Annotated in this window: 107 protein-coding genes and 1 pseudogene (2 of these 108 cut by a window edge); 68 read left to right on the plus strand and 40 right to left on the minus strand. The window is 68.9% G+C overall.

Going from position 1 to position 114548, the window contains the following annotated elements:
• Positions 1-4777 carry the 3' portion of a non-ribosomal peptide synthetase gene (locus RHCRD62_RS15450; RefSeq protein WP_157050946.1) on the plus strand. The gene continues 16529 nt to the left of window position 1, outside the view, so only the last 4777 of its 21306 coding nucleotides appear in the window; its start codon lies beyond the left edge, outside the window; the stop codon is at positions 4775-4777.
• 111 nt (positions 4778-4888) lie between these two features.
• Here the strand turns inward: RHCRD62_RS15450 and RHCRD62_RS15455 are convergent, their stop codons facing one another.
• Positions 4889-5704 (minus strand): DUF3109 family protein, encoded by an 816-nt coding sequence (locus RHCRD62_RS15455; protein WP_050065850.1) that lies wholly within the window; start codon positions 5702-5704, stop codon positions 4889-4891.
• 66 nt (positions 5705-5770) lie between these two features.
• Between RHCRD62_RS15455 and RHCRD62_RS15460 the strand changes: the two genes are divergently transcribed.
• From RHCRD62_RS15460 to RHCRD62_RS15470, 3 genes are read left to right on the plus strand one after another with little or no spacing between them, the layout of a single operon-like run.
• Entirely contained in the window at positions 5771-6721 is a 951-nt protein-coding gene (locus RHCRD62_RS15460; RefSeq protein ID WP_050065591.1) for a Ppx/GppA family phosphatase, read from the plus strand.
• The gene (locus RHCRD62_RS15465; protein ID WP_050065592.1) at positions 6718-8091 is read left to right on the plus strand and encodes a hypothetical protein; all 1374 of its coding nucleotides are present in this window, start codon (positions 6718-6720) and stop codon (positions 8089-8091) included. The genes RHCRD62_RS15460 and RHCRD62_RS15465 overlap by 4 nt, the downstream gene beginning before the upstream one ends.
• A 1-nt stretch (position 8092) precedes the next feature.
• The gene (locus RHCRD62_RS15470) at positions 8093-8980 is read left to right on the plus strand and encodes a sugar phosphate isomerase/epimerase family protein (RefSeq protein WP_172671072.1); all 888 of its coding nucleotides are present in this window, start codon (positions 8093-8095) and stop codon (positions 8978-8980) included.
• A 5-nt stretch (positions 8981-8985) separates the two neighbouring features.
• On the opposite strand, the gene RHCRD62_RS15475 is transcribed toward RHCRD62_RS15470, so the two are convergent.
• Entirely contained in the window at positions 8986-9402 is a 417-nt protein-coding gene (locus RHCRD62_RS15475; protein ID WP_050065593.1) for a hypothetical protein, read from the minus strand.
• Between the two features lie 121 nt (positions 9403-9523).
• Between RHCRD62_RS15475 and RHCRD62_RS15480 the strand changes: the two genes are divergently transcribed.
• From RHCRD62_RS15480 to RHCRD62_RS15505, 7 genes are all read left to right on the plus strand, one after another.
• On the plus strand, positions 9524-10153 hold the full coding sequence (locus RHCRD62_RS15480; RefSeq protein WP_050065594.1) for a MerR family transcriptional regulator: 630 nt from the start codon (positions 9524-9526) through the stop codon (positions 10151-10153).
• Positions 10150-11007, plus strand: a complete 858-nt coding sequence (locus RHCRD62_RS15485) for a thioesterase family protein (RefSeq protein WP_050065595.1) — start codon at positions 10150-10152, stop codon at positions 11005-11007. The genes RHCRD62_RS15480 and RHCRD62_RS15485 overlap by 4 nt, the downstream gene beginning before the upstream one ends.
• A gap of 38 nt (positions 11008-11045) precedes the next feature.
• Positions 11046-11861 (plus strand): pyrroline-5-carboxylate reductase, encoded by an 816-nt coding sequence (gene proC / locus RHCRD62_RS15490; RefSeq protein WP_050065596.1) that lies wholly within the window; start codon positions 11046-11048, stop codon positions 11859-11861.
• A gap of 125 nt (positions 11862-11986) precedes the next feature.
• On the plus strand, positions 11987-12220 hold the full coding sequence (locus tag RHCRD62_RS15495) for a helix-turn-helix domain-containing protein (RefSeq protein ID WP_050065852.1): 234 nt from the start codon (positions 11987-11989) through the stop codon (positions 12218-12220).
• Positions 12221-12448: 228 nt separating this feature from the next.
• A complete protein-coding gene (locus RHCRD62_RS25520; protein ID WP_003402602.1) occupies positions 12449-12550 on the plus strand; it encodes a 30S ribosomal protein bS22 in 102 nt (33 codons plus the stop codon).
• A 432-nt stretch (positions 12551-12982) separates the two neighbouring features.
• Positions 12983-14014 (plus strand): NAD-dependent epimerase/dehydratase family protein, encoded by a 1032-nt coding sequence (locus tag RHCRD62_RS15500; RefSeq protein WP_050065853.1) that lies wholly within the window; start codon positions 12983-12985, stop codon positions 14012-14014.
• Complete coding sequence (locus tag RHCRD62_RS15505) at positions 14011-15036, plus strand: lysophospholipid acyltransferase family protein (protein ID WP_050065597.1); 1026 nt, start codon at positions 14011-14013, stop codon at positions 15034-15036. Before RHCRD62_RS15500 ends, RHCRD62_RS15505 begins: the two co-directional genes overlap by 4 nt.
• A 91-nt stretch (positions 15037-15127) precedes the next feature.
• Here the strand turns inward: RHCRD62_RS15505 and RHCRD62_RS15510 are convergent, their stop codons facing one another.
• Positions 15128-16117 carry an HAD family hydrolase gene (locus tag RHCRD62_RS15510; RefSeq protein WP_050065598.1) on the minus strand — a complete coding sequence of 330 codons (990 nt, stop codon included), beginning with the start codon at positions 16115-16117 and terminating at the stop codon, positions 15128-15130.
• Positions 16118-16264: 147 nt separating this feature from the next.
• Here RHCRD62_RS15510 and RHCRD62_RS15515 point away from each other — a divergent pair, with 147 nt between their 5' ends.
• The 11 genes from RHCRD62_RS15515 (at position 16265) to RHCRD62_RS15565 (ending at position 26018) form a co-directional block, all read left to right on the plus strand.
• Positions 16265-16525: a glutaredoxin family protein gene (locus tag RHCRD62_RS15515; RefSeq protein WP_050065599.1), complete on the plus strand. Its 261-nt coding sequence runs from the start codon at positions 16265-16267 to the stop codon at positions 16523-16525.
• Between the two features lie 131 nt (positions 16526-16656).
• Positions 16657-17502 carry a redox-sensing transcriptional repressor Rex gene (locus tag RHCRD62_RS15520; protein ID WP_084734292.1) on the plus strand — a complete coding sequence of 282 codons (846 nt, stop codon included), beginning with the start codon at positions 16657-16659 and terminating at the stop codon, positions 17500-17502.
• Positions 17499-18896: a glutamyl-tRNA reductase gene (locus tag RHCRD62_RS15525; RefSeq protein WP_050065601.1), complete on the plus strand. Its 1398-nt coding sequence runs from the start codon at positions 17499-17501 to the stop codon at positions 18894-18896. Before RHCRD62_RS15520 ends, RHCRD62_RS15525 begins: the two co-directional genes overlap by 4 nt.
• Entirely contained in the window at positions 18893-19894 is a 1002-nt protein-coding gene (gene hemC, locus RHCRD62_RS15530; RefSeq protein WP_050065602.1) for a hydroxymethylbilane synthase, read from the plus strand. The genes RHCRD62_RS15525 and hemC overlap by 4 nt, the downstream gene beginning before the upstream one ends.
• A 126-nt stretch (positions 19895-20020) precedes the next feature.
• A complete protein-coding gene (locus tag RHCRD62_RS15535; protein WP_050065603.1) occupies positions 20021-21592 on the plus strand; it encodes a bifunctional uroporphyrinogen-III C-methyltransferase/uroporphyrinogen-III synthase in 1572 nt (523 codons plus the stop codon).
• A gap of 75 nt (positions 21593-21667) precedes the next feature.
• Positions 21668-22642 (plus strand): porphobilinogen synthase, encoded by a 975-nt coding sequence (hemB, locus tag RHCRD62_RS15540; protein ID WP_050065604.1) that lies wholly within the window; start codon positions 21668-21670, stop codon positions 22640-22642.
• A gap of 65 nt (positions 22643-22707) precedes the next feature.
• Complete coding sequence (locus RHCRD62_RS15545) at positions 22708-23238, plus strand: hypothetical protein (RefSeq protein ID WP_084734318.1); 531 nt, start codon at positions 22708-22710, stop codon at positions 23236-23238.
• Positions 23231-23665 (plus strand): hypothetical protein, encoded by a 435-nt coding sequence (locus tag RHCRD62_RS15550; RefSeq protein ID WP_050065605.1) that lies wholly within the window; start codon positions 23231-23233, stop codon positions 23663-23665. Before RHCRD62_RS15545 ends, RHCRD62_RS15550 begins: the two co-directional genes overlap by 8 nt.
• A 14-nt stretch (positions 23666-23679) precedes the next feature.
• Positions 23680-24171 (plus strand): hypothetical protein, encoded by a 492-nt coding sequence (locus RHCRD62_RS15555; RefSeq protein WP_050065855.1) that lies wholly within the window; start codon positions 23680-23682, stop codon positions 24169-24171.
• The gene (locus RHCRD62_RS15560) at positions 24168-24398 is read left to right on the plus strand and encodes a hypothetical protein (protein WP_253277333.1); all 231 of its coding nucleotides are present in this window, start codon (positions 24168-24170) and stop codon (positions 24396-24398) included. Before RHCRD62_RS15555 ends, RHCRD62_RS15560 begins: the two co-directional genes overlap by 4 nt.
• A 261-nt stretch (positions 24399-24659) precedes the next feature.
• The gene (locus tag RHCRD62_RS15565; RefSeq protein WP_050065606.1) at positions 24660-26018 is read left to right on the plus strand and encodes a DUF6301 family protein; all 1359 of its coding nucleotides are present in this window, start codon (positions 24660-24662) and stop codon (positions 26016-26018) included.
• A gap of 332 nt (positions 26019-26350) precedes the next feature.
• Here the strand turns inward: RHCRD62_RS15565 and RHCRD62_RS15570 are convergent, their stop codons facing one another.
• The 6 genes from RHCRD62_RS15570 to RHCRD62_RS15595 all read right to left on the minus strand — a co-directional run bounded on the left by RHCRD62_RS15570 (position 26351) and on the right by RHCRD62_RS15595 (position 34751).
• A complete protein-coding gene (locus RHCRD62_RS15570; protein WP_050065607.1) occupies positions 26351-27715 on the minus strand; it encodes a flavin monoamine oxidase family protein in 1365 nt (454 codons plus the stop codon).
• Positions 27716-27863: 148 nt separating this feature from the next.
• Positions 27864-29426, minus strand: coding sequence for an APC family permease (locus RHCRD62_RS15575; RefSeq protein ID WP_050065608.1), 1563 nt, complete (start codon positions 29424-29426; stop codon positions 27864-27866).
• A gap of 50 nt (positions 29427-29476) precedes the next feature.
• Positions 29477-30358 (minus strand): universal stress protein, encoded by an 882-nt coding sequence (locus tag RHCRD62_RS15580; protein WP_050065609.1) that lies wholly within the window; start codon positions 30356-30358, stop codon positions 29477-29479.
• A 62-nt stretch (positions 30359-30420) separates the two neighbouring features.
• On the minus strand, positions 30421-31878 hold the full coding sequence (locus tag RHCRD62_RS15585) for an NAD-dependent succinate-semialdehyde dehydrogenase (RefSeq protein ID WP_050065610.1): 1458 nt from the start codon (positions 31876-31878) through the stop codon (positions 30421-30423).
• Positions 31879-31910: 32 nt separating this feature from the next.
• Complete coding sequence (gene gabT / locus RHCRD62_RS15590; RefSeq protein WP_050065611.1) at positions 31911-33251, minus strand: 4-aminobutyrate--2-oxoglutarate transaminase; 1341 nt, start codon at positions 33249-33251, stop codon at positions 31911-31913.
• Positions 33252-33320: 69 nt separating this feature from the next.
• A complete protein-coding gene (locus RHCRD62_RS15595) occupies positions 33321-34751 on the minus strand; it encodes a gamma-aminobutyraldehyde dehydrogenase (protein ID WP_050065612.1) in 1431 nt (476 codons plus the stop codon).
• Positions 34752-34978: 227 nt separating this feature from the next.
• On the opposite strand from RHCRD62_RS15595, the gene RHCRD62_RS15600 reads away from it, so the two are divergent.
• Entirely contained in the window at positions 34979-36505 is a 1527-nt protein-coding gene (locus RHCRD62_RS15600; protein WP_050065613.1) for a PucR family transcriptional regulator, read from the plus strand.
• Here the strand turns inward: RHCRD62_RS15600 and RHCRD62_RS15605 are convergent.
• The gene (locus RHCRD62_RS15605; RefSeq protein WP_084734293.1) at positions 36486-39680 is read right to left on the minus strand and encodes an NAD-glutamate dehydrogenase domain-containing protein; all 3195 of its coding nucleotides are present in this window, start codon (positions 39678-39680) and stop codon (positions 36486-36488) included. The two genes, RHCRD62_RS15600 and RHCRD62_RS15605, sit on opposite strands and share 20 nt — an antisense overlap.
• A 166-nt stretch (positions 39681-39846) precedes the next feature.
• Here RHCRD62_RS15605 and RHCRD62_RS15610 point away from each other — a divergent pair, with 166 nt between their 5' ends.
• From RHCRD62_RS15610 to RHCRD62_RS15630, 5 genes are all read left to right on the plus strand, one after another.
• Entirely contained in the window at positions 39847-40128 is a 282-nt protein-coding gene (locus tag RHCRD62_RS15610) for a metal-sensitive transcriptional regulator (protein WP_050065857.1), read from the plus strand.
• 25 nt (positions 40129-40153) lie between these two features.
• Positions 40154-40357: a heavy-metal-associated domain-containing protein gene (locus RHCRD62_RS15615; RefSeq protein ID WP_050065615.1), complete on the plus strand. Its 204-nt coding sequence runs from the start codon at positions 40154-40156 to the stop codon at positions 40355-40357.
• A 74-nt stretch (positions 40358-40431) separates the two neighbouring features.
• Positions 40432-42570: a heavy metal translocating P-type ATPase gene (locus tag RHCRD62_RS15620; RefSeq protein ID WP_301280726.1), complete on the plus strand. Its 2139-nt coding sequence runs from the start codon at positions 40432-40434 to the stop codon at positions 42568-42570.
• 44 nt (positions 42571-42614) lie between these two features.
• Positions 42615-44138 (plus strand): flavin-containing monooxygenase, encoded by a 1524-nt coding sequence (locus RHCRD62_RS15625; RefSeq protein WP_050065616.1) that lies wholly within the window; start codon positions 42615-42617, stop codon positions 44136-44138.
• 69 nt (positions 44139-44207) lie between these two features.
• Positions 44208-45344 (plus strand): PQQ-dependent sugar dehydrogenase, encoded by a 1137-nt coding sequence (locus RHCRD62_RS15630; protein ID WP_253277352.1) that lies wholly within the window; start codon positions 44208-44210, stop codon positions 45342-45344.
• 18 nt (positions 45345-45362) lie between these two features.
• On the opposite strand, the gene RHCRD62_RS15635 is transcribed toward RHCRD62_RS15630, so the two are convergent.
• From RHCRD62_RS15635 to RHCRD62_RS15650, 4 genes are read right to left on the minus strand one after another with little or no spacing between them, the layout of a single operon-like run.
• Positions 45363-47282, minus strand: coding sequence for an acyl-CoA dehydrogenase family protein (locus tag RHCRD62_RS15635; RefSeq protein ID WP_050065618.1), 1920 nt, complete (start codon positions 47280-47282; stop codon positions 45363-45365).
• Between the two features lie 9 nt (positions 47283-47291).
• Positions 47292-48389, minus strand: a complete 1098-nt coding sequence (locus RHCRD62_RS15640) for a sulfate/molybdate ABC transporter ATP-binding protein (protein WP_084734294.1) — start codon at positions 48387-48389, stop codon at positions 47292-47294.
• Positions 48386-49198, minus strand: a complete 813-nt coding sequence (locus tag RHCRD62_RS15645; RefSeq protein WP_050065619.1) for an ABC transporter permease — start codon at positions 49196-49198, stop codon at positions 48386-48388. The genes RHCRD62_RS15640 and RHCRD62_RS15645 overlap by 4 nt, the downstream gene beginning before the upstream one ends.
• 28 nt (positions 49199-49226) lie before the next feature.
• Positions 49227-49631 (minus strand): TOBE domain-containing protein, encoded by a 405-nt coding sequence (locus RHCRD62_RS15650; protein ID WP_050065860.1) that lies wholly within the window; start codon positions 49629-49631, stop codon positions 49227-49229.
• A gap of 337 nt (positions 49632-49968) precedes the next feature.
• Here RHCRD62_RS15650 and modA point away from each other — a divergent pair, with 337 nt between their 5' ends.
• Positions 49969-50772 carry a molybdate ABC transporter substrate-binding protein gene (gene modA / locus RHCRD62_RS15655; protein ID WP_050065620.1) on the plus strand — a complete coding sequence of 268 codons (804 nt, stop codon included), beginning with the start codon at positions 49969-49971 and terminating at the stop codon, positions 50770-50772.
• A gap of 100 nt (positions 50773-50872) precedes the next feature.
• Here the strand turns inward: modA and RHCRD62_RS15660 are convergent, their stop codons facing one another.
• Positions 50873-55081: a bifunctional nitrate reductase/sulfite reductase flavoprotein subunit alpha gene (locus tag RHCRD62_RS15660; RefSeq protein WP_253277334.1), complete on the minus strand. Its 4209-nt coding sequence runs from the start codon at positions 55079-55081 to the stop codon at positions 50873-50875.
• Positions 55082-55312: 231 nt separating this feature from the next.
• On the opposite strand from RHCRD62_RS15660, the gene RHCRD62_RS26420 reads away from it, so the two are divergent.
• Together RHCRD62_RS26420 and RHCRD62_RS26425 are read left to right on the plus strand one after the other, a co-directional pair.
• The gene (locus RHCRD62_RS26420; protein ID WP_050065621.1) at positions 55313-55735 is read left to right on the plus strand and encodes a winged helix-turn-helix transcriptional regulator; all 423 of its coding nucleotides are present in this window, start codon (positions 55313-55315) and stop codon (positions 55733-55735) included.
• Positions 55736-55766: 31 nt separating this feature from the next.
• Entirely contained in the window at positions 55767-56102 is a 336-nt protein-coding gene (locus RHCRD62_RS26425) for a thioredoxin family protein (protein ID WP_050065622.1), read from the plus strand.
• Positions 56103-56110: 8 nt separating this feature from the next.
• On the opposite strand, the pseudogene RHCRD62_RS15675 reads toward RHCRD62_RS26425, so the two are convergent.
• Positions 56111-56581: pseudogene (locus RHCRD62_RS15675) on the minus strand (Lrp/AsnC family transcriptional regulator); the annotation flags it as partial.
• A 119-nt stretch (positions 56582-56700) separates the two neighbouring features.
• On the opposite strand from RHCRD62_RS15675, the gene hppD reads away from it, so the two are divergent.
• The 9 genes from hppD to RHCRD62_RS15720 all read left to right on the plus strand — a co-directional run bounded on the left by hppD (position 56701) and on the right by RHCRD62_RS15720 (position 66505).
• Positions 56701-57903: a 4-hydroxyphenylpyruvate dioxygenase gene (hppD, locus tag RHCRD62_RS15680; RefSeq protein WP_050065624.1), complete on the plus strand. Its 1203-nt coding sequence runs from the start codon at positions 56701-56703 to the stop codon at positions 57901-57903.
• A gap of 86 nt (positions 57904-57989) precedes the next feature.
• On the plus strand, positions 57990-58364 hold the full coding sequence (locus RHCRD62_RS15685; protein ID WP_050065625.1) for a hypothetical protein: 375 nt from the start codon (positions 57990-57992) through the stop codon (positions 58362-58364).
• A gap of 161 nt (positions 58365-58525) precedes the next feature.
• Entirely contained in the window at positions 58526-59839 is a 1314-nt protein-coding gene (gene hemL / locus RHCRD62_RS15690) for a glutamate-1-semialdehyde 2,1-aminomutase (protein ID WP_050065626.1), read from the plus strand.
• 43 nt (positions 59840-59882) lie between these two features.
• Positions 59883-60551 (plus strand): histidine phosphatase family protein, encoded by a 669-nt coding sequence (locus RHCRD62_RS15695; RefSeq protein WP_050065627.1) that lies wholly within the window; start codon positions 59883-59885, stop codon positions 60549-60551.
• Complete coding sequence (locus RHCRD62_RS15700) at positions 60548-61195, plus strand: TlpA disulfide reductase family protein (RefSeq protein WP_050065628.1); 648 nt, start codon at positions 60548-60550, stop codon at positions 61193-61195. Before RHCRD62_RS15695 ends, RHCRD62_RS15700 begins: the two co-directional genes overlap by 4 nt.
• Before the next feature lie 5 nt (positions 61196-61200).
• Positions 61201-62013 carry a cytochrome c biogenesis CcdA family protein gene (locus RHCRD62_RS15705; protein WP_050065862.1) on the plus strand — a complete coding sequence of 271 codons (813 nt, stop codon included), beginning with the start codon at positions 61201-61203 and terminating at the stop codon, positions 62011-62013.
• Positions 62013-63722, plus strand: coding sequence for a cytochrome c biogenesis protein ResB (locus tag RHCRD62_RS15710; protein WP_050065629.1), 1710 nt, complete (start codon positions 62013-62015; stop codon positions 63720-63722). Before RHCRD62_RS15705 ends, RHCRD62_RS15710 begins: the two co-directional genes overlap by 1 nt.
• 19 nt (positions 63723-63741) lie before the next feature.
• The gene (gene ccsB / locus RHCRD62_RS15715) at positions 63742-64716 is read left to right on the plus strand and encodes a c-type cytochrome biogenesis protein CcsB (RefSeq protein WP_050065630.1); all 975 of its coding nucleotides are present in this window, start codon (positions 63742-63744) and stop codon (positions 64714-64716) included.
• A 142-nt stretch (positions 64717-64858) separates the two neighbouring features.
• Positions 64859-66505, plus strand: a complete 1647-nt coding sequence (locus RHCRD62_RS15720) for an NTF2-like N-terminal transpeptidase domain-containing protein (protein ID WP_050065631.1) — start codon at positions 64859-64861, stop codon at positions 66503-66505.
• Between the two features lie 16 nt (positions 66506-66521).
• Here the strand turns inward: RHCRD62_RS15720 and RHCRD62_RS15725 are convergent, their stop codons facing one another.
• The 3 genes from RHCRD62_RS15725 to RHCRD62_RS15735 form a co-directional block, all read right to left on the minus strand.
• Entirely contained in the window at positions 66522-66722 is a 201-nt protein-coding gene (locus RHCRD62_RS15725) for a hypothetical protein (RefSeq protein WP_050065632.1), read from the minus strand.
• 107 nt (positions 66723-66829) lie between these two features.
• Complete coding sequence (locus RHCRD62_RS15730) at positions 66830-68020, minus strand: lipid-transfer protein (RefSeq protein WP_050065633.1); 1191 nt, start codon at positions 68018-68020, stop codon at positions 66830-66832.
• Positions 68017-68478: a Zn-ribbon domain-containing OB-fold protein gene (locus tag RHCRD62_RS15735; protein WP_253277353.1), complete on the minus strand. Its 462-nt coding sequence runs from the start codon at positions 68476-68478 to the stop codon at positions 68017-68019. The genes RHCRD62_RS15730 and RHCRD62_RS15735 overlap by 4 nt, the downstream gene beginning before the upstream one ends.
• A gap of 139 nt (positions 68479-68617) precedes the next feature.
• Here RHCRD62_RS15735 and ligD point away from each other — a divergent pair, with 139 nt between their 5' ends.
• Positions 68618-69583 carry a non-homologous end-joining DNA ligase gene (ligD, locus tag RHCRD62_RS15740; RefSeq protein WP_050065635.1) on the plus strand — a complete coding sequence of 322 codons (966 nt, stop codon included), beginning with the start codon at positions 68618-68620 and terminating at the stop codon, positions 69581-69583.
• A gap of 15 nt (positions 69584-69598) precedes the next feature.
• On the opposite strand, the gene RHCRD62_RS15745 is transcribed toward ligD, so the two are convergent.
• Positions 69599-69814: a BldC family transcriptional regulator gene (locus RHCRD62_RS15745; RefSeq protein WP_050065636.1), complete on the minus strand. Its 216-nt coding sequence runs from the start codon at positions 69812-69814 to the stop codon at positions 69599-69601.
• A 163-nt stretch (positions 69815-69977) separates the two neighbouring features.
• Here RHCRD62_RS15745 and RHCRD62_RS15750 point away from each other — a divergent pair, with 163 nt between their 5' ends.
• Both RHCRD62_RS15750 and RHCRD62_RS15755 read left to right on the plus strand, forming a co-directional pair.
• Complete coding sequence (locus tag RHCRD62_RS15750; RefSeq protein WP_050065637.1) at positions 69978-70283, plus strand: DUF4229 domain-containing protein; 306 nt, start codon at positions 69978-69980, stop codon at positions 70281-70283.
• A complete protein-coding gene (locus RHCRD62_RS15755) occupies positions 70280-71374 on the plus strand; it encodes an L-cysteine desulfhydrase Cds1 (protein WP_050065638.1) in 1095 nt (364 codons plus the stop codon). Before RHCRD62_RS15750 ends, RHCRD62_RS15755 begins: the two co-directional genes overlap by 4 nt.
• 56 nt (positions 71375-71430) lie before the next feature.
• Here the strand turns inward: RHCRD62_RS15755 and RHCRD62_RS15760 are convergent, their stop codons facing one another.
• Entirely contained in the window at positions 71431-73317 is a 1887-nt protein-coding gene (locus RHCRD62_RS15760; RefSeq protein ID WP_050065639.1) for an ABC transporter ATP-binding protein, read from the minus strand.
• Positions 73318-73434: 117 nt separating this feature from the next.
• On the minus strand, positions 73435-73902 hold the full coding sequence (locus RHCRD62_RS15765) for a cupin domain-containing protein (RefSeq protein WP_050065640.1): 468 nt from the start codon (positions 73900-73902) through the stop codon (positions 73435-73437).
• 179 nt (positions 73903-74081) lie between these two features.
• Here RHCRD62_RS15765 and RHCRD62_RS15770 point away from each other — a divergent pair, with 179 nt between their 5' ends.
• On the plus strand, positions 74082-74558 hold the full coding sequence (locus RHCRD62_RS15770; protein WP_050065641.1) for a DUF8021 domain-containing protein: 477 nt from the start codon (positions 74082-74084) through the stop codon (positions 74556-74558).
• Positions 74559-74621: 63 nt separating this feature from the next.
• Here RHCRD62_RS15770 and RHCRD62_RS15775 read toward each other — a convergent pair whose 3' ends face one another.
• Positions 74622-74924 (minus strand): hypothetical protein, encoded by a 303-nt coding sequence (locus tag RHCRD62_RS15775; protein ID WP_050065642.1) that lies wholly within the window; start codon positions 74922-74924, stop codon positions 74622-74624.
• Between the two features lie 93 nt (positions 74925-75017).
• Between RHCRD62_RS15775 and RHCRD62_RS15780 the strand changes: the two genes are divergently transcribed.
• Positions 75018-75236 carry a hypothetical protein gene (locus RHCRD62_RS15780; protein WP_050065643.1) on the plus strand — a complete coding sequence of 73 codons (219 nt, stop codon included), beginning with the start codon at positions 75018-75020 and terminating at the stop codon, positions 75234-75236.
• 2 nt (positions 75237-75238) lie between these two features.
• Complete coding sequence (locus RHCRD62_RS15785; protein ID WP_050065644.1) at positions 75239-75814, plus strand: Clp protease N-terminal domain-containing protein; 576 nt, start codon at positions 75239-75241, stop codon at positions 75812-75814.
• Here RHCRD62_RS15785 and RHCRD62_RS15790 read toward each other — a convergent pair.
• Positions 75781-76332, minus strand: coding sequence for a GNAT family N-acetyltransferase (locus RHCRD62_RS15790; RefSeq protein ID WP_050065645.1), 552 nt, complete (start codon positions 76330-76332; stop codon positions 75781-75783). The genes RHCRD62_RS15785 and RHCRD62_RS15790 overlap by 34 nt on opposite strands.
• Before the next feature lie 35 nt (positions 76333-76367).
• Here RHCRD62_RS15790 and RHCRD62_RS15795 point away from each other — a divergent pair, with 35 nt between their 5' ends.
• Positions 76368-76745 (plus strand): phage holin family protein, encoded by a 378-nt coding sequence (locus RHCRD62_RS15795; protein WP_050065646.1) that lies wholly within the window; start codon positions 76368-76370, stop codon positions 76743-76745.
• Between the two features lie 115 nt (positions 76746-76860).
• The gene (locus tag RHCRD62_RS15800) at positions 76861-77304 is read left to right on the plus strand and encodes a hypothetical protein (protein ID WP_157050948.1); all 444 of its coding nucleotides are present in this window, start codon (positions 76861-76863) and stop codon (positions 77302-77304) included.
• 7 nt (positions 77305-77311) lie between these two features.
• On the opposite strand, the gene RHCRD62_RS15805 is transcribed toward RHCRD62_RS15800, so the two are convergent.
• On the minus strand, positions 77312-78181 hold the full coding sequence (locus RHCRD62_RS15805) for a 1,4-dihydroxy-2-naphthoate polyprenyltransferase (RefSeq protein WP_050065648.1): 870 nt from the start codon (positions 78179-78181) through the stop codon (positions 77312-77314).
• A 69-nt stretch (positions 78182-78250) separates the two neighbouring features.
• On the opposite strand from RHCRD62_RS15805, the gene RHCRD62_RS15810 reads away from it, so the two are divergent.
• The gene (locus RHCRD62_RS15810) at positions 78251-81529 is read left to right on the plus strand and encodes an ATP-binding protein (RefSeq protein WP_050065649.1); all 3279 of its coding nucleotides are present in this window, start codon (positions 78251-78253) and stop codon (positions 81527-81529) included.
• A gap of 37 nt (positions 81530-81566) precedes the next feature.
• On the opposite strand, the gene RHCRD62_RS15815 is transcribed toward RHCRD62_RS15810, so the two are convergent.
• From RHCRD62_RS15815 to RHCRD62_RS15850, 8 genes are all read right to left on the minus strand, one after another.
• The gene (locus tag RHCRD62_RS15815; RefSeq protein WP_050065650.1) at positions 81567-82397 is read right to left on the minus strand and encodes an ABC transporter permease; all 831 of its coding nucleotides are present in this window, start codon (positions 82395-82397) and stop codon (positions 81567-81569) included.
• The gene (locus tag RHCRD62_RS15820; RefSeq protein ID WP_050065651.1) at positions 82394-83374 is read right to left on the minus strand and encodes an ATP-binding cassette domain-containing protein; all 981 of its coding nucleotides are present in this window, start codon (positions 83372-83374) and stop codon (positions 82394-82396) included. Before RHCRD62_RS15820 ends, RHCRD62_RS15815 begins: the two co-directional genes overlap by 4 nt.
• Before the next feature lie 73 nt (positions 83375-83447).
• Positions 83448-84605, minus strand: coding sequence for an o-succinylbenzoate--CoA ligase (gene menE, locus RHCRD62_RS15825; RefSeq protein WP_050065652.1), 1158 nt, complete (start codon positions 84603-84605; stop codon positions 83448-83450).
• Positions 84602-86017, minus strand: a complete 1416-nt coding sequence (locus RHCRD62_RS15830) for an FAD-dependent monooxygenase family protein (RefSeq protein WP_253277335.1) — start codon at positions 86015-86017, stop codon at positions 84602-84604. Before RHCRD62_RS15830 ends, menE begins: the two co-directional genes overlap by 4 nt.
• Positions 86018-86142: 125 nt before the next feature.
• Positions 86143-86472: a DUF3349 domain-containing protein gene (locus RHCRD62_RS15835; protein WP_050065653.1), complete on the minus strand. Its 330-nt coding sequence runs from the start codon at positions 86470-86472 to the stop codon at positions 86143-86145.
• A 16-nt stretch (positions 86473-86488) separates the two neighbouring features.
• Positions 86489-86917, minus strand: a complete 429-nt coding sequence (locus RHCRD62_RS15840; RefSeq protein WP_084734295.1) for a DUF3349 domain-containing protein — start codon at positions 86915-86917, stop codon at positions 86489-86491.
• Between the two features lie 5 nt (positions 86918-86922).
• Complete coding sequence (locus RHCRD62_RS15845) at positions 86923-87207, minus strand: hypothetical protein (RefSeq protein WP_050065655.1); 285 nt, start codon at positions 87205-87207, stop codon at positions 86923-86925.
• 15 nt (positions 87208-87222) lie between these two features.
• Positions 87223-88461, minus strand: a complete 1239-nt coding sequence (locus tag RHCRD62_RS15850; RefSeq protein ID WP_050065656.1) for an inorganic phosphate transporter — start codon at positions 88459-88461, stop codon at positions 87223-87225.
• Positions 88462-88778: 317 nt separating this feature from the next.
• Between RHCRD62_RS15850 and RHCRD62_RS15855 the strand changes: the two genes are divergently transcribed.
• The 5 genes from RHCRD62_RS15855 to RHCRD62_RS15875 all read left to right on the plus strand — a co-directional run bounded on the left by RHCRD62_RS15855 (position 88779) and on the right by RHCRD62_RS15875 (position 94434).
• The gene (locus RHCRD62_RS15855; protein ID WP_050065657.1) at positions 88779-90197 is read left to right on the plus strand and encodes an ABC transporter substrate-binding protein; all 1419 of its coding nucleotides are present in this window, start codon (positions 88779-88781) and stop codon (positions 90195-90197) included.
• 83 nt (positions 90198-90280) lie between these two features.
• Complete coding sequence (locus RHCRD62_RS15860) at positions 90281-92569, plus strand: branched-chain amino acid ABC transporter permease (RefSeq protein ID WP_050065658.1); 2289 nt, start codon at positions 90281-90283, stop codon at positions 92567-92569.
• Positions 92556-93332, plus strand: coding sequence for an ABC transporter ATP-binding protein (locus RHCRD62_RS15865; protein WP_050065659.1), 777 nt, complete (start codon positions 92556-92558; stop codon positions 93330-93332). The genes RHCRD62_RS15860 and RHCRD62_RS15865 overlap by 14 nt, the downstream gene beginning before the upstream one ends.
• On the plus strand, positions 93329-94078 hold the full coding sequence (locus tag RHCRD62_RS15870; protein ID WP_050065660.1) for an ABC transporter ATP-binding protein: 750 nt from the start codon (positions 93329-93331) through the stop codon (positions 94076-94078). The genes RHCRD62_RS15865 and RHCRD62_RS15870 overlap by 4 nt, the downstream gene beginning before the upstream one ends.
• Positions 94075-94434, plus strand: coding sequence for a hypothetical protein (locus RHCRD62_RS15875; protein WP_050065661.1), 360 nt, complete (start codon positions 94075-94077; stop codon positions 94432-94434). Before RHCRD62_RS15870 ends, RHCRD62_RS15875 begins: the two co-directional genes overlap by 4 nt.
• 70 nt (positions 94435-94504) lie before the next feature.
• Here RHCRD62_RS15875 and RHCRD62_RS15880 read toward each other — a convergent pair whose 3' ends face one another.
• The gene (locus RHCRD62_RS15880; protein WP_084734296.1) at positions 94505-96169 is read right to left on the minus strand and encodes an MFS transporter; all 1665 of its coding nucleotides are present in this window, start codon (positions 96167-96169) and stop codon (positions 94505-94507) included.
• Between the two features lie 168 nt (positions 96170-96337).
• On the opposite strand from RHCRD62_RS15880, the gene RHCRD62_RS15885 reads away from it, so the two are divergent.
• Together RHCRD62_RS15885 and RHCRD62_RS15890 are read left to right on the plus strand one after the other, a co-directional pair.
• Positions 96338-97024 (plus strand): hypothetical protein, encoded by a 687-nt coding sequence (locus tag RHCRD62_RS15885; RefSeq protein ID WP_050065662.1) that lies wholly within the window; start codon positions 96338-96340, stop codon positions 97022-97024.
• Positions 97025-97104: 80 nt separating this feature from the next.
• Positions 97105-98562, plus strand: coding sequence for a hypothetical protein (locus RHCRD62_RS15890; protein WP_253277336.1), 1458 nt, complete (start codon positions 97105-97107; stop codon positions 98560-98562).
• Positions 98563-98651: 89 nt separating this feature from the next.
• Here RHCRD62_RS15890 and RHCRD62_RS15895 read toward each other — a convergent pair whose 3' ends face one another.
• The 3 genes from RHCRD62_RS15895 to RHCRD62_RS15905 form a co-directional block, all read right to left on the minus strand.
• The gene (locus tag RHCRD62_RS15895) at positions 98652-99032 is read right to left on the minus strand and encodes a VOC family protein (protein WP_050065663.1); all 381 of its coding nucleotides are present in this window, start codon (positions 99030-99032) and stop codon (positions 98652-98654) included.
• A 1-nt stretch (position 99033) separates the two neighbouring features.
• Complete coding sequence (locus RHCRD62_RS15900) at positions 99034-99498, minus strand: hypothetical protein (RefSeq protein WP_050065664.1); 465 nt, start codon at positions 99496-99498, stop codon at positions 99034-99036.
• Between the two features lie 75 nt (positions 99499-99573).
• Positions 99574-100200, minus strand: coding sequence for a TetR/AcrR family transcriptional regulator (locus tag RHCRD62_RS15905; RefSeq protein ID WP_050065864.1), 627 nt, complete (start codon positions 100198-100200; stop codon positions 99574-99576).
• A 111-nt stretch (positions 100201-100311) separates the two neighbouring features.
• Here RHCRD62_RS15905 and RHCRD62_RS15910 point away from each other — a divergent pair, with 111 nt between their 5' ends.
• From RHCRD62_RS15910 to RHCRD62_RS15945, 8 genes are all read left to right on the plus strand, one after another.
• A complete protein-coding gene (locus RHCRD62_RS15910) occupies positions 100312-101103 on the plus strand; it encodes a 3'(2'),5'-bisphosphate nucleotidase CysQ (RefSeq protein ID WP_367379647.1) in 792 nt (263 codons plus the stop codon).
• A gap of 11 nt (positions 101104-101114) precedes the next feature.
• The gene (gene cysD, locus RHCRD62_RS15915; protein WP_367379650.1) at positions 101115-102020 is read left to right on the plus strand and encodes a sulfate adenylyltransferase subunit CysD; all 906 of its coding nucleotides are present in this window, start codon (positions 101115-101117) and stop codon (positions 102018-102020) included.
• Positions 102020-103921, plus strand: a complete 1902-nt coding sequence (cysN, locus tag RHCRD62_RS15920) for a sulfate adenylyltransferase subunit CysN (RefSeq protein ID WP_050065667.1) — start codon at positions 102020-102022, stop codon at positions 103919-103921. Before cysD ends, cysN begins: the two co-directional genes overlap by 1 nt.
• Before the next feature lie 40 nt (positions 103922-103961).
• On the plus strand, positions 103962-104321 hold the full coding sequence (locus tag RHCRD62_RS15925; protein WP_050065668.1) for a nuclear transport factor 2 family protein: 360 nt from the start codon (positions 103962-103964) through the stop codon (positions 104319-104321).
• Positions 104322-104347: 26 nt separating this feature from the next.
• Positions 104348-105130: an SDR family oxidoreductase gene (locus tag RHCRD62_RS15930; protein ID WP_050065865.1), complete on the plus strand. Its 783-nt coding sequence runs from the start codon at positions 104348-104350 to the stop codon at positions 105128-105130.
• 23 nt (positions 105131-105153) lie between these two features.
• A complete protein-coding gene (locus tag RHCRD62_RS15935) occupies positions 105154-106326 on the plus strand; it encodes a sulfotransferase family protein (RefSeq protein ID WP_050065669.1) in 1173 nt (390 codons plus the stop codon).
• Complete coding sequence (locus RHCRD62_RS15940; protein WP_050065670.1) at positions 106323-107384, plus strand: DUF1214 domain-containing protein; 1062 nt, start codon at positions 106323-106325, stop codon at positions 107382-107384. Before RHCRD62_RS15935 ends, RHCRD62_RS15940 begins: the two co-directional genes overlap by 4 nt.
• A gap of 163 nt (positions 107385-107547) precedes the next feature.
• On the plus strand, positions 107548-108675 hold the full coding sequence (locus tag RHCRD62_RS15945) for an alpha/beta hydrolase (protein WP_050065671.1): 1128 nt from the start codon (positions 107548-107550) through the stop codon (positions 108673-108675).
• Between the two features lie 413 nt (positions 108676-109088).
• Here the strand turns inward: RHCRD62_RS15945 and RHCRD62_RS26740 are convergent, their stop codons facing one another.
• The gene (locus RHCRD62_RS26740) at positions 109089-109283 is read right to left on the minus strand and encodes an RloB family protein (RefSeq protein WP_084734299.1); all 195 of its coding nucleotides are present in this window, start codon (positions 109281-109283) and stop codon (positions 109089-109091) included.
• Between the two features lie 373 nt (positions 109284-109656).
• On the opposite strand from RHCRD62_RS26740, the gene RHCRD62_RS15950 reads away from it, so the two are divergent.
• Positions 109657-110889: an RNA-guided endonuclease InsQ/TnpB family protein gene (locus RHCRD62_RS15950; RefSeq protein ID WP_084734320.1), complete on the plus strand. Its 1233-nt coding sequence runs from the start codon at positions 109657-109659 to the stop codon at positions 110887-110889.
• Between the two features lie 31 nt (positions 110890-110920).
• Here the strand turns inward: RHCRD62_RS15950 and RHCRD62_RS15955 are convergent, their stop codons facing one another.
• Entirely contained in the window at positions 110921-111814 is an 894-nt protein-coding gene (locus tag RHCRD62_RS15955; RefSeq protein ID WP_050065866.1) for a 1,4-dihydroxy-2-naphthoyl-CoA synthase, read from the minus strand.
• 71 nt (positions 111815-111885) lie between these two features.
• Here RHCRD62_RS15955 and RHCRD62_RS15960 point away from each other — a divergent pair, with 71 nt between their 5' ends.
• From RHCRD62_RS15960 to RHCRD62_RS15970, 3 genes are all read left to right on the plus strand, one after another.
• Positions 111886-112524 (plus strand): PaaI family thioesterase, encoded by a 639-nt coding sequence (locus RHCRD62_RS15960; RefSeq protein ID WP_050065673.1) that lies wholly within the window; start codon positions 111886-111888, stop codon positions 112522-112524.
• Complete coding sequence (locus RHCRD62_RS15965) at positions 112521-113504, plus strand: o-succinylbenzoate synthase (RefSeq protein ID WP_084734321.1); 984 nt, start codon at positions 112521-112523, stop codon at positions 113502-113504. The genes RHCRD62_RS15960 and RHCRD62_RS15965 overlap by 4 nt, the downstream gene beginning before the upstream one ends.
• A 145-nt stretch (positions 113505-113649) precedes the next feature.
• On the plus strand, positions 113650-114096 hold the full coding sequence (locus RHCRD62_RS15970; RefSeq protein WP_050065674.1) for a DUF6918 family protein: 447 nt from the start codon (positions 113650-113652) through the stop codon (positions 114094-114096).
• Positions 114097-114168: 72 nt separating this feature from the next.
• On the opposite strand, the gene RHCRD62_RS15975 is transcribed toward RHCRD62_RS15970, so the two are convergent.
• Positions 114169-114548, minus strand: the end of a protein-coding gene (locus RHCRD62_RS15975; RefSeq protein ID WP_050065675.1) for a siderophore-interacting protein. It continues 460 nt past the right edge of the window; the window shows 380 of its 840 coding nt (coding positions 461-840); its start codon lies off the right edge, out of view; the stop codon is at positions 114169-114171.

The raw sequence follows: 114548 nt of genomic DNA on the forward strand, positions 1-114548 counted from the left end.
GCTCGGAGTCGCGGGTGAGCTCTATCTCGCGGGTGTGCAGTTGGCTCGCGGGTACGCCGGCCGACCCGACCTGACCGCGGACCGCTTCGTGGCCAATCCGTTCGGTGTGGCCGGAAGCAGGATGTACCGGACCGGTGACGTCGTGCGGTGGTTGCCATCGGCGGGCGACACCGCCGGTGCACTGGACTACCTCGACCGTGCGGACTTCCAGGTCAAGATTCGCGGTTTCCGGATCGAACTCGGGGAGATCGAGACGGCGCTGCGTGTGCAGCCGTCTGTCAAGGACGTAGCGGTGGTGGTGCACACGAACCCGGTCGGCGACCAGCTGATCGGGTACGTCACTCCGGCGGCCGACGCCGTCGTGGACACCGACGGGCTTGTGGTGGCGTTGCGGTCGAGCCTGCCGAGCTACATGGTGCCCGCGGCATTCGTCGTCCTCGACGCCTTGCCGCTCAACATCAACGGCAAACTCGACCGCAAGGCGCTGCCGGTGCCCGACACCTTCGGGGTCGCAGTCGAGTACGTCCCGCCGCGGAACGAGACCGAGGCCGCGATCGCGACGGTGTACGGCGAGCTTCTCGGGGCGGACCTGGTCGGCGTTCACGACGACTTCTTCGCGCTCGGCGGCAACTCGCTCGTCGCGACGCGTCTGGTGTCGCGGGTGAACCAGGAACTCGGAGTCACCCTGGGTGTGCGGGAACTGTTCGAGGCGCCGACAGTTGCCGGCCTGGCCGGACGGGCTGCGCTGGCACCCCGCGCGGCGGACATGCCCGATCTCGTCGCGGGGGAGCGCCCGGAGCGGATCCCGCTGTCGCCCGCACAGTCCCGGATGTGGTTCCTGAACCGCTTCGATTCGAAGTCGGCCGCATACAACATTCCGCTTGCGTTGCGGTTGTCTGGAGCGCTGGATGTTGCGGCCCTCGAACGAGCGCTGTACGACGTACTCGAGCGGCACGAGGTGCTGCGCACGGTCTACCCGGACAGCGACGGCGGCCCGGTGCAGGTGGTGCTGCCGGTGGACCAGGTCGAGTTCGACCTGACTCCGATGGACGCCACCGAGGCAGAGGTGCCTGCGCTGCTGTACCGGGTGCTCGGCACCGGATTCGACGTTGCATCAGCAATCCCCATGCGAGGCAAAATCATTCGTATCGCTCCTTCGGAGTATGTGCTCGCGGTGGCGGTACATCACATCAGTGGTGACGGCTTCTCGATGGGGCCGCTGGCGCGGGACCTGATGACCGCCTACGCGGCCAGGTGCTCCGGGCAGGCGCCGGGGTGGGCGCCGCTGCCGGTGCAGTACGCGGACTACGCGATCTGGCACCGGGCGGCCCTGGGATCGGAGGACGATCCGGAGTCGCTGGTGTCGAAGCAGATCTCGTTCTGGCGTGGTGCACTCGCCGGTCAGCCGGACCTGCTGGAGTTGCCGACGGATCGGCCACGTCCTGTGGTCACCTCCTACGAGGGCGGCACCGTCGAGTTCGAGATCGACGCCGATACACATCGTGCGCTGGCCGCGGTGGCGGCGTCTGCACAATCGTCGCTGTTCATGGTGGTGCACGCGGCGTTCGCGGCATTCCTGGCGCGGATGTCGGGTACCGCGGACGTCTCGGTGGGTACGCCGATCGCGGGTCGCGGGCGGGTGGAGCTGGACGACCTGGTGGGTCAGTTCGCCAACACGTTGGTGCTGCGGAGTCGTGTGCGACCGGAGGGGTCCTTCGTGGACCTGTTGACCCACGTGCGGGACCGGGACCTCGCGGCGTTCGCGCACGCGGACGTCCCGTTCGAGAAGATCGTCGAGACACTGAACCCGGTGCGGTCGACGGCGCGTCATCCGCTGTTCCAGATCGGTTTCTCGTTCCAGAACCACGGTGCAGGCAATCTCGAGCTGCCGGGACTGTCGATCAGCACAGTCGATCCCGACTTGAATCTGTCCCAGTTCGATCTGCATCTGGTCGCGCAGGATCGTTACGACGAGGCGGGCGTTCCGCTGGGTGTCACGGCGGGGTTCACCTACGCGTCGGCGCTGTTCGACGAGTCGACGGTGCGCGGCTTCGCGGATCGGTTCACGCAGTTGCTGCGGTACGTCGCGGCCGACCCCGGGGTCATCGTCGGTGACGTCGATCTGCTGGGCTTCGGTGAGCGGGAGCGTGTCCTGTCGGCATGGAACGACACAGCCCATCCCGTGGCCGGGGCGACGCTGGCGGACTTGTTCGCCGCACAGGTGGCACGGACGCCGAACGGCGTTGCGTTGACGTACGGCGACGAGTCGCTGACGTATGCGGAGTTCTCGAGTCGGGTGAACCGGCTCGCGCGGCACCTGATTTCGATGGGAGTGGGTCCGGAGTCGTTGGTGGCGTTGGCGGTTCGTCGATCCATCGACCTGGTTGTCGGTATGTACGCGATCTCGGCGTCCGGCGGAGCGTATGTGCCGGTCGATCCGGATCATCCGGCGGAGCGGATCGGTCACGTGCTCGACTCCGCCGAACCCGTGTGTGTGCTCACCACCGGACACGACCGTTTCGACGCGCAGCCATCGGCGCCGGTCGTCTTGATCGACGAACTGGACCTGTCGGGCTACGAGGACACGCCGCTGTCGGATGCGGATCGCCGTGCGCCGCTACATACGTCGAATACCGCGTACGTGATCTTCACATCGGGTTCGACGGGCAAGCCCAAGGGCGTGTCTGTCAGTCACGCGGCCGTGGTGAACCAGTTGGTGTGGAAGCAGGCGGAGTTCGGTCTGGGCGAGTCGGACTCGGCGCTCTTGAAGACCGCTGCGACGTTCGACCTGTCGGTGTGGGAGTTCTGGTCGGCGTTGACATCGGGTGGTCGTCTGGTGATCGCGGAGCCGGAGGCACATCGTGATCCGGATCGGTTGTTGGCGCTGCTCACGTCGGAGCGGGTAACCACGTTGCACGCGGTGCCGTCGATGTTGTCGATGCTGCTCACCGCCGGTGGGGGGCTGATGCCGGCAACGCTGCGGTGGGTGCTCGCGATCGGTGAGGCACTCCCCGCGGAGACCGCCCGAGAGTTCCGCGCGGGCAGCGATGCCGAATTGGTCAACCTCTACGGCCCCACGGAAGCGGCGGTCAGCGTCACCACGCATCGGACGAGTGATGCGGACGGGGCGACCGTCCCGATCGGTGTCCCGGAGTGGAACACCAGGGTCTACGTGCTCGACGATCGGCTGCGGCCGGTGCCCCAGGGCGTCCGCGGGGAGTTGTACCTGGCGGGAGCACAGTTGGCGCGCGGGTATCACGGTCGGGCGGACCTCACGGCGGACCGATTCCTCGCGAACCCCTTCGGTGTTGCCGGCGAACGGATGTACCGGACGGGCGACGTCGTCGCCTGGCGCGCCGACGGCAGCCTCGAGTACGTGGGCCGGTCGGACTTCCAGGTGAAGGTGCGTGGCTACCGGATCGAACTCGGTGAGATCGAATCGGCGATGCGTCGAGCCGAGGGGATCGACACAGCGGCAGTCGTCGCTGTCGACGACCCGAACCTGGGTGGCCGACTCGTCGGATACGTCGTGCCCGAGCGGGACTGCGTGGTCGACCCGATTGCGCTGAAGAGTTCACTGGGCCGGGATCTGCCGAGTTACATGGTGCCGTCCGCGATCGTCGTCCTCGACACGCTGCCGTTGGGCGTCACCGGAAAACTCGACCGGAAGGCGTTGCCCGCCCCGGCGTTCGAACCGACCGCGTATCGGGAACCCGAATCCGCCTTCGAGCGCGTGGTGGCGGCGGTCTTCGTGGATCTCCTCGGGGTCGAGCGAGTCGGCGCGGACGACAACTTCTTCGACCTGGGAGGAAACTCGCTGATCGCGGCGCGGGCTGCAACACGGATCAGGGAGACCGGCGGAGTCGTGGTTCCGTTGCAGTGGCTGATGATCGACCCGACCCCGGCATCGATCGCGGCACGAATGGAAGCCGGGGCCGAGGAAGCCGACGCGGCGTTGCAGGTTCTGTACCCGATCCGCACCGCGGGAACGGACAACCCCCTGTTCTGCATCCACCCGATCGTCGGACTGTCCTGGTGTTACACGGGTCTGACTCAACATGTCGGCTCATCACGGCCCGTCTACGGTCTCCAGTCCCCGTCGATCGCCGGAGAGGGAGAACTACCCGGTTCCATCGACGAACTCGCCGAGCGGTATCTGACCGAGATCCGAGCGGTGCAGCCCCATGGGCCGTACAACCTCCTGGGATGGTCGCTCGGCGGCGTCGTCGCGCACGCGATGGCGGTCCGGTTGCAGGCCGCAGGTGAGCGGGTCGAGTCCCTGGTGCTGCTCGACAGTGTCGTCGGATCCCTCGAGGGTGAAAACCCCTCGGAGACAACCCTTGCCGATCTTCTCGCCGGGTTGGGCGTCGACGCAGACGCCGCGTCCGGTCTGGGTGGGATCGAGGATCTCCTCGAACTCGACGCGGCCGCGCTGTCGCTGCTGCTGTCCGGCATCGGAGGTCCGCTGTCGATCCTGACCGCGGAGCACATCGAGAGGATGATTGCAGGTGCGATGAACAACTACGAGCTGCTCGAACGGTACCGGCCCGGGTTGTACACGGGTGACCTGTTGTTCTTCACCGCCGCGAGGGACGACTCCACGTCGTCACGCAACGCTGCGACGTGGGAGCCGTTCGTCAGCGGTGCCGTAGAGAACCACGCAGTGGACAGCACGCACTGGCACATGACCGCGCCCGCATCGCTCGAGACCGTCGGCTCGCTGACACGGACGCATCTGGACGCGCGCAGGGAAGTCCCGGAGGACGCCACGGCCTGACGGAGGAGACTCGGCTGGTGGCCGGACGAACGCGTCGATGCGCTCGTCCGGCCCGGGTCGTCGTCCCCGGCCCCGGCCGGTGGTCGACTCCGTCGTGCGCGGCGCCTCGGATCAGGCGTCCGGGCCGAGCCTCGTCGACCGGGTCGCAGCCTTGGCTTCCCGTGCGACCGTGGTCGCGGGATGGACGGCGATCAGGCCGAGCCCGGCTCGGCGCCTGCAGTGCCTGACGAGTTCGTCGTATGCGGGTTTGCCGAGCAGCTCGGTCAGTTCCGGGCCGTAGCTCTGCCAGACCGGCCGGGTGCCGACGTGCGCGTCCGGCGAACCCGAGCAGTACCAGTGCAGGTCCGCGCCGCCCTCGCCCCAACCCCGGCGGTCGTACTCGGTGATCGTCGTCTTCAGGATCTGCTCGCCGTCGGGCCGGTCCACCCATTCCTGGGTGCGCCGGATCGGGAGCTGCCAGCACACGTCGGGCTTGACCTCGAGAGGCTCGATGCCGCTGCGCACCGCCATGATGTGGAACGCACAGCCGAGCCCGCCCTCGAACCCGGGACGGTTCAGGAAGATGCAGGCACCCTTGTACCGCCGCGTCCGCAGCGCGGGCTCGTCCTCCAGGTCGTCCTCCTCGACGTACCCCTTCTTGCCGAGACCCTTGTCCATGAACTGCCAATCCGTTGGCGTGAGCATCTTCACGCACCGGTCCAGCTTCTCCCGGTCCTCGTCGTCGGACAGGAACGCGCCGTGCGAGCAGCACCCGTCGTCCGGTCGCCCCTCGACGGTCCCCTGGCAGGCCGGAGTGCCGAACACGCAGGTCCAGCGGGAAAGTAGCCACGTCAGGTCGGCCACGATGACGTGTTCGGAATTCGTGGGATCGACGAACTCGATCCATTCACGCGGGAAGTCGAGACCCACCTCCGGGGTGGGCGTCATGTTCACGGAGGGCGCGGTGTTGCCTGCTGTCACAGTGCCCGACGGTAGACCCAGTACCGTGGTCACGTGCGGTTAGGGGTACTCGACGTCGGAAGCAACACCGTCCACCTTCTCGTGGTGGATGCGCACAGGGGTGCGCATCCCACGCCGATGAGTTCGACGAAGTCGACTCTGCGGCTCGCGGAGAACACCGACGACCGGGGTGACATCACGGTGGTCGGCGCGGATCGCCTGGTCGCCGCCGTCGGCGACTTCGCATCGATCGCGGCCACCTCCGGATGCGGCGAACTGATGGCATTCGCGACGTCCGCGGTCCGCGACGCCACGAACTCCGACGCAGTACTCGCCCGGGTGCGCGAGGAGACGGGCGTCAACCTCGAGGTCCTGTCCGGGGTCGACGAGGCCCGCCTGACTTTCCTCGCGGTGCGCCGCTGGTACGGCTGGAGCGCGGGCCGGATCATGAACTTCGACATCGGCGGCGGCTCCCTGGAACTCACCTCGGGTGGCGACGAGGACCCGGACGTCGCGTTCTCGCTCCAACTGGGCGCCGGCCGTCTGACCCGGGACTGGCTGCAGTCGGATCCGCCGGGGAAGCGCCGTGTCGCAGTGCTCCGCGACTGGCTCGACGCCGAACTGGTCGAACCCGCCAAGGCGCTGCGGGCCGCGGGTGCACCGGACCGGGTCGTCGGAACGTCGAAGACGTTCCGTTCGCTCGCCCGACTCACCGGGGCTGCGCCTTCCGCGTCGGGAGCCCGGGTGCGGAGGACACTGACTGCCAGCGGTCTGCGGCAGCTCATCGCCTTCATCTCCCGGATGACCACTGCCGACCGCGCGGAGCTGGAGGGTGTGAGCGCGGACCGGTCCCAGCAGATCGTGGCGGGTGCGCTCATTGCGGAGGCGACCATGCGGGCACTGGCGGTCGAGGAACTCGAGATCTGCCCCTGGGCACTGCGGGAAGGCCTGATCCTCCGCAAACTGGACACGGAAATGGGTGGGGAACTGGTGGTGACGCGATGACCGAGAACACCGGGAGGACCGTGAACGCCGAGGACACCGGACAGGTCTCCGTCGCCGAGCTCCTCGCCCGCAACGGCCAGCAGGTGCAGTCGCGGGGCGGGCGGCGTCGGCGGGGGAGCGAAGGCGGCATCAGTGTCGCCGAACTCACGGGCGAGTTGCCGGTCATCAGTGACGCACCGACCCGAAACCGCCGCGCAGCGCCGGACCCCGACGACGACGTCGTTGGTGCCGTGTCGGAATCCGTGCTGGCCTCCGCCGCGGCGTGGCCCGCGACCGCTGCCCCCGAGTCGCCCGCGCCGGCCCCCGAGCCGCCTGCTCCGACGCCCGAGCCGCCGGCCCCGGCCCCCGAGCCGCCTGCGCCGACGTCCACTGCCTCGGTCGATGTGGCTCCGCAGGTCGCGCAATCGCAGCCGCCCATCCTCGATCCGTTGGCCGCGCCGGTTGTCGACAGCACCCAGTCGATTCCGGCGCTGCGTCGCGCCGTTCTCGCGAAGGCAGATGCGGATCGGAAGGCGGAAGCCGACAGGAAGGCCGAAGCCGACGTCAGGGCAGAAGTCGACCGCCAGGCCGAAGCCGATCGCAAGGCCGCGGCCGATCGCAAGGCTCAGGTCTCGGCGCCCCCCACGCCTGCGCCGCGCCCGGCGGTGACGCCGAAGTCGCCGGTCACGCCGAAGTCGGTGGATCCGTTTCCGCCCGCGGTCGACCGGACCGAGATCGTCGCACCCGTGGCGGCGGCTGCCGAGCAGACCGCCATCGTGTCCGCGCTGCCGAAGCGGCCCGAGCCCCCCGCCACCGCACCCGCGGAGAAGGTCCCGACCGCGCGGTCGTCGAAGGACAAGGCGGCAGCGTCCCCATCGGATTCCGGTCGCCTCGACCCGGTCCGCGAACCGGCACTCTTCACCGGACCCAGCCTCGAAGCAGACCTGCTGCGTCAGGCCCGCAACTCACGCACCGAGTCGCTCGACGAGGCACGCGCGCAGGTCCACACCACCGGAGAATTCCCGAAGATCGTCGAGGCTCCGGCGAAGGACGACGACGAGACGGGGACCGACGCGGGAGCGCCCGCGACCGCGCCGACCAGGTCCCGCCGTGCGGTCTCGGAGGGCAGCGCGGTCAAGCAGTGGGCAGTCCTCATCGGACAGGCGGTGGTCGCGATCGTCGCGGGCGCCTTGCTGTTCAAGGGTTTCGAGAAGCTCTGGGAGTCGCTTCCGTGGGTCGCACTTGTCCTCGCGGTGCTGGTCATCGCCGGGCTGGTCGCGGTCGTGCGCATCCTGCGGCAAACCGAAGATCTGCTGAGTCTGCTGATCGCGGTGATCGTCGGTGTCTTCGTGACCATCGGCCCGCTCGTATTCGTCCTCAGCTCGAGCTGACGTGACGGCGGGAGAGTCGGGAACCCGGACCTCGGGTGGCAGGCGAACGGGTCGGATTCTCGTCGGCCTGTCGACCGCCTCGGTGTACCCGGAGAACACCGAGGCGGCATTCGAGTACGCCGCGGACCTCGGGTACGACGGCGTCGAGCTGATGGTGTGGGCCGAGTCGGTCAGCCAGGACGTCGCCGCGGTCACCCGGCTGGTCCGCAAGTACGCGGTTCCCGTACTCGCGGTCCACGCGCCGTGCCTGCTCATCTCGCAACGAGTCTGGGGTGCGGACCCCGTCGCAAAGCTCGAGCGGTCCGTTCGCACCGCGGAAAAGCTCGGTGCACAGACCGTGGTCGTGCACCCGCCGTTCCGGTGGCAGCGCCGCTACGCCGACGGCTTCGCAGACCAGGTCGCCGAACTCGAGGAACGCAGCGACGACGTCACCGTCGCGGTGGAGAACATGTTCCCGATGCGAGCAGACCGGTTCTGGGGCGCCAAGTCGAAGTCCGCGGAGCGCCTCGAGAAGCGAGGCGGGCCCGGACCCGGTGTCTCGGCGTTCGCGCCGTCGTACGACCCGACCGACGTCGGGCACGCGCACTACACACTTGACGTCTCGCACACCGCGACCGCGGGAATGGACGCCCTCGCGCTCGCCGACCGGATGGGATCCGGTCTGAACCACCTGCACCTCGCCGACGGGCGGGGCGCCTCCGCCGACGAGCACCTCATCCCGGGCCACGGTTCGCAGCCGTGTGCACAACTGTGCCGGTCACTGGCCGAATCCGAGTTCTCCGGACATGCGGTGCTCGAGATCAACACACAGAACGCGCGCACCCGCGCCGAGCGCCGTTCCATGCTCGCTCAGTCGCTGGCGTTCGCCCGAGAGCACCTCGCGCGATAGCGCTTTCAGAGAGCCGACACGGCCGCGGCGATCGTCGCGATGCCGGAGACCACCAGTCCCGCCACGAGGACCCCGAACCCGACCCACACGGATCGGATCCAGCGGTTCGGTCCGGCGGGGTCGGTGCCGAGCACGGACAGGAAGAATCCGGCGGGGACCAAGATTGCCGAGGAGAGCACGAGTACGGACCCGACGGTGGACCACATGGTCCCGACGCCCGCGGCCTGGGTGAGCAGCGCAACGACGAGGCCGAGCGTGACCAGGACACCTGCATGCGCGTGTCCGGCACGGAACATCGTCTTCTGGAGGGCGTTGGCCTGCTGGCGGCCGGAGACGACGCGGAGCATGAAGGTTCCGCCGAACGCGATTCCGACAACGGTGAGCAGGGTGATTCCGGTGACGAGAGCGAGAACGGGGTCCATGACGGCTCCTCCGGGTGGGCGAAGGTACTCTCGGACAGCTGGATAGACTCGCTATCCAATATTTGGATAGTATGGGTATCCAAAGGCTCGGGTCAAGGGTCGATGGTGAAGGAGGTGTGCGATGCGGGTGTCCGAACTGGTGAAACGCTCGGGTGTCCCACTGGCGACCGTCAAGTACTACCTCCGCGAAGGTGTCCTCATGCCGGGGGCGACCACAAGTGCCACCCAGGCCGACTACGGCGACGAGCACCTGCACCGACTCGCACTCATCAAGGCACTTGCCGGGGCAGGCCTCTCGATCCACAAGATCCGGGTCATCACCACACTCGTCGAAGACCCCGGCGACAACCTGCACGAGACCATCGGACGTGCGATCGCCGCCCTCCCGCCTTACCGGGACGGGCGCCGGCGCGCCGACCACCCGCGGGCCCGGCGCGCGCTCGAACGCCTCGGCCAGGTCTACGACCCCGCCTATCCCGCGGTCGAGCAGCTCGAACGGGCGCTCGAGGCCGTCGAGAGCGTCGGTATCCCGATGACCGACGAACGCCTCGACGCCTACGGAAAACACATTCGGGGCATCGCCGAGATCGACTTCGCGCTCACGCCGACCGAGTCCGCGCAGGCCGCCGTCGAGTACTCGGTGCTCGGAACGGCCGTCTACGAGCCGGTCATCGCAGCCATGCGCCGCCTCGCCCATCAAGACATCTCGGCGACCCGCCGTGACGACAGTGCACCTAAGGACACCCCATGACCGACGTCAAGACCCTCCGCTCGACCAGACCGTTCACCGAGCTGACCACCCTGACGCCGGTCTCGGACGGCACCTACACGGCGCACATCGACCCGATCTGGACGATCGGTCCCAAGGTGCACGGCGGCTGCATGATGGCCGTGTGTGCGGCGGCGGCCCGCGACGTCGTCCGGGCGGCAGGCGGGGCCCGTGAGCTTCAGCCCGTCGCGGTCAGCGCCAACTACCTGTCCGCCCCGGACCCGGGCGACGTCCGCCTCGCGACGACGATCCGCAAGCAGGGCAGGCAGGTCTGTCTCGTCGACGTCGAACTCTGGCAGGGCGAGCGTCTCGCCGTCTCAGCCGCCGTGACACTGGGGGCTCCCGACGTCGCCGAGCCCCGCCACCGGGAACCGCTCGCGCTCGATGCCCTGCCTGCCGAGCCCACGGCGGACTCGTCGGCAATCACCGACGAGCATCCGATGGCCGCGATCGTGCACGTCGCCAAGGGATGCGACCTGAGGGTCGACCCGGCCGCCGCCCGGTTCCTGACCGGTGAGCAGGGTGATCCGGTGAACCGGATGTGGGCGCGACCGATGCCGGAGGACGAGGCGGACACGGACACGGCAGCGCTCTTCGCGATCATGCTCGGCGACATCAGCGCCCCCGTGACGATGAACCGGGGCATGTTCGGCTGGGCGCCCACCGTCCAGCTGACCACGTACCTGCGCCGACTGCCCGAGCCGGGCTGGCTGCGGGTGATGGCGAGTGCCGAGGTCCTCGGCGACACCTGGTTCGAGGAGGATCACGTCGTGCTCGATTCCTCGGGCCAGGTGATCGTGCAGAGCAGGCAGCTCGCGATGATCCCGAAGGGCTGACGCCGTTCGCGTCGACCCTGCATGGCAGGCTCTCGGTCATGACGAGAATCGCAGTGATGGGTGGCGGCAGGATCGGCGAGGCGCTGATCGCAGGCCTGGTGAAGTCGGGCCACGCACCCAAGGACCTGGTCGTCGCGGAGCAGTACCCGGAGCGTGCGAAGGAGCTGGCCGGCCGGTACGGGATCCTCGCCACCACCGTTGCGGACGCCGCCGAGGGCGCGCACGTCGTGGTGATCGCGGTCAAGCCCGCCGACGTCGACGCCATCATGGTCGAGCTGAACAAGGTGGACCTCGACGGTGACCTCGAGCAGCTGGTCGTGAGCCTTGCCGCGGGAATTCCGACGGCGCGGTTCGAGAGCAAGCTCCCCGCCGGGTTCCCGGTCGTGCGGGTCATGCCGAACACGCCCATGCTGGTCGGCGAGGGCGTCAGTGCGATCGCCGCGGGCCGCTACGCCACCGCAGAGCATCTCGCGACGGTGCGGGAGGTACTCGGTGCCGTCGGCCGCGTGGTCACCGTGCCGGAGGCGCAGCTCGACGCCGTCACCGCGGTGTCCGGGTCGGGTCCGGCGTACGTGTTCCTGGTCGCCGAGGCGATGATCGAGTCCGGGGTCGGCCTCGGACTGACGCGGGCGACCGCGACCGAACTCGTGGTGCAGACGCTGGTCGGTTCGGCGGCCATGCTGGCCGAATCGGGGAGCTCCGCCAACGAGTTGCGGGCCGACGTGACGTCGCCGGGAGGCACGACCGCAGCCGCGATCAGGGAACTCGAACGCGGCGGGCTTCGTACGGCGTTCAACGAGGCACTCTTCGCCGCGCGGGACCGTTCCGCCGCCCTCGGCGCAGGTCCGGAATGACATTCGATATCTCACACCCGTCGCAGTAATCCCACCTGTCCCGTTAAGCTCGACTGCAGCACGTGCGTGTCTGTTCCGCCGGAGGGGAAGCCGGCGGCGCGACACGTGCCGGAGGTATGCAATCGATGGTGTCTACAAACAAGCCGAAGGGTTCGGGTCCGGAAAGCCAACCTGTCCTCGGCGGCACGCAGTTTCTCACCGTCGCCGAGGTGGCGGCGCTGATGCGTGTGTCGAAAATGACGGTGTACCGACTGGTCCACGGCGGCGAGCTGCCTGCGGTCCGGGTCGGGCGGTCGTTCCGGGTGCACGCCAAAGCCGTGCACGACTATCTGGAAACGTCGTACTTCGACGCCGGCTGACGGTCGGTTTTTCGGCGCCCACAGGTGACCGGTACGATGTTGTTTCGTCGTGCCAGCCAGCCGGGTGTCGTCAGGCGCTGGGTTAGCGGATACGAGGCCACAGCGCCAGGTTGGCGTGTGCCGGCAGGTGGTTGACGCCGATTGGTGTCGGTACCGACCGGACAGGCCAGAACGGACGTACGTCACCGGCGTGCGCAGGAACGCTATAGAAGAACGTGAGGAACTCCCGTGGGTTCAGTGATCAAGAAGCGCCGCAAGCGCATGTCGAAGAAGAAGCACCGCAAGCTGCTTCGTAGGACTCGCGTCCAGCGTCGGAAACTCGGCAAGTAGTTCGTCCGAGTTCTCGGGAAGGTTCATGCGCCCGAGGCCCACGATGCCCGCCACCGTTTCGGTGGCGGGCATCGCGCGTTCACGAGCGTTTTTCGGCCGAGGATCCGCCACGACCCGGGCCATTTCGGGCATTTCGTCAGTTGGTCGTCCAGCCAGGTCGCCGCGACCCGATATTTCGGCAAAACACCTGGTGTATGGGCTGTTGCCAGCTCGTTAAGTTTTTGAACGCAGCCCCGAAAAGCGACTACGCTCGTCGGTGATCGTTCGGTGATCGACGGAAACCAATCGGTGACCTACCGGACATGTCGGATCGGGCGAGATCGCGCAGGTTCCGGGGGACGGATGTCCCACCCAAGAGCACGAGGTGTCTCTCGCAGGCACAGGCAGGGGGTGGTCGTGGCAGGTGATCGCGGGGTGCAGCCGCCATCGGTGGTGCTGGTGACGGGCGCCAGCCGATTCCTGGGTGGGTACCTGGTGGCGAAACTCGCCCAGAACCCCTCGGTCGAGAGGGTGATCGCCGTCGACTCGCGGGCGCCGTCGAAGGACATGCTGCGGCGGATGGGGCGTGCCGAGTTCGTTCGCGCGGACATCCGCAACCCGCTCATCGGCAAGGTGCTGCGCGGCGCGAAGGTGGACACCGTCGTGCACGCCGCGACCATGGTGAAGCCCCCCAAGTCGGGCAGTCGGACCGCGATGAAGGACATGAACGTCCTCGGTGCCATGCAGTTGTTCGCGGTCTGCCAGAAGTCTCCGGACGTCCGCAAGGTCGTGGTTCGTTCGACGGCGGCGGTCTACGGCTGCAGCCCGAAGGACCCGGCGAAGTTCAGCGAGGAGATGAGCGCCCGCCGCCCCCCGCACGGTGGATTCGCCCGCGACAGCATCGAGATCGAGGGCTACGCCCGCGGCCTCGGTCGGCGGCGCCCCGAGATCGCGGTGTCGCTGCTGCGGATGGCGCCACTGATCGGACCGAACCGGCACGGCTCGGTGTCGCGCTACCTGCAGTCGCCCGTCGTTCCGACGATCCTGGGCCGCGACGCGCGGATGCAGCTGATCCACGAGGAGGATGCGCTGGCCGCGCTCGAGCGCGCGACGATGGCCGGGCCCGCGGGCACCTTCAACATTGCGGGGGACGGTGTCGTGATGCTCACGCAGGCGATCCGGCGGTCGGGCGGGATTCCCGTCCCGGTGCCGGTGCAGCTGATCGGCTCTCTCGGACGGGTCCTCCCGGGGTCGGGGCTGCAGGGCTTCACCCGTGAGCAACTCGAGTACTACCACTTCGGGTGCGGACTGGACACCACCCGGATGAGGGCCGTCCTCGGCTTCGAGCCCAGGTGGACGACGCTGCAGGCGCTCGACGACATGGTCCGCGGTGCGGCGGTCCGTCCCGTGGTGAGCAGGGAGTGGCTGCGGTCGGTGGAGTCACGAATTCAGGACATGGCCGGTGTGGGGGAGGTCGTTCGATGAACGAGGTTGCGAAAGTCATTCCGTTGCGGGGTGAGTCGGCTCGGACGCCGCGCGGAGGCGGTCGCGGGATCCGCCTCGAGCGGTCCGATCCGACGCTGCTGTTCCCACGGGCGCCCGATGCCGCGGCGCCGTCCTCGTCTGCGGGTTCGGTCACCGATCAGGTGCGCGACGCGGCGCGCAACCTGGTGGCCGACCAGGTTGTCGCGGCGGCGGAGTTCCTCCGCCGTCGCATCACCGGCGACTACGAGGTCGACGATTTCGGCTACGACCCGCACTTCGCCGAGAACGTGTGGTTGCCGCTGCTGCGTCCGGTGTTCGAGTCCTGGTTCCGGGTGGAGGTGCGGGGCATCGAGAACGTGCCCGCAGAGGGCGGTGCCCTCGTCGTCGCCAATCACGCCGGCGTCATCCCGATCGACGGCCTGATGACGTCGGTGGCGATGGTCGATCACCATCCCGCGAAGCGTCCGCTCCGGATGCTCGCCGCCGACATGGCGTTCGAGATGCCCGTCGTCGGAACCGTGGCGCGAAAGGCCGGTCACACCCTCGCGTGCAACCCCGATGCGGAGCGCCTGCTGCGCGGTGGGGAGGTGGCCGCGGTGTTCCCCGAGGGGTTCAAGGGCATCGGCAAGCCGTTCAGTGAGCGGTACAAACTGCAGCGGTTCGGGCGGGGCGGCTTCGTGTCCGCGGCGCTGCGCACCGGGGTCCCGATCGTGCCGTGCTCCATCGTCGGGTCGGAGGAGATCTACCCGAAGATCGGTGAGTTGAAGTCGTTGGCGCGGTTGCTCGGTCTTCCGTACTTCCCGGTGACGCCGCTGTTCCCGCACTTCGGGCTGCTCGGGATGATTCCGCTGCCGTCGAAGTGGTACATCGAGTTCGGAGAGCCGATCCGCACCGACACCTATGACGTCGCGGATGCAGAGGACCCGATGGTGATGTTCGAGCTCACCGACCATGTCCGCGAGACCATCCAGCAGACCCTGTACCGCCTGCTCGCGCAGCGGCGCAACGTCTTCATGGGCTGACCCGGCCCGACGGCGGTGCCGTCAGGTGTGACGACGGCGGTGCCGTCAGGTGTGACGACGGCGGTGCCGTCAGGTGTGACGGCTCGGCGCGTCAGGGCTTGCGGCGGCTGACGACGGCGGCGATCGCGCCGCCCGCGGCTCCCAGGGCAAGTGCGGTGGGGACGCCGATCTTGGCGGCCTTGCGTCCCGTCCGGAAGTCGCGGATCTCCCACCCTCGGTTGCGCGCAACCTCTTTCAGGTCGGCATCGGGGTTGATCGCGACGGCGGTCCCGACCAGCGACAGCATCGGCACGTCGTTGTGGCTGTCGGAGTACGCGGAGCAGCGCTTGAGGTTGAGGCCCTCGCGGATCGCGAGGGTGCGGACGGCGTGCGCCTTGCCCGCGCCGTGGAGGATGTCGCCCACGAGCCTGCCGGTGAAGCGGCCTTCCTCGGACTCGACGACGGTGCCGAGCGCGCCGGTCAGGCCGAGTCGTTTGGCGATGACCTGGGCGAGTTCCACCGGTGTCGCCGTCACGAGCCACACCTGCTGTCCTGCGTCGAGGTGCATCTGGGCGAGGGCGCGCGTGCCCTCCCACACCTTGTCCGCGATCAGTTCGTCGTAGATCTCCTCGCCGAGCCGGGTGAACTCGGCGGTCTCGCGGCCCGCGATGAACGCGAGCGCCTTCTCCTTGCCGGAGGCGACGTCGTCGCTGTTCTCCTTGCCGGTGGCTCGGAACTTGAGCTGCTGCCATCCGAACTGGGCCATGTCGGAGACCGAGATGTACTTGCGGGCGGCGAGACCTCGCGCGAAGTGGATGATCGACGCGCCCTGGACCATGGTGTTGTCGACGTCGAAGAACGCCGCGGCGGTCAGGTCGCGCGGCACCGTGCGGGTGTCTTCGCCGGTGTCCCCGGGTGGGACCGCGGACTCGGCCTCGTGCAGGGCGAGTGCGGCGTCGGCGCTCGCCTCGCCTGCGATGCTCGCGCGCACCTGCGCGTCGGTCGGCCCCAGCTTGCGGCCGCGGCGTCGCACGCGGGACCAGTTGGTACCCGACCAGCTGGTACCCCTACCGGCACCCATCGGCCCTGTCAGCCCAGGCACTCGCACCTCCAGTGGTTGGCTGTCCGAGTAACCCTATCGTTCGGATCGTGGGTGTACCGGGCGGACGGTGGGGTGTCTTCCGTCGTGTGACCTCCGTCTCGGGAGGTGGGGCCGCGGCGGCGGCCGGTCGGTGGCAAGGTTGGGGTCATGACGACCGCGGCGCACACCCTCACACTCCTCACTCGCGCCGGGTGCGGTTCGTGTGTCACGGCGCGCGAGCAACTGCTGCCGCTGTGTGAGGAATTCGGCATCCCGCTCGAAACCGTCGACGTCGACGAGGCGGCGGCCGTCGATCCGGAACTGCGGGCGGAGTACGGCGATCGGTTGCCGGTCGTCCTGCTCGACGGCCGCGAACACAGCTACTGGGAGGTCGACGAGGTTCGGCTGCGATCGGATTTGACAATCTGACGGCGATTCGTTCGCCCCGCTGCCCGGTCGCTGTGCAGGTCGCGACCGGTTGAGCAACTTTGTGCATGGCTTCACAAGCGGTTACCGTGGGGGCAAGACCCCCCGGATCAACGTGATGTCCGGCCATGTGCATGGCAGGACGAGGAGCCACCGACGTGACAGATCAGCACCAGCCGCACGGGCTGTCCGCCCGTGACGCCGCAGGGGCTGAAATGTCTTCCGGTACGGACACACGAGAGTCGGTCCGTGACCTTCCCCAGGCAACGGTGACGCGGCTCGCGACCTACCTTCGGGTGCTCGGTGTCATGGCCGACGACGGAATCCACATCGTCTCCAGCGAGGAACTCGCCACGGCGTCCGGCGTCGGGTCGGCGAAGCTGCGCAAGGACCTGTCGTTCCTCGGGCCCAACGGTGTCCGGGGTGTCGGCTACGACGTCGCGCGGCTGCGCTCCCGCATCGAGGCCGGACTCGGGCTCGACCAGGGTCACCGCGTGGTCCTCGTCGGCGTCGGCAAGCTCGGCGAGGCACTGGCCCGTTACGGCGGTTTCGGTCGACGCGGATTCACGATGGTCGGGCTGTTCGACTCCGGCGCCGAGCGGATCGGCATCGATATCGACGGACTCGCCGTCCGTGACACCGCGGACCTCGTCGGCGCCTGCCGTGAACTCGACGCGACGATCGGTGTGGTCGCTACGCCCGACGACGTCGCTCAGCAGGTGTGCGACGACCTCGTCGCTGCCGGTGTCCGGTGCATCCTCAGTTTCGCCGCGACTCCGTTGGAGGTGCCCGCCCACGTCGAGGTTCGACGAGTAGACCTCGCCGCGGAGATGCAGGTGCTGTCCTTCCGCAGTGCACGCAAGACCGAAGCGGACGCCGCACCCGCGGCCGTCGGCATCGGGGGTGGGTCGCCGCGCGCGTCCCGCTCGACCTCGACAGCTCTGGGTTCGACAACGAATGGATCGGTGATCGCGCCGTGAGTGTTCTCCTCGTCGGGATTTCGCATCAAAGCGCTCCCGTCCCCGTCCTCGAGCGGGTTGCGGTTGCCGACACGGATCGGCCGAAGCTGATCGACACGCTGCTGGAATCCCCGCACATCTCGGAGACGATGATCGTCTCGACGTGCAACCGAGTGGAGATCTACGCCGTCGTCGATGCCTTCCACGGTGCGCTCGCCGCTGTCGGCGAGGCGATGTCCCGTCATTCCGGTCTGGAGTTCTCGGACCTCACGAAGCACACGTACGTCCGGTACAGCGAGGCCGCCGCGGAGCACCTGTTCGCGGTGGCGAGCGGTCTCGATTCGATGGTGGTGGGGGAGCAGCAGATCCTCGGCCAGATCCGGACGGCGTACGCGGTGTCCGACACGCACCGTGCCGCGGGCCGGGTGCTGCACGAACTGGCCCAGCAGGCGTTGCGGGTCGGCAAGCGCGTCCACACGGAAACGGGTATCGACCGCGCCGGGTCGTCGGTGGTGTCCGTGGCGTTGGACCGCGCCGCCGGCATCCTGGCCGCGCCGGGCGAGGAGGGCGGTCTCACGGGCCGCACTGCGGTCGTCGTCGGTGCAGGCTCGATGGGCGGGTTGTCCGTCGCCTACCTGACGCGGGCCGGAATCGGTCGGGTGATCGTCGCCAACCGGACCCGTGAGCGTGCGGAGCACCTCGCGGACACCGTGCGGGCCACAGGCGTCGCCGCCGCCACCGTCGAACTGTCCGACCTGGCCTCGGCGCTCTCGGAGGCCGATGTGCTGGTGGCGTGTACCGGCGCGGTCGGTGCTGTGGTCACCCTCGCCGACGCGCACCTGGCACTCGCTGCACGCAATGCGGCCCAGCGCCCGCTGGTGGTCTGCGACCTGGGACTGCCCCGAGACGTGGAACCCGCTGTCGCAGGGCTGCCCGGGGTGACCCTGCTCGACATCGAGACGATGAAGTCGGACCCGGCGGCGGGCGCGGCCGCGGCGGACGCGAACGCGGCCCGCGAGATCGTCGCCGGCGAGCTCGCGACCTATCTGGCCGGGCAGCGACTGGCCGAGGTGACGCCGACGGTGACCGCGCTGCGACAGCGGGCGGCGGATGTCGTCGAGAGTGAGCTGTTGCGCCTCGAGTCGCGGCTGCCGGGTCTCGATGATCCCCAGCGTGACGAGGTGGCCCGCACGGTGCGCCGTGTTGTCGACAAGCTGCTGCATGCACCGACGGTCCGGGTCAAGCAGTTGGCGACGAAGCCGGGAGGCGACACCTACGCCGCGGCCCTGCGGGAGCTCTTCGAGCTGGCGCCGGGCAGCGCGGAGGCGGTCGCAACTCCGATGGAGATGCGGGCCGTGGAACGGACCGACGACTTCTCCGGTACGGACGTCTGGACGATGGGGGCACAGGAATGAACGCGTCGGCGCCGTCGGTCACCGGCACCGGGACGACCCGCAGGACCTTGCGCATCGGTACGCGCGGCAGCCTGCTCGCGACCACGCAGTCGGGGATGGTCCGGGACGCGTTGATCGCGGCCGGTCAGCCCGCCGAACTGGTGATCATCACGACGAAGGGCGATGTCACCGCTGGTCCGGTGCAGCGCATCGGCGTCGGAGTGTTCGTCGCGGAGCTGCGCGAGGCGCTGCTCGCCGGGGACGTCGACGTCGCCGTCCACTCGTACAAGGACCTGCCGACGGCACAACCCGACGACCTGGTCATCGCGGCCGTGCCGCCGCGTGAGGATCCGCGTGACGCGCTGGTCGCCCGCGACGGGATGGTGCTCGGCGAACTGCCTCCGGGTTCGCGGGTCGGCACGTCGGCGCCGCGCCGCCGCGCCCAGTTGCGTGCCCTCGGCCTCGGGCTGGACATCCAGCCGCTGCGAGGGAACATCGACACCCGACTCGGCAAGGTCGCGTCCGGCGAGCTGGACGCCATTGTCATCGCCCGCGCCGGACTGTCCCGGATCGGTCGCCTCGACGCGATCACCGAGACGCTCGAGCCGGTGCAGATGCTGCCCGCGCCGTCGCAGGGTGCCCTCGCGGTGGAGTGCCGCGCGGACGACCCGGAGCTGATCGCGGTGCTCGCCGCACTGGACGATGCCGCGACCCGCGCCGCGGTGGTCGCCGAACGCGCACTGCTCGCCGAACTCGAGGCCGGCTGCACCGCGCCGGTCGGCGCGATCGCGGAGGTCGTCGAGTCGCTGGACGACGATGGCCGGATCTTCGACGAGTTGTCGGTACGCGGTTGCGCGGCCGCCGTCGACGGGTCGGACTCCATCCGGGCGTCCGCGGTCGGGTCGCCGGACCGTGCCGAGGAGTTGGGTCGGGCGGTTGCGCGCGAACTGCTCGAACTCGGCGCGCGTGACCTGATGACTGCAGCCGAAGCCGAGGACAAGGGGGGCGGAGATGACTGACCTGTGGTGGCCGCCCGGCGGATGGTCGAAACACTGCGCGTGTCCGTCGCACCCGCTCCGGCACGCGGTATCCCTCGATGCAGTACCCCTGAACACCTGCTTTTTGAACGCACTGGAGAACAACCGATGAGCCGAGTCCGAAAGAACACCCCCGGACGGATCCTGTTCGTGGGATCGGGCCCTGGAGATCCGGCCCTGCTCACCGTCCGCGCCCGCGACGTACTGGCCAACGCCACACTGGCGTTCACCGACCCCGACGTCGACCGCGGCGTCACCGCACTGGTCGGTACCGCACTGCGGGTCGCCGGTGTGGAGGAGGACCCCGAGAACCCGATCACCGAGGTCCGGCCCGCGCTCGGCGAGCCCGCCGAGGTCGCGAAGACACTCGTCCACGAGGCGAAGGCCGGGCAGGACGTGGTCCGACTGGTCGCCGGCGACCCGCTGACCACCGATTCGGTGATCGCCGAGGTCAACGCCGTGGCCCGCACGCAGGTCGTCTTCGAGATCCTGCCGGGTCTGCCGTCGGGTGCGGCGGTGCCGAGCTACGCCGGTATGGCGCTCGGTGCGACGCACACCGAGGTCGACGTGCGGGGCGAGGTCGACTGGGCGTCGGTGGCTGCCGCACCGGGACCGCTGGTCCTGCATGCGGGCGCCGCGCACCTGGCCGAGGCCGCGAGCGCGCTCGTCGAGCACGGACTGGCCCCGCAGACCCCGGTCGCGATCACGGTCCGCGGCACGACGCGTCAGCAGCGCACCGTCGAGGCGACGCTGGCGACGCTCAACGAGGCCGGGTCGGAACTGGTCGGCCCGCTGATCGTCACGGTCGGCAAGGTCGTCACGCACCGCAACAAGATGTCGTGGTGGGAGTCGCGTGCCCTGTACGGCTGGACCGTGCTGGTGCCGCGCACCAAGGACCAGGCGGGCGAGATGAGCGATCGGCTCGTCACACACGGCGCGATTCCCATCGAGGTGCCGACGATCGCCGTCGAGCCGCCGCGCAGTCCCGCGCAGATGGAACGCGCCGTCAAGGGTCTCGTCGACGGCCGCTACCAGTGGGTGGTGTTCACCTCCACGAACGCGGTGCGTGCGGTGTGGGAGAAGTTCGAGGAGTTCGGTCTCGACGCCCGCGCGTTCTCCGGTGTGAAGATCGCGTGCGTCGGGCAGGCGACTGCCGACAAGGTTCGCAGCTTCGGCATCAACCCCGAGCTGGTGCCGTCGGGTGAGCAGTCGTCGGAGGGCCTGCTGGCCGAGTTCGCGCCGTACGACGACGTCTTCGACCCGGTCAACCGAGTCCTGTTGCCGCGTGCGGACATCGCGACGGAGACCCTCGCGGAGGGGCTGCGTCAGCGTGGCTGGGAGATCGACGACGTCACGGCGTACCGGACGGTGCGGGCGGCGCCGCCGCCGGCCGAGACCCGCGAGATGATCAAGACCGGTGGATTCGACGCGGTGTGCTTCACATCGTCGTCGACGGTCCGGAACCTGGTCGGCATCGCAGGAAAGCCGCACGCGCGCACTATCGTTGCGTGCATCGGGCCGAAGACGGCGGAGACGGCGATCGAGTTCGGCCTGCGGGTGGACGTGCAGCCGGAGTCGGCGCAGGTCGGTCCGCTGGTCGAGGCGCTCGCCGAGCACGCCGCCCGGCTGCGCGCCGAGGGCGCACTGCCGCCCCCGCGCAAGAAGTCCCGCAGGCGATAGGCGCTACGCGCCCGTGAGTCCTTTCGGTCCCTGACGGAGCGCAAGGACCCACGGGCCGACCGAAGGGAGTCCTCCTTGTTCCCGGCCGCACGACCCCGACGCCTGCGCGGCACCCCCGCGCTACGGCGGCTTGTCGCCGAGACCTCGCTGGAACCGCGGCATCTGGTGCTGCCGATGTTCGTGGCCGACGGCATCGACGCTCCGCGGGAGATCTCGTCGATGCCCGGTGTGTACCAACACACCCTCGACTCGTTGCGGCACGCGGCGACCGAGGCCGTCGACGCCGGTGTCGGTGGTCTGATGTTGTTCGGCGTTCCGCGGCCGGAGGACAAGGACGCGAACGGGTCGGGTGCCACCGATCCCGATGGCATTCTCAACCGCGGACTGCGCGCGCTGCGTGACGAACTCGGCGACGCGACCGTTCTCATGGCGGACACCTGTCTCGACGAGTTCACCTCGCACGGGCATTGTGGCGTGCTCACCGAGGGCGGTGTCGTCGACAACGACGCCACCCTGAGCCGCTACGTGGACATGGCTGTGGCGCAGGCGGAATCGGGTGCGCACCTCCTCGGTCCCAGCGGCATGATGGACGGGCAGGTCGCGGCGATCCGCGAGGGTCTCGACGACGCCGGGTTCACGAACACCGGCCTCCTGGCGTACTCCGCGAAGTACGCGTCGGCGTTCTACGGCCCGTTCCGGGAGGCGGTCGGGTCGTCGCTCGAGGGCGACCGCCGGACCTACCAGCAGGACCCGGCGAACCGCCGCGAGTCGGTGCGCGAGGTGGAGTTGGACCTCGACGAGGGCGCGGACATCGTGATGGTCAAGCCCGCGATGAGTTACCTGGACGTGCTGCGGGAGGTCGCCGACCTGTCCACGGTTCCGGTTGCCGCTTACCAGATCTCGGGTGAATATTCGATGATCACGGCGGCAGCGCAGAACGGCTGGATCGACCGCGACGCGGCGATCCTCGAGTCGCTGCTCAGCATCCGCCGGGCCGGTGCCGACATCGTGCTCACCTATTGGGCCGCGGAAGTGGCGGGCCGATTGTGACGGAGCCGCAGCCGGGGCAGAATCCGTGGCCGCCGCAGAATCAGTGGCCGCCCACTCAGTCGCCATTGCCGCAGCCGCCCGCAGCGCCCGAACCCCAGCCGACGCCCGTCGATGTCGTCACGGCCTTCCAGTTGCTGTGCGCCGTGGCCGTTCTCGGGGTCGTCAACATGATCGCGACTCTGGTTGCGGTGTTCGCCGACCGCGAGTCGTTCGTGGACCAGCTGCTGAAGGAGGTCGCCGCGCAGGACCCGGCGGTGCAGGTCGGTCGCGACACTGCAGAAACCGTCGTGGTGCTCGGCCTCGGCGTGACGGCGTTGATCGGCCTGTGCGTGACGGCGCTGTACCTGCTGTTCGTGTTCAAGATGCGGGCGGGCCGGAACTGGGCGCGGATGCTCGTGACCATGATCGGCTCGCTCATGGTGGTGTTCGCGCTCCCCAGCCTGTTCGGTCTCGCGGGCGGGGGTGGCGGCGCGGCGATGGTGTCGGGTGCCGCGGGCATCCTGCAGGCCGTGCTCTCGGTCGGTGCCATCGTGCTGCTGCATCGCGCCGAGTCGAACCGATACTTCCTTCCCGCCTTCCGTGTTCCCGATGAGTGAGCGGGAGGGCGCGCGGCCGCGTCCCGTCGATGTGGCGTACTGGCTGTGGCTCGTCGCCGCGGCACTGCTGGTGCTGTTCGGGTTGTTGGCGCTGACGGCATCGGGTGACGCGGTGCGCACCCACCTGATCGAGGCGGGCGCGGAACCGGATGTGGCGAGTTCGCTCGTGACACTGCTGCGCGGGTCCGGGGCGCTCGGGATCGCCGTCGGACTCGGTACCGGGTTTCTCGCGGGCCCGGTTCGGGCGGGCGACGCCCGGTTCCGGCGAGCCGAGGTCGCGCTGACCGGGGTGTACGTGATGGTCCAGTTGCTGGCGGTGGCCGTCGGAGTCGGGCAGACCCAGATGCTCCTGTGCGCCCTGCTGATGGCCGCGGCGGCGGTCCTGGTGTACCTGCCGTCGACGCGGGACTGGTTCGTTCGTGCGTGACAGCGGGGCCGTCGGTGACTGACGAGGGGGCGCCCGAAGTCGCGGTGTTCACCGAGCCGGGGGGACGGTGGCGCACGGTCGCACTCGGTCCGATCCTCTGCCTCGTCGTGCTGATCGCGGATGTGTTCGTGGGCGCGGGTGTGCACGTCTTCGGGTTGGCGCTGTTCGCGGCCGTCCTGGCCGGATTCGTTGCGCTGCAGGTGCTCGCGGCCCGCAGGCACGCGAGCGTCGAGGTGACCGCGTCCGATCTGCGGTGCGGGACCGAGACGGTCGCCCTTGCCGACATCGCGGAGGTGCTGCCGCCCGCGGACCCGCAGGACGAGGATCTTCAGCCGTGGGAGACTGCCCGGGTGCTCGGCGAACTGTCCGGGGTGCCGCGACGCCGGACCCCGATCGGGCTGCGTCTGGCCGGCGGGGACACGGTACGGGCGTGGGCCAGGGACGGCGACGGCTTGCGGGCGGTGCTGGAGTCCGTGGTGACGCGTGGCGAGGGGAGCGGGCAGTGACCGGTCGGGTGCGTGACGTCGTGATGGTGACGCTGGCCGTGGTGGCCGTCGTCGTCGCAGTGTGGTGTTGGAACGTCGGGGTGTCGACGTCGGAGTTCGAACCGATGGTCGAGGGTGCGCCTGCCTTCACCGGAACCCACTGGTCGGGGTCGTGGATCGCGGGTGCGTCCGCCGCGGTGCTCGTCGCGGGCCTCGCGGTGCTGGACGTGTGGCGTCGCCGCCGCTGACATTCGTCCACTGCTTGTAGACCGGGTTCAGGTCTGTCCAGTGTTCGAACGATTCCCGGCGTCACCGCCGTCGTTGCGGCACTTGCGATGTGTGCATCGTGGTGGCGGCGTCGGCGGAATTGCAGTTACTGGTCGAGCAATTCGCCGAGCGCGGGGTCCTTCCATGCACGGTCAGGGTGTCGGTGGCTGATAGTAGCGTCGCGCCGCATGAGCGAATCGGCTGTGTTTGATGTTGCTGAAGCGATGCGAGTGGCGCGGGGGGTGGAGCGATTCGAATGGTCGTGGTCGGCCAGCGATATCGAGCAGTTGCAGAGCCTGCTCGCCCCGATCACGTTGCGTGGTTCGAAGTTGCATGGTTCGGCGTTGTACTCGGAGACGAGCACCGAAATCGACGTCGTGATGGTTGATATCGCGGACATCGATTTCGACTCAGTGGACGATCCTGGGCGCGACGCGCTGTGGACGGCGTCCGCTGCACTTCGTACGGAGCTGATCGAGGCTTGGGGCGAGCCTGACCCCAGCATCGTCGAGGGAGTTCTTGTCTGGGTGTCGCCGCAGGTGGTTGTCGAACTGCACCGCCCGACGGACCGTGTGTACTTCCGTCTGATCAGCCCTGATGCGCACAGGTCGAGTGAAGCAGCACTTCGGGCAGGGCAGGAACAGGATGCGCAGCGCACGGATTTTGCGCCGTTCCTCGCCGCGCTACCGCGAATCGCCAACGCGCACTTGGGGTCGTGGTCCCGATCCGATCTGGAACCGGTGTTCGACGCGGTCGGGTGGCCGATCGACATCAGCGAAGGGCGTCTGTTCCGAGAGGATCTGGTAGCCGAACTGAACGGGGAAGCACTGCGAGCCTCGTTGCATGCCAGTCGGACCAAGGAATACATGGATCCCGACCGGTGGGGTTTCGGAACGTACTGGCGACTGACTCTGCGCCAGTCGCTGTCGTGGCGAGTCATGCCGGAGGCCTACGCTGCCGCGCTCCGGTTGTGCGTCGAGTTGCTCGGGCCGCCGCCTGTCGTCGGAGGTCCTGACACACAGGCGATCTGGCGCGGAGCGGACGTCACCTACACGCTGGAAACCGGTAGCGGTCTGCACTTCTCCGTTACACCAACCGAGGCCGTCGAGGGGTTGGAGTACTGGGAGTGGAAGTGGGGTGAAGACTGGAACCCGCCGGAGAGCTGGCGGATGACCACTGGCGCCGACGGAGCCCGCTTCGGGACCCGGGATTGGTGGGTCCCGGAACGACGCGCGGAGACGTGGTCGATGCTCGACGACTACATCACGAAATTGTTCCCCTCGCTCGCGTATGACCTGCCGCTGCTCGCTCCGTATGCGACCGCGGTTGTGTGGGGATTTCGGGTGGCCGAGGACCCCGGAACCTTCATTCACGGTTGGTTCGCAGACGATGGTGCAGGACTGCAGATTCACCTTCCAGGGGCCGAGCCGTTCAAGCAGACGTACCCACCCGAACTCAAGTCAGGCCGCCTGATCGCCGCGGAAACCACTGCGGCATTGCGGAAGTTCGGCGTCGCGTCCCCCACGGACCTGGAAATGGTGGCGTGGACCCCGCAGGGCACCCAGACGCTGGACACGATCCGGCTGGGATTTACCGGATGAACCGAGCGCTGGTCCATACCTCTGTCCGATCCGCATTGGCACGGCGCGGTGCCTCGGTTTCCGGGGCGACCGCGGTGATCTGTGCTGGCAGGTCCGCTGCGTACCTCGCCGCCCTCCACGAGGCACAGCGTCGGGACGAGACCAGCCGCCGATCAGTGGGGCCACGATGCGCACAAACCGGCGTGGTGGGGCGAAGGGAGGCGGCCACCCAGGTCGTCCAGCGGTTCGGAGGCAGGGAAGCCCATCAGCAGAGTCCACCGCAGCAAAAGGGTGCCGTCCGGTCGTGATGACCGGACGACACCCTTTCGTGTGGGTCCCTGAGGGGGAATCAATCAGGCGGGCTGTGCCGCCTCGACGATCGCGGCCGCGGTGCGGCGGCCCATTCGGATCGCGCCGTCGACGTGCTGGTAGCCGGCTCCGGCGATGTCGGAGCAGGAGAAGTGGATCGGCCCGACGGGCGTGCGGTTGTCGCGCCCGTAGCGGTGCAGTCCGCCGAGGTCGTAGCTGCACGCGTAGGCGCCGCGGGTCCATTCCTCGGAGCCCCAGTCGGACTCGTAGTAGACGACGGCATCCTTCGCCTTCGGGCCGAGGAACCGCGCGATCGACTCGAGGATGCGGCTCTTGCGCTCCTCCGCGGACAGCTCGAACATCGCGTCGGCCTTCTCGTCGGCCACGAACGCGACCAGGGTGCCGCGGGTGTCGCCGTGGTTGGTGTTGTCGTACACCTCCTGGACGATTTCCGCCGAGCTGAAGCTCGTCCCGGACAGGCCGTCCTCCCGCCAGAACGGGGTCTCGTACACGGCGTGGACCTTGATGACCAGTCCGATCGACTGGTGCTGGTGCATCTGGTGCTGGCGGCGCGGCAGCGGCGGGTCGAACGAGATGCGGCTGTACAGGTTCGGCGGGACCGCGAGAACGACGCGCTTCGCGTGGACCTCGATGCCGCCGTCGGCCTCGACTCGCACGCCGTCCTCGTTCCAGTGGACCGTGCGCACCGGTGCGCCGAGATGAACGTCGTCACCGAGCTGCTCCGCGAGCAGGATCGAGACCTGCTGCATGCCGCCGACAACGCGGCGGTCGAGGATGAAGTCCTCGTTCACGAGGTTGCTGAACGATCCGGCGGAAGCCGCCATCAGCACGGCCTGCAGCGCCGAGAACGCGTGCGCGGGCTTGGTCAGCATCCCGCCCGCGACGAACAGGCCGATGTTGTTGCGGGCCTCGGCGTCGTCGCACTGGTCGGCCAGCCACCGGGAGAACGACACGGTGTCGAGTTCCCGAGCGCGCGGATGCGCCCACGGCTCGTCGGCGCCGATCTCGGCGGTCAGCTCGTCGAGGATTCCGATGAGCCGGTCCATCTCGGCCTGTGTCGACTCGGACACGGGGAAGCTGTCGCCGGAATACACCGTCCGCTCGCCGTTCGGCGCGATGTAGACGGAGTCGCCTTCCCGGTAACGCTCGTAGGTGGTGAGGCCGAGCGACTCCAGGGTCTCGTACAGGGCCGTCTGGTCGGGGGAGACCCACTGGCCGCCGATCTCGAGCATGGCCCCGTCGATCGTGCCGGTCCAGGTGCGGCCGCCGACGCGGTCACGGGCTTCCAGAACGGCGACGGTCAGTCCGGCCTTCTTCAGCTCGGCTGCGGCGGTGAGACCGGACGGCCCGGCGCCGACGACGACGACGTCACGAGTGATTGTGGGCAAGGGGAACTCCTCGATCGGAAACGAGATGCGGGATCTCGACGGGGTCGTTGGTCAATTCTCGGCCGAAGCGACACCGGGGTGGCGCGCCGATTCGTCGAATCTGGGCACCGCGGACGGGCCGGAACGGTGTGTCAGGGGAAGGCGGGCGTCACTGCCGCACGGACCCGGTGCCGACGGGCACGAGGTCCTCACCCAGGGCGGGCGTCGAGCGGTTGAGCACCTCGCCGCGGAAGAACTCGGGGCTGCGGGCTCGCATCACGAACATCAGCACCACGCCGAGGGCGAGCAGGCCGAATCCCATGTAGAAGACGAGGCCGATGCCACCGATCGCGGTTCCGCTCCCGTTCTCGGGGTTCATGCTCTCGACGACCGAGATGGCGAACACCACCAGCAGCATGATCCCGCCCAGGAGGGGGAACAGGAGCTTGAACACGAAGTTGCGGACGCTGCTGAACAGTTCGTGCCGGAAGTACCACACGCACGCGAAGGCGGTGATGCCGTAGTACCAGCAGATCATGATGCCCAGTGCGGCGATCGTGTCGAGAAGGGTGTGCTCGGACAGTAGCGTGACGATCGTGTAGAACGCGCCGGTGAGGACGCCCGCGACGACGGTCGCGTAGGTGGGCACCAGGAAGCGCGGGTTGATCCGGGACAGTCGCTTGGGGAACGCGCCGTACGCACCCATGGCGAGCATGGTGCGTGCCGCGGGCAGGAACGTGGTCTGCAGACTCGCCGCGGAGGACGCGAGGACCGCGAGGAACAGCAGCATGCCACCCCAGTGGCTGAGGATCGGCTCGGCGAGGGCGCCGAAGACGTTCTCCGAGTTGTCCGGGTTGCCGAGCCCGAGTCCCGTGTCGCCGACGCCCGCGTACATCATCGCCGCGACCGCCACGAGCAGGTAGGTGACCAGGATCGACAGCACGCTCAGCAGGCCGGCGCGGCCGGGGGTGCGCTCGGGATCCTTGCACTCCTCGCCCAGGGTCAGGCAGGTGTCCCAGCCCCAGAACGCGAAGATCGAGCCGGTCAGGCCGACCGCGAACGCGGTGATCGCCAGGCCGGTGAACGGGTTGAACCAGTCCAGGTCGAACGCCAGGTTCCCGGGAGCGTCACCGGAGGCGACCTTGGTGAACGCCACCACCACGAAGGCCAGGAGCACCAGCATCTGGAAGCCGACGAGAACGTACTGGACCCGCTCGCTCGTGGTGATGCCGCGACCCGAGATCCAGGTGGCGATCGCCAGGAACAGCAGGGTGGTCCCGATGTTGACGGCCTTGTTCGAGGCCAGGTCTGCGATGTTCGGGGTGTCGAACAGTCGGGCCAGGAACAGATAGAAGAACTGGACCGCGATGGCCGCGAGGTTGGACAGCACGATGATCGTTGCCACGACCATGCCCCAGCCGGCCATCCACCCGACGTACGGACCGAACGCCTTGGTGGACCACGTGAACGAGGCGCCGCAGTCCGGTGTGTCGCGGTTGAGTTCCCGATAGGCGTAGGCCGTCAGGAACATCGGGACGAACCCCGCGATGAGGATGGCGGGCATTTTCAGGCCCACCGCCGCGACGATCAGACCGATGCTCGCGGTGAGCGTGTAGCCGGGGGCGACGCACGAGATGCCGAGAACCGCTCCGCTGAGCGTTCCGATCTTGTTGGCGGCCAAGCCCTTGTCGAGTTGTCCACCGGTGGCGATCGGTGTCGGTGATTCAGCCATTGGGTTGCTCCAGAGTGGGCTTTCGCGTGGTGCGATCGAGCGAGACGGGTCTAGTGGTCGAGGTGGTCGGCCGACTTCGGGACGACGACCATGGGTACGGGGAGGACGCGCAGCATCTTCGATGCCGTCGATCCGAGGAACAGGCGGTGGGTCTGGGCGAGCCGGCTCGATCCGACGAGGACGATGTCGCCCTCGTGCCAGGTGAGTGTTCCGACTGCGGTTTCGACCGAATCGCCTTCCGCAAGTTCGGTTGTCACGCGGACGTCATCATTGTCGATGAGCTCCCTGGACCGGTCCAGCACCTGCCGGGTGTGGGCGACGGCGGCGGCGTGAGCGGCCGCGTCGGTGTCCGCCTTCGGGTGCCGGTCGAGGGCGACCAGGGACACCAGCCGGAGCGGGGTGTCGGTGCGTTCACAGGCCCGAGCGGCCGTGCGCAGCACCACGTCTGCGCCCTCACGTTCGCCGATCGCGCAGGTGACCTCCCGGACCTTCGGTACGTCGTGGGTGCGGGTTCCGCGTGGTGCCAGCGCGATCGGCACGTGCGACGAGTGCAGCAGGCTGCTCGCGATGGTGCCGATGCCGTGCCGCCCGATCAGTCCGTCGCCGGCAGCGCCGATGACGATGGCCTGGGCGCCGAGTCGCGCGGCCTCGTTCAGCAGGCCCTGTGCGAACGAGTCGTCGAAGCACAGGTGCACCTCGGTGTCGACGTCCTCGGGGACCGTGGCACGGGCCTCGGCGAGCCACCGGTTCGCCTGCCGGACCAGCACACTGTCGTAGCCGGGATCGGTCGGCACCCGGGTGGGTACCGTCCGGTCCGGCGGGACGATCATGCAGATGTCGAGGGTGGCGCTGAGGCTGCGTGCGAGACGCACACCGAGTGCCAGACCGTCCGCACCACTCGGAGTGGCGAGATAGCCGACCACCAGGCGCATGGGGAACTCCGTTCGGGTAGTGGGGAATTCGGGCCGGCGGTGAACGCAGGCCCGCGGTGCACTCAGGCAGACAGGGCGATGTACTTCGTCACGAGGTACTCGTCGATTCCTTCGACGCCGCCCTCGCTTCCGAGTCCCGACTGCTTGACCCCGCCGAACGGGGCGGCCGGGTCCGAGATCACGCCGCGGTTGATGCCGACCATCCCGGATTCGAGGGCCCCGGCCACCCGCATCGCCCGGTCCAGGTCGCGGGTGTAGAAGTACGCTGCCAGACCGTATTCGGTGGCGTTGGCCGCCGTGATCGCCTCGTCTTCGGTGTCGAAACCGCGGATCACGGCGACCGGTCCGAAGATCTCCTCGCGGACGATCCGCGCGTCGGCGGGAACCTCGTCGAGCACCGTGGGCTCGTAGAACCAGCCGGGTCCGTCGATGACGTGGCCGCCGGTCCGCACGCGCGCACCCGCGGCGACGGCCTCGTCGACCAGGGACGCGACCGCGTTGCGCTGCTTCTCGTTGATCAGCGGACCGAGCTGAGATCCGTCCAGGTGACCGGCGCCGACCTTGGTCGCCGCGATCCGCGCGGTGAGTGCCGCAGTGAACTCCTCACGCACGTCGTTGTGCACGAGGAATCGGTTCGCAGCCGTGCACGCCTCGCCGCCGTTGCGCATCTTCGCGGCCATCGCGCCCTCGACGGCACTGTCGAGGTCGGCGTCGTCGAAGACGATGAACGGGGCGTTGCCACCGAGCTCCATCGAGGTGCGCAGCACTTGGTCGGCGGACTGCTCGATGAGGATCTTGCCGACGCGGGTCGAGCCGGTGAAGGTGACCTTCCGCAGCCGCGGATCGGCCAGCAGGGGTGCCGTCACGCCGGCGGCGTCGAAGGTCGGAAGCACGGACAGGACACCGGCCGGGAGCCCCGCCTCGGCGAAGGCCTCCGCGAGCAGCAGCATCGTCAGCGGAGTGTCCTCCGCCGGCTTGACGATGACCGTGCATCCCGCGGCGAGGGCGGGCCCGATCTTCCGGGTGCCCATCGCCAGCGGGAAGTTCCACGGGGTGACGGCCAGGCACGGGCCGACCGGCTCCCTCGTCACCAGGATCCGGCCGTTGCCGGACGGCGCCTGGGTGAACCGACCCTGGATCCGCACCGCCTCCTCGCTGAACCAGCGCAGGAACTCGCTTCCGTACGCGACTTCGCCGCGAGCCTCGGCGAGGGTCTTGCCCATCTCGAGCGTCATCAGCAGCGCGAAATCCTCGGTGCGCGCGGTGACCAGCTCCCACGCCCGGCGCAGGATCGCCGACCGCTCGCGCGGGGACGTGGCCGCCCACTGTGCCTGGACGCGGCACGCCGCGTCCAGTGCCGCGAGCGCGTCCTTGCCGGTCGCGTCGGCGACCTCGGCGATGCGCTCACCCGTCGCCGGGTTCAGCACGGCGAACGAGCCGCCGTCGACGGGGTCGGTCGCGGCGCCGTCGATCCACAGGCGGGTGGGGACGGAGGCGAGGAGGCTGTCGATGCTGTTCATGATCGGTCCTGTTCGAGAGGGCGGACGGAAGGTCAGACGGCGGCGCGGATCGCGCCCTCGATGACGGTGAGCGCGTCGTCGAGCAGCTCGTCCCCGATCACCAGCGGCGGCAGGAGCCGGATGACGTTGCCGTAGGTGCCGCAGGTCAGCAGGATCACGCCCTGCTCCAGGGCACGGGCCGCGATGTCCTTGGTGACGGCGGCGTCCGGCTCGTCGGTGCCGGGCTTGACGAACTCGACGGCGAGCATCGCCCCGCGGCCGCGGACCTCGCCGATCGCCGGAACCTCGTCGGCGAGCGCGCGCAGACGCGTCGTCGCGACCTCGCCGATGTGGCGGGCACGGGCGGGCAGGTCGTTCTCGCGCATCGCCTCGATCGCGGCGAGCGCGGCGGCGCAGGCGACCGGGTTGCCGCCGTAGGTGCCGCCCAGTCCGCCCGGGTGAACCTTGTCGAGCAGGTCGGCGCGGCCGGTGATCGCGGACAGCGGCATGCCGCCCGCGATGCCCTTCGCCATCGTGACGATGTCCGGGACGATGCCCTCGGCGTCGGATGCGAACCAGTCGCCGGTGCGGGCGAAGCCGGACTGGACCTCGTCGGCGATGAACACCACACCGTTCTCGCGAGCCCACTCGACAAGCGTCGGGAGGAAGCCCTCGGCCGGCACGATGAAGCCGCCCTCGCCCTGGATGGGCTCGATGATGATCGCGGCGAGCGACTCGGCGCCGATCTGCTTCTCGATCTGGGTGATCGCGCGCCGCGCGGCCTGCTGACCGGTCAGTCCGGGCTGGTCGCGGAACGGGTACGACATCGGCATCCGGTAGATCTCCGGAGCGAACGGACCGAAGTTCGTCTTGTAGGGCATCGACTTGGCGGTCAGCGCCATCGTCAGGTTGGTGCGACCGTGGTACGCGTGGTCGAAGGCGACGACCGCGTCGCGGCCGGTGGCCAGGCGCGCGACCTTGATCGCGTTCTCGACGGCCTCGGCTCCCGAGTTGAACAGCACGGTGCGCTTCTCGTGGTCGCCGGGCGTCAGGACGGCGAGTTCCTCGGCGACCTGGATGTAGCTCTCGTACGGGGTGACCATGAAGCAGGTGTGGGTGAACCGGCCGGCCTGCTCGGCGACCGCGGCGGCGACCTTCGGGTCGGACGCGCCGACGTTGGTGACCGCGATTCCGGAGCCCATGTCGATCAGGGAGTTGCCGTCGACGTCGACGATCACGCCGCCGTCGGCGTCGGCAGCGTAGACCGGGACGCTGGATCCGACACCGGCCGCGACCGCGGCGCGGCGGCGTGCGGTGAGCGCGGCGGACTTCGGGCCGGGCAGCGGGGTGACCAGGGCGCGCTTCTGGGGCAGGCGGTACTCGATGGTGCTCATGCGGATTGGTCCTTCGGAATCTCTTGTGCGAAAAGGTGAATCGGTCGGTCGGCGCTCAGGTGTGCGCGCTCAGTCGTGGGCGCTCATGACGTGCTTGAGGCGGGTGTAGTCCTCGACGCCGTACGCGGACAGGTCCTTGCCGTAGCCGGACTGCTTGAACCCGCCGTGCGGCATCTCGGCGACCAGCGGGATGTGGCAGTTGATCCACACCGCTCCGGAGTCGAGCGCGACCGACATGCGCTGGACCGTGCCGTGGTCCCGGGTCCACACGCTCGCGGCCAGGCCGTAGTCCACACCGTTGGCCATCTCGACGGCCTGCTCCTCGTCGGTGAACGACTGGACGGTGATCACCGGACCGAAGGTCTCCTCCTGCACGATCGCGTCGTCCTGCGCGACATCGGTGACGATCGTCGGGGCGAAGAAGTAGCCCGTGTCGCCGATCCGGTTGCCGCCGGTGCGCACCTTCGCGTGGCTCGGCAGTGCGGCGATCTTCTCGACGACCCGCCCGAAGTGCGCGGCGTTGTTGAGGGGGCCGTAGAAGGCGTCCGGGTCGTCGGGGAGTCCGGGGGTCAGGGCCTCGGCCTTCGCGACCAGCGCGTCGACGAACGCGTCGTGGATCGACTCGTGTACCAGCACGCGCGTCGCGGCGGTGCAGTCCTGGCCGCCGTTGAAGATGCCCGCTTCGGCGATGCCGCCGGCAGCCTTGTCGATGTCGGCGTCGGCGAACACAACAGCGGGCGCCTTGCCGCCGAGTTCGAGGTGGGCGCGCTTGACCTGTTTCGCGGCGGAGACCGCGACGGCGATGCCGGCGCGAACCGATCCGGTGATCGAGACCAGGCCCAGCGCCGGATGTTCCACCAGGGAGGCACCCGTGGCGGCATTGCCGAGGATCACGTTGAGGACGCCGTCGGGCAGGATGCCCTGCGACAGGCGGGCGAGCACGAGCGTGCTCTCCGGGGTGGTGTCGCTGGGCTTGAGGACCACGGTGTTGCCCGCCGCCAGCGCGGGCCCGATCTTCCAGATCGCCATCATGAACGGGTAGTTCCACGGAGTGACCTGACCGACCACGCCGATCGGCTCACGCCGGACGTAGGAGGTGAAGCCCTCCATGTACTCGCCCGCGGACTTGCCCTCGAGCAGGCGAGCGGCACCGGCGAAGAACCGGAGTTGGTCGGCTCCGACCTTGACCTCCTCTGCGGCGACGACGGCCTTGGGCTGGCCGGTGTTGCGGCACTGCGCCTCGACGATCTCGTCGGTGTGCGCCTCGATGGCGTCGGCGAGGGCGAGGAGTGCGGTCTGGCGCTGACCGGGTGTGGTCCGCCCCCAGGTGCGGAAGGCCCGCTGGGCAGCCTCGACGGCGGCGGCGACGTCGGCTTCGGTGGAGACCGGCGTGCGGGCGACGACTGTCTCGTCGACCGGGCTGACGAGGTCGATGGTCTCGCCCGACGCCGAATCCACGAAGGCGCCGTCGATGTAGTTCTTCAGCAGGTCGATCGTCATCGTGGGTCGGTCCTCTCGAACGGTTGGGCGGCACCGTGCGGGTGTGCCTGGCACCGCCGTCAGATCTGGACGGCACGCCGTCGTGTGAGATCTCCTCGCGGTGGTCCTCTAAATGTGCGGTGCTTCACAACTCCGGACATCTGCCAGAATGTCGAGTGAGGTCAGGTCGGATTCGCCATTTTGTCGGGGCGGGTCCGCGCGACACCCGTGGGTGACTTGGAGGCGTGATGGCCCTTCCTGTCAGGTGGTTGCTGTCGCAGCCCGAACTTGCACTGAAGCTGATGGCGGGCGCCGGCGGGCTCGACGCCGACGTGACCTTCGTCGTGACCACCGAGCTGAGTGATCCGGCACGCTGGCTCTCGGGTGGCGAGTTGCTGCTCACGACAGGGATCGCGTTGCCCTCGTCCGCGGTGGATCGCCGCGCCTACCTGCAGAAGATTGCCGAGTGCGGCGTCGCGGCCGTCGGCTTCGGGGTCGGCCTGTCCCACCCGTCGGTCCCCGAGGACCTCGTCACGGCCGCCGACGAGTACGGCCTGCCGTTGCTGGAGGTGCCGCTGCCGACGCCGTTCGTGGCGGTGGCGAAGAAGGTCACCGAGCGTCTCGCGGAGCTGCGGTACGAGTCCATGCTGCGCGCCTCGCGAGCGCAGCCCCGGATGACTCGCTCCGCGATCCAGGGAGGCGTCTACGCGACGATTCGTGAGCTGTCGGTGGCCTGCTCCGCGACCGTCCTGCTGCTGGATCCGTCCATGCGGGTCATCGAGGCGTACCCGGACGGCGTCGACGAGGCCGTCGTCGCCGAGGTCGCGGATCTGGCCGCGAGCGGATCGGGATCGGTCGCGAGCAGCGTCGCCCGGAGCAGGACCGGCGCGACGGTCGCCGTGCAGGTCATCACGGGTGGCAACGTCGTCCACGGATACCTGGCTGCGATCAGCGACAGCTCGCTCGGACACGTGGAACAGATCCTGCTCGGTCACGCGAACTCGTTGCTGGCCTTGGATTTCGAGAAGCCGCATCGACTGAGGGCCGCGCAGAACCGGCTCAACAGCGAGGCGATCGGGCTGCTCCTGTCGACCGAGATCAACCTCGCTCCCGCGCGCGCACAGATGCGTCAGGCCGCGGACAGCGACGGGCTGATCAGGGCCATGACCGTGCTCTGCGATTCCGACGACGCCGTCCAGCGGGTCGTCGACGTGGTCGACGCGATCATGACCGCCGATGCCCGCCAGACCTTCGTCCGACGCGACGAGATGCGCGTGACGGCGCTGCTTCGCGGTCGGGACGGATCCGACGTCGCCCGCAGGCTGGTGCGTGAACTCGGGTCGCGGCAGGCGAAGTCGATCCGGGTCGGACTGAGCACCGTCCACCCGGTCGACGACGTGACCGACGCGGTCCAGCAGTCGGCACTGACGGCCTCGGCCGCGGCATACGGCGGACAGCCGGTCGAGTTCGAGTCCATGACCGGCAGTGCGCTGCTGACCTTCCCCGAGTCCCGCCGCGTCCTCGACGAGTTGGCCGAGACGATGATCGCGCCCCTCGTCGCTCACGACCGGGAGCAGGGCACCGACCTCGAGGCGTCGCTGCGTGCCTATCTCGAGGCGAACGGGCACTGGGAATCCGCCGCCGCGACGATCGGCGTCCACCGGCACACACTCCGCAGCCGCATCACGCGGATCGAGGACCTGCTCGGCTGTGATCTCGACGTCGCGCGGGTGCGGGCGGAGCTCCTGCTGGCGATCATCGCGCGACAGGGGTGACGGCGGTGACGCCGCCGCCCGGCGCGACGGCGGTGCGCACGGCGAGGGCGATCTCCGCGCCGACCACGCAGCCCCGCACGGCGTCCGCTCGGCCGTCACGACGGAGTTCGTCGATCATCGAGGTCAGGCGCGCCGCGCCGGTCGGGTTCGAGGAATGCCACCGGTCGACGGCGGCGGTGATCGGCTCGTCTGCTCCGAGATCGGACAGGATCACCTCGACGAGTGCATGCCAGCGTTCCCGGAGGTCGTCGGTGACCACGTCGGCGGCCATCGTGTCCCAGTACCCGGTCTGGGTGTCTGCCGCGATCGCGGCGCACAGCCAGTCCAGACCCAGCGCGGCGCCGAGTTCGCGGTAGGCCTGGGCGGCGCGGGTCACGTGGTGGCCGGTGCGTGCCGCCGTGTCCGCCAGTGCGGGCGCCTGCGCCAGCACGCGCAGCGTGGCGAGGTCCGATTCGAGCCGCCCGGACAGTCGGGGAAGGGCGCCGGTGAGCTCGCGCACCGCGTCGGCGAGCCGGGAACCGTCCGCGGCGGCACCGTGACCGCCGCGGCGTGCCCGCAGGAGCCAGGACGTCGCGCGTTCGATCAGTTCCTGGACCCCGGACAGCAGGTCCAGGCGGGTCTGCCGTCCGATGTCGGGAAGGGCGAGGACGTCGTTCCAGATCCGGTCGACGTCGAACGCGGACCGGACCACCGCGTAGGCGGTGACGATCTCGGCCGTGGTCGCACCGGCGCGCTCCTCGAGGCGATGGATGAACCCGGGGCCGACGCGGTCGATCAGCTGGTTCGCGACGACCACCGCGATGATCTCGCGGGCGACGCGGTGCCCTCGCAGATCAGGTCCGGCGACGGCGCGGATCCGAGCCGGGAAGTACTCGTCGAGCAGGCCGGCGAACGCGGGGTCGTCCAGATCGGCGGAGTCCAGGAGTTCGCTCCGAACGAGGTTCTTCGAGCGGGCGAGCAGAACCGCGATCTCGGGACGGACCAGACCCGTGCCCGCGCGCCTGCGCGCCGCCAGTTCGGTGCGTGACGGGAGGACGTCCGCCGCCCGGTCGATGCTCGTGGCGTCCTCGAGGTTCTCGATCAGGCGCTCGTGCCTGCTGAGCAGGAACGAGGCGTTGGCCTCGGCGAGGCTGATCGCCAGGGTCTGCCGGTCGCAGTCGCCCAGGACCGAACGTGCGATGTCGTCGGCCACGTCGGCGAGCAGCGCGTCACGCGCGTCCGAGGAGAGGACGCCCGAGTGCACCGCGGAGTCGAGCGCGATCTTGAGATTGACCTCGCGATCGGAGGTCGCGACGCCTGCGGCGTTGTCGATGAAGTCGGCGTTGACGCGTCCGCCGCCGAGTGCGTACTCGACCCGCGCGCGCTGGGTCAGGCCGAGGTTGCCGCCCTCACCGATCGCCCGGCAGCGCAGGGTGTCGGCGTCGACGCGCACCCCGTCGTTGGCGGGGTCCGCTGCGTCGGTGTGCGACTCCGTCGACGCCTTCACGTACGTCCCGATGCCGCCGTTCCACAGCAGGTCGACCTGGGCGCGCAGGAGAGCGCGGATCACCTCGTGCGGTGCCAACTCGGTGGCGTCGACGCCGAGGCGGCGCCGGGCCTGCGGGGACAGCGGGATCGACTTCGCCGTCCGCGGCCAGACTCCGCCGCCGCGCGAGACGGCGGCGCGGTCGTAGTCGTCCCAGCTGCTGCGTTCGAGGGAGGCGAGGCGTTCCCGTTCGCGGTACGACTGCTCGGGGTCCGGATCGGGGTCGAGGAACACGTGGCGGTGGTCGAAGGCGCCGACGAGGCGGATCTGCCTCGACAGCAGCATCCCGTTGCCGAACACGTCCCCCGACATGTCTCCGACACCGACGACCGTGAACGCGTCGGTGTCGACGTCGGTGCCCGCCTCGGCGAGATGGCGGCGCACCGAGCACCAGGCGCCGCGGGCGGTGATGCCCATCTCCTTGTGGTCGTATCCGGTCGCCCCGCCGGAGGCGAACGCGTCCCCGAGCCAGAAGCCGCGCCCGAGGGCGATGCCGTTGGCGAGGTCCGAGAAGCGCGCGGTTCCGCGGTCGGCGGCCACCACGAGGTACGGGTCGGGGCCGTCGTGGACGACCGTCTCGGCCGGATGCACGGTGACCCCGTCGACGACGTTGTCGGTCACGTCGAGGAGCGCGCCGACGAACGCCGAGTACGCCCTCTCGATGTCAGCCGGCTCGGTCGTACCTCGAACCACGAACGCGCCCTTGGCCCCGATCGGCACGATCAGCGAGTTCTTCACCACCTGCGTGCGCATCAGGCCGAGGACCTCGGTCCGGAAGTCGTCGCGGCGATCCGACCAGCGCAGCCCGCCGCGCGAGATCGGCCCGCCGCGGACATGGCTTCCCTCCACATCGGCGGAGTGGACGAAGATCTCCCGGTGCGGGACGACCGTGGCGGGCAGGCACACCCGGGACGGGTCGAGCTTCAGGGCGATCGGCGCGCCGTCCTGTACGTGCGCCCGAAACCAGTTGGTGCGCAGGGTCGCCGAGACGACGGACCACAGCCCGCGCAGCAGCCGGTCCTCGTCGAGCGTCGCGGTGGCCGCGACTGCGGCCGTGAGCGTGGCCTCGGCGCCGGCCACGGCCGCGTCCCGGTCCTCGAGTCGGGGGTCGAGCCGGGCGCGGAACAGCGCCACCAGCGCCCGCACGTACTCCGGCCGGGCGGCCAGGAGGTCGATCACCGACGTGCTGGACAGTTCGAGTCCGCACTGACGGGCATATCGGGCGAGCGCACGCACCACGACGGCCTCGCGCCACGGCAGGCCCGCGGTGGCGACGAGCCGGAGGTAGCCGTCCACCTCGACGGCGCCCGTCGTCGCGGCCACGAAGGCGTCGGACACCAGGGCCTCCGTCGCCGCGTCCCACTCGAGCGCTCCGGTGTGGAACGTGAATCGGTGGACCGACGCCGTGTCGAGGTCGCCACCCACCAGATCGTGCGTGGCCACGCACAGGTCCAGATGGGCGAAGGTCGCCACCAGGTCGGCGAGGAGCGGCGTACCGCCCTGCGGCCAGACCACTTCGGCGTGCAGCGTGTTCCCGTCCGGCGTGTTCGCGTTGCCGGCCGTCGGCGAGAACGTGAGCGTCGGCACGTCGAGGACGGCGCTGGTGGGAACGGAACCGTCGGTGGACACCGACGACAGGACGCGACTCATGTGACTCCCTCGAGGCGAATGTGCTTGCCGCCAGTCTTGTTCGGGGGAGACCTGTGCCACATCCACCACATCGGAGTGTGAGGCGTGTGGGGATGCGCCCTTTCGTCGATGTCCGGCGGTCCCGCCCATCCCGGACAGTCATACCCACGGGGGGTATGATATGGGCATGAACGGATACTCGGCCGAGAAAGAAGCCCTCCTCAAGCGGCTGCGGCGCATCGAGGGGCAGGTCGCGGGCATCTCCCGGATGGTCGACGACGACCGCTACTGCATCGACATCCTCACCCAGGTGTCGGCGGTGACGAGCGCGCTGCAGTCGGTCTCCCTCAAGCTGCTCGACGAGCACCTCTCGCACTGCGTCGTCGAAGCGGCACGCCAGGGTGGGCCCGAAGCGGACGCGAAGGTCAAGGAGGCGTCCGCCGCCATCGCCCGTCTCGTCAAGTCCTGACACACCCCCGCTGGAAGGCACAGACATGCAGAGCACCTACACCGTCGCCGGAATGACCTGTCAGCACTGCGTCGCGTCCGTCACCGAGGAGTTGACCGAGATCGCGGGCGTCACCGAGGTCGTCGTCGACCTCGGAACCGGCCGCGTCGACGTGACCAGCGACGCCCCGCTCGACCGGGCCGCCGTCGCCGCGGCCGTCGAAGAGGCGGGATACGAGCTGACCTCGTGACCGGCGGTGCCGTTACGCCGCGCGAGGCCGAGCGGGCGGGCGCGCGATCATCCGACGTCGACGTCGACTTCGACATCGGCGGCATGACCTGCGCCTCCTGTGCGAGTCGGATCGAACGCAAGCTCGGCAAGCTCGACGGCGTCACCGCGACGGTGAACTTCGCGACCGAGCGGGCGCACGTCAGCAGGCCCGACGGCGTGTCCGTCGACGACCTCGTCGCGGCGATCGAGTCGGCCGGCTACACCGCCGCCGAGGTCGCCGAGGAACCCGAAGACGACGGGGCGCGCACCGATTCACTCGGCCCGCGCCTGCTGGTGTCCGCGGTGGCCGGTGTGCCGGTGGTCGCGCTGTCGATGATTCCGGCGCTCCAGTTCGACTACTGGCAGTGGATCTGCCTCGCGCTCACGACCGTCATCGTGTTCTGGGGTGGTTATCCGTTCCACCGCGCGGCCCTGATCAACGCCCGGCACGGCGCGTCGACGATGGACACCCTGGTCTCGGTCGGCACCCTCGCCGCCTACGGATGGTCGTTGTGGGCCCTGGTGTTCGGCACCGCGGGACACATCGGGATGACGCACGAGTTCTCCTTCGGGCTCGGAGCGCACGACCCGTCCGGTCAGCTCTACCTCGAGGTCGCGGCGGCGGTGACGGTGTTCCTGCTCGCGGGCCGGTACGCGGAAGCGAAGGCGAAAAGGCGTGCGGGAAGCGCTCTTCGGGCCCTGCTCGAAGTCGGAGCCAAGGACGTCGCAGTTCTCGGTGCAGGCGACGAGGAGACGCGGATCCCGGTGCAGCACCTGCGGGTGGGGGACCGGTTCGCGGTCCGGCCCGGAGAGAAGATCGCCACCGACGGTGTCGTGCTCCGCGGCCGTGCAGCCGTCGACGCGTCGACGATGACCGGCGAGTCGGTGCCCGTCGACGTCGCCGAGGGCGACGCCGTGGTCGGCGGCACCGTGAACACCGACGGACACCTGGTGGTGCGGGCCGACAAGGTCGGTGCCGACACGCAGTTGGCGCACATCGCCAAGATGGTCACCGACGCGCAGAACGGCAAGGCCGAGGTCGCGCGGCTCGCCGACCGGGTGTCGGCGGTGTTCGTGCCCGTCGTGCTCGTGCTCGCCGCGCTCACCCTCGGCGGCTGGCTGCTCACCGGTCACGCCGCGACCGAGGCGTTCACCGCGGTCGTCGCCGTCCTCATCGTCGCCTGCCCCTGCGCGCTCGGACTGGCCACGCCCACCGCTCTTCTCGTGGGCACCGGCCGTGGCGCGCAGCTCGGCATTCTGATCCGTGGGCCCGAGGTCCTCGAACAGACCAAGCGCATCGACACCGTGGTCCTCGACAAGACCGGCACCGTCACCACCGGAACGATGATCGTCCGTTCCGTCGTGGCTGCGGACGGTGAGGACCGCGACCGCGTGCTCGCGTTGGCCGCGGCTGTCGAGTCGGCGTCGGAGCATCCGGTGGCGCGGGCGATCGCCGCCGCAGGCGCCGGGTCGTTCGCCGTGGCCGACTTCTCGAACCGTGCGGGTGTCGGCGTCGTCGGCACCGTCGACGGGCTGCGGGTCACCGTCGGCAGGCCCGAGCATGCCGTTCCCGCGGAGTTGGCCGGCGCGTTCGACTCCGGTGACACCACGGTCGCGGTCTCGTGGGGCGGCGCCGTCCGCGGTGCGATCGGCGTCGCGGACGCGGTGAAACCCACCAGCGCCGAAGCGATCTCGCAGATCCGGGCGCTCGGGATGACGCCGGTCCTGCTGACCGGCGACTCCGAGTCCGTGGCGCGCCGCGTGGCCGACGAGGTGGGGATCGAGCGGGTGATCGCCGGGGTTCTTCCCGACGAGAAGGCTGCCGAGGTCGGCCGGTTGCAGGGTGAGGGCCGCGCCGTCGCGATGGTCGGCGACGGCGTCAACGACGCCGCCGCGCTCGCGACCGCGGACGTCGGGCTCGCGATGGGGACCGGCACCGACGCCGCCATCGAGGCGGGCGACCTGGTCCTCGTCCGCGGTGATCTGCGGTCGGTTCCGCAGGCGATCCGGCTGGCTCGGGTGACGCTGAACACGATCAGGGCGAACCTGTTCTGGGCCTTCGCCTACAACGTGGCCGCGATCCCGTTGGCGGCGTTCGGCCTGCTCAACCCGATGATCGCGGGTGCCGCGATGGCGGCGTCCTCGGTGTTCGTGGTCGGCAACAGCCTGCGCCTGCGACGTTTCGCCCGGTAGGAGCAACTTGCGTTCACACCGCCATACTTGAACACTGTTCAAGTATGGCGGTGACGTGGAACAACGAGATGCGATCGACTCGGGTGCTGGTGATCGGAGCCGGGTTCGCCGGACTCGGCATGGCAGCCCGCCTGCAGCGTGCGGGCATCCGTGACTTCGTGGTCCTGGAGAAGGCCGGAGACCTCGGCGGAACCTGGCGGGACAACACCTACCCGGGTTGTGCCTGCGACATTCCGTCGGTGCTCTACTCGTACTCCTTCGCGCGGGGCGACGGGTGGAGCGATGCCCGGGCCCGGCAACCGGAGATCCTCGACTACCTGCGCACACTCGGCAGCGGGTTCGCCGACCGCATCGAGTTCGGCGCCGAGGTGGTCCGCGGCGAGTGGGACGAGGGCGCGGCGCGTTGGACGGTGGTCACCGCCGACGGCCGCGCGTTCGAGGCGCAGTTCCTCGTCGCCGCGACCGGCGCCCTGCATCTGCCGAAACGGCCGCGGATCGTCGGCGTCGACTCCTTCGCCGGTCCGGTGGTCCACACGGCCGACTGGGACGAGCGCATCGACCTCGACGGCAAACGCGTCGCCGTCATCGGCACCGGGGCGTCCGCGGCGCAACTGATCCCGGAGATCGTCGAGCGAGCAGGCGCGGTGGACGTGTACCAGCGCACCCCGGCGTGGGTGCTCCCGCCGCTCGGAACGCGGCCACCGCGGCTGCCGCGCCTCGCCCGGATCGGCTGGTACTGGCGCGCGGAGGCGACGGCTCCCGCCTTCGCCGGGTCGACGGTGGCGTCCGCACTGATGCACAGGCGCGCAGTGCGGCACCTGCACGCGCAGGTGGCCGACCCCGAGCTCCGGCGCGCCCTGACACCGGACCATCGCATCGGATGCAAACGGATCATCCGGTCGGACAACTACTTTCCCGCCCTCGCGTCGGGGTCGACCCGCGTTGTGACGACGGCCGTCGGCCACGTCACCCCGACCGGGATCGTCACGGCAGACGGCGTCACCCGACCCGCCGACGTCCTGGTGTACGCGACCGGATTCCGGGTCGCCGGGTCGCTGGCCGCCCTGCCGTTGACCGGGCGCGGCGGCACGACACTGCAGCAGCGGTGGATGAGTGGCGGCGTCCGGACGCACCACGGGATCACCGTCGCGGGCATGCCCAACCTGTTCCTGCTGTCCGGTCCCAACACCGGCCTCGGCCACAACTCGGTGGTGTTCATGATCGAGTCGCAGATCCGGTACGTCCTGGACGCGATCAGGGCGCTGGACCGGGTCGGCGCCGCGGCGCTCGACGTTCGCGAGGAGGTGCAGGAGGCGGTGGACGCCGGGGTGCAGCAGCGGCTGCGGCGCGCGGTGTGGAGCACAGGTGGTTGCGGAAGCTGGTATCTCGACGGCCGTGGTCGCAATCACGCTCTGTGGCCGGGATTCTCGTGGAAGTACCGGTTGCGGACCCGTCGGGTCCGGTTGCGGGACCATCATCTGATCGGGGCGAGCGCCGGGGCATTTCGATCCGGACAATCTCCGCAGCGTCCCCTAGTGTTGGACGGAGTTCGTCAGACGCAGAGGTGACGGGGTTGGATCGTGAAGGTTGTCGATGCCGGCGCAGTCCTGGGTGCTGTCGTGGTGGTCGCTTCGGTACTGGTCGCGTGCGCGCCGCCCGCGCCGCCCGCGCCGCTCGTGGCCGGACCGGAGGTGTCGGTGACAACCGTCCTCGACGGGCTGGCGAAGCCATGGGACGTGGTGGAGGCGCCGGACGGGGCGATCCTCACCGGTGAGCGGTCGGGTCGGTTCGTTGTGTTGCGGCCGGACGGCTCGTCGGGGGAGGTCGCGGCCGACCTGGCGGACCTGTTCGCGGCAGGCGAGACCGGGCTGATGGGAATCGCGTTGTCCCGCGACTTCGCGTCGAACCGCACCCTGTTCACGTGCCAGGGGCACCAGGATCCCGGCGGGGCAGGTTCCGTCACCGGGCGGCTCGACACGAGTTCGGTCGATGGTGCGGGACGAGACGTGCGGGTGGTGTCCTGGACCGTCGACGAGGGCTGGACACAGCTCACGCGCGGCGCCGACGTCCTCACCGGCCTCCCCGTCACCTCGACCGGCAGGCACGGCGGCTGCCGGGTGTTCGCGCACCCCGACGGCACCCTGTACATCGGTACCGGCGACTCGACGTCTCCGACCGCCCCGCAGGACCCGGCGTCGCTCGGGGGAAAGGTGTTGCACGTCAACGTGGACGGCACCCCCGCCGCGGGAAACCCCGATCCCGCCCGCCCGGTGTTCACCCTCGGGCACCGCAACGTCCAGGGACTGGCGTTGCAGCCCGGCACCGGCCGCCTCTACGGAATCGAACAGGGCACCAGGGCCGACGACGAGGTGAATCTGCTGAGCGCCGGATCCAACTACGGTTACCGCCCGGACCGCAGGCCCGCCGTCTACGACGAATCGGTTCCCATGACCGATCCGGATCGGGTGCCGGGAGCCGTTGCCGCGGTGTGGAGTTCGGGTGCGCCGACCATCGCGACGCCGGGCGGCACGTTCCTCGACGGTGCGATCTGGGGGCCGTGGGCCGGAACCCTCGTCGTCACCAGCCAGCAGGAGCGGAAGCTGGTGCTGCTGCGGCTCGCCGACGACGGACTGTCCGTCACCGAGCAGGCCGTCGCGCTGGAAGGGCAGTTCGGGCGGTTGCGATCGGTGACGCTCGCATCGGACGGTGCGCTTCTCGTCACCACCGACAACGGTGCGGCCGACAAGGTTCTCCGCGTCACGCCCACGTCCTGACGCCCCGCGAAACTCCCACTACGGTCGGAGCATCGCGGCGCCGCGTACCGCTGCGGGGATCCCGAATCCTTCGACGAGGGTGAGCGCGTGCGGGCGCAGTGACCGACAGCGTTCGTTGACGCCGCGGGTGACGGCCTTCGCCCGCTCCACCGACAGGTGCCGGTGCTCGATGAACCACGCCTTGTCGTCCTCGATCACCGACAGCGCGTACAGGTCGCACAGGTCGCCGAGCAGCGCCGCGGCCTCCTCGTCGACGCACGAGTCGATACCGGCGACGAACGCCTCCAGCACCACCCTGTCGATGTGCGCCTGCGCCGCACGCAGCACGTGATCCTGCACGAAGTTGAACGCGTCGAACGGGTCGTCCTCCCGCTTGCTCGCACCCTGCAGTCTCCGCGCCGCCGTCGACAGCAGGTACTCCTCGCGGTCGGAAAACATCGTCAGCTGGGTGCCGCGGTTGAACAGGCTTCCGTCCTCCTCGTTGTCCTGCCGGGTGTCGAGGATGGTCTGGATGATCTGCTGCGCGGCGGTGCGCTTCTTGACCACGTCGGAGACGGTCGTGGCGGCGAACCGCATCCACTCGACGGGGCTCATCCCGCGCACCTCCTCGGCGTACGAGGTGAGCAGCTCCTTCGCGACGAGCTGCGTGAGGACGTGGTTGTCGCCCTCGAACGTGGTGAACACGTCGGTGTCCGCCTTCAGGGTGACGAGACGGTTCTCCGTCAGATAGCCCGCGCCGCCGCAGGCCTCGCGGCACTCCTGGATGGCGCGCGTCGCGTGCCAGGTGTTCGCGGCCTTCAGCCCGGCTGCCCGCGCTTCCAGTTCCCGCTGCTCCTGCGGATCGACCTCCTCCGCCGTCTGGATCTCGTGCAGCCGGGTGACGAGCTCGTTCTGTGCGAAGTGCAGTGCGTAGGACCGGGCGATCAGCGGCAGCAGTCGACGTTGATGCACCAGATAGTCCATGATCAGCACTTCGTCCCCGGATTCGGGACGGTCGAACTGCCTGCGCTGCAGGGCATATCGGGTCGCGATGTCCAACGCGACCCGGGCGCCCGCGCCTGCCGCGCCCCCGACCGTGACCCGGCCGCGGACGAGGGTGCCGACCATGGTGAAGAACCGGCGGGTGGGGCTGTCGATCGGGGACGAGTAGGTGCCGTCGGCCGCGACGTCCGCGTAGCGGTTCAGCAGGTTCTCGCGGGGAATTCGCACGTGTTCGAAGACGATCCGGCCGTTGTCGACGCCGGGTAGCCCGCCCTTGAATCCGCAGTCGGAGGTGACGACACCGGGCAGGTCGGCGCCGTCGTCGTCGCGGATCGGAACGAGGAAGCAGTGCACTCCCTTCGACTCCGGTTCCTCATCGGGGCCCGCGGTGATCAGCTGCGCGAACACCGCTGCCATGCGGGCGTGCTGCGCCGCGCCGCCGATGTAGTCCTTGCGTGCCGACGGCGTCGGTGAGTGGACCACGAACTCCCCGGCGTACGCGTCGTAGGTGGCCGTGGTTTCGAGGGCCTGGACGTCGCTGCCGTGACCGGTCTCCGTCATGGCGAAACACCCGAGGAGATCGAGATCGATGGTCGGACGGACATACCGTTCGTGATGGGGTGCGGTGCCGAGGTTTTCGATCGCACCGCCGAAAAGACCCCACTGCACTCCCGACTTGACCATCAGCGAGAGGTCCGACATCGCGACCATCTCGATGGCCGTCACGGCGGCGCCCACGTTCCCGGTTCCGCCGTGATCCGATGCGAAACCGTCTGCTGCGAAACCCGACTCGGTGAGGAGGTGCATCTGACTCAGCGTCTTCGCGCGGGCTTCGGCGAGATCGGGGGTGAAATGGGGCGTGAACTCCGGCCGGGAGAGGTCGCTGCGCACCTTCTCGCGCACGTCGTTCCAGCGTCCGTCGAGTGTGGTCCGGAGATGGTCTGCCGTGGTAGCCATACAGCCAACCTAGCGAACGTGTGCCGCGAGCGCGGGATGCAACGACACCTCCTGCGCCTTGACCACGAAGAACACCCGCCTTCCCGGGACCAGGTCGAGTTCGGCGACCGAGGCGGGCGTGACGTCCGCTGCCAGGCCGGTGCTGCCGTCCTGGTTCTCCTCGGCGCGGACGCGTATCGCGGCCCCGTGCATCTCGAGTTCGTCGATGGTGACGGCGAAGCAGTTGCGTGGACTGCCGTGCGGGGGTTCGATGTGCACGGCCACCGCGGCAGGCCGGAACAGCGCGACCGCCTGCGGTCCGGACCCGGCTTCGTCCGACCCGGTGACCCCGGAAACGATATCGCCCCAAGGTGTTTCGATGGTATCGGTGCCGACCTGCACGCCGGTGAGGAGGTTGACGCCCGCGATCCGCGCGGCGAAGGCGCTGCGCGGCGTCGCGAGGACGTCACGGACCGTGCCGGACTCGACGATGCGCCCCGACTCGACGACGGCCACCCGGTCGGCGAGGGCGAGGGCGTCGAGCAGGTCGTGCGTGACGATCACGGCGGTTCGTCCCTGCTCCCGCAGGACGCGGCGAAGCAATCTGCGCAACGCGGGCGCGACCGCGACGTCGAGAGCGGCCATCGGCTCGTCGAGCAGCAGCAGTCGCGGCTCCGCGGCAAGCGCCCGGGCGATCGCGATCCGCTGGGCCTGGCCGCCGGACAACTGCGCCGGGCGCCTGCCCGCGAGGTCCGCGGCATCGACCTCGCCCAGCCAGTGCGCGGCGATCGACGCGGCCGCGGCGCGGGACACCCCACGGCTGCGCGGGGCGAATGCGACGTTCGCGGCGGCGGTCATGTGCGGGAACAGGAGCGGTTGCTGTGACAACAGTGCGACACCCCGGTCGTGGGGCGGCACGAGCACCCCCGCCGCGGTGTCGGTGAGCGTCCGCTCGCCGAGGGTCACCGTGCCCTCGTCGGGGTGCAGCAGTCCGGCGATCAGACCGAGCAGCGTCGACTTGCCCGCACCGTTCGGACCGAGGACGGCCAGGACCTCGCCGTCACCGAGCGCGACGTCGAATGCGGCGCCGCGGTGGGCGAGTCGGGCCCGGACGCGCAGGTCGCTCACAGCACCGCCGCCGACCGGCGGTGGGTCAGAAGCACGATGCCTGCCGCGACGACGATCAGCAGCAGGGACAGGGCCACCGCGGCATGCGGATCGGTTTCGCGCTGCAGGTAGATCTCCAGAGGCAGGGTGCGGGTGACACCCTGCAACGACCCGGCGAAGGTGATGGTCGCGCCGAACTCGCCGAGCGCGCGGGCGAACGCGAGGACAGCACCCGATGCCAGGCCCGGCAGGACCAGGGGCAGCGTCACGCGGCGCAGCACAGTCGTCGGACGGGCGCCGAGCGTCGCTGCGACCTCCTCGTAGCGGCGGCCCGCCACGTGGAGTGAGCCTTCGAGGCTGACCACGAGGAACGGCAGCGACACGAACGTCTGCGCCAGCACGACCGCGGTGGTCGAGAATGCGATCCGAATGCCGAACGCCTCCAACGGCTCGCCGAGCAGGCCGTTGCGTCCGAACGTGTACAGCAGCGCGATGCCGCCCACGACGGGAGGCATCACCAGCGGAAGCAGGACCAGCGAACGCAGCGCCGATCGGCCGCGAAACCGTCCGCGCGCCAACACCAACGCCAGTGGGATGCCGAGGAGGATGCACGCGACGGTGCTCGCCGTCGCCGTCCTCAGGCTGAGCAGCAGTGCGGTGCGCGCGGACTCGGAGGTGATGAGGGAAACGAAGTTGCCCCAGTCGATCTCGAGGAGAACCGCGACCAAGGGGAGAATCAGGAACGCGGCACCGACCGCGGCGGGCACGTACGTCCAACCGGGCAGTCCGACGCGCACCTGCCCGCCCGGATCGCGCGACGCCTGGCTCACGGCGCCGGGGTTCCCGACCTCGGCCGCGTCACGACGTCCCCTCCGGCGTCTCGACGATGACAGTGGTGGCCTTCACCATCGCGACGGCCACCGAACCGGGTTCGAGTCCGAGTTCCCGGACCGACGCGCTGCTCATCAGGGATACGACGGTGAACGGTCCGCACTGCATCTGCACCTCGGCCATCACGGTGTCGGTGGTGACCTTGGTGACCAGGCCGACGAACCGGTTGCGTGCCGACGTGCCGGAGCCGAGGGGATTCGGCGGGGGAGCCGCGTGCAGGGCGGCGAACTCCGCGAGCACCTTCCCGTCGACGACCTTGCGGCCCGCCGCGTCCTTCTCGGCGGGCAGCGCTCCGCTGTCGATCCAGCGGCGAACGGTGTCGTCGCTGACCCCGAGCAGGCCGGCGGCATCCTTGATGCGCAGCGACGGCATGGTGTGCTCCTCCACATGGTGCGACGGAATCTCCGCGCGTCCGGTTATGCGGACGCATTCTGGAGATTCTGCCGCATTCACGGATCAGGCGTAGCGGGACCTCCGTGGATCGGGGTGGTTGCGCCGACCGTGGCCGGAATCGTGCGTTCCGCTCCGAGCGGCCGCATATGGAAGAGGCATACTCGGAGAGATTCGGTTCATTGGCACGCAACTGCGTAGTAATTGAGCGAATGTGTCCGCGTGTGAGAATCGATGAGAAATCGACGTGGGTGTGGTTCTCGATCCTGTCATCGGAGCCCACCCGCCCACACGTCCGCGACAACCCAGGAGAACATCGATGAAGAGGCTGTTCGGCACCACCCTGCTGGCCCTGACCGCGACAACCGTCCTTGTGGCCGGATGCTCGTCGAACTCCGACACGGACACGACGACCACGACCACCGGATCAGCGTCCTCCGATCAGATCACCGGCGACCTCACGGTGTTCGCAGCGGCGTCACTCAAGGCCACGTTCACGAAACTGGGCGAGCAGTTCGAAGCGGATCATCCGGGGACCGATGTCGCGTTCAACTTCGCCGGGTCGTCCGACCTGGTCGCCCAGTTGACGCAGGGCGCACCCGCCGACGTCTTCGCCTCCGCGGACACCGCGAACATGACCAAGGCCGTCGACGCCGGCCTCGTGGACGGAAGCCCCACCAACTTCGCCACCAACACCCTCACCATCGTGACGCCGCCCGGGAACCCGAAGAACATCACCTCGTTCGCCGATCTCGCGGCTCCCGGTAACCAGGTGGTCGTGTGTGCGCCGCAGGTGCCGTGCGGCGCGGCGACCAAGAAGATCGAGGATGCCGCCGGGGTCGACATCGCGCCGGTCAGTGAGGAGTCGTCGGTCACCGACGTCCTCGGCAAGGTCACCACCGGGCAGGCCGACGCCGGACTGGTCTACGTCACTGACGCGGCCGGTGCCGGCGACGCCGTGGTCACCGTCGACTTCCCCGAGTCGGCCACTGTCGTCAACACCTACCCGATCGCTTCTCTGAAGAGCACGCAGAACCCGTCCGCAGCAAAGGCTTTCGTCGAACTGGTCACCGGTCCCGTCGGGCAGCAGGTCCTCGCAGGCGCCGGTTTCGCCGCACCCTGACCCGCTCGACGGGGAACCGAACGACACTCAATCGGACTCGGGTCGCCGCCGACCCGAGGGGTCCGCGCATCGCGCGGGCCCCTCGACGCGTGTCGGTCCCTCAGTAGACGTCGCGGACGTAGCGCTTCTCGGCCGCGAGTGCCTTGACGTACGCCTCCGCGCTGCGCGGCGCGAGCTTGCCGTGCTGTGCGACGATGCCGCAGAGCGCGTGGTCGACGTCCTTGGCCATCCGGTTCGCGTCACCGCACACGTAGAAGTGGGCGCCGTTCTGCAGCCACCTCCACAGCTGGTCGCCGCGTTCGCGCATGCGGTCCTGGACGTAAACCTTCTCAGTCTGGTCGCGGGAGAACGCGAGGTCGAGTTCGGTGAGGAGGCCGTCCCGGCGGAGTTCCTCGATCTCCTCCCGGTAGTAGAAGTCCGTGGCGGCGTGCTGCTCGCCGAAGAAGAGCCAGTTCGGTCCCGCGTGGCCGAGGGCTCGCCGTTCGTGCAGGAACGCACGGAACGGCGCGATGCCGGTGCCGGGCCCGACCATGATCATCGGCGCGTCCGGGTCGGCCGGGGGCCGGAAGTGCCGCGACTTCTGCACGAAGATGCCGATCTCGTCGTCGGCGGCATGGTCGGCCAGATAGGTCGAGCAGACTCCGCGGCGAGGGACGCCGTGGAGGTTGTACCGAACCGCGGAGACCGTCAGCTGCACCTCGTTCGGATTCTCCTTCGGGCTCGACGAAATCGAGTACAGGCGCGGCTGAAGGGGTTTGAGCACCGACAGCCACTCGTCGATCGAGGCACGGAACGGCGAGCGGCTGAACAGGTCGAGGGACTGCCTGCCCCATGACCAGTCGTCGAGCAGTTCCTTGTTCTCGGGCTTCATCATCATCGCGAGCTCGGCGTCGTGGGTGCGCTCGTGCGTGAAACGGAGCAGATCGCCGGTGATACGGGTGATCTCCAGGTGGTCGACGAGTGCCCGACGCAGTGTCATCGCGCCGTGCTCGGCGATGTCGACCGTCGCGTCGCCGTCGAGTCCGGTGGTGGCGAGCCACTCCTCGACGAACGGAATGCTGTTGCGCGGCCACACCCCGAGCGCATCACCGGCCTCGTACTCCAGGGTGCCTTCGGGAAGGTGGAAACCGAACTGCCGCACGTCCTTCGCCGACCCCGACATCGAGAGGGTGACATTGCGTTTCAGTGCGGTCACCAGCGGACTCTTCCTGCTGTACTGCGGCGCTTCGGCGGGTGATTCGACGGCAGTGGAGGTCGCCGTCGTCGCGGGCGGCGTCGCCGTCGGGGCGTTCGCGCCGCCGGACGCGGGAGCGGCGCGCAGTGCATCGGTGACCGCGGTGAGCCACGCGCCCGCGGCGTCCTCGAAGTCGGGTTCGCAATCGACCCGGTCGAGGATGCGGACGCCGCCGAGTTCGGCGAGGCGGGCGTCGAGTGTGCGTCCGTGGCCGCAGAAGTCGTCGTAGTTGGAGTCGCCGAACGCGAGGACGGCGTAGCGGGTGTCGGTCAGGCGCGGTGCGGTGTCGGCGGACAGCGCGTCCCACAGACCGGACCCGTTGTCCGGCGCGTCGCCGTCACCGTAGGTGCTGGTGATCACCAGCAACTCCCGCGTCCCCGCGAGATCGGCAGCCGCGAAGGTGTCCATGTCGTGCAGTGCAGCGGGTATCCCCGACCGGGCGAGGGCGGCCGTGCAGGTGGCGGCGAACTCCTCGGCCGTGCCTGTTTGAGATGCCCACAGCACGACGATCGGGGCGCGCTCGGGCTCCGCGCCCCCTGCGGGATCCGGGGATGGCGCAGTACCGGGAACGGCACTGCGGGAGAACAGTCCGGCCAGGACGCCATCGATCCAGGCTCGGGTGGGCACGTCGAACGGGGCGGCGGCGGGAAGCGCAGGCACGCCGGGAGTGCCGCGACCCTCGTCGGTCCGCAGTCCAGCGATCAGCCCGGCGAGGTAGGTGCGCCCGGTCGCATCGAGGGCGGGCGCCGGCTGCGCGGCGACACCGAGAAGGTCGGCGAGAGTGTCGATCCGGGACATGGTGTGCACCTCCGTCGGTGTCCGGCCAGGTGGGAGCGCGGCGGGTGGAGTGTGCGCCGGCGCCGCCGCGGCGGGTGCCGCCGGCCCGTCGACGGCAGCGACCTTCGTCAGAGTGACCGCGCACGCCTTGAACTCAGGCTGCTGGGACACGGGATCGATCGCGTCGTTGGTGACGGCGTTGATCGCCAGGTACTCGCCGAACACGTCGTTCCAGTGGAACGGTGCGAAACAGTTTCCCGGCCGCACCCGATCGGTGACGACGGCGGGGAGCACCGCGCGACCGCGGCGCGACGCCACCTCGACGCGATCCTTGTCGACGACGCCGAGTCGTGCGGCGTCGTCCGGGTGCAGTTCGACGAACGGCCCCGGGTTCAGTTTGTTCAACTTCGCGACCTTGCCGGTCTTGGTCATCGTGTGCCACTGGTGCGCCAGCCGTCCCGTGTTCAGCAGGAACGGGAAGTCGTCGTCGGGCATCTCGGCGGGCAGCATGTGCGGGCGGGCGAAGAACGCCGCCCGTCCGGTCGAGGTCGGGAACGCCAGGCGGGGAGTCGTGCCGTCGTCGCGGACGAGGAGCTGTTGGCTCACACCGTCGTTGAGGTAGCGGATCGGGTGGCGGTCGGTCGTGACGCCAGGCGGGCACGGCCACTGGATCGGCTGCTGCCGCAGCCGCTCGTACGTGACGCCGCGCAGGTCGTATCCCGTTCGCGGATTGGCGAACTGCCTGATCTCCTCGAACACCTCCTCGGCCGACGCGTACGTGAAGGCGTCGGCATAGCCCATCTCGCAGGCGATCCGGGCGATGATCTGCCAGTCCGGGATGGACTGCCCGGCCGGGTCGACGGCCTGCCGAGAGAGCGTGAGGTTGCGTTCGGAGTTGATCATCACCCCGTCCGACTCGGTCCACAGCGCGGCAGGCAACAGGATGTCGGCATACGCGTTGGTCTCGGTGTCGAGGTAGGCGTCCTGGGCGATCACCAGGTCGGCCTTCTCCAGGCCCGCGAGCACGGTCCTGCGGTTGGCCACGCTCGCAACGGGATTGGTGCAGATGATCCAGCAGGCCCTGATCTCGCCGTCGGCCATGCGGGAGAACATGTCGATCGTTCCGCTGCCGACCTCCGTGCGCAGCGACCCGCGCGGGATGCCCCATCGGTCCTCGACGAAGTCGCGGTCGGCGGCGGACGTCACCGCACGCTGGCCGGGCAGTCCCGGGCCCATGTAGCCCATCTCGCGCCCGCCCATCGCGTTCGGCTGGCCGGTGAGCGAGAACGGACCGCTGCCGGGCTTGCAGATCGCGCCGGTCGCCAGGTGCAGGTTGCAGATCGCGTTGGTGTTCCACGTGCCGTGCGTGCTCTGGTTGAGTCCCATCGTCCAGCAACTCATCCAGTTGGCTGCCTCACCGATCCACTGCGCCGCGGTGCGGATGTCGGCCTCGGGAATTCCCGTGACCTCGCTGACCCGATCAGGGGTGTACTCGGACAGGAAGGCGGGCATGGCATCCCAACCCTCGGTGAACTCGGCGATGAACGCGGGGTCGGTGTGTCCGTTCTCGGTGATCAGGTGCAGCAGTCCGTTGAGGAGGGCGAGGTCGGTGCCGGGGGCGATCTGCAGGAACATGTCGGCCTTCTCCGCGGTGGCGGTGCGCCGGGGGTCGACGACGATGAGTTTCGCGCCCGCCTTGACCCGATCCATCATCCGCAGGAAGAGGATGGGATGGCAGTCGGCCATGTTGGCGCCGATCACGAAGAAGACGTCGGCATGGTCGAAATCCTGATACGAGCCGGGCGGACCGTCCGCGCCGAGCGACTGCTTGTAGCCGGTACCCGCGCTGGCCATGCACAGCCGCGAGTTCGACTCGATCTGGTTGGTGCCGATGAAGCCCTTGGCCAGCTTGTTGGACAGGTACTGGGCTTCCAGCGACATCTGTCCCGAGACGTAGAGGGCGACCGCGTCCGGCCCGTGCTCGTCGACGATCGCGCGCAGCCCGGCGGCGGTCCGGGAGATGGCGGCGTCCGTCGATGCGGCCTGGGCAGGAGCCCCTCGTCGCGGTCGCAGGTAGGCCGATTCCATGCGGCCGGGTGCGGCCAGCAGATCGGCGGTCGTCGTCCCCTTCGTGCACAGGCGACCGAAGTTCGTCGGATGGTCCGTGTGTCCCGACGCTCTTGCCGCTCGTCGTCGGCCGGTCTCCGGATCCGTGGTGATGTCCAGGACGAGACCGCACCCGACCCCGCAGTAGGCGCAGAGTGTCTCGACCCTGTGGTCGCTCCCGGTTTTCCCCACGCGTCCTCCGCCCATGACTCCTGGCCGACTGTTGTTGTGGTCGCCCGCCGGCTTCGGTCCGACACGATCGATCGTCGACGACCGATGTTTCGCGGTCCGTTCTCCGATGTTGCGGGTGTGTGACGGATGCCCACTCCCCGTTTCCGAACGTCCCGAGTTCGGGCGCGATCGGCCGGGCATCGGGTTTCCGCCCGGAGACGGCTCCTGGGTCTGGAATGTAGACTCAGCTGCATGACCACGTTGGCGGACACGTTGTCCCTGCTGGGCGAGCGGTGGGCGCTGCTCGTCGTCCGCGAGGTGTCGCTCGGACTGCGGCGCTTCGACGAGCTGCGGGATGCGACCGGGGCGCCGCGCACCGTGCTCTCGGATCGGCTCCACCGGCTCGTCGCGGCGGGGGTGCTGGCCACCCGCGAGTACCGCGTCCCCGGCAGCCGGGCGCGGCTCGAGTACACCCTCACCGATGCGGGCCTGGAGCTGCTTCCGGTTCTCGCTGCACTCACGGAATGGGGGGAGCGGCACCTCGAATCGGGCGCGGTGCCCGACGTGTCCTACCGGCACGGCGGCTGCGGCGGTCACGTCGGCATTCGCCTGGTGTGCGACTGCGGAACGGAAGTCGCTCCGGGACAACGGCTTCTCGCCCAGGTCAACCGATGATCACTCCATCCGACAGGAAGAAGGCCCACTCGTGACGATCGCCACCACCTCCGATTCCCGGTTCGCCGCCGACGTCCTCGGCTCCGACCTACCGGTCCTCGTCGACTTCACCGCCGAGCGGTGCGGGCCCTGCCGGATGATCGCCCCGGTACTCGAACAGATCGCAGCCGAGCACCAGGGCCGTATGCGGATACTTTCGCTCGACGTCGCCGCGAACCCCGTCACGACCGGCGAGTACCAGGTGATGGGCACGCCGACCCTGGCGCTGTTCGTCGGCGGGGAACGGGTCGTCCGGCTCGTCGGCGCGAAGTCGAGGGTCGCGATCCTGCGCGAGGTCGAGCCGCACCTGCCGGGCGAGAACCGCTGACGTCACCGTGGTTCGGGCGCGGCGGCCCACACCAGCTGCACGCTCCGCGGCGGGATCGGGGTCTCCAGCGCTATCGCCGTCGAGGAGCGCAGCACGTGCCTACCGTCGACGATCTCGTTGATCACCCGTTGCAGGTCCGCGTGCGTGCGGGCCACGACGCGGATGAGTAGATCGCCTGCGCCGGTGGTCGTGTGGGCCTCGAGCACCTCGGGGATCGCGGACAGGTGCTCGATGACGGCGCTGTGCCCCTGCCCCTGCGCGATCTCCAAGGTCGCGAAGGCCGTCACCGGGAATCCCAGCGCCGCGGCGCCCAGGGTGGGGGAGCGGTCGGCGATCACACCGGACCGTTCGAGCCGGTCGAGCCGCGACTGCACCGTTCCTCGCGCGACCCCGAGGCGCCGCGACGCCTCGAGCACCCCGATTCTCGGTTCGTCGTGCAGGAGTTCCAGCAGCAGGGCGTCGAGGCGATCCAGTGTCATGTCGATCTCCTGATCACTTTGTCCAGGGTCGAGGGCGTATGGCCCAGCATTCTGTACACAATGACCAGCGTCAACGCTCGTGATTGCACAGCCGGCCTGCGCGTCCGACAGTGATCTGTATGACCGCCGCCAGGCTGACCTCGCACGAACGTGCCGCGCACCTGCGTTCCGCGCAGCTGCGGCGACTCGTCGGACTCGTCGACCACGACGACGCCGCGGACCCGTTCCCCGTCGTGGGGATGGACGCGGTGGAGTTCGTGTGTGGCAACGCGACCCAGGCCGCGCACTACTTCACATCGGCGTGGGGGATGGCTCTCGTCGCCTACGCCGGACCCGAAACCGGTCGACGCGACCACAAGTCGTACGTCCTCGAATCGGGGTCGGCTCGGTTTGTGCTCAGCGGCGCGGTCGACCCGTCCAGTCCGCTCGCCGACCATCACCGCAGGCACGGCGACGGTGTCGTCGACCTCGCCCTCGAGGTGCTCGACGTCGACCGCTGCGTCGAGCACGCACGTCGTCACGGCGCCGTCGTCCTCGACGAACCGCACGAGGTCAGCGACCGTGACGGCGTCGTCCGCCTCGCAGCGCTCGCCACCTACGGCAGCACCCGGCACACGCTCGTCGACCGGTCCGGGTACCGCGGGGTGTACCTACCGGGATTCGATTCCCGTACTGCGGGATTCACGCGCCGACCCGGATCACCCGAGCGGGTGTTCGTGGCACTCGACCACGCCGTCGGCAATGTCGAGATGGGGCGGATGGACCACTGGGTGCGGTTTTACAACGAGGTCATGGGTTTCACGAACATGGCCGAGTTCGTCGGTGACGACATCGCCACCGAGTACTCGGCGCTCATGAGCAAGGTCGTCGCGAACGGCAACCATCGCGTCAAGTTCCCGCTCAACGAGCCCGCCGTCGGGCGCAAACGGTCGCAGATCGACGAGTATCTCGACTTCTACGGCGAACCCGGCTGCCAGCACCTCGCCCTGGCCACCGACGACATCCTCGCCAGCGTCGACGCACTCCGCGCCGAGGGCGTCGAGTTCCTCGCGACACCCGACTCGTACTACGACGATCCACAGCTCCGGGCCCGGATCGGCCGGGTCCGCGTGCCCGTCGACGCGCTCAAGGCGCGGGGCATCCTCGTCGACCGCGACGAGGACGGCTACCTCCTGCAGATCTTCACGACACCGTTGGGCGACCGGCCGACGATGTTCTTCGAACTGATCGAGCGGCACGGCTCGCTCGGCTTCGGCAAGGGAAACTTCAAGGCGCTCTTCGAGTCGATCGAGCGGGAACAGGCGGCGCGCGGGAACCTGTGACCCGCTCGCCCTGGGGACGGTGGCGGCCGTCGTCCGGTCTCGTTGCGGTGGCGAACGGAGCCCGCATCGTGTTTCATCGGGGGACTATGAGCGCAGTCACTCGCATCGCACGAATCGGCACGGTCGCGGCCGGAGCCGTCGCCGTGCTTGCCTCCACCGCCGCCGTCGCAACGGCAGCCCCGACCGCCGCGTCGGTCGCCGAGCGGTTCACACCACTCGCCGGCGGGTCGCACACCGAGTACGTCGTCAACCCCGTCGTCACCCAGGACGACCTGCTCTACACGAACAAGGACGTCACGACGATCCCCGGCGTGATGGCTCACAGCATCGACGGCCGTAACTTCTCGTTCTACCGGGTCGTCGGCGGTGTTCGCATCTCGATGGCCCGCATCAACGAGGTCTGCCTGCCCACCGGCGTCTGCCACGGACTCATCGTGGACGCGCCCAGCCCCGTCTTCTGATCACCGACCCCGCCGTCTGATCGACGCCGACTGACCAACGCTCCGGTCGAGGCCCGGGACCCTGCGTCCCGGGCCTCGACCCGTTCGTGACCGGCCCGTCGACCACGCATCAACGACACCCTGTCGTTGTCCAGATATCGGGAACTGGGACACTGGGGGCCGTGACTGTCACCCCGCCTGATGCGTCCCGGTCCGCACAACTCTTCGAACGGGCCTCCGCGGTCATCCCGGGTGGCGTGAACTCCCCGGTCCGCGCGTTCGGGTCGGTCGGTGGCACGCCGCGGTTCATCGCGTCGGCGAAGGGCAGCACCCTCACCGACGTCGACGGCAACGACTACGTCGACCTCGTCTGCTCGTGGGGACCGATGATCCTGGGACACGCGCACCCCGCTGTCGTCGAGGCCGTGCGCGAGGCCGCCGTCGGCGGACTATCCTTCGGCGCCCCGACCGAGGGCGAGATCGAACTCGCCGAACTGATCGTGAACCGCACGTCCGTCGAGCAGGTTCGCCTGGTCAACTCGGGCACCGAGGCGACGATGAGTGCCGTCCGCCTGGCCCGCGGCTTCACCGGCCGCACCAAGATCGTCAAGTTCGCCGGCTGCTACCACGGTCACGTCGACGCCCTGCTCGCCGAGGCCGGCTCCGGGCTCGCGACGTTTGCGCTGCCCACCTCGCCCGGTGTCACCGGCGCCCAGTCGTCCGACACGATCGTCCTGCCCTACAACGACCTCGCCGCGGTCGAAGAGGCGTTCGCCGCCCATCCCGGCGAGATCGCCTGCGTCATCACGGAGGCCGCCGCGGGCAACATGGGCGCGGTCGCGCCGCAGCCAGGATTCAACCTGGGTCTGCGCCGCCTGTGCACCGAGCACGGGGCTCTGCTGATCATGGACGAGGTCATGACCGGCTTCCGCGTCAGCCGCTCCGGCTGGTATGGCATCGACGGGGTCGCGGGCGACCTCACCACCTTCGGCAAGGTGATGAGCGGCGGCCTGCCCGCCGCGGCATTCGGTGGCCGTGCCGACGTCATGAACCACCTCGCGCCTGCCGGTCCCGTCTACCAGGCGGGCACCCTGTCGGGTAATCCCGTCGCCGTCGCCGCCGGCCTCGCCAGCCTCAAAGCCGCAGATCAGGACGTCTACGACGCCCTCGAACGGAACGCCGCGACACTCGGCCGCCTGCTCGGTGACGCACTCCACGAGGCAGGCGTGCGGCACCAGGTGCAATTTGCAGGCACCATGGTGAGCGTGTTCTTCGCCGACCGACCCGTCACCAACTACGCGGAGGCGAAGGCCAGCGACACCTGGCGGTACCCCGCCTTCTTCCACGCGCTGCTCTCCCGCGGCGTGTACGCACCGCCCAGCGCGTTCGAGGCATGGTTCGTCTCGTCCGCGCTCGACGACGCCGCATTCGACCGCATCGCCGAGGCCGTCCCCGCCGCGGCAGCGGCCGCAGCAGCGGCGACGCCGAGCAGCTGACCCGAACCTGACAGACCACGCCCACGCACCCGGAGCAGACCACGTGACAAGCCCCCAGCAGACGCCGTCCGCAGAGCCCGCCGCATCCCGCACGATCGTCCATGTCCTGCGCCACGGCGAGGTCCACAACCCGAAGGGCATCCTCTACGGGCGACTCCCCGGCTACCGGCTCTCCGTCACGGGGCAGGCGCAGGCCCGCACGGTCGCGTCGGTGCTGTCGGGCCACGACATCACCCATGTCGTGGCATCGCCGCTGCAGCGCGCCCAGGAGACGGCCACCCCGATCGCCAGCGCGCACGGGCTGACGCTCGCCACCGACGACAACCTCATCGAGGCAGCCAACGACTTCGAAGGCCTGAAGGTGTCCGTCGGGGACGGTGCGCTGCGTCGCCCGCGGCACTGGCTCAAGCTGCGTGACCCGTTCACACCGTCGTGGGGTGAGCCGTACCTGCAGATCGCGCACCGGATGCTGGCCGCCGTCAACGCCGCGCGCGTCGCGGCCGTCGGGCACGAGGCCGTCTGCGTCAGCCACCAGTTGCCGGTGTGGACGCTTCGCCGGTTCCTGGAAGGTGAGCGGCTCTGGCACGACCCGCGGAACCGGCAGTGCGCGCTGGCATCGTTGACCTCCCTGGTCTACGAGGGCGACACCCTCGTCGACATCGTCTACTCCGAACCGGCGGGAGCGTCGGATCCGACGGTGACCGGGGCATGACCAGGCGCTTCGCGCTCGTGCGCGGTTCAGGGATCTCTGGAACACCGAAACGCGCACGAGTGCTCGCCGCCCTGCTGTCGTGCCTGGTCCTGGGGACCGTGGCCACCGCATGCGCCACCGGCGACGACGCCGTGGCGACCGGCGGCACCTTCGACTTCGTCTCGCCCGGCGGCCAGACGGAGATCCTCTACGACCCGCCCGCCGACCGCGGAACCATCGGCAACCTCACCGGCGAGAACCTCATGGACGAGGGGCAGACCCTGTCCCTGTCGGACTTCGAGGGCCAGGTCGTCGTCGTCAACCTGTGGGGTCAGTGGTGCGGACCGTGCCGCGGCGAGGCCGACGACCTCGAGAAGGTCTACGAGGCCACCAAGGACCAGGGCGTCGCGTTCCTCGGCATCAACGTCAAGGACCCGCAGCGCGACAAGCCGCAGGACTTCGTCACCAACTACGGCGTGACCTTCCCGTCGATCTGGGATCCGTCGATGCGCAGCCTCGGTGCTCTCGGCGGCAGCTACCCGACCAGCGTCATCCCGTCCACGCTCATCCTCGACCGCCAGCACCGCGTCGCGGCCGTGTACCTGACGGCGCTGCTCGCGGACGACCTGCAGCCCGTGGTGGAGAGGATCGCGGCGGAGCAGTGAACAGCATGATTCTCGCGCAGGGCGTCGGCGAGACCTTCCAGTCCACCGCGGCGTCCGGGCCGCTCCTTCTCGCGTTCCTCGTCTGCATCCTCGCCGGGCTCGTCTCGTTCGCGTCGCCGTGCGTCGTGCCGCTCGTCCCCGGCTACCTGTCGTATCTGGCCGGAGTCGTCGGAGCGGAGGCCCCGCCGGTGACCGCCGAGCAGGCCGTCGTGCGCACCGAGACGCGGACCGCTCGACTGCGGGTCGCAGGCGCGGCGGCGCTGTTCGTCGCCGGCTTCACGGTCGTGTTCGTGCTGGCCACGATGACGGTGTTCGGGACGATGTCGGCGCTGTCGGTGAACCGCGAGATGTTCCAGCGGATCGGCGGCGTCGTCACGATCGCGATGGGCCTGGTGTTCATCGGACTCGTGCCCGCGCTCCAACGCGACGTGCGGTTCGAGCCACGCCGGATCTCCGGACTGGTCGGGGCGCCGCTGCTCGGCGGCGTCTTCGCACTCGGCTGGACGCCGTGCCTCGGCCCGACGCTGACCGGCGTGCTCACCGTCGCCGCAGGCACCGAAGGGGCCACGGCTGCCCGCGGACTGATCCTGATGATCGCCTACTGCCTCGGGCTCGGTCTGCCGTTCGTGATCCTCGCGTTCGGGTCGGCCGGCGCGCTGCGCGGAGTCGGCTGGCTTCGCCGCAATGCCCGCGTCATCCAGGTCTTCGGTGGCGTGATGCTCGTGGCGGTCGGTGTCGCGCTGGTGACCGGTGCCTGGGACGTGTTCGTGGGATGGGTGCGCGATGCATTCGTCTCGGATGTGACGCTGCCGATCTGATGACGGCAGACGAGAAGGAGGACGCAGTGACGGACGAGAGCCGGACCGCGGTTCCACGGCAGTCCGCCGCGGGACGCCTGGTTGCCCTCGTGCGCAACACCTGGCGCGGACTGACATCGATGCGGACCGCGCTGGTCCTGCTGTTCCTGCTCGCCATCGCGGCGATCCCCGGGGCGCTGCTGCCGCAGCGCAGTCTCAACGCGGGCAAGGTCGACGAGTACATCGCCAACCGCCCGACGCTGGGTCCCTGGATGGACCGCCTCGAACTGTTCGACGTGTTCGGCAGCTTCTGGTTCACCGCCATCTACGTGCTGCTGTTCGTCTCGCTGATCGGCTGCATCACCCCACGGTGCTGGGAGCACTTCCAGGCATTGCGCACCAAACCGGTCGCGGCGCCGCGCAGGCTGTCGCGCCTGCCGCATCACTCGGAGACCGTTGTCGCCGCCACCCCGGATGAGGTCGTCACGGGTGCGCTGAGCCGGCTGCGCGGCTGGAAGACCGTCACCCGCTCGGGCGACGACCTGCGAGGGGGCCGCCCCGGCGAGATCACCGTGTCCGCGGAGAAGGGCTACCTGCGCGAGGCGGGGAATCTCGTGTTCCACCTCTCGCTCGTCGGACTCCTCGCCGCGATCGCCATCGGCAAGCTGTTCGGCTACGAAGGTCAGGTCATCGTCATCGCCGACGGCGGCCCCGGCGTCTGCACGACCTCACCCGCCGCCTTCGACTCGTTCCGTGCCGGATTGGAGGAGGACGGCCTGGGTCTGACGCCGGTGTGCGTGAAGGTCAAGGACTTCACCGCCGACTACCTCGAGAACGGTCAGGCCGAGATGTTCACCTCGAACGTCGAGTACCAGGCAGGCGACGACCTCGCGACCAATACTTGGCGCGAGACCCAGCTGCGCGTCAACCACCCGCTTCGGGTCGCGGGCGACCGCGTCTACCTGCAGGGCCACGGGTACGCGCCGACCTTCACGGTCACGTTCCCGAACGGCGAGACCCGCACGGAGACGCTGCAGTGGCGTCCGGACGACGCGACGACGTTCCTGTCGAGCGGCGCGATGCGGTTCGATCCGCCGGGCGGCTTGTATCCGGACGAGACCGAACGCCGGAAGAACCAGATCGGCATCGAGGGCTTGTTCGCTCCGACGGCGCTGTTCCACGGCGAGTTGCTGACGTCGAGCTTCCCGGCCCTCAGCGATCCCGCGGTGGCCATCGACGTCTACAAGGGCGACACCGGACTCGACACCGGTAACCCGCAGTCGATCTTCTCGCTGAGCAAGGAACTGGTAAATCAGGGCCGGATGGTGAAGGAGGCCCGGGTGAACCTGTACCCGGGCGAGTCCACGACCCTGTCCGACGGCACCGTGGTCCGGTTCGACGGCGCCACGGACTTCGTCAACCTGCAGGTGTCGCACGATCCGGCGCAGACATGGGTGCTGGTGTTCGCGGTGACGATGCTGGGTGGGCTGCTGGTGTCGTTGCTGGTCAAGCGGCGTCGCGTCTGGGTGCGTGTGTACCCGGCGCCGGCCGGACAGGATGCCGACACGGTGTCGGATACATTGGTCGAGGAACCACGACGTACCGTAGTAGAGCTGGGCGGGCTCGCCCGCACGGATCAAGCCGGCTGGGGCGACGAGTTCGACCGGCTCGCAGAGCGGCTGCTCGAAGACCTCGGGCGACCGACCGACACACCGCACAGCCGCGACTGACGCGCAGGAGAGACAAAGCATGCCGATCAACGAGACCTTGTCGCACTACAGCGACCTGGCGTTCGAATCCGCGTTCGCGATCTTCGTTCTGGCGTTCGTACTGCTCATTGCGCAGTACGCAACGACCAGGGCCCGTGCTGTTCAGGAGCGCGAGCTGGTCGCCGCAGGCGGGGTGCCCGCCGCGCCGTCGGCGCAGGTCCCCGGCAGGGTGAGCGAGCCGCAGGGCAAGCCGATGTCCGAGCGGCTCGGCAACATGGCGATGGCCGTGCTCGTCGTCGGTGTCGTCCTGCAGTGGGCGGCCATCGTCCTGCGTGGCTTCGCCACCGAGCGCTTCCCGCTGGGCAACATGTACGAGTTCGTGAGCATGGCAGTCGCCGTGGCGACTGCAGTCGGCGTCGCGACGCTCCGCAAGCAGCAGTACCGGTCGCTGTGGGCGTTCCTGCTGATCCCGGTGCTGATCCTGATGTTCCTCGCGGGCACCGTGCTCTACGCGGACGCGGCACCCGTCGTCCCCGCGTTGCGGTCCTACTGGCTGCCCATCCACGTGACCATCATCAGCGTCGGCAGTGGCATCTTCCTCGTCTCCGGCGTCGCCAGCATTCTGTTCCTGCTGCGCATCCGGCAGCCCAAGGGGGAGGAGTCGACCGGTCTGATCGGTCGGCTCGCCGCGCGCCTGCCCGACGCCCAGACCCTCGACCGGCTCGCCTACAAGACGACGATCGTCGCGTTCCCGATCTTCGGTGCGGGCGTCGTACTCGGGGCGATCTGGGCGGAAGCGGCGTGGGGCCGATTCTGGGGCTGGGATCCGAAGGAGACTGTCTCCTTCATCACCTGGGTCATCTACGCCGCATACCTGCATGCTCGCGCGACGGCCGGCTGGCGCGACACGCGCGCCGCGTGGATCAATGTCGCCGGCTTCGTCGCGATGCTGTTCAACCTCTTCATCATCAACATGGTGGTGTCCGGGTTGCACTCCTATGCCGGTCTGAACTGACCTTTCGTCGGATGGCGGAGGTTCGGATCACGTCGCTGCACGGAGTGGATAACGCTACGTGCACGGAACCGTGGCGGACTTGTTACCGCTTATCTCAGGTGGGTGCATGTACTGGACACACTTGGTAACGGATGATCGAGGCATGCGGACTAGGGGGCGTGGGCGCCGACTGCGGATTCTGGGCGCGGTCGCACTCTGTGCTGCGCTGCTCCTGGCGGTCGGTCTCGTATCAGGGGTCTTCGCCAAGCCGAAGGACGACGCCCCGACCGTGCTCGCGAGCTACATGGACGCCCTCAACGACGGTGACATCGACGAGGCCGCCGAACTGACGTCCTATCCGAACGCCGCCAGGGACGCGATGGCGCAGGCGTTCGACGCGTTGTCGCCGGAGTCGGTGGAGTTCGAGGTCAACCAGATCATCAACCTCGACGTGGATTCCGGAATGTTCAACGGCGTCGCCACCTGGAATCTCGGCCCGGACAGGTCCTGGACCTACAACGTGGACGGCTGGGTCCGCCACCTCTCCGTCGGGTGGCGAGTGTCGTGGAACCCCGGCACCTTCATGCCGGGAATCGGCAACGGGCGGACCGTCCGGCTGGACCGGACCGACGCCGCCCCGCCCACGGTGTTCGACATCGCGGGCAAGCCCATGATGACCGAGCAGACCATCAACGCGGTTCGTCTCGACCCCACCCTGACCAGGGATCCGATCGCCAGCTCGATCGCGCTCGCGAAGGCGATCGAGCCGGTCGCGCCGCTGATCACGGCGGAGGAACTGCAGCAGGAACTCGCGGCGTCGAACGGTGAGCGCATCACGGCCGTCAACCTGCGCGACGGCGACTACGCCGTCCTCGAGGACGACCTGCGCGCGGTTCCCGGTGTCGTGGTCGAGAGCAACCCGCGCCTGATCACCATAGACCGCCGGGTGTACGGACCCGTCGTCGACGCGATGCGCAGCGTGTGGCAGGCCAATCGCGACGAGACGCAGGGCTGGGCGATCAACTCGGTCGACCCGAACGGACAGGTCACCCGGCTCACCGGCCACCAGGGACCGCCCGGACCCGACATCCGGTCCACGATCGAACCACGCATGCAGATGGCCGCCGCCGACGCTGCGGTCAGCGTCGGAACCCCCTCCGCGATCGTCGTGATGCAGCCGTCGACGGGCGCGATTCTCGCCGCCGCGCAGAACAATCAGGCCAGCGAGGTCGGGCCGATCGCCTTCACCGGCACCTATCCGGCGGGATCGACCCTCGACCTGGTGCGGACCGCCGCGCAGGCGCAGGGCGTCGACGTCGAGCAGGCCGCGAAGCAGCTCGGGATCGGCCTGCAGTACAAGATTCCCAACCTCGAACAGGAGACGGTGTCCTTCGCAGGCGACGGCCCCAACCTGATGCGGGGAACCACCGACCGTGACGACGACGCCGAGGTCAGCCCGTTCGGAATGGCACTGGTCGCGGCGTCCATCGCGCGCGGCGCCCCGACGGTCCCGATCATCGCCGCCGGACAGCCCGCGACCACCGACGAGGAACTGGTGCAGTTGCCCGCAGTGGTCACCGACCAGTTGCGGGGGATCATGCGCGCGACCGTCCACGGCGGTCCGGCCTCATTGCTCGCGGGCTGGGGTGACCTGATCGGCGCGACCGGTAACCACGGCGACGACCAGTGGTTCTACGGCTCGAAGGGCGACCTCGCGTTCGCCGTCTACGTCGAGGACGCCGACGGCAGTGACCTCGCGGTCAAGGTGACGGACCGGCTGTTCAAGGCACTGGCCAAGCCGTCGGAGTGACCGGTCGGGCGACGGGTCACTCCTTGGGGTCGCTCGCGTTCCCGTCCGGCGTCTCCCCGGACTTGCGGTGATTCTGCCGGTCGACCTGCCACAGGAACTCGGGGTCGTCGTCGGGACCGACCACTCCTCGAGCGGGGGTCCGTGTGTCGGGCCCGAATCCCTTCCACAGCAGCACGGCAAGCGTCACCAGTCCGATGAGCGCCAACAGGTAGATCACGACGCACCTCCTTCATCCCAGGCTAGTCGCACGGACAGGCCCGTCACAGGGCGAAGGGCACCTTCGGCCGGACGGACCGGTCGAAGGTGCCCTTCACCATGGAATTGTCAGACGGAGACGATAACCGACGAGCCGTGGCCGAACAGTCCCTGGTTGGCGGTGATGCCGACGCGGGCGCCGTCGACCTGACGGCCCTCGGCCTGCCCACGCAGCTGCCAGGTCAGCTCGCAGACCTGTGCGAGCGCCTGGGCCGGGACGGCCTCACCGAAGCACGCCAGACCACCGGACGGATTGACCGGGATCCGGCCACCGATCGTGGTGTCGCCAGCACGGAGCAGATGCTCGGCCTCGCCGCGCTTGCACAGGGCGAGATCCTCGATCCAGTCCAGCTCGACCGAGGTGGCCAGGTCGTAGACCTCGGCGACGTCGACGTCCTCCGGCGAGATGCCGGCCTCCTCGTAGGCCGCGTGACCGATGGACTCCTTGAACGTCAGCTCCGGAGCCGCCACCGCGGACGCCGAGTCGGTGGAGAAGTTCGGCATGTCCATGATGGTCTGCGGGAACGTGGGGGTGACGGTGGAGATCGCACTGATCCGAACCGGATCCACGATGCCCATCTTGCGGGCGTACTCCATCGACGTGACGAGCACGGCCGCACCACCGTCGGACGTGGCGCAGATGTCGAGCAGGTGGAGAGGGTTGGAGACCACGGGGGAGGCCAGCACGTTCTCGACCGTGACCTCCTTGCGGTAGCGCGCGTTCGGGTTGCTCAGGCCGTGCCTGGCGTTCTTGACCTTCACGTTGGCGAAGTCCTCGGAGGTGGCGCCGTAGAGGTCCATGCGCCGACGTGCGTTGAGGGCGAAGTAGGCCGGGTTGGTCATGCCCATCAGGCGGAAGCGCAGCCAGTCCGGATCATCCCAGCGCTCGCCTGCGACGGGCGCCAGGAAGCCCTTCGGGGTGGTGTCCGCGCCGACGACGAGGGCGACCTCGCTCAGACCGGCCAGGATGCGGGCGCGGGCGGTGTCCAGTGCCTGGGCGCCGGTGGCGCACGCCGCGTACGACGTGGCGACGCGGGCGCCGTTCCAGCCGAGCGCCTGGGCGAACGTCGCGCCTGCGACGTATCCGCCGTAGCCGTTGCGGACGGTCTCGCCGCCGACGATGTAGTCGACGTCCTGCCACGGCACGTTGGCGTCGGCCAGTGCGGCACGCGCGGCGGCGACGCCGTACTTGACGAACGAGTGGCCCCACTTGCCCCACGGGTGCATGCCGACACCGAGGATCGCGACGTCCTTGCTCATGCCTGCTGCTCCTCGTTCTCGGTGGTGCCGCCGGTGACGGGCTTCCAGGCCCACATCGTCCGGTCGCCGGTCTCGTCGGTGTAGATGGTCTCCACGACCAACTCCACCTGGTTGCCCACCGTCAGGTCGTCCACGCCGAAGCCGTTTGCGGCCTGGCCGAGAATCACGATGCCCTCGGGCAGTTCGACCGCGACGAGTGCGAACGGCACGTACGGGTCGCTGATCGGGATGTACGGGGCCGGCGGCTGGTACTGGGCGTCCGTGTACGACCAGACGGTGCCGATGCGGGAGAGTTCGGTGTCCGCGAACTCCTCGCCGGAGCATGCGGGGTTCTTGCAGAAGGTCAGCTCGCGCGGGAACGAGATGGTTCCGCACGAGGTGCACTTGCTGCCGATCAGGGCCGGCTCGGGGCCGGTGGTGAACCAGCCCTCGACGGCGGGGGTCGCGTCGCTCATCAACGTCCTCATCTGCTGGGGCAACCCGCTCGGATCACGACACGAACGGGTAGAACGTGTTGCAGTATTACACGAAATCGGTCCGCAGCGAGGGAGAGTTCCCGGCCAGCGAGAGGCGAGTTTCGGGTATAGGTTGAGCGGCATGGTCGCCGCCGGCTCGCGGGACGCCACCTCGATCGAGGTCGGCGACCGGTCGGTGCGCATATCCCACCCCGACCGCGTCTACTTCCCGGAGAGCGGGACGACCAAGCTCGACCTCGTCCGGTACTACCTCGCCGTCGGCGACGGTATCGTCCGCGCGCTCCGGGAACGGCCGTGCATGCTGCACCGGTTCCCCGACGGACTGGACGGCGGCAAGGTGCACCAGAAGAGGGTGCCGCGAGGGGCGCCGGACTGGCTGCACACTGTCCGTGTCCACTTCCCGCGCTACAACCGCGACGCCGACGAACTGTGCGTCAGCGAACTCGCGGACGTCATCTGGGCGGTGCAGATGTCGACCGTCGAGTTCCATCCGTGGAACAGCAGGCGCGCGGACGTCGAGAAGCCCGACGAGTGGCGCATCGACCTCGACCCCATGCCCGACTGCACGTGGGAACGGGTGCTGCGGGTCGCGGGTGTGGTGAGGGAGGTGCTGGGTGAACTCGGCGCCGTCGGCTGGCCGAAGACGTCGGGCGGCCGCGGACTGCACGTCTACGTGCGAATCGCGCCGGACCACGGGTTCGCCGACGTTCGGCGTGCGGCACTGGCCTTCGCGCGGGAAGTCGAGCGCCGCGCACCCGGCGACGCCACCACGACCTGGTGGCGCAAGGACCGGGATCCGGCGGCGCTGTTCGTGGACTACAACCAGAACGCCCGGGACCACACGATGGCTGCGGCCTATTCGGTGCGGGGCGTCCCGGACGGGCGGGTGTCCGCGCCCCTGCGCTGGGACGAGGTGAACGACGCCGTCCCGGCGGACTTCACGTTCGCGACGATGCCCGACCGGTTCGCGCGGCTAGGTGACCTGCATGCAGGCATCGACGATGCGGTGTACGACATCGCGACCCTGCTCGAGTGGGCGGACCGGGACGAGCGGGACGGCGCCGAGACGCCACCGGAGCCCGACTAGGACCCTCGTCTGCGCCTAGTGGACGACGGTGGCCTCGGTGGTGAGCGACTGCAGCAGTGCCATGACCTCGGACTCGCGGAAGCGGCGATGGCCGCCGGGCGTGCGGAGGGAGCCGAGTCGTCCGGCGTGCGCCCAGCGTGTGACCGTCTTGGGGTCGACGTGGAACAGGGCGGCCACCTGACCAGGGGTCAGCAGTGATTCCTGGGTGGCGTGGAACGCGGGAACGCTCATCGAAACCCTCCGTGAGTAGCAGGTCGGACGACAGTGCTGCACATGGTGGCACTCGGACCCCCGGGTACTCGAACTGTCTAAGTTCGGTAAAGGGGAGGTAATTCGCAAATCGGTCAAGTCCGGCAGTCTGCGGTGCCTGCGTCGAGGTCGGTAACCTGGGAGGGTGATTGACAACCCCACCCCTTCCAGTCCCAAGAACAAACTCGCACGCAACCTCGCGCTCTACACCCTCGCCCGGCTCGCCCTGGTCGTCGTCATCGCCGCGATCATCCTCGGCGTCAGCAGTCTCGTGGGTGCCCCGATCCCGCTCCTCGTGGCGGCGATCTTCGCGGTCATCATCGCGATGCCGCTGTCGCTGGTGCTGTTCAAGAAGCTGCGCACACAGGTGAACGAGCAGATCTCCGCAGTCGACGCCCAGCGCCGACAGGACCGCGACGAACTCCGCTCGAAGCTGCGCGGCGACCGGTGACCCCGTCCGTCGTCGATCGCAGCGGGCCGCGTGACTGGGTGGACACCGCGGTCCGGCTGATCGACGCGGACACCCAGCGCAGTGCCGATACCCACCTGCTGCGGTACCCGCTGCCACCCGAGTGGAACGTCGCGCTCTATCTCAAGGACGAGTCGACGCACGTTACCGGCAGCCTCAAGCACCGGCTCGCGCGGTCGCTGTTCCTGTACTCGATCTGCAATGGCTGGATCACCGAGAACACCACGGTGATCGAGGCGTCGTCGGGATCGACCGCCGTCAGCGAGGCGTACTTCGCGAAACTGCTCGGCCTCGACTTCGTCGCGGTGGTGCCCCGCAAGACCAGTCCCGCGAAGATCGCGCTCATCGAAGCGCAGGGCGGACGCTGTCATCTCGTCGACCGGCCGTCCGAGATCTACAGCGAGGCGCAACGGCTCGCCGACGAGGTCGGCGGGCACTACATGGACCAGTTCACACACGCAGAACGCGCGACGGACTGGCGCGGCAACAACAACATCGCGGAGAGCATCTTCCATCAGATGCGACTCGAGCAGCACCCCGTACCCGACTGGGTCGTCGTTGGTGCGGGCACCGGCGGAACGAGTGCCACCATCGGCCGCTACATCCGATACCGGCGCCATGCCACCCGACTCCTCGTCGTCGACCCCGAGAACTCGGCGTTCATCGGTGGCTACGAGACCGGCTCGAGCGACTACGAGACCGGGATGCCGTCCCGGATCGAGGGCATCGGCCGACCTCGCGTCGAGCCGTCGTTCGTCGGCCAGGTCGTCGATCGCATGACCACCGTCCCGGATGCCGCGTCCATCGCCGCCGCCCGCCACGCGAGCACCGTGATCGGGCGTCGCGTCGGCGGCTCCACCGGCACCAACCTGTGGGGTGCGTTCGCACTGCTCGCCGACATGATCGCGAGCGGGCGCAGCGGTTGCGTTGTGACGCTGATCTGCGACGGCGGCGAACGCTACGCCGACACCTACTTCGACGACGACTGGGTGCGGGACCAGGGGTTCGACCTCACCGGCCCGACCGACGTCCTGAACACCTTCGCCGCGACGGGTCGCTGGACCGCCGGCTGACCGGATCCGTCACGGCAAGGTGCTGCAGCACCCGGTACGGCGCTGCAGCACCCGGGTCACGGTGTGACGACAGCGTGCTCGTCGGTGTCGGCGAACTGGGTGCGGTAGAGCTCCCCGTACCGGCCGCCCGTGGCGAGGAGTTCGGTGTGCGTGCCCCGTTCGACGACGCGACCGCCCTCGACGACCAGGATCTGGTCGGCGGCGCGAATGGTCGACAGGCGGTGCGCGATCACCACCGACGTCCGGCCCGCGAGCGCCTCACCGAGGGCCTCCTGCACCGCCGCCTCCGACGTCGAATCCAGGTGGGCGGTGGCCTCGTCCAGGATCACCACCCGGGGGTGTGCGAGCAGCAACCGGGCGATGGTCAGCCGCTGACGTTCCCCGCCGGACAGGCGGTACCCGCGCTCACCGACCACGGTGTCCAGGCCGTCGGGCAGTGACCGGATCAGCTCGTCGAGCCGCGCCCGGCCGAGCACCTCCCACAGTTCCGCTTCTGTCGCCGACGGCCCCGCCAGCAGCAGGTTCGCCCGGATCGACTCGTGGAACAGGTGGCCGTCCTGGGTGACCATCCCGACAGCCGCCCGGATCGAATCCGCGGACAGGTCACGAACGTCGACGCCGCCGAATCGGACCGCTCCGCTGTCGGTGTCGTAGAGCCGCGGCAGCAGCTGCGCGATCGTCGACTTGCCTGCACCGGACGACCCGACCAGTGCGATCATCTGGCCCGGTTCGGCGCGGAACGAGACGTCGTGCAGCACCTCGACGCCGCCGCGGTTGTCGAGGGTCGCGACCTCTTCGAGTGACGCCAGCGACACCTGGCTCGCAGCCGGATACGCGAATCGCACGTGGTCGAACTCGACGGACAGCGGTCCGTCCGGCAGCGGCGCCGGATCGGTGGGTTCGACGATCAGAGGGCGCAGGTCGAGGACCTCGAAGACCCGCTCGAAGCTGACCAGCGCGCTCATCACCTCGACGCGGGCCGACGCGAGTGCGGTCAGCGGCGCGTACAGGCGCGTCAGCAGCAGCGCCAGTGCCACCACGGACCCCGGCTCGAGCCTGCCGTTGAGCGCGTACCAGCCGCCGAGGCCGTACACCAGCGCCAACGCCAGCGCGGACACCAGCGTCAGCGAGGTGACGAACGCGGACTGTGTCATCGCGGTGCGGACACCGATGTCGCGGACGCGGTGCGCGCGGACCTCGAACTCCGCGGACTCCTCGCGCGGCCGGCCGAACAGCTTGACCAGGGTGGCGCCGGGCGCGGAGAATCGTTCGGTCATCTGCGTGCTCATCGTCGCGTTGTGATTGGCCGCCTCCCGCTGCAGGACGGCCATCCTCGCGCCGATCCGGCGGGCAGGCAGGACGAACACCGGCAGCAACAGCAGCGACAGGACCGTGATCTGCCACGAGATCCCGAGCATCACGATCAGCGTCAACACCAACGTCACGAGATTCGCGACGACCCCGGACAGGGTGTCGCTGAAGGCGCGCTGCGCACCGATGACGTCGTTGTTGAGCCTGCTGACGAGGGCACCTGTGCGGGTGCGGGTGAAGAACGCGATCGGCATCTTCTGCACATGGTCGAAGACCGTCGTGCGCAGGTCGAGGATCAGGCCCTCACCGATGTTCGACGACAGGTACCGGTTGTACAGGCCGAGCGCTGCTTCCACGATGGCGATCACGGCGATCGCCACCGCCAGCCACACGACCACCGACGCGTCGGTACCGGAAACGATCGCGTCGACCACCCGTCCCGCCAGCACCGGAGTCGCGACCGCCAGCGCCGCACTGGCGACGCTGACGACCAGGAACAGTGCGATCGCCCGCCGGTGCGGCCTCGCGAACGTCAGGATGCGCCGCACCGTCGCCATCGAGAACGGCCTGCGGTCGTTCTGGGCGTTCATCATGCGGTACATGGAATTCCAGGCGACCGATTCCATACTCATGGTCGCGCCCCGCTCGTGCTCATGACCGACTCCGCTCGTCGCCTACGTGTACTTCCGTGTGCAACGTACGGACTGCGTCCGACAATCCCGAAACGGAGCGACGAACCGTCCCGAAGCTCAGGGGCAGCGGGCGGGCGCGTCCTCGGCGAAGGGCTCGTCGTCGGGGAGGACGTACGTGACGAGCATGACGAGGGGGGGTGTGCCCAGGTTGAGCCCGACGTGGTCGCCGCCGGGCTCCTCCGTGACCCACGACCCGGCGGGGGAGTCGACCCGCGAGCAGTCGGCGAGTACCCGGGAGAGCGTTCCCGAGACGACGAGACCCTGCACGTGTCCGTTGTGGTGATGCCAGCCGGTGCTCCCGCCCGGCGCGATCTCGATGCGCCGCAGTGTGCCCTCGACCTCGTCCGGGACCGGGGGATGGCCCGCCGGTGGCGGCGGGATCAGCGAGGGTGCGAGTTCGAGTTCGGCGAGGGTCTCCGCGGTGACGCCCTGCGGCGGTGTCGCGGCTGCGGGTGCGGTGAAACCGATCGCCGCGGCGAGGGCGAGGGCGCCTGCTGTGGTGAGACCAGGGGTCGAGGTGCGCATGGCCGTGTCCGTTCGTCGGTTCGGCGGTGTCGTGTCAGTTCCCTCGGGGCGCGCTCGCGGTGGGGCGGCGCCTCGGAACGCTGTTCTCCGCACCCATCGTCCCGCACCCGGTCCCGGGTCGAGGGGGAATCGCGGTGTGGGTCCCCATCTGGAACAGGTTCTCGCTATGGTCTGAGCCCATGCGCATTCGTCGTTCCTTCGCCATGGCCGCTCTCGCGGTGACCGCCGCTGCCGCGGCTTTCGTCCTCACTGCGGGACCCGCCTCGGCCACCCCGGCCGTGTCGGCCGACCCGACGCGCGTCGACTCGGAACTGGAGGCGATCGCCCGTTCCTACATCGATGCACTGGTCACGCACGACGCGTCTGCGGTGCCCTTCGCGCCGGACGCGACCCGTGTCGAGGCCGGTCTCAAGACCGGGTTCAACGGTCCGCAGCTGCGCTGGGACCTCGACCACGGCCCGCAGTACCGCGTCATCCAGGGCATTCGGGAGCTCGAACTGTCGGAGGAGAACGGCGTGGTGTCCGCGCGTTTCCTCCTCGACGCCGGTTTCGCGGGCGCGAAGCTGATGACCGTCGAGATCGCGGAGACGTTCGAGATCACGGACGGATCGATCCGGACGATCGTCGCGCACATCACCCCGAAGTTCGGCGCCTGACGCCTTCCCGCCCGACGCCTGCGGCGCCGCACACCGACTCCGGTGGCGGCGCCGCTCGCGTCGTCAGCCCTTGCTGATCACCTGGGATGCGAGTGCCGTGCCCGCGGCGACGACTCCCACGGACGGCCACGCACCGATCTTCTTCGCCAGCGGATGCGAGCCCCCGAACGCGCCGACGTAGGTGCCGACGAGCGCCGCTGTGCGGGCGGGCCCCGACGTCCGAGCCCAGTTCGTCGCGCAGACCGCGCCGACCGCGGCGAGGACCGCTCCTCCGAGGGGACGGTTACCGGTCTGTCGTGCGACGGCGTATCCGCCGACGATTCCGGCTGCGGCGAGGGCGGATACGGCGGTCTTGGGCAGTGCCATTTCTGATTCTCCTGCTCGGTTCGGTTGACTCGCTCCACGGTAGCGCGTCAACTTTTGTTGACAGGCCGGGGTCGTCAACCTAGATTGACATGTATGACCGAGGCAACGAATCTCGCGGCAGCCGCGGGCAGTCCCGATCCCCAGGTCGGCCTGCGTGCAGTGCTCGCCCTCCGCCGCTTGCTGGAACGACTCGAGGCGCTGCAGGTGCAGAGCGCCCGTGATCAGGGCTGGTCCTGGCAGGCGATCGCCGACGCGCTCGAGGTCAGCAGGCAGGCCGTACATCAGAAGCACAATCGACGAGGACGGAAGTGACAATGTTCGAACGTTTCAGTGCGCAGGCTCGCTCTGCGGTCGTTGCGGCTCAGATCGAGGCGAGGGAACTGTCCGCGTCGCGGATCGGTACCGAGCATCTGCTGCTCGGAGTCGTTGTCGTGGAATCGGAGTCGCCGCTCGGTGAGGTCTTCGCCGGGGTCGGACTGACGCCGGACCAGGTGCGCGCCGATCTCGCCCGCGGCACCGCGGAACGACCACTGGGTGAGGCCGATGCCGACGCGCTACGGACCATCGGCATCGACCTCGACGCCGTCCGCGACAGCCTGGAGGCGAGCTTCGGGGCAGACGCGCTCGCCGCCGACGCGGAGTCACACGATCGGACGGGGTGGTTCGCACGCCGGGCCGGGCACGTCCCCTTCACCCCGCAGGCGAAGAAAGTGCTCGAACTCGCATTGCGGGAAGCGTTGGCCCGCAAGGACTCCACGATCGGCGCCGAACACGTGGTGCTCGGACTGCTGCGCGGCGCCGATCCCGCGGCCCTCGCCGTGATCACCCCCCACGTCGGCGCCGACGAGTTGCGGCGTCAGGTCGTCGCAGTCCTGGACCGCGCGGCCTGACGGTCGAGGGCACGTCGCATCGCGATCCGGGGCCAGGCGTCGAGACCGTGCGCGGCCTCGCGGGCCCGGACCGCCCGCAGTTGCGGCCCGACCTCGGCGTCGGGGATCGGCTCGAATCCCAACCGACGGTAGTAGGGGCCGTTCCACGGGACGTCCGCGAACGTCGTCAGGGTCAGCCACCGCAGTCCACTGCCGACGCCCCACCGTCCGACCTCGTCGATCAGTTCGGAACCGAGCCGACGACCGGCCCAGCGCGGATCCACCGACACCTGCTCGACGTGCGCGCACCCGTCGACCACGTCGGCGATCACGTAACCGACCGTGGTGTCGCCGATCTCGTCGTCGGACGCGGCGGCCACCCAGAGTCGGCCGTCGCGCAGAACGGCCTCCAGTTCTGCGACCGTGGGTGGGGCGTCGTCGGCGACCGCGGCCATGCCGATCGCCCGGAAGGGTTCGCCTGCGGCAACCTCGATTGCAGGAAGAAGGTCGAGGTCGGCGGCGGTCGCGGCACGAATCATGGCTCCTGTTCTATCCCGTGTGCCAGCATGGGCGCATGAGCTTTCTGTTGCGTCTGGTGATCAACGCGATCGCGATCTGGCTGGCCTCGGAGTGGGTCACCGGTATCGACATCGCGACGAAGGACAACGTCAACCCCGTTGTCGTCATCCTCTTCATCGCGCTGGTGTTCACCGTCGTGAACGCTTTCGTCAAGCCGATCGTTCAGCTGCTGTCCCTGCCGCTGCTGATCCTCACTCTCGGGCTGTTCACCCTGGTGATCAACGCGCTGATGCTGCTGCTCACGGCCTGGATCACCGAGTCGACCGGACTCGGCATCTCGGTCGACGGCTTCTGGACCGCGGTCTGGGGTGCTCTCATCATCTCCCTGGTCAACATCGTGCTCACGGCGGTGTTCCCGAGCGCGAAACGCTGACCCGGCGGCCCGCCGCACGGTGTGACCGCAACGGTGCGTCACAGCGTGCCGATAGTCCAGACACACGAGAAAGCGCGTGAGCGGGACCGTTCACGTCGGCGGCGGGAGACCTGACATGGGGCGTGCAGGAGTGACGACGTGGCTGGTGGCCGCGGTGGTGGCCGGCATCGGGCTTGCCGGGGCGGCCCCCGCCACGGCCCAGAGCAGCAGTGCGGGGATCTCCGACCTGCGCATCGGCGTCGGGTACGGATGCCGCACGTCGGGGACCGGTCCTGCAGACTGGCGCACCACCGCCCACGTCTTCACCACCGTCACGAACACCGGTTCGGCACCGGTCCGTGATGTCGTCGCGCGCGTGCAGGTCCTCGCGGGATTCGCGACCGCGAACCGGGTCGCGGCGCTCGCACCGGGTGAGTCGGTCACCTTCGACAACGACACCCTCGCGAATGCGTTGATCCTCACCCCGGTTGGTGCCCTCGTGTCCGCGTCCGGGCTCGACGCCAATCCACTCGACAACGCGTACGTGGGCCTCGCGCCGTTCGTGTGCTCGGCCCTCTGACCGCGGCTCAGCCGATCCCGAGCGCGAGGCCGGTGGCGGCGCCCCACACCAGCATCGTGGCGCCGGTGCCGGCGAGCGCGGGGATGAGCGCCATGCCCTGTGCGCCGGAGCGGATCGGCGAGTTGGCCTTGACGGCGAGAGGCACCGCCAGCAACCCGAGCAGCGCCCACGGCGTGCGCACCACGAGTACGAGTGTCGCGACGAACGGCACGGTCATCAGGGCGAGGTGCAGGACGCGGGTGCGGGCATCGCCGAGCAGTACGGCGAGGGTCCGCTTACCCGATTCGGTGTCGGTGGGGATGTCGCGCAGGTTGTTCGCGACCAGGACCGCCGACGACATCGACCCGACCGCGATCGCGGCGACCAGTCCGACCCAGTCGACGCGTTCGGCCTGCACGTACTGGGTGCCGAGGACGGCGACGAGACCGAAGAACACGAAGACCGCGATCTCGCCGAAGCCGCTGTAGCCGTAGGGGTTCGTGCCTCCGGTGTAGTACCAGGCGCCGACGATGCAGACGGCGCCGACCACGATCAGCCACCACGCCGACGTCAGCGCCAACGCGACGCCGGCGACGGCGGCGATCCCGAAGCACGTGAAGGCGGCGCGTTTGACGGCGGACGGTGAGGCGAGCTTGGCGCCCACGAGCCGGACGGGGCCGACGCGCTCGTCGTCGGTTCCGCGGATGCCGTCGGAGTAGTCGTTGGCGTAGTTCACCCCGACGATCAACGCCATCGACACCACCATCGCCAGCAGCGCCTTCCACCACACCGCGCCGTCCAGCGCCGCGGCGGCGCCGGTGCCTGCGAGGACGGGGGCGATCGCGTTCGGGAGGGTGCGCGGGCGGGCGCCTTCGATCCACTCGGAAACTGAAGCCATACCCCGATCCTTCCCCACCGGCTTCGCCACAGGGCCGGGGACCCGCGTGGGTGGCTAGCATTGGCGGCGGTGCACCCCGATACGAACGACCTCGCCGTGGCTGCGTCCACCTGTGTCGAGGTGGCACTGCTGGGCGTGGTGTCGACGCGCCGCGGCGGCGAACTGGTTCCGGTCGCGGGGCCGAGGGCCCGTAGCCTGCTCGTCGCGCTCGCCCGCACCCCGGGCCGGGTGCGCAGCGCGGCTTCGCTGATCGAGGACGTCTGGGGCGAAGCCCCGCCGCGGTCACCGGCGAATGCGCTGCACACCCAGATCTCCCGCCTGCGTGCGGCGCTGCCCGACGGGGCGCTCGAGAGTGGGCCCGCCGGCTATCGACTCGACCTGTCTAGGACCCAGGTCGACCTGACGTTGGCTCGGGTACTCGAGCAGCAGGCGCAGCAGCGGAATGCGGACGGCGACCACGGCGGTGCCGTCGACGCCGTGCGACAGGCGAAGGCGCTGTGGCGGGGGGAGCCGGGTGCGGACCTGCCGTCCGGGGAGCTGGCGCGCGAACTCGCCGACGACGCCGCCACGCGGGCGAGCGCCCTCGACCTCGTCGAGCTGACCGCGTTGGTGTCGGCGGGTGCGCTGCGGGAGGCGTTGCCGTTGGCACGTTCCGCGACGGATCGGGCCCCGTTGGACGAGCAGGCGCACGGGCAGTTGATGCTGGTGCTTCACGGACTCGGGCTCGGCAACGAGGCGCTGGAAGTGTTCGCGGGGCTGCGTGCACGGCTGGCGGATCGGCTCGGGACCGACCCGTCGCCGCGGCTGGTCGAGTTGAACGCGGCGGTGCTCACCGGGACGGCTCCCGCCGCCGCCCGTCCGGCCTTCGATGAGCGGAAACCCGTTGTGACGAGGCAGGATTCCTCGTCGATCGGCTTGCGCGCGGCGCCCAACGCGCTGCTGGGGCGTGACGACGCCATCGTCGAGATCGAGGATCTTCTCGCGGCTGCCCGTGTCGTGACGATTCTCGGGCCGGGCGGAACCGGGAAGACGCGGATCGCACACGAACTGGGATTGCGCGCCGCGCACCACGCTCCCGTCGCACTCGTGGAGTTGGCGTCGCTGCGCAGCGGTGCCGACATCATCGCGGCCATCAGCGCCACGCTCGGCGTGGGCGAGGTGGAGCTCGCGCCCGGAACCGCCCTGACCCGGGCTCGGATCCACGACGCCCGCGACCGGCTACGGGAGGCGCTGTCGGGGCGGCCTTCGCTGCTGATCCTCGACAACTGCGAGCACCTGATCGACGACGTCGCGGAGGTCGTCGCCGATCTGGTTGCGGCGAGTGACGGGCTGACGGTGCTCGCCACCAGTCGGGCGCCGATGGCGATCACCGCCGAGGCGGTGTACCCGCTGCCGCCGTTGCGGATCGACGAAAGTGGTTCGCCGGCAACGGAGTTGTTCCGGATCCGCGCGCAGGCCGTGCGTCCGTCGGTGCGGTTGGACCCGGCCGTGGTGGCGCGGCTGTGTCGCACCCTCGACGGGCTGCCACTGGCGATCGAACTGGCAGCCGCCCGGGTGCGGACGATGACGGTCGAGGACATCAACGAACGGCTCACCGACCGGTTCGCGTTGCTGCGCTCGGGGGATCGGACCTCGCCGCAGCGGCACCGGACCCTGCATGCCGTGATCGACTGGAGCTGGGACCTTCTCGAGGACGACCAGCGGGCGGCGCTGCGTCGGCTGTGCAGGTTCCCTGCCGGGTTCACCCTGGGCGCTACGGTGGCGGTCGCGCAGTGGGGCGATGTCGACGACGCCGCCGCCGCGATCGAGGGGCTGATCGGTCAGTCGATGCTCACCGTCGTCGAGGACCATACGGGCCTGCGGTACCTGATGCTCGAAACCGTCCGCGAATACGGCGAGGAGCAGCTGGCACTGGCCGGCGTCGACGAGGCTGCGGAAGTCGACCGACGAACCTTCGAGTGGGCAGAGGGATTCTGTCGCACCGCGTCCCGCAGGTTTCTCGACGGCGACCAGGCCGCCGTCTCCCACGATGTCGATGCGGAACACGACAATCTGCTCGCGGTGCTGCGGCAGGCGCTGGCGCTCGGCCGCGACCGGACGGCGATGACGGTGTTTCCGGTCCTCGGGGCGCTGTGGGTACTGCGCGGTACGCATTCCGAGGTGCTCGCGTGGGCGCCGCGGATCCTCGACGTCGATCCGGCCGGGGACGAGTGGCGTGAGGTTCCCGGCAACCTTCTCGCTCTGAGTCACCTACTGATCGCAGGCATCCTGGCATTCACCGGTGTCAGCCGGCCATTGGCGCGGGCTCGGGTCAGGCTGCGTGCGATTGCATGTGACAGAGCTGACCTCGATCCGGCGGTCGCGACCAGCGCTGCGCTGCTGGTGTCCTCGGCGGCGGGGCGCCGCGGCGCTCGCGTGCTGGTGGCCGCGGTACGGCACCCCGACCGCGCCGCGCGCGAAGTCGCACTGATGGTGCGCGCGAACCTGCGGGAGAACGGCGGCGACCTGCGCGGCTCCGCCGCCGACGGGGAGGAGGTCCTCGCACTGGCCCGCGCCGCGGGGGAAGCGTGGACGGTGGCGATGGCGTCCCAGCATCTCGGCAGCCTCGCAGCTCAGTCCGCGCGATACGAGGACGCGGTCCGCTACTACCGGGAGAGCGCCGAGCTGACGCGGGATCTGCACGCGTACGACGAGTCCGCTGCCCTGCACGGCTACATCGCGTCAGCCCTGCTGGGGCTCGGTCGGGTCGAGGAGGCCGGTCGCGAACTGGAGCTCGCCGGACCGCTCGCCGCCGCCTCGGACGGTTCGGCCCTGGGCGACCGCTCCCAGGGAGCAGCGGCGATCGCGGTGAGCCGCGCCGAGATGGAGTTGGCGTCCGGCGATGTCGAGGCCGGGCTCCGTGGCTACCGGACGGCGCTCGAGCTGGTCGGCAGCGACAATCCCGACCCGTTCGGGCTGATGCTGGTCGCCGCGGCCGTCGACGCGCACGCCCTCGCGGGCCGTGCAGCGGACCTGGCCGACGTCGTGGACGGGTTCACCGCTCGAATGGTCGATCAGCTCGGTCCGGGCGGGCACGGGGACCTGCCCCAGACGGGTGCGGTCGCCTGCGCGATGGGAAGTTTCCGCATTGCGACAGGCGACCCCGTGAGCGGCCTGCGACTGCTCGCGCTGTCGACGAGATCGGCTGCCAGGCAGGATTTCCCGTCGATGCAGCTGGCTCGGCACCTGGATCTGGCGCGGTCCGTGCTTGGTGCCGCGCCTGTCGACGAGGCGCTGGCGGACGTGGTAGGTCTGTCGCGTAGCCGTGCCCGGCACCTCATCCTGGATGCGCTTCGCGCCCACGCGTGAGTGTGGTGGCTCGATCCACCACACTCACGCACGGGGACTAGGCCTTTCGCATGTAGGCGCGGACCGCGATCGGAGCGAAGACGGTCATCACCACCGCGGCGCCGACCAGCGACCAGACCACCGGCATGCCCACGTGGCCGTCGTTGACGAGTTCGCGGACGGCGGTCACCAAATGCGAGACGGGGTTGACGTTCACGAAGGCCTGCATCCAGCCCGGCATGGTGTCGGCGGGCACGAATGCGTTCGACATGAACGTCAGAGGGAAGAGCACCAGCATCGACACGCCCTGCACGGTCGACGCCTTGCGCATCACCACACCCATCAGGGCGAAGATCCAGCTGATCGCGAACGCGCACACCATCACCAGCACGCCGGCACCGAGGACGCCGAGGATGCCGCCGCCGGGGCGGAAGCCCATCGCGAATCCGGTGACGAAGGTGATCGTAGTGGCGATCGCATATCGTGCCATGTCCGCGAGCAGCGCCCCCGCGAGTGGTGAGATACGGGCGATGGGAAGGGATTTGAATCTGTCGAACACACCCTTGTCCATGTCCTCGCGCAGCTGGGTGCCGGTCACGATGGACGCCGTGATCACCGTCTGCACGAGGATGCCGGGGATGATGATCGGCAGGTACGAGGCCACGTCACCGGAGATCGCGCCACCGAAGATGTAGGTGAACATGATGGTGAAGATCACCGGCTGGATCACGACATCGAACAACTGCTCGGGATTGTGTTTGACCTTCACCAAGCCGCGATAGGCCATCGTGAGGGACTGCCGGACGGTGTCGGCGAAGCCGACGGTGCGGGAGGCGGGTGCGGCGGTGTGAGTGGGTGTGCGGGGCGGAGTGGCGACTGCGGTGGTCATGCCGCGCTCCCTTCTACGTCGGTGGTGTCGTCGGCGCCGTGGCCGGTGATGGTGAGGAAGACCTCGTCGAGGCTGGGTTTGCTGACCGTGATCTCGTCGACGGTGATGCCGTTGTCGCGCAACCGGATCAGCAGTTCGGGCGTGATGGAGGTGTCGGTGAGCGGCGCGGTGAGCCGCGCGGCCTCCGGGCTGACGACCACCTCGACGTGGAGCGCCTCGGACAGCAGCACGCGGGTGGCGTCCACGTCGGCTCGGTCCGCCAGCGTCAGTTGCAGCGACGACGTCCCCACGGATGCCTTCAGTTCGTCTGCGGTGCCGTCGGCGATGACGCGTCCGCGGTCGATCACCGCGATCCGGTCGGCGAGCTGGTCGGCTTCGTCGAGGTACTGCGTGGTCAGGAGCACGGTCGACCCCTCGGAAACGAGCCGGCGGATGGTGTCCCACATCTGCGAGCGGGTGCGGGGATCGAGGCCGGTGGTCGGTTCGTCGAGGAACAGCAGCGGCGGATGGGAGATGAGGCTGGCCGCGAGGTCGAGGCGCCGTCGCATACCGCCGGAGAAGTTCTTCAGTGGCCGGTTTGCCGCTTCGGTCAGCGCGAACTCCTCGAGCAGGTCGGTGGTCTTGCGCTTGGCATCCGTCCGGCTCAGCCCCAGCAGGCGCGAGAAGATCATCAGGTTCTCGGTGGCCGTGAGGTCCTCGTCGACGGACGCGTACTGACCGGTGACCCCGACGAGCGAGCGCACGGCAGTCGGCTCCGCCACGACGTCGTGCCCGAAGATGCGGGCGTGGCCGGCGTCGGGCCGGAGCAACGTTGCGAGCACGCGAATCGTGGTGGTCTTGCCCGCGCCGTTGGGCCCGAGCACGCCGTAGACGGAGCCGGTGGGGACGGTGAGGCTGACGCCGTCCACCGCGGTGAACTCACCGAAACGCTTGACGAGCCCCTCCGCCTCGATCGCGGGCGAAGTCGAGAAGTACATGCGGTGTCCTTTCGATCTGTGTGGACACCACCGTCACCCCGTCCGCTTGCAGCGACCTTGCACGCGCCTTGCGTCAGGTCTCCGACGAGAACAGCGCGGTGAGCGCGCGGCGGTCGACCTTCCCCGGACCGCGCACGGGCAGTGCATCGAGCAGGTGCAGTTCGCGGGGTGCCGCGGTCGGATCGAGGGTCCGCGCCACGTGTTCGCGCAGCGCGTCCAGTGTGGGCGCCTGACCTGCAACCGGGATGATCGCGGCCACCACCCGCTGCCCCAACCGGGTGTCGGGAACCGCGAACACCGCAACTTCCGCGACGTCGGGATGCGTCACGAGCGCAGCTTCGACGACCTGCGGGACGACGGTGAGTCCGCCGGTGGAGATGGCCTCGTCGAGTCGACCGAGGATGCGCAGCACCCCGTCCTCGACGACGCCGGCGTCGTCGGTGCGGAACCAGCCGGGCTCGGCGAATGCCGGATGCTCCGGCAGGCCGCGGTACCCCGACGCGAGCGTCGGACCGCCGAGCAGAACCCTCGAGTCGTCGTCGATCCGCAGTCGTACCCCGTCCAACGGAGTCCCGTCGTACACGCAGCCGCCACACGTCTCGCTCATCCCGTACGTCCGGACGACGGTGATCCCGGCGGCGCCGGCCCGGGCGAGAAGGGGTGCGGGAGTGGCGGCGCCGCCGAGGAGGACGGCGTCCAGTTCGGCGAGTGCGGCCGCGGCCCTCGGATCGTGCAGGACCTTCACGAGCTGCGTCGGGACCAGCGAGGTGTACCGGCGCGGACCGGACATCCGCGCGATCGCGTCGGGCAGTACCGTCGGGTCGAATCCGGCCGAGACGTCCACGACCACCGGGTCGGTGCCTGCGAGGACGGCCCGGAGCAGGACCTGCATGCCCGCGATGTGGTGCGCGGGGAGGGTCAGCAGCCACGATCCCGGACCGCCGAGCCGGGCGTGGGTGGCGGTGCCGCTGGCGCGCAGCCCGGCCGCCGACAACTGTGCGCCCTTCGGAACGCCGGTCGTACCGGACGTCGCGACCACCAGCGCCACGCCGTCGGCGATCGGTTCGCCGGGGCGCAGGGCGTCGGCGAGGCGGGCGGTCTCCCGGGCGTCACCTGCCGGGACGGGCAGCAGTGCCGGACCGGTTCCCGCGAGCATTCGCTCGAGGGACGGGAGGATCGCCGCGGCGGCCTCACCGGTCGGGACGGGCAGGGCCTGCAGGACGGAACTCACCCACCCATGCTGCCAGAGGTCGCGGACGGCCGAATATGTACGACCCGGGACTCGCCACCGGACCGCGTGGTCGTGAACCACTTGGAGTCGGGAGGTGCTGTGCGACGGAGGTTTCCGCGGATCACCCGGCACACCGTCGAGGGTCGCAGCAGGGCGGTCGGGGGGTCGACGAGGTTGGAGACCCGCAGGAACCGCGTCGCCACCACCGGATCGGCGCTCGCGGCGCGGTGCACCCGGGCCGTGTGCGCGTTGACCAGCCGGGTGCGAGGACTGCGAGTGCCCTCGACGCACGACATCTGGAGGTCGGAGTCCGCGGCTGCGTTCCAGGCGTTGGCGACGGTGGATCGGATGTCGTGCAGGAAGCGAGGTGCGAGGTCGGCGGTCCCGGCGCCCAGGCAGCCGAGCAGCGCGAGTGCTTCGGTACCGGCAACCGACATGCCCTGCCCATAGATGGGGTTGAAGCAGCAGATGGCGTCGCCGAACGGCAGGTATCCCGCCGGTAGCGCGACCCGATGATAGTGCCGCCGGACGGTTGTGGGGATGCGGTAGCGCGTCGGTTCGTCCAGCGGTTCCGTGTCGGCGACGAACCGCCCGAACTCCGGGTCGGGCAACGTCGCCGCGAAGGCCGCGAACCCGTCCGGCTCGATGGGAGGCTCGTCCCGGCCGTAGCCGGCCAGCGTGACGACCCACGCGTCGCCCTCCTGAGCGAGGACGAGACCGCCGCGGGGCAGCTCCTGCGTCGCGCCGACGGCAAGCGCAATTCGTCCGTCGTCGGCCGGTTCCCGGCGGAAGTGCCGGGTCGCATAGGCGAGCCGGATGGTCATGCGCTCCTCCTGCGGCCGCGCGCCGCCGAACTCCTCGAGCCACGGTTGCGTCTGCGAACTGCGCCCGGACGCGTCGACGACCAGGTCGGCGTCGACCATCTCGCCCAGGTCGCTGCCCGCGTAGCGAGTGATGACGCCGGCGACGCGACCTCGGTCTCCGGTGAATCCGATGGCGGTGCGGTGTTCGGCGATCACCACGTTCGGCAGTGACCGCACCCGCTCACGCAACTGCCACTCGATCAGTGGCCTGCTCGCGCCGATGGCCCGGATCCCGGTGGCAGAGGGCGCGAATCGGTGACCGCCGAGCATCCATCGGGCGCCGGTGCCCACGTCACCGGTCGGTGCGCCCTGCTCGATCAGCTGTGCCGTGAATCCGGGGAAGAGGCGGTCGAACGCCGCAGCGCCGCGCGCGAGCAGCGCGTGAGCGTGCCTGCCCTGCGGAACACATTTGCGTGCAACGGGATCGGCGGGAAGGGTGTCGCGCTCGAGAACCGTCACCCCGGTGAAATGCTCGCCGAGCACTCGCGCCGCCAGCAACCCTCCGATGCCTGCCCCGATCACGACGGCATGCTCTCCAACGATGGCCATCACGGACTCCTCACACTTGCGGATACCCGCCAGTGTTCGTCTCCGCTGCGCGCCCGGCACGAGTAGGCGACCACTCGACTTCGGCGCCCGGGCCGCGGCGGAACGCGGGTACCGGTCGCACGTGATCAGGGCGTGTCGGTGGGGTCCTCGTGAGCCCAGTCGGACGCGTCGGCCAGGGGCCAGCCGCCCGCGGCGAGGTGCGCGCGTACCCGTGCGATGTCGGATTCGAGAGGCATCTCGTCGGTCACCTTGGTGATGAGGACGCCGATGTCGATGCGGTCGATCGTCGAGGGGGGCTGGTTCACCAGCTCGCCGGTCACCGCCAGGACCTCGTCGTCGGACAGCCTGCGTCGCAGGAGCGCGATCAGCGGAACGTAGTCCTGCTCGGGAACACCGTTCGGGTACCCGGCGCGCAGCCAGCCGAGTATCGACGTGAGAAACGGTGCGAGGCTCACGGGGTACCCCCTCTCGTCAGGATTCGTCGGTGGTGTCGGTGTCGTCCGGGTTGGTCTCGTCCGCGTCGGTCTCGGTGTACAGCTCGTCGCGGTCGATTCCTGCGAGGGGCCACCCTGCGGCGGCGAGGACGGACGCGACTCGCGCGATGTCCTCGGCCGACGGTTCGGTGTGGGTGACCTCCTCGATCAGGTCGGTGATCTCGTCGCGCGTGATGGTCGGATGCTGCAGCCGTCCCGCCGCTTCCGCAAGCGCCACGGCCGTGTCCTTGATCTGCTCACTGGTCAGCTGCCGGTGCAGCAGGGCCACGAGCGGAATGCGATCCTTCGGCGGGATGCCCTCCGGATAGCCGGCGCGCAGCCACGTCAGGACCGAAACGGGGAACGACGGTTTGTCGGTGGTCACAGATGATTTGCCTCTCGGGGCCTGGTCTCGCAGCACTGCCATCGCCGTCAGAACAGCTGGATACCGAACGTGTGGTCGAGGAAGTCCGCCATGATGAACAGGATTCCGGTGACGATCGCGATCACGATGATCGCGAAGCACACTCCCGCGCCGATGGTGGCGAGCGGATGTCGCGTGCGGACCTGCGTGCCCGACGCGTCAACGGTCGCGGTGGTGCCGGACCCGAGCAGGCGAAGTCCGAAGGCGAACAGGGCGGGCAGTCCGGCACCGAGCAGCAGGCCGACAAGAATGACCTGCCAGAGCGATTCGGCGGTCTTCGTCAACAGGTCCATGGATCTTCCCCTCGGTCAGGCCGACACGTTGTCGGGTCGGGGCGCGGGCGGGGAGGGGATCTCGTCGACGAGTTCCGCGTCGAGGGCGGCCAGCTCGGCGTAGGTGGCGTCGCCTGCGGGTTCGAGTCGCCCGTCCCAGTCGGCGTTGACGTTGCTGTGGTCGACGGGCTGACGGCGCGAGCGCAGGTACATCAGGGCGGACAGCGTGAGCAGGATCGCGAAGACCACGAGCACCCCTGCCAGGCCGCCGATCAGGCTCGCGATGCCCCAGCAGAGCGCCCCGGCGATCGCGGCGGACGGCAGGGTGATGAGCCACGCCACACCCATTCGGCCCGCGACACCCCAGCGCACCTCGGCGCCGCGGCGTCCGATTCCGGTGCCCATGATCGAGCCGGTCGCGACGTGGGTGGTCGACAGCGGCAGACCCAGGTGGCTGGACGTGAGGATGATCGCGGCCGACGACGCTTCGGCGGCCATGCCCTGCGGTGCGGCGATCTCGACGAGGCCCTTGCCGAGGGTGCGGATGACGCGCCAGCCTCCGAGGTACGTGCCGAGCGCGATCGCGAGTGCGCAGCTGAGCTTGACCCAGAACGGCATCGGTGCGTTCTCGGTGATGGTGCCGTGCGCGACCAGGGCCAGGAAGATCACGCCCATCGTCTTCTGGGCGTCGTTGGTGCCGTGCGCGAGCGAGACGAGTGATGCCGAGCAGATCTGGCCGAGGCGGAATCCGCGTTCCTTGGTGCCGTCGTCGACGCTGTGGGTGATCCGGTAGATCAGCCAGGTACCGCAAGCCGCGACGAGTCCGGCGACGACCGGCGCCAGGATCGCGGGCAGGACGACCTTGCTCAGCACACCGCCCCACTCGACACCGTTCACTCCGATGCCGGCGAGTGCGGCGCCGATGAGCCCACCGAACAGGGCGTGCGAGGAACTCGACGGGATGCCGAACAGCCACGTCATCAGATTCCAGAGGATGCCGCCGACGAGTCCGGCGAACACGATGACCAGAAGGTCCTCGCCGCCGGTCGAGCTGAGGTTGACGACGCCCTTCGCGACGGTGGCGGCGACCTCGACCGACAGGAACGCGCCCACCAGGTTGAGGATGGCCGACAGCGCCACTGCGACTTTTGGTCGAAGAGCCCCGGTGGCGATGGAGGTGGCCATCGCGTTGCCGGTGTCATGGAAGCCGTTGGTGAAGTCGAACCCAAGGGCTGTGACGACCACGACTAGAAGAACGATGAGTTCCGCGTTCACAAAACTCAATCTTCCGTTACGACCGCGTAAAAGTCGAGTTGGCCACGGCCTCCCCGACGTGCGATTCCGCACAGGGTCTCCACCCCGTGTCGCGAGGTGGTTGCCGAGCCTTCGGAGGCCCGGTCCGCGCGACCGGAATGCCACGTGAGAGGTCACGGAGAAGCGCTGGTGTGGCGGCGCTCACGCCACGGTCTCACTCACCGGGAACCACGGAAATCGCGGTGGTTTCGCTGGCTAGCGTCCCCGCATCGAGTGACGCAGAACACTTTTGCGGGCCATCCCCCATCTGGCCCGCGTCAAGAACGGAGACCCCGAACGTGCAACCACGAAAGACCGCGAAGCTACTCGCGGCCCTCGCCCTGTCGGCCGCGCTCGCCTCGGCGTGCGCCACCGACCGCGGCGGCGACGCCGGCGTCCCCACCTCGGGTGGCTCCGGAGACACGGCGTCCGCGTCCGCATCCGACACCGACTTCGGCACCCTCGCGTCACCGTGCGGGGCCGGCGACGCGAAGGGCGCGACCGATCAGGGTGTCAGCGACACCGAGATCAAGATCGGCTACGGCGACGATCGCGGCTACGCGCAGAGTCCGGGCCTGAACAAGGAGATGTCCGACGCCGTCTCCGCGATGATCGACTGGTGCAACGAGCAGGGCGGCATCAACGGCCGCACGATCGTCGGCACCGACTACGACGCGGCGATGACGCAGGCGAACACCGTCATGCAGGAGGCGTGCCGCTCCGAGTTCATGATGGTCGGCCACGGCTTCGCGATGGACCAGACCGCCGAGCAGACCCGCGTGGCCTGCAACATGGCCGCGGTCCCCGGCTTCACCGTCTCGCCGGACGCCGCCAACGGTCCGATGACCTATCAGGGCGTGCCGTTCCCGGTGGACTACGCGAACGGCGCAGCCTGGTTCCAGATGGCCCAGCTGCACCCCGACATGCTGAACGACTTCGACCTCGTCGGATCGACGATGCCCACGATCATCACGTCGTTGGCCAAGACCCGGTCGATGGCCGAGGCCGCGGGCTTCAAACTCAAGGATTGCGGCGTCACCATCAACTACCAGGGTGAGCCGACGTACGTTCCGTTCGCGGAGAAGTACAAGCAGTGTGGCGTCAAGGGACTGTGGACCTCGCGGTCACCGGTGCCGAACGAGTTCAACTTCTTCAAGGCGATCGACCAGGTCGGAATGGATCCGATCATCTTCGGTGAGGCCACCTGGTACGGCAGCTCCGCGCAGGCCTTCAACAAGGAGTCCGGTCTGCTGAACAACCTGAACGCCGACATGACGTTCCAGATGCTGGAGAACGCCGACAAGGTTCCCGCCGTCGCGAAGTACAAGGAACTGATCGAGGCGGAGGGCGGCAAGACCGCGCTGCTCGGCATGCAGTCCACGTCCTCGTTCCTGCTGTGGGCGACCGCGGCGAAGGAATGCGGTTCGGACCTGACCCGTCAGTGCATGGTCACCGAACTGTCCAAGATCCACGAGTGGGACGGCGGCGGACTGCACGCCGTGACCGACCCGGGCAAGAACATGCCCGCCACGTGCGGGCTGATGGTCGGACTCGAAGGCGCCCAGTACACGCAGGTGTTCCCGGCGGAGTCCGCCGAGTTCGAGTGCAACGACAAGTACCTGATCAAGACCGACGCGGCGACCTGGGGCACCGAGCTCGGCCCCGACCGTGTCTCCACCAAGTACCTCGGACCGAACGTGATCAAGCCGCAGGTCTGACCGGACCGGTCTGACTCACGGACTCGCATCGGGGGCGGCGGCGCCACGGCACGCCGCCCCCGATCTCGACCAAGGGTTCTCACATGGACACATTCGTGACGTTCACGATTCTGGGCCTCGTGCTCGGTTCCGTGTACGCGATCGCCGCCTCCGGGCTGGTGCTCACCTACAACACCTCCGGCATCTTCAACTTCGCACACGGCGCACAGGCCATGCTCGGTGCGTTCGTCTACTGGCAGCTCAGCGTCGGGTGGGGCGTACCGACCCCGATCGCGCTCGTCCTCGTCCTCGGCGTCTTCGGTCCGCTGATGGGCCTTGGTCTGTACTTCCTGATCATGCGGGGACTGCGGGACACCGCCGAGGTGACCAAGATCGTCGTCACCGTCTCGATCATGCTCGGCATGCTCTTCCTGTCCCAGTGGTTCTGGCACCCGGAGGATCCCCGCACCCTGACGATGTTCTTCGGCGACGACGCCAAGTTCACCGTCCTCGGCGCCACCGTGCGCGTGCACGAACTCCTCTGCCTCGTCGCGGCGATCGCGATCGCCGTCGGCCTGCGACTGCTCTTCACACGCACCCGGATGGGTGCGACGATGCGTGGCGTCGTCGACGACCCCGACCTGCTCCGCCTGAGCGGGCACAATCCCGAGCGGATCGCCGGTTTCTCATGGGCGCTGAGCTCGATGCTCGCCGTCCTCGCCGGCATCCTCGTCACCCCGATCAGCGGCGGAACCCTCGAGGCGAACCTGTTGACGCTGTTGGTGATCGATGCATTCGCGGCGGCCATGTTCGGACGCCTGCGCAGCATTCCGCGAACCTTCGTCGGTGCCATCGTGCTCGGATTGGCGGGCACCTACCTGCTCGGCTACGCCCCATCGACGTGGACGTGGACGTCGAATCTGCGTGTCTCGCTGCCGATGATCGCGCTGTTCGTCGTCCTCATCGTGCTACCGCAGGACCGCTTGCGCGGCGCCGCCGTCCGCACCCGCGAGCGGTACCACGTGCCGTCCGTCCGCAAGGCCGTCGGCTGGGGCGTGGCCCTGGTCGTGATCGTGTACCTGATCCGCCTGCTGATGGTCGAGTCCGCGGTCACCACCCTGACCATCGGCATCTGCTTCGCGATCATAGCGCTGTCGCTGACGGTGCTCACCGGCTACGCGGGGGAGATGAACCTGGCGCCGCTCTCGTTCGGTGCGATCGCGACGATCGTCGTCTTCCACTTCGGGATCACCGGATCTGGTCTGGCGCAACGACTCACGCTCGTCGGGGTGATCCTCGGCGTGATCGTCGCCGCTCTCGTCGGTGGACTGGTCGCGCTGCCCGCCTTGCGGTTGCGCGGACTGTACCTCGCGCTGGCGACGATGGCGTTCGGCGTGTTCCTGTCCAACATGGTGCTGCGCGACACCACCGAACACGAACTGTTCGGGGTGAAGTTCTCCATCTTTACCGGAGGCACCCTGGTGATTCCGCCGCTGCAGATCGGTCCGCTCGACCTGGCCGACCCGACCGCCTTCCTGATGACCGTCACCGTCCTGTTCGCGGTGCTCGGTGTTGTGCTCGTGGCACTGCGCAACAGCGGATACGGCCGCAGGCTCACCGCGATGAAGGACAGTCCCGCCGCGTCGGCGATGCTCGGGCAGAACCTGGTCGGCCTCAAGCTGGGCGTGTTCGTCATCTCCGCGGGTATCGCCGGGCTCGGCGGCATCCTGATGTCGTCCGCGCTGGGCTCGGTCTCGGGTGAGTCGTTCACCATCGTCATCAGCCTGTCGCTGCTGATGCTCACCGTCGTCGCGGGCATCGGCTACGTCAGCGGCGCCTTCTTCGGTGGAGTCATGGCCGGTGTCGGCTTCTCGATCATCATGGTGTCCTTCAACAACCTCGCGAAGGCGCAACCCGACCTCGAAGGTCTGTACCTGCTGCTCGGCAACATCGCGGCGGTCAGCCCGGCCCTGATCGGTATCGGTGTGGGACACAACCCGTCCGGCAGCGTGCACCAGGTCGTGGAGGGCTACCGCAAGCTGCGCGACGCCAAGCCCGTGCTCGTCGGCGGCGCCGCGGTCGTCGCGGTCGCGTACCTGTTGGCCCTGACAGGTGTCCTCGACAACTGGTGGTTCGCCTCGATCGCCATCGTCACGGTGTTCGCGCTTCCCGTCGTCGGCGAGATGGTCATGCCGACAGCCGTTCTCGGTTCGGAGGAAGCGCAGCGACGCCGGCCGATCGATCCCGAGGAAATCGGTGTCGACGTTCCCTACGGCGACGAGGTCATGGCCCGCGTCGACCGCGAACTGGGCCTGCCCGCCGACACCCGTCCGGCACGCCCGACCGTCGAACGCACCCGGCCCGCGAAGGAGCTCACCGATGTCGTCTCCTGACCCCACCTTCGACACCCAGCCGATCCTCGAAACCCGCGGTGTGACAGTCCGGTTCGGTGGCCACGTCGCCGTCGACAACGTCGGCATCGCCGTCCACGCCGGCAGCGTCACCGGGCTCATCGGGCCCAACGGCGCAGGCAAGACCACTCTGTTCAACACCGTCACCGGACTGCAGAAGCCGACGTCGGGGCGGGTGCTCATCGACGGCGTCGACGTCACCCGCAAGGCCCCGTACCGGCGGGCCCGGCTCGGGCTGGCCCGCACCTTCCAGCGCCTCGAACTGTTCCTGTCGCTGTCCGTGCGGGACAACATCCGGGTAGCCGGCGACATCCATCACGCGGGACTGCGGGGCACCGGCGTGCGCGGCAGGCGGGACATCGAGGCCGAAACAGACCGGCTGCTCGAGCTCACCGGGCTCGCCGACGTCGCGCACCAGGACGTCTCCGACATCCCCACCGGACGTGCACGTGTCGTCGAGGTCGCGCGGTCGCTGATGACCGAGCCGCGGGTCCTGCTGCTCGACGAGCCGGCGTCCGGTCAGACGGAGAAGGAAACCGAGGACTTCGCCGAACTGCTGCTTCGGCTCTCCGGTGAGGGACTCGGGATCTGCCTGGTCGAGCACGACCTGCCGCTCGTCATGCGGGTGTGCTCGCGCATCCACGTCCTCGACTACGGCAAGCTCATCGCCTCCGGGACGCCGTCCGAGATCCAGAACGATCCCGCGGTGATCGCGGCCTACATCGGAACGGAGGAGGTCGCATGACGGCACCCACCGCCGCCGACACGAACAACGCTGCGCCGCAGCCGGAACCGTTGCTCGAACTCGTCGACGTCCGCGCCGGATACGGCGCGATCGAAGTCCTGCACGGGGTGAACCTGGCGCTGGCGCCCGGTGCCGTCGTCGCGCTGCTCGGCCCCAACGGCGGCGGCAAGACGTCGACGCTGAAGATCTGCTCCGGCATCCTGCCGGTGACGGGCGGCGAGTTCCGGCTCGCCGGCCGGACGGTCAACGGCGCCGACGCCGCCGCGCTCGCCCGACTCGGGATCTGCACCATCCCCGAGGGGCGCGGCATCTTCGCGAACCTCACCGTCCGCGAAAACCTGTGGGTGGCGACCGGCACCGGCGTCTCCCTCAGGGACCTCGAAGAGGTTGCGTACGAACGTTTCCCGATCCTCGGGAAGCGTCGCGGTCAGCTCGCCGGATCGATGTCCGGCGGAGAGCAGCAGATGCTCGCGCTGTCCCGCGCTCTTGGAACGAACCCGACGGTGCTGCTCCTCGACGAACTGTCGATGGGGCTGGCGCCGCGCGTCGTCTCCGAGATGTACGACATCGTCGGCGGACTTGCGGCCGAGGGTCTGTCGATCCTCGTCGCCGAACAGTTCGCCCGCGCGGTCCTGCCGATCGCGACGTCCGCGGCACTGATCCTGCAGGGCCGTGTCGTCCGGACCGGCGATCCCGCCGAAATCGACCGAGAACTTTCCACCAGCTACCTAGGAGGCCAACGATGACCGCACTCGCGGAGGACCGTCGTGACCAGTTCAAGAAGGATGTGTCCGAGTTGAAGTTGAAGACCGAGGGCACCGGCGGTGGTGACGGGAAGGCCCGCATCGCCGGGCTCGTGCTCATGGTCGTCGGCGCGGTCGCCGCGTTCGGCGTCTACCTCTCCTCCCTGACACAGGACGACCTGCGCAACATCGCCTCGTACCAGATCCTCGCGACCGCACTGCTCGCTGTCACCGTGATCGGTGCCGCGCTGTACCTGGCAGGTGCGGTGTCGCGGGTGCTGCGCCTGTGGCTGCTGCGTCAGCTCTACGAGGGCCGCGAGCAGGCCGACCGGATCGCCGAGGCGGTCCGCGGGGCGTAGGTGGTCAGGCTGGGCGTCGGCACTCGCCGGCGCCCGGCCATGGCCTGGCCGAAAGGGAGCCGTGCGGGACTCATCGTCGTATTCGGCCCGTCGCGAAGAGCGCACCCGCGGTCAGCAGGGCCGCGAGTGAGAAGGCCGCCTGTAGCGCGTCGATCCGCGCCTGCGCGTTGACGTCCAGGATCGCCTCCGCGGTCTCGGGAGGCACCCCGTAGTCGGCGAGCGACGATTCCAGTTGGGTGTCGGAGATGAACGGCACACCAGAACTCAGTTCGGTGCTCGCCTGCTCCTGGACTGCGGCGGGCACCTCCGGACTGCTCGCGATTCCTGCCGCCACGGAACCGCTCAGCGTGGCGATCAACACCGACCCGATCAGTGCCGTGCCGAGAGACGCTCCGAGGTTCGTGGCAGTGTTCTGCAGACCGCCGACCTCGGGGCTCTTCTCGTCCGGGACCGCGGACACCGTCACCGCCCCCAGCTGTGACGACAGCGCACCGAGACCGAGGCCCATCAGCAGCATCGGGATCGCCACCACGCCCGCGTTCGCGCCGAGGTCCATGCCCGCGGCGAGGATCAGAATGCCGACCAGCATCGAAACCAGGCCGGCGCGCACCACGCGGCGCGGGCTCGCATGTGGCCACACCTTCGGGACGCCGATCGCGGTCACGAGCAGGGCCAGCGACAACGGAAGCAGCCGGATGCCCGTGCCGAGTGCGCTCAGTTCGAGTACCACCGACAGGAACAGTGGGACAACGAAGAACACGCCTGCCTGAATCATGAACTGCGCGAGAAACATCGTCAGGCCGCCGGTGAGTTGCCGGTTGCGCAGCAGGGCCAGATCCAGCAGCGGCTGGCCTCCGGTTTCGCTCAGGTGCGACTGCCAGCGCACGAACGCGTACAACACCAGCAGTCCGGCGAGGATCAACCAGAACACGGGAGACAGCCCGAACAGGTCGGGGCCGTCGGCGCGCGGGAGAATCCACCCCCACTCGCTGGACCTCAGCACACCGAACACCGCCAGGCCGAGTCCCGCCGCCGACAGCAACGCGCCCGGAATGTCGAGGTGCACCCGCTGCGGCGGCACGTCCGCGATGCGTCGCAGCACCAGCAGGATTGCCACCACGATCACCGCCTCACCCGCGAACACGTACCGCCACGACGCGAACGTCGTCACCGCGCCGCCGATCAGCGGGCCCGCCGCCACCGCCATCGCGCCCGCCGCCGCAATCAATCCGTATGCGGCCGGTCGTCGCTCGGTTACGAAGTTCGCCGCGACCAGCGCGACGATGGCAGGCATGATCAGTGCCGCGCCGATGCCCTCCAGCAGCGACCACCCCAGCAGCAGCACGGTGAGATTCGGCGCGAACGCCGTCGTCGTGCTGCCGATCCCGTAGATCACCAGACCGATCCCGAACGCACGACGCCTGCCGAGGATGGTGCCGATCTTGCCGCCGGTGATCATCAACGTCGCCATCACCAGCGTGTACAGCGTGATCGCCGTCTGGATGCCGGTGATCGTGGTGCCCAGGTCGGAGGCGACCTGCGCCATCGACACGTTCATCACCGAACTGTCCAGCGTCATCAGGAACTGGCCGGCCCCGAGAACGGTGAGAACCAGTCCGGACGCGGTGGCCCCCGCGGTGCGGCTCGTTCCGGTGGAGGTCACGAGCTCGATCCGGCCGACGGGGAGGTCGGCGGGGCATACGGTGTCGCGGTCGATCTCATCGGCGCCTCGCATATCGATGGTCGTGCTGCGGCACGTGCTGCCGCACCGGTCGATCGTTCGCCTCCAGGCCCAGGCCGTCAATCGGGACGAACCAACCTCATCCGCAGCGGGTGAGTCGGCGACCCGGTTCGCCGGGGCAGAGTCGAACCCGGGTCGTGTCCGCGCGAGTGGAGGTCGCCGATGGTCCCGAAGCCCGTGCTCGGATTGCGGCGCGAATCGATCGGGTTCGCCATCGGTTCCGTACTGTTCGCGGTCGGCGCCGTCCCGGGATACGCGCAGGCTGTCGGGATCCGGGCCGACAACATCACCTACTTCGTCGGCTCCCTGTTCTTCACGACCGCCGCCGCGATCCAACTGTGGCTCAGTGGCCGGATCCCGCCATCCAGCGAGGCCCACCGTGTCGACAGATACGACTGGTACTCCGCGGCAATCCAGTTCGCCGGCACCCTCGCCTTCAACGTCAGCACCGGCTCGGCGCTCGTGGTGTCGCTGACCGCCGAGCAGGAACACCGCTGGGTGTGGCGGCCCGACATGGTCGGGTCCACGGCCTTCCTGGTGTCCAGCGCGCTCGCCGTGGTCGCGACCACCGAAACCGACAAGCTCTGGGATCCGCGCGCCCGGAACTGGGTCAGCAGCTGGCTCGGCATGCTCGGTTCGATCGCGTTCGGGGTGTCCGCCGTGGCCGCGTTCGTCGACCCGAGCACGGGGGAGCTTCGCAACGCCTCGGTCGCAAACCTCGGCACGTTCCTCGGAGCGCTGTGCTTCCTCGGCGCGGCCCTGCTCACCCTTCCGCCCGAAGATCCCGATCGGACTCGACCACGGTCGTTCGCCGATCGATGGCGGGCCCGACTCACCCGCCGCGGATGAGTCGCCGGACCCCGACATGTGCTGGGCTTGACCAGGGCGGCGGGTGCGCAGCCCCACGACCGGACGCATAGGGGTTCGCCATGGCCGACACCGGGAACAACGATTCGACAGCGCCGCTCTCGTCGGACGAGCGCGCCGAACTGGAACGCCTGCGCAGGGAGGTCACCGAACTCCGGTCGAGCGCCCCCGCACCACTACCCGAGGCGAAGGCCACCGCCGCATCCGGTCACCCGGGACTGCGATGGACGGCGGCGGCACTGCTGCTCGTCCTCGTCGCGGTCCTCGGGATCGGTGCCGTCGCGGCCCGATTCGCGCGCAGCGAAGTCCTCGACACCGACCGCTACGTGCAGACCGTCACGCCGCTCGCATCCGAACCGGCGCTGCAGTCCGCGCTCGCCAACGAGATCACCGACCAGATCATGAGTCGCGTCGACGTCGAGCAGATGACAGCCGACGCCCTCACTGGGTTGACGGAGGTCGCGCCGCGGGTGCCGAGCGCCGTCGTCGGGCTCGCGCCGGTCATCGCCGGGCAGGCGGAGACGTTCGTCCGGAACGCTGCCACGAAACTCGTCGAATCCAGCCAGTTCGAGACGATGTGGATCGAGGCCAACCGGCAGGCACACGAGGAGTTGGTGTCCGTCGCGACCGGCGAGAACTCCGGAAGCGTCAGCATCGACGACCGCGGACAGGTCAGCGTCAACCTCGCCGCCATCATTGACACCGTCAAAGCAGACCTCGTCAACCGCGGTTTCAGCTTCGTCGACCGGATCCCCGACGTCGACGCGTCCTTCGTCGTCTTCCAGTCCGCCGACCTGGTCAAGGCACAGCGCCTCGTGAACTGGCTCAACACCGCGTCCGCGGTCCTGCCGTGGCTGACCCTGCTCGCCGCCGCGCTGGCAGTCTGGGCCGCACCCCCCGGAGGTCGCCGCCGTGCGGTGTCGCTGGTCGGTGCGACCCTCGCCATCGCCATGGGAATCCTCGCCGTCGGCATCAGCATCGGGCGCTCCGTCTACCTCTCCGAAGTCCCGTCCGACGTCCTGAGTCCGGACGCGGCCGCGATCCTGTTCGACACACTCGTCCAGCCCCTCCGGACGACACTGCGCGCCGTGTTCGTTCTCGCCGTGCTCATCGGCCTCATCGGCTACCTGTCCGGAGCGTCGGCCTCCGCGACGGCGATCCGACGGACCTACACGAAGGCGATGGACCGGCTGCGGTCTCCGTCGGCCGACCGCGCACCCCGCCCCGTCGAGACGTACGCCGCGACGTTCCGTCTCCCGTTGCGCATCGCGATCGTCGTGATCGCCGTCGCGACACTGGTGTTCTGGAAGTACCCCTCCGGCACGGTCGTCATCGTGACCATCCTGATCGCGCTCGCCGCGCTGCTCGCCGTAGAAGTGCTCGCCAGGCCCGCCCTCGCCACCCGCGAGGCACCGACCCCCGCCGAACCGACCGCCACAGAGCCGCGTACTCCCGTCGAACCCACCACCCCCGCCGACTCCACCCCCGCCGGGTCGACCACCAACCACCCGGAATCCTGACCGACTGTGGCGTTCGGTCATTCGGAGAGACCGAACGCCACATTCCGTCGAACCGGGGGAGGGGCGCGCGGCGTGGGGTGACCGGGTGGTCAGCGGGTGTCGCGGCGCAGCGGATGGTCCGCGGGCACCTGAACCAGGACGATCTGCACGCCGTCGGGGTCGGCGATCCACATCTCGCGCAGACCCCACGGCTCGACTCGCGGTTCGCGATCGATGCGGACCCCCTCCGACTGGAGTTCGGCACTGGCGTCGTCGAGGTCCCGGACCTGCAACCAGATCGCGCCCTCGAAGGTCGACTCGACGTCCGAGCCGCCGTGTGCGGCGATCTCGATCAGGTTCTGGCCGGCGAAGAAGACGGTGCCGCCCGGGTACTCGCGTGCAACCGCGAGCCCGAGGGCGTCCCGCCAGAAGGCGAGGGACGCCTGGTAGTCCTTGGGGCGCAGGATGATTCGACTGCTCAAGATTTCCACGTCAGCTCTCCTCCGTCGGGCGGGACTCGTGGCCGGGGCGGCCGTGGGTGCGGCGCGCCTCCTTCATCTCGGACTCGTACACGTGACGCCTGCCGCCGAGTACCGCGTCGCGGACCGCCCGGTCCCACGTCCGGAACGGCTCCCAGTAATCGTCGTCGAACTCCTCGACGACCTGGAACGTCCACCGACCCGGCAGCACGTTGCGGCCCAGTAGATCCGCTTCGACCGCCGCGGCCAGGTCCCGATGGCCGGCGTCGCGCAGCGCGTCGACCGCTTCGCCGAGTTGCCGGTCCGCGTGGCCGATCAGCTGGTGGAACCCGAAGAGGTGACCGCGGGCCCGCTCGACGGTCTCCAACGCCTCCGACAGTTTGCCGACGGCCGCGACCTCGGCGTCCGTGGTCCCGTCGGGGCGCGTGTGCTCCGGTGCCGGGTGCTCGCGAGGGTCGTGCGCGGCGACATCGCTCATGTTGTCAGTGTGCCCGAGTCGCGTGCGCGGTGTCGTGCTGTCGGTTCCGACATGTGTCGGCCGCCCGTAGGGGACTCAGTCGGCTGCGGGCGGAGCGGTGATGCCGCGGGTGATGGCGGCCGCGGAGAAGGCGATGAGCTCGGACGGATCGAGTGGTGCCGCCCAATTGTTGACGATCGTGTCGGACACGCCCATGAGTCCGGAGAGGACGAAGCGGATGAGCGCGGGATCGTCGAAGAGCGTTCGCCCCTCCGCCTCCGCGGCCTCGAGAATTGCCCGGTGTAGTTCCTCGTTGTACTGCTCCGCAGTCACGCGCAGTTCGCGAACGGACTCGCGTTCGGACCGAGCGGCACCCTCGATGTCGCGCCAGGTTGCGGTCATCCGCCCCACGCGCGCCCACTGTCGCACCGAGTTCGGGATGGTCGCCGCGATCAATGCGGCGACGCCGCTGTCACGGGGCAGGGTGGCCACGAAGGCGGCGGATTCGATCTGGCTCTCGTTGAGCAGCGCGATGAAGATCTCCTGCTTGTCTGCGAAGTACTGGTAGATCAGGCCGGTGCTGGTTCCGGATCGCTGTGCGACCGATCGGATCGTGAGTGCGCCGTAGCCGCCTTCGTCCAGGAGGGCGGCCGCCGCGTCCAGGGTGCGGCGGCGCCGCGCGTCCGCATCGCCGTAGATGGACTTGCCGTTCGATTCGCTCACCACGCCACCGTATCTGTGCGGCTCGGCGGCTCGGCGGCTCGCCTCGCCTCTGAATGAACAATGTTCAATCTAAGATTGAACATTGTTCATTCTGTTGCTACGGTCACAATCGTGACCACAGACGCCGCGGCCTCCGCGCCGCACCCACCGGCCGTTCACAATTCCGAAGATGCCCGTGCTGCAGCCGACATGGCCACCGCCGCAGGGGAACTGCTACTGGATTTCCGTGCGGACGCGCACCTCGCGCGTCTCGACCTGGGTGAGGTCCGCCGCATCGGCGACCGCATCTCCCACGAGTTCCTCGTCGCCGAGTTGGCGCGACGGTTTCCGGCCGACGCGGTGCTGTCGGAGGAAGGGGCGGACGATCCGTCGCGCCTGACCGCCGACCGGGTGTGGATCGTCGATCCACTCGACGGGACCAGGGAGTTCGGCGAGTTCGGCCGCATCGACTGGGCCGTGCACGTCGCGCTCGTCGAGCGTGGTCGCCTGACGGCCGGAGCGGTGGCGATGCCGGCACTCGGCGTCACCTACTCGACGGCGGACGCACCGACCCCCGCCGGACCGGCGCCTGCCGCGCCCCGGGTCGTGGTGAGCCGGACCCGCAGGCCCGAGCCCGTCATGGCCATGGCCGCCGCCCTCGGGGCGGAACTGGTCGAGATGGGTTCCGCCGGTGCGAAGGCGATGGCCGTCGTCCGCGGTGAGGTCGAGGTCTACGCCCACACCGGCGGCCAGTACGAGTGGGACTCGGCGGCCCCCGTCGCCGTGGCCCGCGCTGCCGGACTTCATGTTTCACGTATCGACGGGTCCGAACCCGTCTACAACCAGGAGAACCCCTGGCTGCCCGACCTACTGATCTGCCGCCCGGAACTGGCCGGCACCGCACTGGAGGCGCTTGCGCGATGAGCAGTCCCACAATCAGCAAGACCCTGACCCACCTCGAGCGACTCGAAGCCGAGAGCATTCACATCATGAGGGAGGCCGTCGCGGGGAGCGAAAACCCCGTGATGCTCTACTCGGTGGGCAAGGACAGCGCAGTGATGCTGCACCTGGCCCGCAAGGCGTTCTACCCGTCCCGGCTGCCGTTCCCGCTGCTGCACGTCGACACGACGTGGAAGTTCCGGGAGATGTACAAGCTCCGCGACGAGTCCGCTGCGGCAGGGGATTTCGATCTGCTGGTGTATCAGAACCCCGAGTGTGTGGAGAAGGGGATCAACCCGTTCACGCACGGTTCGTCGACGCACACCGACATGTGGAAGACCGAGGGCCTCAAGCAGGCCCTCGACCTGCACAGGTTCGACACCGCGTTCGGTGGCGCCCGCCGGGACGAGGAGAAGTCCCGCGCGAAGGAGCGCGTCTTCTCGGTCCGCTCGGCGGAGCACCGCTGGGACCCCAAGCGGCAGCGTCCCGAACTGTGGCACATGTACAACGTCCGGCGCTCGCCGGGGGAGACGCTGCGCGTCTTCCCGCTGTCGAACTGGACCGAGCTGGACGTGTGGGAGTACATCCGGCAGGAGAACATCCCGATCGTGCCGCTGTACTTCGCTGCGCAGCGGCCGGTGGTCGAGCGGGACGGCACCCTGATCATGGTCGACGACGACCGGATGCCGTTGCGGCCCGGCGAGATCTCCGAAATGCGGAGTGTCCGCTTCCGGACCCTCGGCTGCTACCCGCTCACGGGTGCGGTCGAGTCCACGGCCGCGACCCTGACCGAGGTCATCCAGGAAATGTTGCTCACCACCACGTCCGAGCGTCAGGGCCGCGTCATCGACCACGACAGCAGCGCCTCGATGGAGAAGAAGAAGCAGGAAGGGTACTTCTGATGGCCCACTCGTCCAACCTCATCGCCGACGACATCGAGCAGTACCTCGCCCAGCACGCGACCAAGTCCATGCTGCGGTTCATCACCTGCGGCAGCGTCGACGACGGCAAGTCCACGCTGATCGGCCGATTGCTCTACGAGTCGAAGCTGGTCTTCGAGGACCAGCTGAGCGCGCTCGAGAGCGACTCGAAGAAGGTCGGCACCCAGGGCGAGGGCCTCGACTTCGCGCTGCTCGTGGACGGTCTCGCCGCCGAGCGGGAGCAGGGCATCACCATCGACGTCGCCTACCGCTACTTCACCACCGAGCGGCGCAAGTTCGTCGTCGCCGACACCCCGGGCCACGAGCAGTACACCCGCAACATGGTCACCGGTGCGTCGACCGCGGATCTCGCGGTGATCCTGATCGACGCCCGCAAGGGCGTGCTCACCCAGACCCGCCGGCATTCCTACCTGGTCTCGCTGCTCGGCATCCGGAACGTCGTGCTCGCGGTGAACAAGCTCGACCTCGTCGACTACTCACAGGAGGTCTTCGAGCAGATCGTCGGCGAGTACACGGCGTTCGCCGCGGAGATCGGGTTGGCGAGTGTCGTCCCGATCCCGATGTCCGCGTACATGGGTGACAACCTCACCGAGCGCAGCCCGAACACGCCCTGGTACCAGGGTCCGTCGCTGATCGAGCACCTCGAGACCGTTGACATCGACGACGACCTCCGCACCGGTCCGTTCCGGATGCCGGTGCAGTGGGTGAACCGCCCGGATCTCGACTTCCGGGGCTTCTCCGGGCAGATCGTCGGCGGATCGGTGCGCCCGGGCGACCGGATCCGGGTGCTGCCCAGCGGGAAGGAGTCCACCGCCCTGCGGATCGTCACGATGGACGGCGACCTCGACGAGGGCGTTGCGGGTCAGTCGGTCACGATCACCCTCGCCGACGAGATCGACATCAGCCGCGGTGACGTTCTCGCAGTCGCGGACGCCCTACCGGGGGTTGCCGACCAGTTCGAGGCGCAGCTGGTGTGGATGGGCGAGCACGACATGCTCCCCGAACGCCCGTACGTCTGCCAGATCGGGACGATGACGGTGCAGGCGCGGATCACCAAGCCCAAGTACAAGATCAATGTCAACACGCTCGAGCAGACGGCGACGAACACTCTCGCCCTCAACGAGATCGGCGTGTGCAACATCAGCTTCGATCGGCCGGTCCCGTTCGACGCCTACGTCGACAACCGCGACACCGGCGGGTTCATCCTGATCGACCGGCTGACCAACACCACCGTCGGTGCGGGCATGATCGCGCACTCGCTGCGCCGGTCGGACAACATCCACTGGCAGGCCGTGGACGTCAGCGCCGAGTCCCGGGCGGTCCTGAACGGTCACCGGCCGCAGGTGCTGTGGTTCACGGGTCTGTCCGGGTCCGGCAAGTCGACCATCGCGAACGAGCTCGAGCGGCAACTGCACGCGAGCGGCTGCCACACCTATCTCCTCGACGGCGACAACGTCCGCCACGGTCTGAACCGAGACCTCGGCTTCACCGAGGCCGACCGGGTGGAGAACATCCGGCGGGTCACCGAGGTCGCCCGGCTGATGGCCGATGCCGGCCTGATCGTGCTGGCGTCGTTCATCTCTCCGTTCCGGGCCGAGCGTGACGCGGCCCGCGAGCTGATCGGCGAGGACCGGTTCTGCGAGGTGTTCGTCGACACTCCGATCGACGTCGCCGAGTCGCGGGATCCGAAGGGGCTCTACAAGAAGGCGCGGCGTGGCGACCTAACGAACTTCACCGGCATCGACTCCCCGTACGAGTCGCCGGAGAACCCCGAGCTGCGGGTCGACACGACCGTGACGACTCCCGCGGAGGCCGCCGTTCAGATTGTCGAGAAGCTCCGCAGCCGCGGCGTCATCGCCTGACCCGACCCGTTCCACCAACTACACCCGAGGAGCGTTCCCTGTGCCCACCCGAGACGAAATCTGTTCGGTGATCGATTCGTACGTCAAGTATCTCGGTGATCACGACGTCGATCAGCTGATGTCGTTGTTTGCGGCGGACGCGGTCCAGCACGAGCCGCTGGGCGTGCAAACCTTCCGTGGCATCGACGAGATCCGGGCCTTCGGCACCGGAAACGCGAAGGTGGCGTTCACGGTGAGCCGGTACTCGCCGATCACCGTCACCGGCCGGTTCGCGGCGATGCAGCTCCGCGTGCAGCGCGAGGGCACGCCCGACTTCCTGTCCACCGATCTGTTCGAGTTCGGCGAGGACGGCAAGATCGTCTCGCTCAGCGTCGTCCTGGACCCCAAGGCTCAGGTGTGAGCGCGGGCCTGCGAGCAGCGCCGGTGATGCCGGCGCTGCTCGACGGCAAGGTCGTGATCGTCTCCGGTGTCGGTGAGGGGTTGGGACGCTCGGTCGCCGTGCGCAGCGCCCTCGCCGGTGCCCGGGTCGTCCTGGCCGCGCGGACGGAGTCCCGGCTGACGGAGGTCGCCAACGAGATCCGGGAACTCGGCGGTATCGCGGTGTCCGTGCCGACGGACCTCACCGACGACGCGTCGGTGACGAATCTCGCCGATGCGGCGCTGGCCGAGTTCGGAGCGGTCGACACGGTGGTGCACAACGCATTCGTGCAGCCGCCACACGAGCGGCTTCTCGACGCCGAGTTCGAATCGGTCCGGCAGGGCCTGGACATCAACCTGCTGGCCTCGCTCAACCTGACCCGCAAACTCGCTCCCGCCCTGGAGAAGTCCGAGGGGTCGGTCGTGGTGATCAACTCGATGGTGCTGCGCAACCAGTTGCCGAACTTCGGTGCCTACCGGGTGATGAAGGCCGGACTGCTCGCCCTCGCCCGCAGTCTCTCGGTGGAGCTGGGCCCGATGGGTGTCCGAGTGAACTCCGTTGCTCCCGGCTACATCTGGGCGCACCGGGTCAAGGCCATGGTCCAGAAGCAGGCAGAGCAGCGCGGTGTCGACCCCGCCGAGGTCTACGCCGAGATCGCGGCAGGCACTGACCTGCGCCGGTTGCCGGAACCCGACGACATCGCGAACGCGGTGATCTTCCTGGCCTCCGACCTCGCCCGCGCGATCACCGGGCAGTGCCTGGACGTCAACTGCGGCCACGCCCACCACTGAACCACCCTCACAAGGACATACGAATGACGCAGGATTGCGACGGCATCGGCTCCATCGAGGACCTGCACGCGCAGGCGCGCAGGGAGACCGGTCGCGACGATTTCGGCAGCGACGAGTACCTGGAAGGCCTGACGGTGCTGCTCGACTCGTTCGCGCGGGAAGCCGACCTCACCCCGAACGGAAAGGTGATCGCGCGCAAGATGATCCTGTCCGCGCTCAGAGGCCGGCTGATCAGCGAGGCGGCGTTCGCGCGGCACCCCGAGCATGTCGACGTCGAGATCGAGCGGCCGATCTTCATGTGCGGACTGACCCGTACGGGCACCACCGCGCTGCATCGCCTCCTCAGCGCCGACCCGGCCAACCAGGGTGTCGAGATGTGGCTGGCCGAGGCGCCGCAGCCCCGTCCCGCCCGTGAGACGTGGTCCGAGAACCCCGATTTCCTCCGCGTCGACGCCTTCTACCGGGCGCGTCAGGCGAACGAGGCGGACCTGATGAAGGTGCACTTCATGGGTGCCGAGGAGGTCGAGGAGTGTTGGCGACTGCTCCAGCAGACGATGCTCTCGACCGCGTTCGACACCGTGGCGTACGTGCCGTCGTACACGGCATGGCTGGCGAAGCAGGACTGGACCGACACCTATGCCCGGTACAAGAAGAACCTGCAGCTGATCGGTATGAACGATCGTGATCGCCGCTGGGTTCTGAAGAGCCCGAGCCACGTCTTCGCGATCGACGACATCGTGAAGGTCTTCCCGGATGCGCTGTTCGTTCGCACCTTCCGTGACCCGCACACCTCGATGGCGTCGACCTTCAGCCTCGCCGAGCAGGGCGGGCACGACATGTCGCAGGCCTTCGACCGCAAGACCATCGGACGGACCCAGCTGGATCTGTGGGCGCGCGGGAACGCGAACTTCCAGGAGGCCCGGGCCCGCCACAACCCCGAGCAGTTCATCGACATCGACTACCGGGACTTCGTGGCCGACCCGATCGGGACGGCCGAGAAGGTCTACACCCAGTTCTCCCTGCCGCTCTCCGACGAGGCGCGTCGCGCGATCGCCGATGCCCACGAGGCCAGCCTCGCCGACCACCGCCGCCCGTCACACACGTACTCGCTCGAAGACTTCGGAATCACCGCCGCCGAGGTCGACGCCACGTTCGCCACCGCCCGACCCCTCTCACCGGATAGGAATTCACGATGAACGCCACCTGGGAAAAGTTCTGCACCGACCTGCTCGAGGTCGGGAACATCCTGTCGGACCCGATCGTGCCGCAGGATCCCCTGACGCAGGCCGAGGGCGTGCGCTACCTGTCGCGCCTGCTGCGTTACGCGACGATCAACTGCGTCGAGTACACCGACCCGCGGTGGCCGCAGTTCACGTCCGCGCCGAACCCCAACATGATGACCAAGCTCGGCGCCGACAATCCGGACAACATCTACATGCGCGCCAACATCTCTGGGAAGTACACGTACCGGATCACCGGAACCCGGGGCACGATCCCGCTGATCACCTTCGGTTCCCGTGTCAACCGCTACCACATCGACGGCACCATGCTGCAGACCGGTGACCTGCACATCCACGACCTCGAGGTCGACGAGAACGGACGCTTCGAGTTCATCGCGAGCGTGGACGAGCCCGCCGAGGGGGCGTGGCTGCCGCTCGCACCGGACAGCAACCTCATCTCCGTGCGGCAGACCTACGCGGACCGGCGCGCCGAGGTACCCGGCGAGCTGTCCATCGAATGCCTCGACCCCGACGGCGAATTCGTTCCGCTGATCGAGGACGAGCTGGGCTGGCGACTGGACCGGGCGATCGGCATGCTGAAGGGCTCGGCCGCCACGTTCCTCGAGTGGTCGCGCGACTTCATGCCGCAGCCCAACGAGATCTTCGACCGCGGGCAGGAGCAGTTCCAGAAGGCCGGTGGCGATCCGACGATCTTCTACTTCCACGGGTACTGGAAGCTCGCCGAGGACGAGACTTGGGTCATCGAGACCGAGGTCCCGAACTGCGAGTACTACAACTTCGTGCTGCAGAACTTCTGGGTGGAGTCCCTCGACTACCACCGGACGAACATCTACATCAACAACCACACCGCGAAGCTGAACGACGACGGGACGCTGACCATCGTGGTGTCGGCGAAGGACCCCGGTTTCGGCAACTGGATCAACACCGACGGCCACGCCGAGGGCACCTGGGCGATGCGCTGGATCAAGGCCGACTCGCACCCGATCCCGACTTCCAAGGTCGTCACACTGTGACGCTCGCCACGTAACCGGGGGCACTGTGACCGTACGCCCGGCGTAGGTTCCGGCGGCCGGTAGCGTGCGCCTGTCGGTGTGGCAGCTTACGTGCACGGGGGTCGCGTGCCGCGCTCGCCAACCTTCTGCCGACGACGACATCGGGATCTGGGAGGGCACTTTGATGCGCAGGGTGGGACGTCGGACGTCATGGGCGGCGGCATCGCTCGCCGCGGTCGCGGTGTTCGCCGGGCCGGGCCACGCCGCGGCGGAACCGGCGTCGAGCGGCAGTGCGAGCTCGGGCAGTTCGGATTTCGGCAGCATGGATTTCGGCAGCATGGATGCCGGCAGTGTCACGTCAGGATCGACGGTGCCCGAAGTCTGGCAGGACGATCCGGGGCCGCTGCCCCCGCTGCGTGACGACATCGTCGTGCCGGAGATCGTCGGTGAGACCGTCACCTCCCCGCAGGTCAAGCGTTTTCTGGTGGCGTCGCCGTCACTGCGCCGGGTGGTGGGCGTCGACGTGCTGCTCCCCGCCGACACGAGCGCGCCGCGGCCGACGCTGTACATGCTCGAAGGGGTCGGCGGCGGTGAGGACCAGTCCGCCTGGATGTACATGACCCACGCCCCGAAGTTCTTCGCCGACAAGAACGTCAACGTGGTGATGACCAACGGCGGCGTCGCCAGTCTCTACACCGACTGGGACAGCCCCGACAAGAACCTCGGCGTACACAAATGGGAAACCTTCATCACGGAGGAACTGCCTCCGCTCATCGACGCACGGCTGAAGACCAACGGCGTCAACGCGATCGCGGGCAACTCGATGGGTGCGCAGGGGGCGATGATGCTCGCCCACCGGCGCCCCGACCTGTACCGGGGGATCGCGGTGTTCAGCGGCTGCTACTCGACGACCGACGACGCGGGCCGGCTGAGCACACAGTTCACGGTTTCCTCGCGGGGAGGCGACATCCGGAACGTGTGGGGTTCGCCGGGCGGAGCGGGCTGGGAAGCACACGACTCCGTCCGTCACGCGGAAGCGTTGCGCGGCAAGCCGATCTACATGTCGGTGGCCACCGGCCTCGCCGGCCGGTACGAGGGGCCGGGTACCGATCTCGAACGGATCGTGGTCGGCGGCGCCATCGAGGCCGTCGCGAACCGCTGCACCAAGCGCCTCGACCAGAAACTGGACGATCTCGGCATTCCCGCAACCGTCGACTACGAGGCGCGTGGAGTGCACGCCTGGGCGTACTGGAAGGACCAGCTGCCCAAGGCGTGGCCGACGCTGGAGCGGGCGTTGGGACTCACGAGCTGAGCGTCCCGTCCGACTTGCGCAGTAACATCGGTCGATCGCCGAGACCCCGGCGTCACAGGACGTCGCACCAACTCCAGAGTTTGTCGACGCGGCGGCGGAGTCCGACGGCGTTGCTCACGCGTCGAGGGTGGTCGGTGGCGCAGACACAGCCGCAGTAACCAGGGCTGATAGGGGGTCGACGGGTGCATTTCGATGGGAGTTCACTAGAGTCCCGCGTCGGCAGGGGTGGTGCCCGCGGCGGTGAGGATTGCGGTCACCAGATCACCGACAGTGGTTCCGGGATTGCCGACGCCCGCAGATGATCCAGGGGAGCGTTCCGGCGTGAGTAAGGTTGCTCGCGCGAGCGCGGTAGTGAGGCCTCCCCTCAGCATTGTGCACTCGCGGTCGAGGGAGACCGTGTCCCGCAAGTCATTTCACATTCGCTTTGCGTGCTGGGGGCTGGTGATCGCGGCACGGTGGTCTGACAGGTGCAGGATCGGCCACACTTCGAAGCAGGGGTTGCTAAAGGCGACGCGGATGCCCTCTCGCAGGGCCGTGCGGAGTGCATCCTCCAAGTAGGCGTGGTCATCGCGGTCGACGACGATCCAAACCTCGACCGCAGCGCGGATCGGACTTTGAACAGGTGGCTGTGGTGGCCTCGTCGCCCATCATGTAGATGTCGTGCGGCGCGTCGGCAGCGGACTGGGTGAGTACCCCCGCCCGTTCGAGCGCTTTGATGCGATCGCTCTGCTTCGAGCCATCGAAGCGGATGCCGCTGCGCCGGCACCCTAGATTGCCAGCAGCGGTTCGATTTCCACCAGGGCGCCGAAGTTGACCGAGCCACGGGCAGCGCTGATCAATTCCGGGTCGATCACAGCCATGGTTCCCCCCGTCGAGAGTCGCGATCCTAATCGCCGAGGGCAACCAGAGCGGGTGGTGGCCGACGGAAACCTGTCGGTGGTCGCTGTCACACTCGTCGGCAGTCACGCGAGGCGGGGTGAGATGAAGAAGCGATTCAGCTACCGGGCATATCCAGACGCGGACCAGCGGGCAATGCTCGCCAAGACCTTCGGCTGTGCCCGCGTCGTCTACAACGACTTCGTGGCCTACTGCCGTGACTCCTATGAGAAGCGTGGCGTCATCCCCGATCTCAACGAGGTCAAGTCGATCGTCACTGCGCAGGCGAAACGCACCCCGGAACGCCAATGGCTGGCCGAGGTCAGTTCGGTGCCGCTACAGGAGGCTGCTCGAGATGCACAGTCGGGATATCGAGCCTTCTTCATGTCGATCGCGGGCACGCGGAGGGGGCCTCGAGTCAATCCGCCTCGGATGAAAAGAAAATCGGGACGCCAGGTAGCGACGTTCACGACGAGAGCGTTCACGGTTCGGGCGGACGGCTGCTCAAGATGGGGGTTTGTCCGTCTTGCCAAGATCGGTGAAGTGAAGTTCAGGCTCTCGCGTCCGCTCCCCTCCTGCCCGTCCACGGTGAAAGTCATCTGCGAGCCTTCGGGGGAGTACCGAGTGAGCTTCGTCGTCGAGGTGGAGGCCGCCTGCCCAGCGGCCGTCGAGTCGGTGGCGGGCGTCGACCTGGGACTTGCGCACCTTGCGATCGTCGCAGGTAGTTCTGGCGAACGCTACCGCGTGCCGAACCAGCGGAATCTACGCTCGGTCGAACACAAACTCGCCAAGGCGCAGCGTCGCCTGTCCAGAAAGGAGAAAGGAGGACGGAACCGGGACAAGGCGCGCATCGGCGTGGCGCGCTTGCATGCAAGAGTCGCGCGTTCTCGTAAAGACCAGTTGCACAACGTTGCCCGCCGGTTGGTTGACGAAAACCAAGTCATCGCCGTCGAGAACTTGGACGTTGTGGCGCTCGGCAAAACACGATTCGCGAAATCGATCGCTGATGCGGGATGGGGGATCCTGCTGGGGCTGTTGCGATCCAAGGCTCGGGAGTCGGGTCGCGAGGTCGTCGTCATCGATCGGTGGTTCCCGAGTACCCAGATGTGTTCACAGTGTGGACGCGTGGACGGGCCGAAGCCGCTCCGCATTCGTATCTGGAAATGCGAATGCGGAGCGGTTCTCGACCGTGACTACAACGCAGCAGTCAACATCATGCTCGCCGCAGGGCTTGCGGAGAGCCTAAACGCCCACGGAGGGGTCGTCAGACGAGTGCTTGCGCTCGCGGACCCCAGCGAATTGGGAACCCACCTGGCCGATGCACGCGCATCGGCGTAGGAATCTCTGCTCGATCAGAGCAGAGAGGAGGTCAAAAGTACCAGGGGTACGGCGACCAGTCGGGGTCGCGCTTCTCGAGGAACGCGTCCCGGCCCTCGACGGCCTCGTCTGTCATGTAGGCCATCCGCGTCGCCTCGCCCGCGAACAGCTGCTGGCCGACCAGGCCGTCGTCCTGCAGGTTGAAGGCGTACTTGAGCATCCGCTGCGCCTGCGGGGACTTGGCGTTGATCTTGGTGGCCCACTCGATGGCGACGTTCTCGAGTTCGGCGTGGTCGACGACCCGGTTCACGGCGCCCATGTGGTGCATGTCCTCGGCGGTGTAGGTGTCGCCCAGGAAGAAGATCTCGCGGGCGAACTTCTGGCCGACCATCTTTGCGAGGTAGGCGCTGCCGTAGCCGCCGTCGAAGCTGCCGACGTCGGCGTCGGTCTGCTTGAAGCGGGCGTGCTCGCGGGACGCCAGCGTGAGGTCGCAGGTGACGTGCAGGCTGTGCCCGCCACCAGCGGCCCAGCCGTTGACGAGGGCGATGACGACCTTCGGCATGAAGCGGATCAGCCGCTGGACCTCGAGGATGTGCAGGCGCCCGGCGCGGGCCTTGTCGACGGTGTCGGCCGTCTCCCCGTCCGCATACTGGTAGCCGCTGCGGCCGCGGATCCGCTGATCGCCGCCCGAGCAGAACGCCCAGCCGCCGTCCTTCGGGCTGGGACCGTTGCCGGTGAGGAGCACGCAGCCCACGTCCGACGTCATGCGGGCGTGATCGAGAGCCTGGTACAGCTCGTCGACGGTGTGCGGGCGGAACGCGTTGCGCACTTCGGGCCGGTCGAACGCCACCCGGACGACACCCTCGGTGACATGCCGGTGGTAGGTGATGTCGGTCAGGTTCTCGAACCCGGGGACGGGGCGCCACAGCTGGGGATTGAAGGTCACGAACGCCAAGGATAGGCCGACGCGCACGGACCTTGCGCACGGTGATGCGGCCGGGGATTACCGTGCAGGACATGAGCGAGCAGACCGAGCGGGACGGCGACTACGAGAAGCACGGTGGATTCCCGGTGTACCGGGCCGACCCCGACAACGGTGGCCCGCACTACGGTCGACTCGTCGAGGCGCTGCGCGTCGTCCAGGACCTGGCCGTGTCCACCGCGCCGCCGCAGGACGTCATCGAGCAGGCGGCCGAACAGGCCGAGGCCCTCGCTGCGCTGCTGGGGCAGTATCGGGTGCCCGAAGGTCGGTCGCCGTCCGGGCGGTCGATCGCCCTGCCGGGACGCGGCAGCCTGCTGATGCTGCCGTGGGAGGCCCAGCGGTTCGGCGCGGACGGCGTCCGCGCCAGCGGCGTGTTCCGCCGGTACCACATGGGTGGCAACGGCGCGGCGCACGGCGGCGTGCTTCCCCTGCTCTTCGACGACCTGTTCGGCATGGTCACCCACGCCGCGGGCAGGCCGATCAGCCGGACCGCCTACCTGCACGTGAACTACCGCAAGATCACCCCCATCGAGACGGAACTCTTCGTCGAGGGGAAGGTCGACAGCGTCGACGGCCGCAAGACCTTCGTCTCGGCGCGCCTCACCGATGCCGATGGGACCCTCCTCGCCGATGCCGAGGCGCTGATGGTCGTGCTGCTCCCCGGGCAACCCTGACCGTGCCGTCCCTTGACGACCTGCGCGCCGCCGCGACCGTGGTCGCCCTGCCCATGCGGGTTCGGTTCCGCGGCATCACGGTTCGTGAGGCTCTGCTGCTGCGCGGTCCCGCGGGGTGGGGCGAGTTCGCGCCGTTCCCCGAGTACGACGACGTCGAGTCCGCGGCCTGGCTGCGTTCGGCGATCGAGAGCGCCTGGGAGGGTCCGCCCACCCCTCGGCGGATGTCGATCCCCGTCAACGCCACAGTCCCGGCCGTCGCGGCTGCGCAGGTGCCCGAGATCCTCGCCCGGTTCCCCGGCGCCCGCACCGCCAAGGTGAAGGTCGCGGAGAAGGGGCAGACCCTCGCCGACGACGTCGCCCGCGTCGTTGCCGTCCGCGAGCACGTCGACCACGTGCGTGTCGATGCCAACGGCGGTTGGACGGTCGACGACGCCGTGCAGGCGTTGGCAGCCCTGACGGCGGACGGCGCACTGCAGTACGCGGAGCAGCCCTGCGCGACCGTCGAGGAGCTCGTCGAGTTGCGTCGCCGACTCGCGGAACGGGGCGTCGCAGTGCCCATCGCCGCCGACGAGAGCATCCGCCGCGCCGACGACCCGCTGCGCGTCGTGCGGGCGGGAGCCGCCGATGTCGCGGTCGTCAAGGTCGCGCCGCTCGGCGGCATGCGGGCGCTGGTTCGGCTCGCCGAGGAGCTCGCCGGCCACGGGGCGAAGGTGGTCGTGTCGAGCGCGCTGGACACCGCTGTCGGGATCGCAGCGGGGCTGTCCGCGGCGGCGGCCCTCCCGGACCTAGACCTGGCATGCGGGCTGGGAACCGGAGGGTTTTTCGACGCGGACGTCGCAGCGGCGCGTGCGATGTCGAACGGGGAACTCGCGGTCGCTGCGGTGACGCCAGACGCCGACCGACTCGCCGCGCTCGCGGCGTCGCCGGAGCGGACCGCCTGGTGGCTCGACCGGATTGCCCGATGTCATGCTCTGCTGTGAATGCGCTGTGAAATTGCTGGTCAGGGAATGGTGCACCGAGTGACCAACGTGGCTGCTGTGATGGTGGTGACTGGAGTTGATGATGGTGTCGGGCGGTCGTATAAGGTCGCGCTCGACATTCACGCAAAACTCGGAGGCATTGAAAGTGGTTGCAGCACTGAACGAAACCCTGCTCGACCCGGCGCGGCTGCCCGCCGTCGTCGCGGACGTCCAGGAGCTCATCGACGCCGAGGTTTCGGACAAGTCGGGCGCATCGGGTCTCGCGCTCAAGGGCGGCTACGGTGCCGTGAAGAAGGTCGGACCGGGCATCGTTCCCGACGCCGTCGAGGGCTTGCTGCCGAGCTTCGTCACTCGTCTCGAGCCGTTCTGGCAGGACTACCGGACCGTGGGCGGCGCCGGCTTCGGTGACTTCCTGGTCGCGCGCGGCGACGAGGTCGCGGACGCGCTGCTCGGCGTCACCGACGAGAAGATCGAGGGCACCAGCAAGGCCGCGGTCAAGAAGGTCTACTCGTCGCTGCGTCCGTCGGCGAAGAAGAACGTCCTCGAGGCGCTGCCGCGCCTCGGCACGCTCGTCGAGAAGCACGCCAACTAGGCAGCTCTGCTGCTCGTGCGCGGTGTGGGGGTCCATGGACACCCGCACCGCGCACGAGCGCCGCAGGCGCCCTCAGCCTGCCGCGCGGCCGTGACGCCAGAAACCGGTGAACGCGACATCCGCCTTCGGGACGCCACGATCGTTGACCAGGTGCCGTCGCACCCCAGCCGCCAGGGCCTGCTCGCCCGCCACGAACACGTAGTCCGGCAGCTGCGCCAACTCGGCCGCCTGGACCGCCGCCAGTGCCAGCTCACCCGGCCGTGCATGCGGATCCGACCGCGGCAGCCAGGTCAGTGCCATCCCGTCGGGAACCTCGAGCTCCTGCTCGTCGTCGACCGACGGAATCTCCAGGAACACCTCGCCGGTGATGTCCGGGGCTGCCGACTCCAGGATGCCCGCGATCGCCGGGAGTGCACTCTCGTCGCCGACCAGCAGCCACCGTCTCGCCTCGG

It is taken from the genome of Rhodococcus sp. RD6.2, from assembly GCF_001040705.1.
Classification (GTDB): Bacteria; Actinomycetota; Actinomycetes; order Mycobacteriales; family Mycobacteriaceae; genus Rhodococcus_G.

Coding starts and splice junctions, on each gene's coding strand:
- RHCRD62_RS15455 (WP_050065850.1), bottom strand. CDS start 5,704: ATGACGCCCACCCCGGAGGTGGGTCTCGACTTCCCGCGTGAATGGATC.
- RHCRD62_RS15465 (WP_050065592.1), top strand. CDS start 6,718: ATGACCGAGAACACCGGGAGGACCGTGAACGCCGAGGACACCGGACAG.
- RHCRD62_RS15475 (WP_050065593.1), bottom strand. CDS start 9,402: ATGGACCCCGTTCTCGCTCTCGTCACCGGAATCACCCTGCTCACCGTT.
- RHCRD62_RS15480 (WP_050065594.1), top strand. CDS start 9,524: ATGCGGGTGTCCGAACTGGTGAAACGCTCGGGTGTCCCACTGGCGACC.
- RHCRD62_RS15485 (WP_050065595.1), top strand. CDS start 10,150: ATGACCGACGTCAAGACCCTCCGCTCGACCAGACCGTTCACCGAGCTG.
- proC (WP_050065596.1), top strand. CDS start 11,046: ATGACGAGAATCGCAGTGATGGGTGGCGGCAGGATCGGCGAGGCGCTG.
- RHCRD62_RS15495 (WP_050065852.1), top strand. CDS start 11,987: ATGGTGTCTACAAACAAGCCGAAGGGTTCGGGTCCGGAAAGCCAACCT.
- RHCRD62_RS15505 (WP_050065597.1), top strand. CDS start 14,011: ATGAACGAGGTTGCGAAAGTCATTCCGTTGCGGGGTGAGTCGGCTCGG.
- RHCRD62_RS15515 (WP_050065599.1), top strand. CDS start 16,265: ATGACGACCGCGGCGCACACCCTCACACTCCTCACTCGCGCCGGGTGC.
- RHCRD62_RS15520 (WP_084734292.1), top strand. CDS start 16,657: ATGGCAGGACGAGGAGCCACCGACGTGACAGATCAGCACCAGCCGCAC.
- hemC (WP_050065602.1), top strand. CDS start 18,893: ATGAACGCGTCGGCGCCGTCGGTCACCGGCACCGGGACGACCCGCAGG.
- RHCRD62_RS15535 (WP_050065603.1), top strand. CDS start 20,021: ATGAGCCGAGTCCGAAAGAACACCCCCGGACGGATCCTGTTCGTGGGA.
- RHCRD62_RS15550 (WP_050065605.1), top strand. CDS start 23,231: ATGAGTGAGCGGGAGGGCGCGCGGCCGCGTCCCGTCGATGTGGCGTAC.
- RHCRD62_RS15575 (WP_050065608.1), bottom strand. CDS start 29,426: ATGGCTGAATCACCGACACCGATCGCCACCGGTGGACAACTCGACAAG.
- RHCRD62_RS15580 (WP_050065609.1), bottom strand. CDS start 30,358: ATGCGCCTGGTGGTCGGCTATCTCGCCACTCCGAGTGGTGCGGACGGT.
- RHCRD62_RS15585 (WP_050065610.1), bottom strand. CDS start 31,878: ATGAACAGCATCGACAGCCTCCTCGCCTCCGTCCCCACCCGCCTGTGG.
- gabT (WP_050065611.1), bottom strand. CDS start 33,251: ATGAGCACCATCGAGTACCGCCTGCCCCAGAAGCGCGCCCTGGTCACC.
- RHCRD62_RS15595 (WP_050065612.1), bottom strand. CDS start 34,751: ATGACGATCGACCTGCTGAAGAACTACATCGACGGCGCCTTCGTGGAT.
- RHCRD62_RS15600 (WP_050065613.1), top strand. CDS start 34,979: ATGGCCCTTCCTGTCAGGTGGTTGCTGTCGCAGCCCGAACTTGCACTG.
- RHCRD62_RS15605 (WP_084734293.1), bottom strand. CDS start 39,680: ATGAGTCGCGTCCTGTCGTCGGTGTCCACCGACGGTTCCGTTCCCACC.
- RHCRD62_RS15610 (WP_050065857.1), top strand. CDS start 39,847: ATGAACGGATACTCGGCCGAGAAAGAAGCCCTCCTCAAGCGGCTGCGG.
- RHCRD62_RS15615 (WP_050065615.1), top strand. CDS start 40,154: ATGCAGAGCACCTACACCGTCGCCGGAATGACCTGTCAGCACTGCGTC.
- RHCRD62_RS15625 (WP_050065616.1), top strand. CDS start 42,615: ATGGCGGTGACGTGGAACAACGAGATGCGATCGACTCGGGTGCTGGTG.
- RHCRD62_RS15635 (WP_050065618.1), bottom strand. CDS start 47,282: ATGGCTACCACGGCAGACCATCTCCGGACCACACTCGACGGACGCTGG.
- RHCRD62_RS15650 (WP_050065860.1), bottom strand. CDS start 49,631: ATGCCGTCGCTGCGCATCAAGGATGCCGCCGGCCTGCTCGGGGTCAGC.
- modA (WP_050065620.1), top strand. CDS start 49,969: ATGAAGAGGCTGTTCGGCACCACCCTGCTGGCCCTGACCGCGACAACC.
- RHCRD62_RS26420 (WP_050065621.1), top strand. CDS start 55,313: ATGACCACGTTGGCGGACACGTTGTCCCTGCTGGGCGAGCGGTGGGCG.
- hppD (WP_050065624.1), top strand. CDS start 56,701: ATGACCGCCGCCAGGCTGACCTCGCACGAACGTGCCGCGCACCTGCGT.
- RHCRD62_RS15685 (WP_050065625.1), top strand. CDS start 57,990: ATGAGCGCAGTCACTCGCATCGCACGAATCGGCACGGTCGCGGCCGGA.
- RHCRD62_RS15700 (WP_050065628.1), top strand. CDS start 60,548: ATGACCAGGCGCTTCGCGCTCGTGCGCGGTTCAGGGATCTCTGGAACA.
- RHCRD62_RS15705 (WP_050065862.1), top strand. CDS start 61,201: ATGATTCTCGCGCAGGGCGTCGGCGAGACCTTCCAGTCCACCGCGGCG.
- RHCRD62_RS15710 (WP_050065629.1), top strand. CDS start 62,013: ATGACGGCAGACGAGAAGGAGGACGCAGTGACGGACGAGAGCCGGACC.
- ccsB (WP_050065630.1), top strand. CDS start 63,742: ATGCCGATCAACGAGACCTTGTCGCACTACAGCGACCTGGCGTTCGAA.
- RHCRD62_RS15720 (WP_050065631.1), top strand. CDS start 64,859: ATGCGGACTAGGGGGCGTGGGCGCCGACTGCGGATTCTGGGCGCGGTC.
- RHCRD62_RS15730 (WP_050065633.1), bottom strand. CDS start 68,020: ATGAGCAAGGACGTCGCGATCCTCGGTGTCGGCATGCACCCGTGGGGC.
- ligD (WP_050065635.1), top strand. CDS start 68,618: ATGGTCGCCGCCGGCTCGCGGGACGCCACCTCGATCGAGGTCGGCGAC.
- RHCRD62_RS15745 (WP_050065636.1), bottom strand. CDS start 69,814: ATGAGCGTTCCCGCGTTCCACGCCACCCAGGAATCACTGCTGACCCCT.
- RHCRD62_RS15760 (WP_050065639.1), bottom strand. CDS start 73,317: ATGAGTATGGAATCGGTCGCCTGGAATTCCATGTACCGCATGATGAAC.
- RHCRD62_RS15765 (WP_050065640.1), bottom strand. CDS start 73,902: ATGCGCACCTCGACCCCTGGTCTCACCACAGCAGGCGCCCTCGCCCTC.
- RHCRD62_RS15770 (WP_050065641.1), top strand. CDS start 74,082: ATGCGCATTCGTCGTTCCTTCGCCATGGCCGCTCTCGCGGTGACCGCC.
- RHCRD62_RS15775 (WP_050065642.1), bottom strand. CDS start 74,924: ATGGCACTGCCCAAGACCGCCGTATCCGCCCTCGCCGCAGCCGGAATC.
- RHCRD62_RS15780 (WP_050065643.1), top strand. CDS start 75,018: ATGACCGAGGCAACGAATCTCGCGGCAGCCGCGGGCAGTCCCGATCCC.
- RHCRD62_RS15785 (WP_050065644.1), top strand. CDS start 75,239: ATGTTCGAACGTTTCAGTGCGCAGGCTCGCTCTGCGGTCGTTGCGGCT.
- RHCRD62_RS15790 (WP_050065645.1), bottom strand. CDS start 76,332: ATGATTCGTGCCGCGACCGCCGCCGACCTCGACCTTCTTCCTGCAATC.
- RHCRD62_RS15795 (WP_050065646.1), top strand. CDS start 76,368: ATGAGCTTTCTGTTGCGTCTGGTGATCAACGCGATCGCGATCTGGCTG.
- RHCRD62_RS15800 (WP_157050948.1), top strand. CDS start 76,861: ATGGGGCGTGCAGGAGTGACGACGTGGCTGGTGGCCGCGGTGGTGGCC.
- RHCRD62_RS15805 (WP_050065648.1), bottom strand. CDS start 78,181: ATGGCTTCAGTTTCCGAGTGGATCGAAGGCGCCCGCCCGCGCACCCTC.
- RHCRD62_RS15815 (WP_050065650.1), bottom strand. CDS start 82,397: ATGACCACCGCAGTCGCCACTCCGCCCCGCACACCCACTCACACCGCC.
- RHCRD62_RS15820 (WP_050065651.1), bottom strand. CDS start 83,374: ATGTACTTCTCGACTTCGCCCGCGATCGAGGCGGAGGGGCTCGTCAAG.
- RHCRD62_RS15830 (WP_253277335.1), bottom strand. CDS start 86,017: ATGGCCATCGTTGGAGAGCATGCCGTCGTGATCGGGGCAGGCATCGGA.
- RHCRD62_RS15840 (WP_084734295.1), bottom strand. CDS start 86,917: ATGGCAGTGCTGCGAGACCAGGCCCCGAGAGGCAAATCATCTGTGACC.
- RHCRD62_RS15845 (WP_050065655.1), bottom strand. CDS start 87,207: ATGGACCTGTTGACGAAGACCGCCGAATCGCTCTGGCAGGTCATTCTT.
- RHCRD62_RS15860 (WP_050065658.1), top strand. CDS start 90,281: ATGGACACATTCGTGACGTTCACGATTCTGGGCCTCGTGCTCGGTTCC.
- RHCRD62_RS15865 (WP_050065659.1), top strand. CDS start 92,556: ATGTCGTCTCCTGACCCCACCTTCGACACCCAGCCGATCCTCGAAACC.
- RHCRD62_RS15870 (WP_050065660.1), top strand. CDS start 93,329: ATGACGGCACCCACCGCCGCCGACACGAACAACGCTGCGCCGCAGCCG.
- RHCRD62_RS15875 (WP_050065661.1), top strand. CDS start 94,075: ATGACCGCACTCGCGGAGGACCGTCGTGACCAGTTCAAGAAGGATGTG.
- RHCRD62_RS15880 (WP_084734296.1), bottom strand. CDS start 96,169: ATGCGAGGCGCCGATGAGATCGACCGCGACACCGTATGCCCCGCCGAC.
- RHCRD62_RS15885 (WP_050065662.1), top strand. CDS start 96,338: ATGGTCCCGAAGCCCGTGCTCGGATTGCGGCGCGAATCGATCGGGTTC.
- RHCRD62_RS15890 (WP_253277336.1), top strand. CDS start 97,105: ATGGCCGACACCGGGAACAACGATTCGACAGCGCCGCTCTCGTCGGAC.
- RHCRD62_RS15900 (WP_050065664.1), bottom strand. CDS start 99,498: ATGAGCGATGTCGCCGCGCACGACCCTCGCGAGCACCCGGCACCGGAG.
- cysN (WP_050065667.1), top strand. CDS start 102,020: ATGGCCCACTCGTCCAACCTCATCGCCGACGACATCGAGCAGTACCTC.
- RHCRD62_RS15930 (WP_050065865.1), top strand. CDS start 104,348: ATGCCGGCGCTGCTCGACGGCAAGGTCGTGATCGTCTCCGGTGTCGGT.
- RHCRD62_RS15935 (WP_050065669.1), top strand. CDS start 105,154: ATGACGCAGGATTGCGACGGCATCGGCTCCATCGAGGACCTGCACGCG.
- RHCRD62_RS15940 (WP_050065670.1), top strand. CDS start 106,323: ATGAACGCCACCTGGGAAAAGTTCTGCACCGACCTGCTCGAGGTCGGG.
- RHCRD62_RS15945 (WP_050065671.1), top strand. CDS start 107,548: ATGCGCAGGGTGGGACGTCGGACGTCATGGGCGGCGGCATCGCTCGCC.
- RHCRD62_RS15950 (WP_084734320.1), top strand. CDS start 109,657: ATGAAGAAGCGATTCAGCTACCGGGCATATCCAGACGCGGACCAGCGG.
- RHCRD62_RS15960 (WP_050065673.1), top strand. CDS start 111,886: ATGAGCGAGCAGACCGAGCGGGACGGCGACTACGAGAAGCACGGTGGA.